Source organism: Xanthomonas hyacinthi (assembly GCF_009769165.1).
In the GTDB taxonomy this organism is placed as follows: Bacteria; Pseudomonadota; Gammaproteobacteria; order Xanthomonadales; family Xanthomonadaceae; genus Xanthomonas_A; species Xanthomonas_A hyacinthi.
This window is the reverse complement of sequence record NZ_CP043476.1, coordinates 2,316,079-2,431,421: the sequence shown is the minus strand read 5'-3', so window position 1 is coordinate 2,431,421 and position 115,343 is coordinate 2,316,079. Positions and strand designations below refer to the sequence as shown.

General features: G+C 68.7%; 82 protein-coding genes, 7 pseudogenes and 1 riboswitch (1 of these 90 running past the window's edge). Of the genes and pseudogenes, 41 read left to right on the top strand and 48 right to left on the bottom strand.

Translation table 11 applies throughout. The features are described from left to right. From FZ025_RS10800 to panE, 3 genes are all read left to right on the top strand, one after another. A protein-coding gene (locus FZ025_RS10800; RefSeq protein ID WP_249027493.1) for an ABC transporter ATP-binding protein crosses the window boundary here: on the top strand, positions 1-938 show its 3' portion. 94 nt of this gene lie to the left of the window's left edge; the window shows 938 of its 1,032 coding nt (coding positions 95-1,032); the start codon falls outside the window, past its left edge; it ends in the stop codon at positions 936-938. 21 nt (positions 939-959) lie between these two features. Further along, positions 960-1,775 carry an ABC transporter permease gene (locus tag FZ025_RS10795; RefSeq protein ID WP_046979650.1) on the top strand — a complete coding sequence of 272 codons (816 nt, stop codon included), beginning with the start codon at positions 960-962 and terminating at the stop codon, positions 1,773-1,775. A gap of 109 nt (positions 1,776-1,884) precedes the next feature. Then, positions 1,885-2,829 carry a 2-dehydropantoate 2-reductase gene (gene panE, locus FZ025_RS10790; RefSeq protein WP_046979651.1) on the top strand — a complete coding sequence of 315 codons (945 nt, stop codon included), beginning with the start codon at positions 1,885-1,887 and terminating at the stop codon, positions 2,827-2,829. 296 nt (positions 2,830-3,125) lie between these two features. Here panE and FZ025_RS10785 read toward each other — a convergent pair whose 3' ends face one another. Continuing rightward, complete coding sequence (locus tag FZ025_RS10785) at positions 3,126-4,034, bottom strand: recombination-associated protein RdgC (protein WP_046979652.1); 909 nt, start codon at positions 4,032-4,034, stop codon at positions 3,126-3,128. 133 nt (positions 4,035-4,167) lie between these two features. Then, positions 4,168-5,043 carry a tRNA 2-thiocytidine(32) synthetase TtcA gene (gene ttcA / locus FZ025_RS10780; RefSeq protein ID WP_046979653.1) on the bottom strand — a complete coding sequence of 292 codons (876 nt, stop codon included), beginning with the start codon at positions 5,041-5,043 and terminating at the stop codon, positions 4,168-4,170. A 316-nt stretch (positions 5,044-5,359) separates the two neighbouring features. Here ttcA and FZ025_RS10775 point away from each other — a divergent pair, with 316 nt between their 5' ends. The 10 genes from FZ025_RS10775 (at position 5,360) to FZ025_RS10730 (ending at position 18,280) form a co-directional block, all read left to right on the top strand. Then, positions 5,360-7,189, top strand: a complete 1,830-nt coding sequence (locus tag FZ025_RS10775) for a DUF885 domain-containing protein (protein WP_046979654.1) — start codon at positions 5,360-5,362, stop codon at positions 7,187-7,189. Between the two features lie 222 nt (positions 7,190-7,411). Next, positions 7,412-7,786 carry a hypothetical protein gene (locus FZ025_RS10770; protein WP_046979655.1) on the top strand — a complete coding sequence of 125 codons (375 nt, stop codon included), beginning with the start codon at positions 7,412-7,414 and terminating at the stop codon, positions 7,784-7,786. 55 nt (positions 7,787-7,841) lie between these two features. After that, positions 7,842-9,113, top strand: coding sequence for a TolC family protein (locus FZ025_RS10765; RefSeq protein WP_046979656.1), 1,272 nt, complete (start codon positions 7,842-7,844; stop codon positions 9,111-9,113). Between the two features lie 131 nt (positions 9,114-9,244). After that, positions 9,245-10,516: an efflux RND transporter periplasmic adaptor subunit gene (locus FZ025_RS10760; protein WP_104558461.1), complete on the top strand. Its 1,272-nt coding sequence runs from the start codon at positions 9,245-9,247 to the stop codon at positions 10,514-10,516. Between the two features lie 137 nt (positions 10,517-10,653). Then, positions 10,654-13,866, top strand: a complete 3,213-nt coding sequence (locus tag FZ025_RS10755) for an efflux RND transporter permease subunit (protein ID WP_104558462.1) — start codon at positions 10,654-10,656, stop codon at positions 13,864-13,866. A gap of 3 nt (positions 13,867-13,869) precedes the next feature. Continuing rightward, positions 13,870-14,535: a cation efflux transmembrane domain-containing protein gene (locus tag FZ025_RS10750; protein ID WP_104558463.1), complete on the top strand. Its 666-nt coding sequence runs from the start codon at positions 13,870-13,872 to the stop codon at positions 14,533-14,535. Between the two features lie 173 nt (positions 14,536-14,708). Then, positions 14,709-14,945 (top strand): 50S ribosomal protein L28, encoded by a 237-nt coding sequence (rpmB, locus tag FZ025_RS10745; protein WP_003467012.1) that lies wholly within the window; start codon positions 14,709-14,711, stop codon positions 14,943-14,945. 10 nt (positions 14,946-14,955) lie between these two features. Then, positions 14,956-15,123, top strand: coding sequence for a 50S ribosomal protein L33 (gene rpmG, locus FZ025_RS10740; protein WP_170867542.1), 168 nt, complete (start codon positions 14,956-14,958; stop codon positions 15,121-15,123). A 219-nt stretch (positions 15,124-15,342) separates the two neighbouring features. After that, positions 15,343-16,761 (top strand): cardiolipin synthase, encoded by a 1,419-nt coding sequence (gene cls / locus FZ025_RS10735; RefSeq protein WP_104558464.1) that lies wholly within the window; start codon positions 15,343-15,345, stop codon positions 16,759-16,761. A 94-nt stretch (positions 16,762-16,855) separates the two neighbouring features. After that, positions 16,856-18,280: an FAD/NAD(P)-binding protein gene (locus tag FZ025_RS10730; protein WP_104558465.1), complete on the top strand. Its 1,425-nt coding sequence runs from the start codon at positions 16,856-16,858 to the stop codon at positions 18,278-18,280. A gap of 264 nt (positions 18,281-18,544) precedes the next feature. Here the strand turns inward: FZ025_RS10730 and FZ025_RS10725 are convergent, their stop codons facing one another. After that, positions 18,545-20,071: an MFS transporter gene (locus FZ025_RS10725; protein ID WP_104558466.1), complete on the bottom strand. Its 1,527-nt coding sequence runs from the start codon at positions 20,069-20,071 to the stop codon at positions 18,545-18,547. 117 nt (positions 20,072-20,188) lie between these two features. Here FZ025_RS10725 and FZ025_RS10720 point away from each other — a divergent pair, with 117 nt between their 5' ends. The 4 genes and pseudogenes from FZ025_RS10720 to FZ025_RS10705 all read left to right on the top strand — a co-directional run. Then, positions 20,189-21,070, top strand: coding sequence for a LysR family transcriptional regulator (locus FZ025_RS10720; RefSeq protein WP_104558467.1), 882 nt, complete (start codon positions 20,189-20,191; stop codon positions 21,068-21,070). Between the two features lie 80 nt (positions 21,071-21,150). After that, on the top strand, positions 21,151-23,352 hold the full coding sequence (gene uvrD / locus FZ025_RS10715) for a DNA helicase II (protein ID WP_104558468.1): 2,202 nt from the start codon (positions 21,151-21,153) through the stop codon (positions 23,350-23,352). A 647-nt stretch (positions 23,353-23,999) separates the two neighbouring features. After that, positions 24,000-31,070 (top strand): hypothetical protein, encoded by a 7,071-nt coding sequence (locus tag FZ025_RS10710; RefSeq protein ID WP_158185554.1) that lies wholly within the window; start codon positions 24,000-24,002, stop codon positions 31,068-31,070. A gap of 154 nt (positions 31,071-31,224) precedes the next feature. Beyond that, positions 31,225-31,383 (top strand): annotated as a pseudogene (locus FZ025_RS10705) (sugar O-acetyltransferase); the annotation flags it as partial. 315 nt (positions 31,384-31,698) lie between these two features. On the opposite strand, the gene FZ025_RS10700 reads toward FZ025_RS10705, so the two are convergent. The 3 genes from FZ025_RS10700 to FZ025_RS10690 form a co-directional block, all read right to left on the bottom strand. Next, positions 31,699-33,636 (bottom strand): M61 family metallopeptidase, encoded by a 1,938-nt coding sequence (locus tag FZ025_RS10700; RefSeq protein WP_046977408.1) that lies wholly within the window; start codon positions 33,634-33,636, stop codon positions 31,699-31,701. 389 nt (positions 33,637-34,025) lie between these two features. Continuing rightward, positions 34,026-35,900: an XVIPCD domain-containing protein gene (locus tag FZ025_RS10695; protein WP_046977409.1), complete on the bottom strand. Its 1,875-nt coding sequence runs from the start codon at positions 35,898-35,900 to the stop codon at positions 34,026-34,028. A gap of 18 nt (positions 35,901-35,918) precedes the next feature. Continuing rightward, positions 35,919-36,455, bottom strand: coding sequence for a hypothetical protein (locus FZ025_RS10690; protein ID WP_104558472.1), 537 nt, complete (start codon positions 36,453-36,455; stop codon positions 35,919-35,921). Between the two features lie 319 nt (positions 36,456-36,774). On the opposite strand from FZ025_RS10690, the gene FZ025_RS10685 reads away from it, so the two are divergent. From FZ025_RS10685 to FZ025_RS22380, 3 genes and pseudogenes are all read left to right on the top strand, one after another. After that, positions 36,775-37,341: a sugar O-acetyltransferase gene (locus FZ025_RS10685; RefSeq protein WP_046977411.1), complete on the top strand. Its 567-nt coding sequence runs from the start codon at positions 36,775-36,777 to the stop codon at positions 37,339-37,341. A 79-nt stretch (positions 37,342-37,420) separates the two neighbouring features. Then, entirely contained in the window at positions 37,421-37,867 is a 447-nt protein-coding gene (locus tag FZ025_RS10680; protein ID WP_046977412.1) for a universal stress protein, read from the top strand. Positions 37,868-37,992: 125 nt separating this feature from the next. Next, positions 37,993-38,166, top strand: a pseudogene (locus FZ025_RS22380) (contractile injection system protein, VgrG/Pvc8 family); the annotation flags it as partial. Here the strand turns inward: FZ025_RS22380 and FZ025_RS22375 are convergent. Then, a complete protein-coding gene (locus FZ025_RS22375; protein WP_244292513.1) occupies positions 38,109-38,321 on the bottom strand; it encodes a hypothetical protein in 213 nt (70 codons plus the stop codon). The pseudogene FZ025_RS22380 and the gene FZ025_RS22375 overlap by 58 nt on opposite strands. Here FZ025_RS22375 and FZ025_RS22895 point away from each other — a divergent pair. Then, a pseudogene (locus FZ025_RS22895) lies at positions 38,295-38,465 on the top strand (type VI secretion system-associated FHA domain protein TagH); the annotation flags it as partial. The gene FZ025_RS22375 and the pseudogene FZ025_RS22895 sit on opposite strands and share 27 nt — an antisense overlap. Before the next feature lie 143 nt (positions 38,466-38,608). On the opposite strand, the gene FZ025_RS10665 reads toward FZ025_RS22895, so the two are convergent. The 8 genes from FZ025_RS10665 to FZ025_RS10630 form a co-directional block, all read right to left on the bottom strand. Continuing rightward, on the bottom strand, positions 38,609-39,094 hold the full coding sequence (locus tag FZ025_RS10665) for an REP-associated tyrosine transposase (RefSeq protein ID WP_046977433.1): 486 nt from the start codon (positions 39,092-39,094) through the stop codon (positions 38,609-38,611). A 183-nt stretch (positions 39,095-39,277) separates the two neighbouring features. Next, a complete protein-coding gene (locus tag FZ025_RS10660) occupies positions 39,278-39,619 on the bottom strand; it encodes a lipid-A-disaccharide synthase N-terminal domain-containing protein (RefSeq protein ID WP_046977414.1) in 342 nt (113 codons plus the stop codon). A gap of 1 nt (position 39,620) precedes the next feature. Beyond that, the gene (locus FZ025_RS10655) at positions 39,621-40,343 is read right to left on the bottom strand and encodes a glycosyltransferase family 2 protein (protein ID WP_046977415.1); all 723 of its coding nucleotides are present in this window, start codon (positions 40,341-40,343) and stop codon (positions 39,621-39,623) included. Positions 40,344-40,448: 105 nt separating this feature from the next. Further along, positions 40,449-41,414 carry an NAD-dependent epimerase/dehydratase family protein gene (locus FZ025_RS10650; protein WP_046977416.1) on the bottom strand — a complete coding sequence of 322 codons (966 nt, stop codon included), beginning with the start codon at positions 41,412-41,414 and terminating at the stop codon, positions 40,449-40,451. A gap of 65 nt (positions 41,415-41,479) precedes the next feature. Further along, positions 41,480-42,403 (bottom strand): ParB/RepB/Spo0J family partition protein, encoded by a 924-nt coding sequence (locus FZ025_RS10645; RefSeq protein WP_046977417.1) that lies wholly within the window; start codon positions 42,401-42,403, stop codon positions 41,480-41,482. Further along, a complete protein-coding gene (locus tag FZ025_RS10640; protein WP_046977418.1) occupies positions 42,403-43,200 on the bottom strand; it encodes a ParA family protein in 798 nt (265 codons plus the stop codon). The genes FZ025_RS10645 and FZ025_RS10640 overlap by 1 nt, the downstream gene beginning before the upstream one ends. 97 nt (positions 43,201-43,297) lie before the next feature. Beyond that, positions 43,298-43,939: a 16S rRNA (guanine(527)-N(7))-methyltransferase RsmG gene (gene rsmG, locus FZ025_RS10635; protein WP_046977419.1), complete on the bottom strand. Its 642-nt coding sequence runs from the start codon at positions 43,937-43,939 to the stop codon at positions 43,298-43,300. 289 nt (positions 43,940-44,228) lie between these two features. Next, positions 44,229-44,852, bottom strand: a complete 624-nt coding sequence (locus FZ025_RS10630; protein ID WP_244292512.1) for a 4'-phosphopantetheinyl transferase family protein — start codon at positions 44,850-44,852, stop codon at positions 44,229-44,231. 129 nt (positions 44,853-44,981) lie between these two features. Here FZ025_RS10630 and FZ025_RS10625 point away from each other — a divergent pair, with 129 nt between their 5' ends. Beyond that, positions 44,982-45,233: a GlsB/YeaQ/YmgE family stress response membrane protein gene (locus tag FZ025_RS10625; protein WP_003466992.1), complete on the top strand. Its 252-nt coding sequence runs from the start codon at positions 44,982-44,984 to the stop codon at positions 45,231-45,233. Positions 45,234-45,299: 66 nt separating this feature from the next. Here FZ025_RS10625 and FZ025_RS10620 read toward each other — a convergent pair whose 3' ends face one another. The 7 genes from FZ025_RS10620 to FZ025_RS10595 all read right to left on the bottom strand — a co-directional run bounded on the left by FZ025_RS10620 (position 45,300) and on the right by FZ025_RS10595 (position 53,864). Next, positions 45,300-45,731, bottom strand: a complete 432-nt coding sequence (locus FZ025_RS10620) for a GFA family protein (protein ID WP_046977420.1) — start codon at positions 45,729-45,731, stop codon at positions 45,300-45,302. Beyond that, the gene (gene xth / locus FZ025_RS10615) at positions 45,728-46,507 is read right to left on the bottom strand and encodes an exodeoxyribonuclease III (protein ID WP_046977421.1); all 780 of its coding nucleotides are present in this window, start codon (positions 46,505-46,507) and stop codon (positions 45,728-45,730) included. The genes FZ025_RS10620 and xth overlap by 4 nt, the downstream gene beginning before the upstream one ends. A gap of 309 nt (positions 46,508-46,816) precedes the next feature. After that, positions 46,817-48,223, bottom strand: a complete 1,407-nt coding sequence (hglS, locus tag FZ025_RS10610) for a 2-oxoadipate dioxygenase/decarboxylase HglS (protein WP_046977422.1) — start codon at positions 48,221-48,223, stop codon at positions 46,817-46,819. Then, the gene (locus tag FZ025_RS22010; RefSeq protein WP_146093540.1) at positions 48,213-48,404 is read right to left on the bottom strand and encodes a hypothetical protein; all 192 of its coding nucleotides are present in this window, start codon (positions 48,402-48,404) and stop codon (positions 48,213-48,215) included. Before FZ025_RS22010 ends, hglS begins: the two co-directional genes overlap by 11 nt. 84 nt (positions 48,405-48,488) lie before the next feature. Beyond that, positions 48,489-51,557, bottom strand: a complete 3,069-nt coding sequence (ydiJ, locus tag FZ025_RS10605; RefSeq protein WP_046977423.1) for a D-2-hydroxyglutarate dehydrogenase YdiJ — start codon at positions 51,555-51,557, stop codon at positions 48,489-48,491. A 4-nt stretch (positions 51,558-51,561) separates the two neighbouring features. Beyond that, on the bottom strand, positions 51,562-52,776 hold the full coding sequence (locus FZ025_RS10600) for a 2-aminoadipate transaminase (protein ID WP_208803762.1): 1,215 nt from the start codon (positions 52,774-52,776) through the stop codon (positions 51,562-51,564). Between the two features lie 167 nt (positions 52,777-52,943). Then, entirely contained in the window at positions 52,944-53,864 is a 921-nt protein-coding gene (locus tag FZ025_RS10595; protein ID WP_046977424.1) for a LysR substrate-binding domain-containing protein, read from the bottom strand. A 178-nt stretch (positions 53,865-54,042) separates the two neighbouring features. Between FZ025_RS10595 and amaB the strand changes: the two are divergent. From amaB to FZ025_RS10570, 5 genes and pseudogenes are all read left to right on the top strand, one after another. Continuing rightward, positions 54,043-55,499, top strand: a pseudogene (amaB, locus tag FZ025_RS10590) (L-piperidine-6-carboxylate dehydrogenase). A 412-nt stretch (positions 55,500-55,911) separates the two neighbouring features. Then, positions 55,912-57,462, top strand: coding sequence for an N-acyl-D-amino-acid deacylase family protein (locus tag FZ025_RS10585; protein ID WP_046977437.1), 1,551 nt, complete (start codon positions 55,912-55,914; stop codon positions 57,460-57,462). Between the two features lie 102 nt (positions 57,463-57,564). Continuing rightward, positions 57,565-59,109 (top strand): alpha/beta hydrolase, encoded by a 1,545-nt coding sequence (locus tag FZ025_RS10580; protein ID WP_053057110.1) that lies wholly within the window; start codon positions 57,565-57,567, stop codon positions 59,107-59,109. A gap of 171 nt (positions 59,110-59,280) precedes the next feature. Next, complete coding sequence (locus FZ025_RS10575; RefSeq protein WP_046977425.1) at positions 59,281-61,632, top strand: TonB-dependent receptor; 2,352 nt, start codon at positions 59,281-59,283, stop codon at positions 61,630-61,632. 466 nt (positions 61,633-62,098) lie between these two features. Further along, positions 62,099-63,217, top strand: a complete 1,119-nt coding sequence (locus FZ025_RS10570; protein WP_146093541.1) for a YkvI family membrane protein — start codon at positions 62,099-62,101, stop codon at positions 63,215-63,217. 498 nt (positions 63,218-63,715) lie between these two features. Here FZ025_RS10570 and dgcN read toward each other — a convergent pair whose 3' ends face one another. Then, entirely contained in the window at positions 63,716-64,708 is a 993-nt protein-coding gene (dgcN, locus tag FZ025_RS10565; RefSeq protein WP_046977427.1) for an N-acetyltransferase DgcN, read from the bottom strand. A gap of 51 nt (positions 64,709-64,759) precedes the next feature. On the opposite strand from dgcN, the gene FZ025_RS10560 reads away from it, so the two are divergent. Continuing rightward, on the top strand, positions 64,760-66,394 hold the full coding sequence (locus FZ025_RS10560) for an amidase family protein (protein ID WP_158185552.1): 1,635 nt from the start codon (positions 64,760-64,762) through the stop codon (positions 66,392-66,394). 47 nt (positions 66,395-66,441) lie between these two features. After that, positions 66,442-67,506 (top strand): helix-turn-helix domain-containing protein, encoded by a 1,065-nt coding sequence (locus FZ025_RS10555; RefSeq protein WP_046977429.1) that lies wholly within the window; start codon positions 66,442-66,444, stop codon positions 67,504-67,506. Positions 67,507-67,553: 47 nt separating this feature from the next. On the opposite strand, the gene FZ025_RS10550 is transcribed toward FZ025_RS10555, so the two are convergent. After that, complete coding sequence (locus FZ025_RS10550) at positions 67,554-68,162, bottom strand: FMN-binding negative transcriptional regulator (protein ID WP_046977430.1); 609 nt, start codon at positions 68,160-68,162, stop codon at positions 67,554-67,556. 189 nt (positions 68,163-68,351) lie between these two features. Here FZ025_RS10550 and FZ025_RS10545 point away from each other — a divergent pair, with 189 nt between their 5' ends. Then, positions 68,352-69,356 carry a dipeptide epimerase gene (locus tag FZ025_RS10545; RefSeq protein ID WP_046977431.1) on the top strand — a complete coding sequence of 335 codons (1,005 nt, stop codon included), beginning with the start codon at positions 68,352-68,354 and terminating at the stop codon, positions 69,354-69,356. A 49-nt stretch (positions 69,357-69,405) separates the two neighbouring features. Here FZ025_RS10545 and FZ025_RS10540 read toward each other — a convergent pair. From FZ025_RS10540 to FZ025_RS10510, 7 genes and pseudogenes are all read right to left on the bottom strand, one after another. Further along, a pseudogene (locus FZ025_RS10540) lies at positions 69,406-70,035 on the bottom strand (aldehyde dehydrogenase family protein); the annotation flags it as partial. Between the two features lie 42 nt (positions 70,036-70,077). Continuing rightward, a complete protein-coding gene (locus FZ025_RS10535) occupies positions 70,078-70,962 on the bottom strand; it encodes a peptidylprolyl isomerase (RefSeq protein ID WP_053057264.1) in 885 nt (294 codons plus the stop codon). A gap of 89 nt (positions 70,963-71,051) precedes the next feature. Then, on the bottom strand, positions 71,052-72,065 hold the full coding sequence (locus FZ025_RS10530) for a glycerophosphodiester phosphodiesterase family protein (RefSeq protein WP_208803797.1): 1,014 nt from the start codon (positions 72,063-72,065) through the stop codon (positions 71,052-71,054). 476 nt (positions 72,066-72,541) lie between these two features. Next, positions 72,542-73,978 (bottom strand): aldehyde dehydrogenase family protein, encoded by a 1,437-nt coding sequence (locus tag FZ025_RS10525; protein ID WP_158185551.1) that lies wholly within the window; start codon positions 73,976-73,978, stop codon positions 72,542-72,544. A gap of 181 nt (positions 73,979-74,159) precedes the next feature. Next, positions 74,160-74,843 (bottom strand): pyrimidine 5'-nucleotidase, encoded by a 684-nt coding sequence (gene yjjG, locus FZ025_RS10520; RefSeq protein WP_046979984.1) that lies wholly within the window; start codon positions 74,841-74,843, stop codon positions 74,160-74,162. A 147-nt stretch (positions 74,844-74,990) separates the two neighbouring features. After that, a complete protein-coding gene (locus FZ025_RS10515) occupies positions 74,991-76,649 on the bottom strand; it encodes an MFS transporter (protein ID WP_046979985.1) in 1,659 nt (552 codons plus the stop codon). Between the two features lie 134 nt (positions 76,650-76,783). After that, positions 76,784-78,190 (bottom strand): DcaP family trimeric outer membrane transporter, encoded by a 1,407-nt coding sequence (locus FZ025_RS10510; protein WP_046979986.1) that lies wholly within the window; start codon positions 78,188-78,190, stop codon positions 76,784-76,786. A 216-nt stretch (positions 78,191-78,406) separates the two neighbouring features. Between FZ025_RS10510 and acs the strand changes: the two genes are divergently transcribed. From acs to FZ025_RS10495, 3 genes are all read left to right on the top strand, one after another. Next, positions 78,407-80,350 (top strand): acetate--CoA ligase, encoded by a 1,944-nt coding sequence (gene acs / locus FZ025_RS10505; RefSeq protein ID WP_046979987.1) that lies wholly within the window; start codon positions 78,407-78,409, stop codon positions 80,348-80,350. A 147-nt stretch (positions 80,351-80,497) separates the two neighbouring features. Then, positions 80,498-81,163 carry a response regulator transcription factor gene (locus FZ025_RS10500; RefSeq protein ID WP_046979988.1) on the top strand — a complete coding sequence of 222 codons (666 nt, stop codon included), beginning with the start codon at positions 80,498-80,500 and terminating at the stop codon, positions 81,161-81,163. 133 nt (positions 81,164-81,296) lie between these two features. Continuing rightward, positions 81,297-81,418, top strand: a riboswitch (yybP-ykoY riboswitch). A 58-nt stretch (positions 81,419-81,476) separates the two neighbouring features. After that, positions 81,477-82,043 (top strand): manganese efflux pump MntP, encoded by a 567-nt coding sequence (locus tag FZ025_RS10495; RefSeq protein ID WP_046979989.1) that lies wholly within the window; start codon positions 81,477-81,479, stop codon positions 82,041-82,043. Between the two features lie 75 nt (positions 82,044-82,118). Here FZ025_RS10495 and FZ025_RS10490 read toward each other — a convergent pair whose 3' ends face one another. The 6 genes from FZ025_RS10490 to FZ025_RS10465 form a co-directional block, all read right to left on the bottom strand. Next, on the bottom strand, positions 82,119-82,715 hold the full coding sequence (locus FZ025_RS10490; protein ID WP_244292510.1) for a 2OG-Fe(II) oxygenase: 597 nt from the start codon (positions 82,713-82,715) through the stop codon (positions 82,119-82,121). 46 nt (positions 82,716-82,761) lie between these two features. After that, positions 82,762-84,063: an aspartyl/asparaginyl beta-hydroxylase domain-containing protein gene (locus tag FZ025_RS10485; protein WP_053057283.1), complete on the bottom strand. Its 1,302-nt coding sequence runs from the start codon at positions 84,061-84,063 to the stop codon at positions 82,762-82,764. 97 nt (positions 84,064-84,160) lie between these two features. Continuing rightward, positions 84,161-86,911 carry a TonB-dependent receptor gene (locus tag FZ025_RS10480; protein ID WP_046979991.1) on the bottom strand — a complete coding sequence of 917 codons (2,751 nt, stop codon included), beginning with the start codon at positions 86,909-86,911 and terminating at the stop codon, positions 84,161-84,163. Positions 86,912-87,199: 288 nt separating this feature from the next. Further along, positions 87,200-89,074: a tetratricopeptide repeat-containing sulfotransferase family protein gene (locus FZ025_RS10475; protein WP_046979992.1), complete on the bottom strand. Its 1,875-nt coding sequence runs from the start codon at positions 89,072-89,074 to the stop codon at positions 87,200-87,202. 132 nt (positions 89,075-89,206) lie between these two features. Beyond that, the gene (locus tag FZ025_RS10470; RefSeq protein ID WP_046979993.1) at positions 89,207-92,647 is read right to left on the bottom strand and encodes a hybrid sensor histidine kinase/response regulator; all 3,441 of its coding nucleotides are present in this window, start codon (positions 92,645-92,647) and stop codon (positions 89,207-89,209) included. A 54-nt stretch (positions 92,648-92,701) separates the two neighbouring features. Continuing rightward, on the bottom strand, positions 92,702-94,105 hold the full coding sequence (locus FZ025_RS10465; protein ID WP_046979994.1) for a sensor histidine kinase: 1,404 nt from the start codon (positions 94,103-94,105) through the stop codon (positions 92,702-92,704). A 155-nt stretch (positions 94,106-94,260) separates the two neighbouring features. On the opposite strand from FZ025_RS10465, the gene FZ025_RS10460 reads away from it, so the two are divergent. After that, positions 94,261-96,171, top strand: coding sequence for a tetratricopeptide repeat-containing diguanylate cyclase (locus tag FZ025_RS10460; RefSeq protein ID WP_053057286.1), 1,911 nt, complete (start codon positions 94,261-94,263; stop codon positions 96,169-96,171). 89 nt (positions 96,172-96,260) lie between these two features. Further along, positions 96,261-98,687: an AAA family ATPase gene (locus tag FZ025_RS10455; protein ID WP_046979995.1), complete on the top strand. Its 2,427-nt coding sequence runs from the start codon at positions 96,261-96,263 to the stop codon at positions 98,685-98,687. Between the two features lie 184 nt (positions 98,688-98,871). Here FZ025_RS10455 and FZ025_RS10450 read toward each other — a convergent pair. Further along, positions 98,872-99,540: pseudogene (locus FZ025_RS10450) on the bottom strand (GH36-type glycosyl hydrolase domain-containing protein); the annotation flags it as partial. Continuing rightward, positions 99,489-100,232: pseudogene (locus tag FZ025_RS10445) on the bottom strand (MFS transporter); the annotation flags it as partial. The pseudogenes FZ025_RS10450 and FZ025_RS10445, both read right to left, overlap by 52 nt. 148 nt (positions 100,233-100,380) lie before the next feature. On the opposite strand from FZ025_RS10445, the gene FZ025_RS10440 reads away from it, so the two are divergent. Continuing rightward, the gene (locus tag FZ025_RS10440) at positions 100,381-100,947 is read left to right on the top strand and encodes a gluconokinase (protein WP_244292509.1); all 567 of its coding nucleotides are present in this window, start codon (positions 100,381-100,383) and stop codon (positions 100,945-100,947) included. A 182-nt stretch (positions 100,948-101,129) separates the two neighbouring features. Here FZ025_RS10440 and FZ025_RS10435 read toward each other — a convergent pair whose 3' ends face one another. Continuing rightward, positions 101,130-103,271, bottom strand: coding sequence for a S46 family peptidase (locus tag FZ025_RS10435; RefSeq protein WP_104558481.1), 2,142 nt, complete (start codon positions 103,269-103,271; stop codon positions 101,130-101,132). A 463-nt stretch (positions 103,272-103,734) separates the two neighbouring features. On the opposite strand from FZ025_RS10435, the gene FZ025_RS10430 reads away from it, so the two are divergent. Then, a complete protein-coding gene (locus tag FZ025_RS10430) occupies positions 103,735-104,697 on the top strand; it encodes an IS1595 family transposase (protein WP_158185522.1) in 963 nt (320 codons plus the stop codon). 406 nt (positions 104,698-105,103) lie between these two features. Here the strand turns inward: FZ025_RS10430 and FZ025_RS10425 are convergent, their stop codons facing one another. The 4 genes from FZ025_RS10425 to FZ025_RS22005 all read right to left on the bottom strand — a co-directional run bounded on the left by FZ025_RS10425 (position 105,104) and on the right by FZ025_RS22005 (position 108,432). Further along, on the bottom strand, positions 105,104-105,403 hold the full coding sequence (locus FZ025_RS10425) for a type II toxin-antitoxin system RelE/ParE family toxin (RefSeq protein WP_046979980.1): 300 nt from the start codon (positions 105,401-105,403) through the stop codon (positions 105,104-105,106). Next, complete coding sequence (locus FZ025_RS10420) at positions 105,400-105,582, bottom strand: hypothetical protein (RefSeq protein WP_046979982.1); 183 nt, start codon at positions 105,580-105,582, stop codon at positions 105,400-105,402. The genes FZ025_RS10425 and FZ025_RS10420 overlap by 4 nt, the downstream gene beginning before the upstream one ends. A 31-nt stretch (positions 105,583-105,613) precedes the next feature. After that, positions 105,614-106,546 carry a site-specific tyrosine recombinase XerC gene (gene xerC / locus FZ025_RS10415; RefSeq protein WP_146093660.1) on the bottom strand — a complete coding sequence of 311 codons (933 nt, stop codon included), beginning with the start codon at positions 106,544-106,546 and terminating at the stop codon, positions 105,614-105,616. A gap of 596 nt (positions 106,547-107,142) precedes the next feature. Then, entirely contained in the window at positions 107,143-108,432 is a 1,290-nt protein-coding gene (locus FZ025_RS22005; protein ID WP_208803759.1) for a P-loop NTPase family protein, read from the bottom strand. Positions 108,433-108,587: 155 nt separating this feature from the next. On the opposite strand from FZ025_RS22005, the gene FZ025_RS10405 reads away from it, so the two are divergent. Together FZ025_RS10405 and FZ025_RS10400 are read left to right on the top strand one after the other, a co-directional pair. Further along, on the top strand, positions 108,588-108,950 hold the full coding sequence (locus FZ025_RS10405) for a helix-turn-helix domain-containing protein (RefSeq protein ID WP_208803732.1): 363 nt from the start codon (positions 108,588-108,590) through the stop codon (positions 108,948-108,950). Positions 108,951-108,970: 20 nt separating this feature from the next. Then, a complete protein-coding gene (locus FZ025_RS10400; protein ID WP_053057427.1) occupies positions 108,971-109,543 on the top strand; it encodes a DUF6037 family protein in 573 nt (190 codons plus the stop codon). Between the two features lie 444 nt (positions 109,544-109,987). Here the strand turns inward: FZ025_RS10400 and FZ025_RS10395 are convergent, their stop codons facing one another. The 4 genes from FZ025_RS10395 to FZ025_RS10380 form a co-directional block, all read right to left on the bottom strand. Beyond that, the gene (locus FZ025_RS10395; protein WP_158185509.1) at positions 109,988-111,004 is read right to left on the bottom strand and encodes an IS30 family transposase; all 1,017 of its coding nucleotides are present in this window, start codon (positions 111,002-111,004) and stop codon (positions 109,988-109,990) included. A gap of 528 nt (positions 111,005-111,532) precedes the next feature. Next, entirely contained in the window at positions 111,533-112,027 is a 495-nt protein-coding gene (locus FZ025_RS10390; RefSeq protein ID WP_146093654.1) for a hypothetical protein, read from the bottom strand. Positions 112,028-112,125: 98 nt separating this feature from the next. Beyond that, positions 112,126-113,028 (bottom strand): RHS repeat-associated core domain-containing protein, encoded by a 903-nt coding sequence (locus tag FZ025_RS10385; protein ID WP_104559051.1) that lies wholly within the window; start codon positions 113,026-113,028, stop codon positions 112,126-112,128. 32 nt (positions 113,029-113,060) lie between these two features. Further along, on the bottom strand, positions 113,061-114,188 hold the full coding sequence (locus tag FZ025_RS10380) for a hypothetical protein (protein WP_053057378.1): 1,128 nt from the start codon (positions 114,186-114,188) through the stop codon (positions 113,061-113,063). 216 nt (positions 114,189-114,404) lie between these two features. Between FZ025_RS10380 and FZ025_RS10375 the strand changes: the two genes are divergently transcribed. Further along, complete coding sequence (locus FZ025_RS10375; protein ID WP_208803758.1) at positions 114,405-114,764, top strand: helix-turn-helix domain-containing protein; 360 nt, start codon at positions 114,405-114,407, stop codon at positions 114,762-114,764. Positions 114,765-114,772: 8 nt separating this feature from the next. After that, positions 114,773-115,228 carry a DUF695 domain-containing protein gene (locus FZ025_RS10370; RefSeq protein ID WP_104559049.1) on the top strand — a complete coding sequence of 152 codons (456 nt, stop codon included), beginning with the start codon at positions 114,773-114,775 and terminating at the stop codon, positions 115,226-115,228. Positions 115,229-115,343: the final 115 nt, after the last annotated feature.

The window sequence follows — 115,343 nt, the reverse complement described above, 5'->3', positions numbered from 1 at the left end:
TGCACGGCGTGTCGCTGGACGTGCTGCCCGGCGATTTCTTCGCCCTGCTCGGCCCCAACGGCGCCGGCAAGTCCACCCTGATCGGCATCATCAGCTCGCTGGTCAACCTCAGCGCCGGCCAGGTCGAGGTGTTCGGCACCGACCTGGCCACCCAGCGCAGCGCGGCGATGCGCCTGCTCGGCCTGGTCCCGCAGGAGATCAACTTCAACCTGTTCGAGAAGCCCTTCGACATCCTGGTCAACTACGCCGGTTTCTACGGCCTGCCGCGCGCGCAGGCCGAACAGCGGGCCGAAGTGGAACTCAAGCGCGCGCACCTGTGGGAGAAGGCGCAGGCGATGAGCCGCACCCTGTCCGGCGGCATGAAGCGGCGGCTGATGATCGCCCGCGCGATGATGACCCAGCCGCGCCTGCTGATCCTGGACGAACCCACCGCCGGCGTGGACATCGAGATCCGCCGCGACATGTGGCGCATGCTGCGCGAGATCAACGCCGCCGGCACCACCATCATCCTGACCACGCACTACCTGGAGGAGGCCGAGAGCCTGTGCCGCAACCTGGCGATCATCGACCGCGGCCGCATCGTCGAGCAGGGCCCGATGCGCGAGCTGCTGGCCAAGCTCGACGTGGAAGGCTTCCTGCTCGACATCGACGGCGCACTGCCGGCGCAGCTGCCGGCGATCGAGGGCACCACCTTGCTGGCGCAGGACGCGCACACGCTGGACCTGGACATGCCGCGGGCCATGGACCTCAACCGCGTGTTCGCCGCGCTCGGCGCCGCCGGCATCCGCGTGCGCTCGATGCGCACCAAGAGCAACCGCCTGGAGGAACTGTTCGTGCGCCTGACCGGAGACCACCGGGACGGCCAGCCCGCGGCTGCCGCAAATGGCCCGGTTGCGGCGGATGCTCCTTCGCCGACGCCCCCGCCTGCCGCCGCCTGATCCCTCTTTCGCTGGACGCCAATGAACACGACAACCAAGCAACAGCTGCTCCCCCCCGAGGCCACGCCGGCCCAGCGCAACTGGGTCGCGCTGCTCACCGTGGTGCGCCGCGAGGTCAAGCGCATCCTGCGCATCTGGGGCCAGACCCTGGTGCCGCCGGCGATCACCATGACCCTGTACTTCCTGATCTTCGGCGGGCTGATCGGCTCGCGCGTGGGCGCCATGGGCGGCTACAGCTACATGCAGTTCATCGTCCCCGGCCTAGTGATGATGAGCGTGATCCAGAACAGCTACGGCAACATCAGCTCCAGCTTCTTCGGCGCCAAGTTCGGCCGCCACGTCGAGGAACTGCTGGTCAGCCCGGTGCCGAACTGGGTGATCCTGTGGGGCTACGTGGCCGGCGCGGTACTGCGCGGGCTGATGGTCGGCGTGCTGGTGCTGATCATCGCCATGTTCTTCACCCCGGTACTCATCCCGCACCCGTTGGTGACGCTGACCACGGTCCTGCTGGGCGCGACGATCTTCTCGCTGGCCGGCTTCATCAACGCCGTGTACGCGAAGAAGTTCGACGACGTGGCGATCGTGCCGACCTTCATCCTGACCCCGCTGACCTACCTGGGCGGCGTGTTCTATTCGGTGAAGCTGCTGCCCGGCTGGGCCGAGGCCGCGACCCACGCCAACCCGATCTTCTACATGGTCAACGCCTTCCGCTACGGCCTGCTCGGCAGCAGCGACGTGCCGGTCTGGGTGGCCTACGCGCTGATGCTGGGCTTCGTCGCGGTGCTCAGCGCGCTGGCGCTGTGGCTGCTCAAGCGTGGCGTGGGGCTGCGCAGCTGAGCCATGCGCCGCGCCGCCGGCCAGGATCCAGCCACGCCAACCGCCGAGACGCGGTAAGGACTAGTTCCACCTGCCGACCGATTCGCACCACCACCAGAAGGCACAAAAGATGCGCATCCTGATCCTCGGCGCCGGCGCGACTGGCGGCTACTTTGGCGGACGCCTGGCCCAGGCCGGCGTCGATGTCACGTTTCTGGTCCGCCCGGCGCGGGCCGAGCGCCTGCGGCGCGACGGACTGCGCATCCGCAGTCCGCGCGGCGATGCCGACATCGCGGTGGCCACGCTGACCGCGGACGCGCTGCCGGCCACGGCCGCTGCGCGGCCGTTCGACCTGGCGATCCTCAGCTGCAAGGCTTACGACCTGGACAGCGCGCTGGATGCGCTGGCGCCAGCCATGGATCTCGGCACCACGTTGCTGCCGATCCTCAACGGCTTGCGCCACTACCCCGTGCTGGATGCACGCTGCGGCGCCGACCACGTGCTCGGCGGACTGTGCTTCATCAGCGCGACGCTGGACGCGGACGCTACGATCCGGCACCTGGGCAAACCGGCCTCGCTGACCTTCGGCGAACGCGACGGGCGCGGCGCCGACAGCGCACGTCTGCGCGCGCTCGCTGGCGCCTGCGCGCTGGCCGGCATCGACCATGTCGTCGCGCCGCGGATCGCGCAGGAACAGTGGATCAAGTACGCCTTCCTGACCGCGTTGGCTGCGGCCACCTGCCTGATGCGCGCAGCGGTGGGGCGCATCGTCGCCAGCGACGACGGCGTGGCGCTGCTGCGCGGGCTATACGCCGAATGCACGGCGGCCGCCGCCGCCGCGGGCGAACCGGTACCCGAGGCGGCGCAGGCCAGTGCGCTGCAGCTGCTGACCCAGCCCGGCTCGCCGATGAAGGCGTCGATGCTGCGCGACCTGGAAGCCGGACAGCAGGTGGAAGCGCAGCAGATCGTCGGCGACATGCTGGCGCGCGCCCGCGCCGCCGGCCATGCCGCGCCATGGCTGATGGCCGCTTACTGCCACCTGCAGGCCTACCAGGGCGGACGAACGGAACGGTGAAAGCCGTGCCGGGGTGGCGACGCTCCTTCAGCAGCGGAGCGATTTGCCAAAGCGTCGGGGCTCAAGCCTCTCCGCCAGTTGCCCCCAGCCAGCTTGCCGACCCGCTCTTGTCGGAGCGGCTCCGGGTGGCCTCGGGCCATCAGTGGCGACGAGCGACGTCGGCAGTCGAGCGGTGCCGGTCTGGGCCGATGGCTCGAGGCCACCCGGTACCGAATCCACAGACGTTCCCGGCAGCAATGCGGCGCTGTGCAGCAGCCCTCCCGGCGCGATCGGGCCGGAAGGCCGCCGGCCACGCCTCAGGTCTCGGCCTTGCTCAGCTTCAGCGCTGCTTCCAACAGCAGGAACAGGCGCCGCACTTCGGCGCTCATCAGCGCGAAGCGGGCGTCCAGTTCGGCGCGCACGCCGTCCTGGTCGGCGTTCTCCAGCTGGTCCAGGGCGCCGTCGAGGAACTTCAGCTTGCGGATGACCAGGTCGTCGCCGAGCACGAAGGAGACGTGGTCGTCCAGGATCAGCGCCAGCTTGGTGACCTGCTTGCCGGCTTCCAGGTGCTTGTCGATCTCGTCGCAGCGCAGTTCCTGGTGCTGGCACTTGACCACCGCACCGCCTTCGATCGGATCCTTCATCTCGCACTCCTCGCCCAGGCTCAGGCCGTCGGGCAGGGGCTCGCCGGCGATCCAGCCGGTCAGGATCGAGCGCGGCGCCACTTCCGCGTTCAGCGGCAGCGCCGGGAAGCTGCCCAGCGCGCCGCGGATCTCGGACATCACGTTCTCGCCGCTCTTGCGGCTGGAGCTGTCCACCGCGACGTAGCCATGCTGCAGGTCGAGCATCGCGTCGGTGCGCGAGGACTTGACGAAGGCGCGCGGCAGCAATTCGTGGATCAGGTCGTCCTTGAGCCGCTTGCGCGCCTTGCCGCCGGGCCGGCGCCCTTCCTTCTCCTCGATCTCGGCGACCTTGCGCTCGAGCAGGTCGTTGACCACCGAGCCGGGCAGGATCTTGTCCTCACCGCCGACGGTCAGCCACAGGAACTCGGCGAGGCGGTGCGACAGCACGTCGCGCTCGTCGCGGCCGAACGGGGAGATGAAGCCGCGCGAGCTCATTTCCAGCGGGCCGACCGGCTTGAGCTGGACCTCCGGCAGGCGCTTGTCGATCTCGGAGACGTCGAGGCTGGTGGGGAAGCGGAACAGGGTCAGGTTGCGAAAGAACATCGAGCATCCAGCAGAAGGAAAACGGAACGGCCCGGCGCCGTGCGCAGGGTGGGCGGCGGGCATTGTCGCATCGCTCCCGCCCGGATACCGCAACGCGCGGTTCAGCGGCGCGCGTGCAGCGCCGGCAGCGGCCTCACGCGTCGGCGGCGTCGAGCGGCCAGGCCGTGGCCGGCGCGGTGTCGGCGGCGCCGAGGGTGCGGAAATCGAACAGCGCCGGGTCGGCCAACTGCGCCGGCCGTACATTGCCCATGGCGCGCGCGATCTGCTCGATGCGGCCGGGATGCTCGCGGTCCCATTGCTGCAGCATCAGCCCGACCTGGCGCCGCTGCAGGTTGTCCTGGCTGCCGCACAGCGTGCACGGGATCAGCGGGAAGCCGCGCGCCTGCGCGTAGTCGGCGATGTCGGCTTCGCGCACGTAGGCCAGCGGCCGGATCACCACGTGGCGGCCGTCGTCGCTGCGCAGCTTCGGCGCCATCGCCGCGAGCTTGGCATGGAAGAACAGGTTCATGAAGAAGGTGGCGACGAGGTCGTCGCGGTGGTGGCCCAGCGCGATCTTGTTGATCCCGTTCTCGGCGGCATAGCGGTACAGCGCGCCGCGGCGCAGCCGCGCGCACAGCGAACACATGGTCTTGCCTTCGGGCACCACGCGGCTGACCACCGAATAGGTGTCCTGCTCGATCACGTGCCAGGCCACGCCGAGCGCGCGCAGGTAGTCGGGCAGCACCTGCGCGGGGAAGCCGGGCTGCTTCTGGTCCAGGTTCACCGCGACCAGCTCGAACGGCACCGGCGCCTTGCGCTGCAGCTGCAACAGGATGTCCAGCAGGGTGTAGCTGTCCTTGCCGCCGGACAGGCACACCATGACCTTGTCGCCGGCCTCGATCATGCCGAAATCGGCGATCGCCTGGCCGACCTGCCGGCACAGGCGCTTGCCCAGCGCCGACGGCGTGCGCCGCGCGCGCGGGGCGGGATCGGCGAGGCGTTGCGGCAGGGGCAGGGGCGCGGAGGTCATCGGCGCGCATTGTAGTCGGCATGACCCGAGGGCGCGGTGCACGGACGCGGATGCGGTACGCACGCGAGATCGCGGCGCGGTGCACATTTGTGGGAGCGACTTCAGTCGCGACGAGCGTTCCTGGCAAGGCCCGTCGCGACTGAAGTCCCCACAGGAGGGGCGCGCCAGCCGCGGTGCTGCTGCAGTCGCGGCGAGAACGCACGTCGTGCATCCCTCTGCTCCATTGCTTGCGTAGTCGGCTCCCATACTTCCGGCCCACCCCCCGCCGCGCCCGGGGTGCGATCATCGGATCTCGTTCCCATTGCCTGTTTCCCCCATGCCGATCGCCAAGACCCCGCTGGCCGCGTCCCTGTTGCTCGCGCTCGCACTCTCCACGCCGGCGCTGGCCGCAGCGCCTGCCGTACCGCCGCCTGCAGCGGCCGCCTCCGCTACCGATGCCCGCTTCCAGGCCATCTACGAGAAGGAATGGGCATGGCGGCAGGCGCAGGTCGGGCAGGCCGACGAGGACAGCGACAGCAGCGGCGACAACCCGCAGCTGCCCGACGTCGGCGCGGCGGCGCAGGCCGCGCGGCTGCAGGTGTGGCAGGACGTGCTGCGCCAGCTGGATGCGCTCGACCCGGCGCAGCTGTCGGCCGACAACCAAGTCAACCTGGCGGTGTACCGCCCGCAGATCGAGAACCTCGCCGCCGCGGTGCGCCTGCGCGCCTACGAGATGCCGTTCAATTCCGACAGCTCGTTCTGGTCGGACCTGGGCTTCATGGCGCGGCGCACGCTGCGCACACCGGCCGAGTATCGCGCCTACATCGCGCGGCTCAACGACGTGCCGCGCTACTTCGCGCAGCAGACCGACAACATGCGCGCCGGGCTCAAGCGCGGTTTCAGCGTGCCGCGCGCGGTGCTGGAAGGCCGCGACGGCTCGATCGCCGGGGTCGCCGAACTGAAGGACCCCGCCGCCGCCGCGCTGTACGCGCCGTTCAAGCAGCTGCCGGCGCAGATCCCGGCCGCCGAGCAGCAGGCCTTGCGCGAACAGGCGCAGGCGGCGATCCGCGACAAGGTGATCCCGGCCTATGCGCAGCTGCTGACCTTCTACCGCCAGGAATACGTGCCGCAGGCGCGCACCACGCTGGCCGCCGAGGCGCTGCCCGACGGAAAAGCCTATTACCAGCAGCAGATCCGCGAATACACCACGCTGGAAATGCGCCCCGAGCAGATCCACCAGCTGGGCCTGCAGGAAGTGGCGCGGATCCAGAAGGAGATGGACGCGATCATCCGCCAGGTCGGCTTCAAGCCGCCGGCCGGGCAGCAGACCTTCCCGGCGTTCCTGCAGTTCCTGCGCACCGATCCGCAGTTCTACGTCAAGACGCCGCAGGAACTGCTCGATCGCGCCGCGTGGATCGCCAAGCGCGTGGATGGCGAAGTCGGCAAGTTCATCGGCACGCTGCCGCGCGGACGCTTCACCATCGTGCCGGTGCCGCCGGAGATCGCGCCGTTCTGGACCGCCGGCCGCGGCGGCGTGGGCACCTACTGGCTCAACACCTACAACCTGCCGTCGCGGCCGCTGTACAACCTGCCGGCGCTGACCCTGCACGAATCCTCGCCAGGCCACTCGCTGCAAGGCGCGCTGGCCGAAGAGCAGGGCGCGCAGCCGGCGTTCCGCCGCGAGAACTACATCTCCGCCTACGGCGAGGGCTGGGCGCTGTACACCGAGAAGCTGGGCAAGGAGATGGGCATCTACGAAACCCCGTACGAGGATTTCGGCCGGCTCAGCTACGAGATGTGGCGCGCCTGCCGGCTGGTGATCGACACCGGCGTGCACCACAAGGGCTGGAGCCGCGCGCAGGCGCTGGCCTATCTGCGCGAACACACCGCGCTCAGCGAGCACGAGGTCACCACCGAGGTCGATCGCTACATCTCCTGGCCGGGGCAGGCGCTGAGCTACAAGCTCGGCGAGATCGCCATCGTCAAGCTGCGCGCCGAGGCCGAACACGAACTGGGCGCGGACTTCGACATCAAGGCCTTCCACGACGCGGTGCTGAAGCAGGGCTCGGTACCGCTGCCGGTGCTGCAGCAGCAGGTCCGCGCGTTCATCGCCGAGAGCAAGCAGCGGCACCAGCCCGCCTCCCAGAAGCCCAGCGCACCTCAATAACTGCCACGCCCGTGCTCTTCCTTCTCCCACCGGGAGAAGGTGGCGCGCAGCGCCGGATGAGGGTACGACCGCCAGCGCGGCATGAGGATGCAAAGGCACCGCGCCAGACGAGGGCACGACCGCCCGCGCCGCACGAAGGCGCAACCGCTTCCGCTCGATCCGCGCGCCTCTCATCCGCCCCCTGCGATTGTGTAACCCCGCCCGCATCGCTAGGCTGGCGCCATGTCCATCCGCCGTGCCCGCCTGCTGCACCCGTTACTGCGCCTGATCGCGCTGGCGGTGCTGGCGCTGGGCGTGCTGGTGGCGCCGGTGGCCTGCGCGCTGGGCGACGTGCATGCGCTGGCGCACGGCCAGGCGCACGTGGACGAAGACGCCCCGCATCGTGGCGACGGTGATGGCGCCGGCGAGCGCGATGGCGCCAGCCTGATGCATGCGCTGATGCACAGCGGCTACTGCCATGGGCAGAGCCCGGCGCTGTTGTCGTCGCTGGCCTGGCAAGGAGTGCCGTTGAAGGCACTGCTGCGTCCGGCAGCCGTGCACCAGGACTACCGCTCGCACCTGCTGGAAACCCCGCTGCGGCCTCCGATCGCGGCTTGATGCACCGCCGGCGCCTGCCGGCCCGTCCATCGATCCCCGACTCCGGAGAAGTCCCATGTGGTTGCGACTGGCGGCTGTTGCCGCCTTCGCGGCCGCGCCCTGCGCGTGGGCGCAGGCCGTGCCGCCCGATGCTGTGCTCACCCTGGACGACGCCTTCGCCCGCGTCGCCCGGACCCATCCCGACCTGCGCCTGGCCGACGGCCAGCGCCGCGTGCTCGCCGCCGAGGCCGAGCGCGAGGCGCTGCGTCCGCCGCTGCGGCTGGGCGCCGAACTGGAGAACGCCTTCGGCAGCGGCGCCGCGCGCGGCCTGGACCAGGCCGAACTGACCGTCAGCCTGGCCGGCGTGCTCGAGCGCGGCGGCAAGCTCGACGCGCGCCGCACCCTGGCCCAGGCGCGCATCGATGCGCTGGCGCCGCAGCGCGAACTGGCGCGGCTGGACCTGCTCGCCGAGGTCGCGCGCCGCTACCTGGCGATTGCCGCCGCCGCGCAGCGCCAGGCCATCGCCGCCGCCGACCTGGCGCAGCGCCAGCGCACCGTCGCCGCGGCGCGGCAGCGGCTGCAGGCCGGCGCCTCGCCCGAATCGGTGCTGCTGACCGCGCAGGCGCTGCAGGCGCGTGCGGAACTGGAGCGCGACCGCGCGCAACAGGAGCACGATGCCGCGCGCCGCCACCTGTCGGTGCTGTGGGGCGAACGCGATCCGGGTTTCGCGCGCGTGGCCGGCGATCCGCTGGCGCTGCCGGCGGTGCCGGACTTCGCCGCGTTGGCCGACTTGCTCGACGCCACCCCGGAACTGGCGCGCTTCGCCGGCGAGGCGCGCGTGCGCGAGGCGCGGCTGCGCCTGGCGCGCAGCCAGGCGCGGCCGGATCTGGACTGGCAGTTCGGCGTACGCCGGCTGCAGGATGGCGACGCCACCGCCCTGGTCGCCGGGGTATCGCTGCCGTTGGGCAGCGCGGCGCGCGCGCTGCCGGAGATCCGCGCCGCCGAGGCCGAGCGCGAGCTGCTCGGCGTGGAGCGCGAGGCACAGGCGCTGGCGCTGTATTCCACGCTCGCCGACGCGCACGGCCGCTACCGCGCCGCACGGCTGGAAGTGGCGCGCCTGCGCGAGGACGTGCTGCCGAAACTGGCGCGCGCCGAGGCCGCCGCCGAGCGCGCCTACCGCGGCGGCGCGATCAGCTATCTGGAGTGGGCGCAGCTGCAGGCGCAGCACGGCGATGCGCGGCGGCAGCAACTCGCCGCCGCGCTCGAGGCGCAGACCGCGCTGATCGAGATCCAGCGCCTGACCGGGCAGCCGTTGGTGATCGCGCGCGCGGCGGAGGCGCCGCGATGAGCCGTTCGCCGCTGTCGCCTGCAATGCCGCCGCGCGCGCCGCGCCACGCCGCGTTGCCGGACCTCGTCGCCCCGACCCCATTTCTCCCGACGCCTGGCGCCTGCCGCCGGCCTCTCCCAGGACCGCCTACGATGAAATCCAACTCCACCGCGCTGCTCGCGCCGTTGCTGCTGGCCCTGCTGCTCGGCGGCTGCGCCGGCGACGAGTCCCACGATGCCCATGGCGAAACCGACGCGCATGGCGCAGCCGGCGACGCCCAGGCCGAGGAAGCACGCAAGGGCGCACACGGCGGCCGCCTGCTCGAGCAGGACGGCATCGCGGTCGAACTGGCCATCGCCGAAGACGGCACGCCGCCGACCTACCAGGCCTGGCTGTACCGCGACGGCAAGCCGCTGCCGCCCGCCGCTGGCAGCGTCGAGGTGCAACTCAAGCGCCTGGGCGGCGGCGTCGAGACGCATCGCCTGCGCGCGCGCGACGACGGCAGCCTGCTGGCCGACAGCGTGGTGCACGAGCCGCATTCCTTCGACGTGGAGGTGCGCGCCACGGTGCAGGGCAAGCCACTGCGCTGGACCTATCCCAGCTACGAGGGCCGTACCGAGATCGCGGCGAAGATCGCCGCCGATGCGGGCATCCGCGTCGCGCCGGTCGGCCCCGGCAGCATCGCCGACGAGCACGAGGTGCAAGGCCTGCTGACCCCGGCCGAAGGCGCACAGGCGCAGGCCACCGCGCGCTTCCCCGGCCCGGTGCGCAGCCTGCGCGCCAATGTCGGCGACCGCGTGCGCGCCGGGCAGGCGCTGGCCACGGTGGAAAGCAACCTCAGCCTGACCACCTACACGATCAGCGCGCCGATCGCCGGCACGGTGCTGGCGCGCACTGCCAGCGTCGGCAGCAGCGCCGCCGAGGGCCAGGCGCTGTTCGAGATCGCCGACCTGTCCACGCTGTGGGTGGATCTGCACATCTTCGGCGCCGATGCCGGCCACATCGCCGCCGGCGCGCCGGTGACGGTGACCCGGATCAGCGACGGCACGGTCGCGCAGACCACGCTGGAACGCGTGTTGCCGGGCACCGCCACCGCCAGCCAGAGCACCGTGGCGCGCGCGCTGCTGCGCAACGCAGACGGTTTGTGGCGGCCGGGTTCGGCGGTGAAGGCGCGGGTCACGGTGGCGCAGCAGCCGGCCGCGCTGGTGGTGCCGGTGAGCGCCTTGCAGAGCTTCCGCGACTGGGACGTGGTGTTCGTGCGCGTCGGCGACACCTACGAAGTTCGGCCGCTGCAACTCGGCGCGCGCGATGCGCGCCAGGTGCAGGTGCTGTCCGGGCTGAAGGCCGGCGACGCGGTGGTGGTGGAGCAGAGCTACCTGGTCAAGGCGGACATCGAAAAGTCGGGGGCGTCGCATGATCATTGAACTGCGCGCTGCGCCCTGCCCCCCCTGTAGGAGCGGCTTCAGCCGCGACAGACACCCGAACGTAGACGCGATGCCGGCATATAGGTCGCGGCTGAAGCCGCTCCTACAAAAAAGCGCCGCGCCCGGAAGCCGCCGCCGTGCTCGCTAACCTGATCCGCTTCGCGATCGCGCAGCGCTGGCTGATGCTGGCGCTGACCGGGGTGCTGATCGCGATCGGCGCGTGGAGTTTCTCGCGGCTGCCGATCGACGCCACGCCCGACATCACCAACGTGCAGGTGCAGGTCAACACCGCCGCGCCCGGCTATTCGCCGCTGGAGGCCGAGCAGCGCGTCACCTTCCCACTGGAGACGGTGCTGGCCGGCTTGCCGGGACTGGAATCCACGCGCTCGCTGTCGCGCTACGGGCTGTCGCAGGTCACCGCGGTGTTCGCCGACGGCACCGACCTATACTTCGCGCGGCAGCAGGTGGCCGAGCGCCTGCAGCAGGTGAAGTCGCAACTGCCGCCGGCGCTGGAACCGCAATTGGGGCCGATCGCCACCGGCCTGGGCGAGATCTTCATGTACACGGTCGAGGCCAGGCCCAACGCGCGCAAGCCCGACGGCACGGCGTGGACCGCCACCGACCTGCGCACGCTGCAGGACTGGGTGGTGCGGCCGCAGCTGCGCAACGTGCCGGGCGTCACCGAGGTCAACACCATCGGCGGCTATGCGCGGCAGATCCACATCACCCCGGATCCGGCGCGGCTGGTCGCGCTCGGCTTCACCCTGGACGATGTGGCGCGCGCGGTCGAGGCCAACAACCGCAACGTCGGCGCCGGCTACATCGAACGCAATGGCCAGCAGTTCCTGGTGCGGGTGCCCGGGCAGGTGAGCGGCATCGCCGAGATCGGCGCGATCGTGCTGGACCGGCGCGAAGGCGTGCCGATCCGGGTACGCGACGTGGCCGAGGTCGGCGAGGGACCGGAACTGCGCACCGGCGCCGCCACCCAGGACGGCAGCGAAGTGGTGCTGGGCACGGTGTTCATGCTGGTCGGCGCCAATAGCCGTGCGGTGGCGCAGGCCTCGGCGGCCCGGCTCGCGCAGGCCAACCGCAGCCTGCCGCCGGGCGTGCAGGCGGTGCCGGTGTACGACCGCACCGCGCTGGTCGACCGCACCATCGCCACCGTGGCCAGGAACCTGGTCGAAGGCGCGCTGCTGGTGATCGCGGTGCTGTTCCTGCTGCTGGGCAATTTCCGCGCGGCGCTGATCACCGCGGCGGTGATCCCGCTGGCGATGCTGTTCACCCTCACCGGCATGGTCCGCGGCGGCGTGTCCGGCAACCTGATGAGCCTGGGCGCGCTGGATTTCGGCCTGATCGTCGATGGCGCGGTGATCATCGTGGAGAACTGCCTGAGCCGCTTCGGCCAGGCGCAGCAGCGCCTGGGCCGGGTGCTCAGCGCCGCCGAGCGCTTCGAGCTGACCGCGCAGGCCACCGCCGAGGTGATCCGCCCCAGCCTGTTCGGCGTGGGCATCATCGCCGCGGTATACCTGCCGGTGTTCGCGCTGACCGGCATCGAAGGCAAGATGTTCCACCCGATGGCGATCACCGTGGTGCTGGCGCTGACCGGGGCGATGCTGCTGTCGCTGAGCTTCGTGCCGGCGGCGATCGCGCTGACCCTGGGCGGCAAGGTCGCCGAGCACGAGAACCGCGCGATGCGCTGGGCGCGGCAGGCGTATGCGCCGCTGCTGGACGGCGCGCTGCGCCACGCGCGCTGGATCGGCACCGGCGCGCTGGCGCTGGTGCTGCTGTGCGGCGTGCTGGCCACGCGGCTGGGCAGCGAGTTCATTCCCAACCTGGACGAGGGCGACGTGGCGCTGCACGCGCTGCGCATCCCCGGCACCAGCCTGCAGCAGGCGATCACGATGCAGGCCACGCTGGAGCGGCGGATCAAGCGGTTCCCGGAAGTGGCGCACGTGTTCGGCAAGCTCGGCACCGCCGAGGTCGCCACCGACCCGATGCCGCCGTCGGTGGCCGACACCTTCCTGATCATGAAACCACGCGCGCAATGGCCCGATCCGCGCAAGCCCAAGGCGCAGTTGCTGGCCGAGATCGAAGCGGCGGTGCAGCAGCTGCCCGGCAACAACTACGAGTTCACCCAGCCGATCCAGATGCGCATGAACGAGCTGATCTCCGGCGTGCGCGCGGACGTGGCGATCAAGCTCTACGGCGACGATCTGGACACGCTGGTGCAGGTCGGGCGGCGCATCGAAGAGGTGGCCAGGAACGTGCCCGGCGCGGCCGACGTCAAGCTCGAGCAGGCCACCGGCCTGCCGATGCTGAGCGTGGTGCCGGACCGCACCGCGCTGGCCGGCTACGGACTCAATCCCGGCGTGGTGCAGGACACGGTGGCCGCCGCGGTGGGCGGGCAGGACGCCGGGCAGCTGTTCGAAGGCGACCGCCGCTTCGCCATCGTGGTGCGCCTGCCCGAGGCGCTGCGGCAGGACCCGGCGGCCTTGGCCGATCTGCCGATCCCGCTGCGCGGCGATGGCGAGCGCGGCGATGCCGACGAATCCAGCCGCGCTCCAGGCTGGCGCAGCGGCGCGCCGATCACCGTGCCGCTGCGCGAGGTGGCCAAGGTGCAAACGGTGCTGGGGCCGAACCAGATCAACCGCGAGGACGGCAAGCGCCGCATCGTGGTCACCGCCAACGTGCGCGACCGCGACCTCGGCGGCTTCGTCGCCGAGCTGCAGCGGCGCGTGCAGGCCGACGTCAAGCTGCCCAGCGGCTACTGGATCGGCTACGGCGGCACCTTCGAGCAGCTGATCTCGGCCGGGCAGCGCCTGGCCTGGGTGGTGCCGGCCACGCTGCTGCTGATCTTCGCGCTGCTGTACTGGTCGTTCGGCTCGCTGCGCGATGCGGCGATCGTGTTCAGCGGCGTGCCGCTGGCGCTGACCGGCGGCGTGGTCGCGCTGGCGCTGCGCGGCATCCCGCTGTCGATCTCCGCCGGGGTCGGCTTCATCGCGTTGTCCGGGGTGGCGGTGTTGAACGGGCTGGTGATGATCGCCTTCGTGCGCAAGCTGCGCGAGGACGGCCTGCCGCTGGCGCAGGCGCTGCGCGACGGCGCGCTGGCGCGGCTGCGGCCGGTGCTGATGACCGCACTGGTGGCGGCGCTGGGCTTCGTGCCGATGGCGTTCAACGTCGGCGCCGGCGCGGAAGTGCAGCGGCCGCTGGCCACGGTGGTGATCGGCGGCATCGTGTCCTCCACGCTGCTGACCCTGCTGGTGCTGCCGGTGCTGTACCGCTGGCTGCACCGGCGCGACAATGCCGCAGCGGCGTCCGCCGCAGCGGATGCTCCGACTTTGGCGAGGTGAGCGATGGCCGACAGTTGCTGCGGTTGCGGCAAGACCCTGGATGTGGCGGCGATGCAGGCGCGCCAGCGGCGGGTGCTGTGGTGGGTGCTGGCGATCAACGCCGGCACCTTCGCGATGATGCTGGGCAGCGCCTGGCACAGCGGCTCGGCCTCGCTGCTGTCCGGCAGCCTGGACAATCTCGGCGATGCGCTGACCTATGCGTTGAGCCTGGCCGTGGTCGGCGCCAGCCTGGCGGCGAAGGCGCGGGTGGCGCTGCTCAAGGCCGCGTTGATCCTGGCCGCGGCGCTGGCGGTGGCCGCCGGCATCGGCTGGAAGCTGCTGCACCCGCAGCTGCCGCTGTTCGAGAGCATGGGCGTGGCCGCGGCGCTGAACCTGGCCGCCAACCTGCTGTGCCTGCGCCTGCTGTGGCCGTACCGGCGCGGCGACATCAACCTGGCCTCGGCCTGGGCGTGCTCGCTCAACGACGTCTACGAGGGCGTGGCGGTGATCGCGGCCAGCATCGCGGTGTGGGCGTTCGGCGCCGGTTGGCCGGACCTGCTGATCGCCGCGGCGTTGCTGCTGCTGTTCCTGCGCTCGGCCTGGCAGGTGGCGCGGCGCGCCTGGGCGGAACTGCGCCAGGCCCGCGCGACGCCAGTAAGTGCTTGCGACACAAGGGAAAGGCATGCATAATGCGCGGCTCGCTGTGCCCGGCTCCGGCCGGAACGGCGGCCGGATGCGCGATCTCCGGCCGGCCTCTCCCAGCGTAACTGTTTGATTTCCCACGTCGCGTGGTGGCCACAAGGCTGCCGGGGCCGCCGTCTCCCAGGCTATGGGCGACTCAAACTAACTTATCGAGGTGCGTAATGTCCCGCGTATGCCAAGTGTCCGGCAAGCGTGTGCAGACGGGTAACAACGTCTCCCACGCCAACAACAGAACCCGTCGTCGCTTCCTGCCCAACCTGCACGAGCGCCGCTTCTGGGTCGCCAGCGAGAACCGCTGGATCAAGCTCCGTGTCTCCGCGCATGCGCTGCGCACCATCGACAAGAACGGGATCGATGCCGTTCTGAAAGAGCTGCGCGCGCGCGGCGAAAAGGTCTGAGGAGTAAGCAATCATGGCAGGCAAGCGTGACAAGATCCGTATGATTTCCTCGGCCGCCACCGGCCACTTCTACACCACGGACAAGAACAAGAAGAACACTCCGGGGAAGATGGAAATGATGAAGTACGACCCGGTCGTGCGCAAGCACGTGCTGTACAAGGAAGGCAAGATCAAGTGATCGACTGATCGCTGGATCGCGTTTCGAGGTCGACACGAAACCCGCCGCAAGGCGGGTTTCGTGCGTCTGCGGCCTGCACATTCCGCAGCGGTCGCATGCCGCCGCCGTTGGCGCGGCGCAACCGGTCCCGCGTGCGCCGCCACCGCGGCGACACACGCAATGGTTGCGTTTACCGCCGCAGCCCGCAGAATCGGGCGACTTGGCTTGCGAAGGGTCACGATGCTGCCGTTCTGGTTGGAAGGCACCTGGCTGCTGGCGCTGGACTGGCTGATCCGGCTGGTGGCGTTGCTGTGGATTCCCGCGCGCACCACCCCTGGCGCGGCGCGCAGCTGGCTGCTGCTGGTCGGGTTCGTGCCGGTGCTGGGGCTGCCGCTGTATCTGCTGCTGGGCCATCCGTGGCTGTCGCGCGAGCGCATCCAGCGCCAGGCGCAGGCCTCGCAGGTGATCCGCGAACAGCAGGTGCCGTTGACCGCGCTGCGCTGGACTCCGCCCGCCGACACCGCGATCGCCGAAGTGGTGCCGCTGATCGAGCGCCAGGGCGACTTCATGCCCACCCGTGGCAACACGGTGGAATTGCTCGACCGCTATGCGGCCTCGCTGCAGGCGCTGATCGACGACATCGATGCGGCCGTCGAGCGCGTGCACCTGCTGTACTACCTGATGTTCGACGATGCGGTCGGCGACGCGGTCGTGGCCGCGCTGTTGCGCGCCGCCGCGCGCGGCGTGCGCTGCCGCCTGCTGCTCGATGCGCGTGGCGGCAAGCGCGGGCTGCGACGCTATCGCAAGCGCCTGCGCGCGGCCGGCGCCGAGGTGCAGGCGCTGCTGCCGGGCGGCTTGCGCTGGCGCCGCAGCGGGCGCATGGATCTGCGCAACCATCGCAAGATCGCGGTCATCGACAACCGCGTCGGCTATACCGGTTCGCAGAACCTGGCTTCTGCCGAATTCGTGCGCGGACATCCCAACCGCGAACTGGTGGTGCGCTTGCAGGGGCCGGTGGTCGGGCACCTGGAGGCGGTGTTCGCCAGCGACTGGTTCATCGAGACCGGACAGCGCCTGCGCGTGGCCGACGGCACCGCGGTGCACGGTGCCGACACCGCCACGCAACTGCTGCCCAGCGGCCCGGCATATCCGTTCGAGAACGCGCGCGATGCGGTCAACGCGCTGATCCACCTGGCGCGGCGGCGGATCGTGATGGTCACGCCGTACTTCGTGCCCGACGAGGCCACGCTCAGCGCGCTGCGCATCGCCGCGCTGTCCGGCGTGGACGTGCAGCTGATCCTGTCGGAGAGCAGCAACCAGCGGCTCACCGCCTGGGCGCAGGAGGCCTACTACGACGAACTGCTGCGCAGCGGGGTCAAGATCGCGCTGTACCGGCCGTGCTTCCTGCATGCCAAGCACCTGAGCGTGGACGAGGGCATCGCCCTGGTCGGCTCGATCAACCTGGACATCCGCTCCTTCGCGCTGAACGCCGAGATCGGCGTGCTGTGCTACTGCGCCGAGGTGGTGCAGCGGCTGCGCGCGGTGGAGGCCGATTACCTGGCCGATGCGCGCACGCTGTCGCTGCAGGACTGGCGCAAGCGGCCGGCGTGGCGGCGCAGCCGCGAAGGCATCGCCCGGCTGGCCGATGCGCTGATGTGAAAGCGCGCGCATATGACAGCATGATGTCGCCGCCATGCGCGATGGTTCCCAGCCGCGGGCGGAGCCGGCGAGGGCATCCCTTACAATCGCCGGCATGAGCGAACTCCTGCCCACCGCTTCCGATGGCGACTGCGACTGCGATATCGCCATCGTCGGCGGCGGTGCGGCCGGCACGCTGGTCGCGTTGCAGTTGCTGCGGCAGGCCACGCATGCACTGCGGCTGCAGCTGATCGAACCGCAGGCCGCGCTGGCGCAGGGCGTGGCCTATGCGACGCCGTGCGCGGAGCACCTGCTGAACGTACCGGCCGGGCGCATGAGCGCCTTCCCCGATCTTCCCGACGACTTCCTCGACTGGCTGCAGCAGCAAGCCTTGTATCCGGCGCTGCAGCGCGCCGCGCTGGCGCAGGCCTACGTGCAGCGCCGCCACTACGGCGACTACCTGCGCGCGCGGCTGGCGCAGGCGCAGGCCGCCAGCCCGGCGCAGCTGCAATGGCGGCAGCTGCGGGTGCTGGCGCTGGACCGGGACGCGCGCGGCCAGGCGCTGCAACTGCAGGATGGCGCGACGCTGCGCGCGCGCGCGACGGTGCTGGCGCTGGGCAACAGCCTGCGTCCGCTGCCGGCGCGCGGTGCGCCCAGCCTGCCGGCGCACGTGCGCGTGGATGCCTGGAACTACGCACAACTGCGCGCGATCCCGCGCGAGTCCACGGTGTGCATCGTCGGCGCCGGCCTGAGCATGGCCGACAGCGTGCTGACCCTGCTCGCCAATGCGCACCGCGGCCCGGTGCACGTGATCGCGCGGCACGCGTTGCTGCCGCTGCCGCATGCCGACCGCGCCGACCACGCCGCGGCCGAGTTCGACCCGCAGCCGTTGCTGGCCTTGCCGTTGCGCCAGCGCCTGCGCGCGCTGCGCCGGCACGCCGCCGCGGCGCAGGCGCGCGGTCTGCCGTGGCAGAGCGTGATGGAGCGGCTGCGGCCGCTGGGCCAGGCGCTGTGGCAGTCGCTGTCGGCCACCGAACAGCGGCGCTTCCTGCGCCACGCGGTGCGTTACTGGGACGTGCACCGGCACCGCATCGCCGCGCCGGCGTTCGCGCAACTGCAGGCGATGCGCCGGGTCGGCCAGTTGCGCGTGCATCGCGCGCGGCTGGACACGGTGTTCCCGGTCGGCGCCTGCGTGCAGGTCAATGCGGTCGGTCCCGACGGGCTGGCGCTGCAACTGGACGCCCATTACGTGGTCAACGCCACCGGCGTGGAGCTGCGCGCACAGACCATGCGCAACCCGCTGCTGCAGCAACTGCTGGGCTGCGGCCACGCCGCGCCCGGCGCGCACGGCATCGGCATCGCCACGGCTGCCGATGGCGCGCTGCTCGACGCCGACGGCCGTGCCGATCCGCGCATCCGCGTGCTCGGCAGCCTGCGCATCGGCAGCCTGTGGGAAAGCCTGGCGATCCCGGAGCTGCGCGAGCAGGCGCAGCAGCAGGCGCAGGCGTTGCTGTGCGAGTTAAGCGCCGACGCAAAGTGAAAGCAAAGCGTGCCTGGCTGCCGTGATGGCGCCTGCGCAGCACGCGCTGGGGTGTTGGCAGCCAGCGCCGCGTTGTGGCAGCGACTTCAGTCGCGACGGGCGTGACCGGTAGAGGCTGGCGCGACTGATGGCCCGAGGCCACCCGGAGTCGCTCGCACAGGCTTCGTGGTGTATGAACAGATGCCAGAAAAACGCGCTGTAGCGTTTTTCCCCAGGGTGTTGTAGGCAACCGAGTATCGACTGAGCGGCTTCAGCCGCGACAGACTAAGCCCCGACCTCCACAGAGCGTTGCGTCGTTCGCCCGAGCAGCAGGTAGATCGCCACCGCCGCCACCGCAGTGATCGCCGCCAGCGTCCGCGCCAGCACTGCGAACCCGTCGGCATAGGCGTGCCGCAACTGCGCCAGCGACACCGCGCTGCCCGCATGCGCGGCCTGCGCCAGGTCGCCCGCGGCCAGGCGTTGCGCGGTCTCGGCCAATGCGGCGCTGGCCGCCGCCGGCACCATCGCCGCCAGCCGCCACTGGATCAGCCCGGCCAGCAGCCCGGCCACGCTGGCCAGCGCGATGCCTTCGCCGGCCACGCGCAGGGTGCCGAAGATGCCGGCGGCCATGCCGGCGCGCTCCTTCGGCACCACGCTGACCGACAACGCGTCCATCAGTCCCCACGGCAGCGCGGTGCCGGCGCCGATCAGCAACAGCGCCGGCAGCGCCTGCGCGGGTGGACGTGCGCCCAGCCAGTACAGTCCGACCGCGGCCAGCCCCAGTCCGGCCGCGGACAGTGCGCCCGGGGCGATGCGCTGCGCCAGTGCGGCGGCCATGCGCGGCACCACCAGCATCGGCAGCGACAGCGCCAGCATGGTCAGGCCGGCGTCGCTGGCGCGCTGGCCGTCCACGCCGATCAGCCGCAACGGCAGCAGCACCAGTAGCACCACGTAGCTGTAGCAGGTGGCCACCGGCAGCAGCTGCACGCCGACGAAGTGCCGGTAGCGGAACAGGCTCAGGTCCAGCATCGGCCGGCGGCTGCGCCGTTCGATGCGCACGAAGCCGATCAGCAGCGCCGACGCCGCGCCCAGCAGGGCCAGGGTCGGCAGGCTGTACCAGCCGCTGTGCGGACCCTGGATCAGCCCCGCGGTGAACGCGGCCAGCGCCGCGCTGAAGCACAGCGCGCCGGCATGGTCGGCCGCTCCCGGGGCGGGGTCGCGCGACTCGCGCAGGCAGCGCGCGGCGACCGCCCAGGCCAGCGCCGCCAGCGCCGCCAGGCCGAAGAAGATCGCGCGCCAACCGCGATGCTCGATCAGCATGCCCGCGGCCAGCGGGCCGAACGCCAGGCCGGTGCCGAAGGTGGTGCCGAGCAGGCTGAACGCCCGTGCCCGCGCCGCGCCGGCGTACAGCTGCGCCAGCGCCGCGGTGCCGCCGGCCAGCGCCGCGGCCGCGCCCACGCCCTGCAGGGCGCGCAGCAGATCGATCGCCGCCACCGAGCCGGCCAGGCCGACGCCCAGCGAGGCGACGCCGAACAGCCCCAGCCCGCCCAGGAACACGCGCTTGCGGCCGTGCCGGTCGGCCAATGCGCCCGCGACGAGCAGCAGGCTGCCGAAGCTGAGCATGAAGGCATTGGTGATCCAGGCCAGCGCCAGCGTGCTGCCGCCCAGCGCGGCGCCGATGGTCGGCGTGGCGACCGCGCCGCCGGAGAAGTTCAACGGCAAGGCCAGCGCGGCCAGGCACACGGCGGCGAGTGCGGCGCCGCGCCGTACGGGAGCGGCGGCAGGCGGGGGATGGGCGGAAGCGGTGGTCATCGCGGGTGGCTCGGTCGGCGGGTGCCGGGATCGCCAATAGAGATAACGCGGCAGGAGCGGGCGAAAAACACCGCGGATTTCCGCAGATACCGGAGCAAAATTCCTTAATATCCGCAGATGGATCGTCTGACTGGCATCGTCGCCTTCGTCCGCGCCGCCGAACAGCTGAGCTTCGTCGGCGCCGGCCGCGTGCTCGGCATCTCGGCCTCGGCGGTGGGCAAGAGCGTGGCTGCGCTGGAACGCGAACTGGGCGTGCGCCTGTTGCAACGGACCACCCGGCGCATCGCGCTGACTGCGGAAGGACGCCTGTTCCACGAACGCTGCCAGCGCGTGCTGGAGGAACTGCGCGAGGCCGAGAGCGTGCTGGCGCAGACGCGGCAGGCGCCGCGCGGATTGCTGCGGGTCGGCCTGCCGACCATCGGCTACCGCTTCCTGCTGCCGTTGCTGCCCGAGTTCCGCCAACGCTACCCCGAGGTGGAGCTGGAACTGGAATTCGACGATCGCCTGGTCGACGTGGTCGAGCGCGGCCTGGATGCGGTGATCCGCAGCGGCACGCAGGCCGATTCCAGCCTGATGTCGCGGCGGCTGGGGCCGTTCCGTTTCTGCATCTGCGCCGCACCCGTCTACCTGCGCCGCCGCGGCGTGCCGCAGACGCCGGCGCAGCTGGCCGCGCACGACACCCTGCGCTTCCGCTTTCCCACCACCGGCAAGCTGCACGAGTGGCCATTGTCCGAACCAGCGCCGCTGCCGCCGGCGGCGTTGACCTGCAACAACATGGAGGCGCTGCGTGCGGCGGCGATCGGCGGCATGGGCATCGCCTGCATGCCTGAGTTCCTGGCGCGCGACGCGTTCGACGATGGGCACCTGCAGCGCCTGCTCGATGGGTATCTGGGCGACAGCGGCCAGTTCTTCGTGCTGTGGCCATCGAGTCGGCAGCTGTCGCCGAAGCTGCGCGCGTTCGTGGATTTCGTCGCCGACCGGCTGTTCGCGGCGCCGTGAACATGGCGCAATCGCTGCCTTTCGCGTCGGCGCCGCCCCGGTCGCAGCCGATGCGCCGCCGCAACCGGTAAAATGTCCGGGTGGATGTCTCCCATTTGCTCGATGCTCTGAACCCCGCCCAGCGCGAGGCCGTCTCCGCACCGTCCGGCCATTACCTGGTCCTGGCCGGCGCCGGGTCCGGCAAGACGCGCGTGCTCACCCACCGCATCGCCTGGCTCAACGAAGTCCATGGCGTGCCGGTGCACGGCATCTTCGCGGTCACCTTCACCAACAAGGCCGCCGGCGAGATGCGCCAGCGCACCGACCTGCAGCTGCGCAACGGCAGCCGCGGCATGTGGATCGGCACCTTCCACGGCCTGGCGCACCGCCTGCTGCGCCTGCACTGGCCCGACGCCAAGCTGCCGGAAAGCTTCCAGGTGCTGGATTCGGACGACCAGCTGCGGCTGGTCAAGCGCGTGGTGCAGCAGCTGGAACTGGACGAGGGCAAGTTCCCGCCCAAGCAGATCGTGTGGTGGATCAACCAGCAGAAGGACGAAGGCCGGCGTGCGCAACACATCCAGCCCGAGCCGCGCGACGAGTGGACGACTACCCTGCGCAGCGCCTACGCGCTGTACCAGGAGCGCTGCGACCGCGCCGGCCTGGTCGATTTCGCCGAGCTGCTGCTGCGCGCGCACGAGCTGCTGCGCGACAATCCGGCATTGCTGGCGCATTACCGCAGCCGCTTCGGCGAGATCCTGGTCGACGAGTTCCAGGACACCAACGCGATCCAGTACGCGTTCGTGCGCGTGCTCGCCGGCGATACCGGGCGCGTGTTCGTGGTCGGCGACGACGACCAGGCGATCTACGGCTGGCGCGGCGCCAAGGTCGAGAACGTGCAGCGCTTCCTGAAGGATTTCCCGAACGCGCAGACCATCCGCCTGGAACAGAACTACCGCTCCAGCGCCAACATCCTCAACGCCGCCAACGCGGTGATCGCGCACAACCCGGACCGCATCGGCAAGCAGCTGTGGACCGATTCGGGCGACGGCGACCCGATCGACCTGTACGCGGCCTACAACGAGATCGACGAGGCGCGCTACGTGGTCGAGTGCGCGCGCCAGTGGGTGCGCGACGGCGGCAGCTACAGCGAGGCGGCGGTGCTCTACCGCAGCAACGCGCAGTCGCGCGCGTTCGAAGAATCGCTGCTCGCCGAGCAGGTGCCGTACCGCGTCTACGGCGGCATGCGCTTCTTCGAGCGCGCCGAAATCAAGGACACCCTGGCCTATCTGCGGCTGGTCGCCAACCGCGCCGACGATGCGGCGTTCGAGCGCGCGGTGAACACGCCCACGCGCGGCATCGGCGACCGCACCCTGGACGAAGTGCGGCGCCTGGCGCGCGCGCAGTCGCTGTCGCTGTGGGCCGCCGCGCAACAGGCCGCGCAGCAGGGCGGCGACCTGGCCGCGCGCGCGCGCAACGCGCTGGCGCAGTTCCTGGGGCTGATCGAGCAGCTGTCCACCGACGTGGCCGGTCTGCCGCTGCCCGAGCAGATCGACCAGGTGCTGGCGCGCTCGGCGCTGCGCGAGCACTGGAGCAAGGAAAGCCGCGGCGGGCTGGATTCGGAATCGCGCACCGACAATCTGGACGAACTGGTCTCGGTCGCCTCGCGCTTCGTGCGCGCCGACAACGACGCCGACGCCGACGAGGGCCGCCAGGCGATGACCGAACTGGTCGCGTTCCTGGCCTACGCCTCGCTGGAGGCCGGCGAAGGCCAGGCCCAGGCCGGCGAGGACGGCGTGCAGCTGATGACCCTGCATTCGGCCAAGGGCCTGGAGTTCCCGCTGGTGTTCCTGGCCGGCATGGAAGACGGCCTGTTCCCCAGCGCACGCTCGCTGGAAGAGAGCGGCCGGCTGGAGGAAGAGCGGCGCCTGGCCTACGTCGGCATCACCCGCGCGCGCCACAAGCTGGTGCTCAGCTATGCCGAGTCGCGGCGCATCCACGGCCAGGACAACTACAACGTGCCCTCGCGCTTCCTGCGCGAGATCCCGCGCGAGCTGCTGCACGAAGTGCGGCCGAAGGTGCAGGTCTCGCGCAGCGCCTCGCTGGGCGCGCCGCGCAACCTCGGCCACAGCGCCATCGAAGCCCCGGCGATCCGGCTCGGCGCCAACGTGCAGCATCCCAAGTTCGGCGGCGGCGTGGTCATCGACTACGAAGGCAGCGGCGCGCACGCGCGCGTGCAGGTGCAGTTCGACGAGGTCGGCGCGAAGTGGCTGGTGATGGCGTACGCGAATCTGACGGTGATCTAGGGCGTGTCACCAATCCCCGAGCAGATCGCGCCGCGCTTGCGCGTGCCTGGGGCAGGGAGAGCGGGAGGACGGAGCTGGCGCGATGCGATGACACGGCACCGTGTGCGCGCAAGCGCGGCCCTGCGGCGCCCAGCGCCGGTGGCAGCAGTGCCAGCGGCACCGGCGGCAGGTGCCGCGCGGGTCCGCACCCGCAGCGCGCGTCCGCGGGGCAGCCGGCTGCCGTTCGGTTTTCAAACGCGTCCTTCGCGAGGCTAAAAGTCCCCGGCCAAGACCTGCCCAATAATTGCGCGACACAATTTCATGCAGGCGTGCCAATGACAGGATTCCGCAAGGTTGCAGGCGCTACGGCCTCGCACTCGGGGGTCGCTGCGGCGAGTGACGACGCGGCGCGGGGCGTATCGGCCGACGGATTCGCGCCGCCATCCGGAACACAAGACGCGCAGGCGGCAGGGACGTCGCGGCAGCGTCGGCCGCAAGGGCCCATCGATCACTTGCCGCAGCGCGGGGAGCTGCGCCGGTGTCGACCGCGCGAGGAGGCTCCCGCTGCGCCGGAAGAGGACGGCCGTGCGCCGCAGCGGCGACGGATGGACGCGACGGAACAGGTGCGGCGGAGAGCGCGCAACGAAGCAGCGCCATTGGAACGGCGCGTGAGGCCCCGCCTGGATCAGCGCGCGGAGCGGGAACAAGGTTCTCCCTCGGCCGCGCCCATCGATTGGATCAGCGACAGCCGCCGGGCGAACCAGGCGAAGAAGAGTCGGCAATGGCAGACTTGCCGCGAGGTCGCGGAGAAGCTGTGCGCACGGGGAAGCGATGCTCCCGAGTGGCGCCACGCTCATTGGATTGGGTGTTCTCTGCTGGCCAACGCCTTCAGCCAGGCCCCGGAGCTGCGTTTGCCGAAGCCGGGATATGCGTATCGGCAGGCGCTTGGGCTGATCGGCCGTGGCCTCGCCGAGGCGCGCCATCTCCCGCCGTGCGATCCGCAAAGCGCGGCGAGCCTGGCCAACGCGCTGGCCAAATGCCTCGACCTGAAGAATCTGCCGGACGAGGCCGCACTTCGCCTGCAATGCGTGCAAGGCATCGCTCGGATCGCCGACGAAGTCGGCCGCGGGGCCAAGCAGGAACGCCTGACCTATCAGGAAGAACCGCAACTGCGCGAGTTCCAGACGCATCACCTGGCGCAGCTTTGCAATGGGCTGTCCAAGGCCTTGCAGCACAGCGCTGACGACGCATTCGCAAAATCCTGCGAGGCATTGGGTTTGATCGGCAGGGCGGTGGTCGTGCGCAGCATGTGCGCTGGGTTGTCGGCGTTGCAGGCAAGAACGCTGGCGATGATGGCCAACGGATTCGAGCATCTGTTCGACAAAACGATTGAAGCGCAGGCAGCGCCGCAGCCGCTTCTGCGTGGCGCCGTGGAAGATGGCGGCGCCGCCTTGGGGGAAATGGGCCGAGAGGTCGCTGTGCGTCTGTCGTCGGCGACAGACCGATTGCCGGCATTCAATCCGCAAGACGTCGCGATGCTGACCAATGCGCTCTCCAAGGCACCGCAGAGCTCGGACAGCGTAGAGGGGCTGATGGCGCTGGGCCGGGAGATGGTGCGCAGGGATGGCCTGCGAGGCGGGTTTGCGGATTACACCGATCAGCAGTTATCGATGGTGGTTCATGGCTTGGCCAAAGCGTTCGACGAGAACGATTGCAGGTCCGGGCTGATTGCAGTGGGCCGGGAAGTAGGCCGACGTGCCGATGCTCAAGGTGGATTGCCCGGCTACGATGCTCGCAACCTGTCGATGCTGGTCGGCGGCCTGGCCAAAGCGAGCGAGGATCCGCACGCGCGCGATGCGCTGCTCAAGGCAGGTTGTGAAGTCGTACTGCGTGCGCATGCGCCTGACGGGCTCTCCAGGCTGTCTCCACAGTGCTTGGCGATGCTGGCCAAGGGGCTGAGTGCGGTCGTCGGTCACAAGGACGGTATGGCTGGCCTGGTTGCGATAGGCCGGGAGCTGGAACGGCGCAACGCGGCACATGGGAGACTCCGGGAGTTCAAGAGCCAGGAACTGGGAATGTTGGCAAATGGGTTGAGCACCGTCGGGGAAGAGGGGAACAGCCCGGCGGGATTGAGCGCGGTCAGCGAAGAGGTGCTGCGCCGGGCCGACCTGCCCGGTGGCTGGTCTGACTTCGGCAACCCGGGTCTGGCCCTGCTGGCAAATGGGTTGGCCAAAGGGACCAAGAACCGATGGAACGTACGTGCCTTGTGCGCCATCGGCCGCGAGGTCGCAGAAAGGTTCCACCGTGCGCCAGGGGGGATGGAAGACATCGATGGCCAGCAGCTATCGATGCTGGCCAACGGTCTGGGCAAGGTGGTCGAGGACAGTGGCGATAGCGCTGGTTTGCTTGCGGTGAGTCATGAATTTGCGCGGCGAGAGAGGTTGCATCGCGGGTTATCGGACCTAAGCAGCCAAGGCCTGGCGCTGGCGGCGATCAATTTGGCCAAGGTCGCTGAGGACGATGCGGGAGCTGCCGGCTTGGCCGCCGTGGGTCGGCAGACGTTGCGTCGGAGCTATATGGATGACGGCTTGTGGGCGGCGGAGGACTTGCATTTGGCGATGCTGGCCAGCGGCCTGAGCAAGATGACCAGCGATCGCGACTGCCGCTCCGGGTTGCTGGAAATAAGCAAGGAGGTGGCGCGGCGCGATGCTGTAGGCGACGGACTGGCGTGTCTGACCTCGCAGAGCCTGTCAGTATTGACCAATGCTTTGGGCCGCCTGGCCGAAGACGGCACCGGCGCAAGCGGGCTGCTTGCAATAAGCCGGGAGGTGGCCAGGCGGGCCGATGCAACGGGCCGGTTGCCCGGCTTCGGCTCGTTGCACTTGGCTTTTTTGGCCAGTGGCTTGGGCAGAGCGGCTGCGAACAACGACGTGGACGCCGGGCTGCTCGCGGTAAGCCAGGAGGTGGCACACAGAGCGGATGCAGCAGGCGCGTGGTCCGAATCGCCTCAGTACCTGGCGATGCTAGCCAATGGCCTCAGCCGCCCAGGGGCTTTGGAGACGGCGCAGATGGACATGCAGGCCATCGCGGAGAGCCTGGGCGCAGGTGGCCACGCGTACGCGATGTTCGACCAGGCCCATCTCGCGCAGTTGGCCAACGCGCTGTCGCGGGCGGCGATGTGGGCAGAGGACGGCGCTGACGAGTCCCTGGAGGCGCTCATGCGGGGTCGCTTGCATGAACTGACCGCGCATCTGATCCAGGCGCCCGAGCGGCTCACGCAATTCTCGTTCTTGAGCTTGTCGGTCGTTCTCAAAGCGCTGGCCAAGACCGGCCTGTACGACGACCTCGCTGCACTGGCCAGGCCTGCACTGCAGCGCCTCGAAGCGCTGCATCTGCAGACCGGTCTGCGCACCAGCAATCTGGAGACGGTGAGTGGTGTGTGCGTCGGCTTGCTGCCGTTTCTGCGCAGCAAGGAGCCCGGCCTACGCCGTCATCGGCGGTCGGTGCTGGAACTGCTGGAGCGTCTACAGCCGCTGGTAGAACGCAAAATCGCTCTCGCGCTGGCACACGGCGCGCAAGCGGAGGACGCGGGGGGCCGAAACGCCGCAGGGGAGGAGATGCGGGCCGGCCGCCAACTGGGGCGCTCGCTTTACCTGACGCTCAAGACCTACGTGACGGTCGCCCACCAATGGCGCTGGCGGCACGTGGGAGGGACGCCGCAAAAGGCCGATGCCCGCCGCGCATCGCTGGAGGATTGGCTAAAGGGCGTGGCCGCGCGGGCGGGCGCAGTGCTGGATGGAGAGCTCGGCGCAATGGGCTGGGCCGTGCAGGCGCTCATCGAATCCGATGAGGTCACCGGCGCGCTCCACCACTACCTTCACGCCCATGCCGCGCAGATCGAGGATCAGCTGGCTCAGGCCGGTCAGACGCCAACGCCGATCCGGCTGGACGCAGTGGCAGCCCAATGGCGTCACTCGCCGCGCGTGCCGCACGACGGCGCAGGCGTCTGTCTACCGTCACCGCGCGTGGACAGCTTTGGCCGACCAGTGGCCCGTGGCGCGGAAGAAGACGCGTCCAAACGCTACACGGTGCTGGCCCGGCTCACCAGAAACATGCCTGTCATCGAGGTGGAACTGGAGAGTCCGCCAAGTGCTTTCCAACTGGAACGCACCGTGACCCACGACAACGTACCGTACTGCTTCAATCTGTTCGGCGGCAGTGCGGCGAAGCTGGGGCGCTCACAATTCGAGGACATGCAGGACCAGGCCGCGCAACAAACCAGGCGCAAGCCCAAGTTTGTCGGGGTCCGGGTCTGCGACATGCTGCCGGATGCCCCGTTCGTGCAGATGCTAGCCAAGCTGTTTCCGAACAAGGAAAGCTTCTGGTATTTCCAGCGACTCATGAAGCCCTCGCCGCCGCAAGGAATTCCGGGGTTGGGGCCGGCAGACCATGTGCTGGAAGGCCAGTTCCGGATGTGCTTCATGCCGGATATTGCGGATCGCACAGACGCTGCGATCGCGCACCCATTCAAATTGCGCGACCGCAGCGGCCGCCCGGTCGCGGTGCAGCCCTACGATGGCTGCGGTTTCATCAAGGCCTCCGTGGCCGAGCGGATGCCGGCGTATCGCCGTGCAATGGGACTGGAGGGTGGAAAGAGGCTGGACCCGATCGGCCACAGCCGCGCCTCGCACATGTCGTTGAGCGCCTTGCAGCACTATGCGCCGAACGATGCGGTGGCGGAGGAGGCGGTGCGATCGCTACAGCGGACATTGCCGGATTTGTCGGAGGAGCCGCGCGGAGAAACGCTGTTCCGCTGCGCGGTCAACGGCCTGATGCAGGGCAAGACCGCGATCTTGGTGGCGGCGACGGACGATAGCGCGCACCTGCCCGCGGCCAAGAGCGCGGATTGGGACGGGGCGGATCTGCTGATCGGCAAGTCGCCCTACGACCAGGCCAACATGGTGGTTTTTGCGCCGGAGCGGATTGGCACTGAAGCGGGCGGCGACGCCACCGCGCAATTCCTGGGTCGGTGTGCGGCGCTTCAATACAGCTACGTTGGCGTGGAAGATGCGGTGCAGGCCCTGGATCGGCAGGATCCTGCGCCAGCCAGGGCGGAAGCCGACAAGCCCTGGTTTGGCCTGAAAGGGATCGACATCGTGGTCCCCGATGCGATGTGGCCGGCCGAATATGCCGATTGCGACCGGGTCGGCCCGGCCAAGGACGTGAAGGTGCATAGCGACTGGCAGCAGGCAAAGGCGCCCGTGGAGCGCGATACCAACGTGGAAAGCCGGGGTGTGTATGTGGGCACGGAAGTGTATGCCCCGGGGTCGCTGGCGGCACTGCCGCTGCACACCATCAAGCGCCTGGATGCCGACTGCGATGGCGACCCGGTGCAGTTGTTTGCCGGCCGTCCGGCATTGAGCCAGTACGTGCGCGAGGCCGAACAGGAACGGCAGGCGCACCCCAAGCCCTCGTTCAAGCCACCCAAGACGCACACGCCGGCCATCGACCCACATACTGGCGCCTACGATCCCAGCCGCACGACGCAGATCCTGGCGATCTACAAAGGCGCGATTCAAGCCTTCACCGGACTGCAGGTCAGTCTGCTGGCGCAAACGCCCGAAATACAGACATGGGTGGCCGAGCGCGCCGTCATCGGCACCTATGAAGGCACCGATAGCACGCTGGGCAAGGACCTGCGCAAACTGTTGGAGGCCGACGTCCCCGACCCCGTGGCAGTCGCTCGCAGCGCCGACGCGGCGGCAACCGATGTGGAGCGGGCGTTGTACCCGCCTGCACGGCACATGGCGGAACTGCTGAGGGATCTGCTGGCGCAATGGCGCGATGGCAAGGAACAGCCACTCGCATTGCCCGCGGCGATGCACGAACTCCTGCCGCGCCTGGCGACGGCCTACGAACACGCCGGCAGCACGCGCGAACGCCTGCAGGCGGTGGTCGATCTCTATCCCCGGCGCAAGCTTGAGTCGCGGCTCGGTTATGAGTCGAAGGACGTGCTCCTGAGCCTGCACAACCTGCTCAGCATCGGCATCAAGGTGGGCACCGATTCTTACAAGTCCGATACGGCCACCGGGATTTTCAGCAAATGCGCCGAGTCGCTCAAGAACCTGCTGTGCCGCGCGCCGGGTTATCAAAGCGTGCCCTATACAAAAGGCGCGGGCCGGCGGCTCGTTGCCGGCAGGCTCGAAGCGCGCGCCGTCCTGGACGATCTTGAGGGCATTCCCACGCTGGCCGCGCGGGTCATGCAGCGTTGCAGCGAGCACCTGGTGGAGAAGGGGCTGTGGCCGAGGAGTGGACAGTGGCTAAGGCCGATCACCCCGAAAATGCGCGAGCAGGCGGCCGAGCAGGCGCGGCAACTGGCGGCGAAGGCCCGCTGCGCAGAGCCGGCTACGCGCCGCCTGATGGAAGCTCTGCTGGAGACGTTCAAGCACGACTGCCAACCGGCATTGACCGAGAAGCGGTTGCGGTCGCAAGGCTCGCTGCAAACCTACATCCTGTCGCGCATGCGCAATGACGGGATCGATGCGAACGAAGCAGCGCAGCAGGTGCGCAATGCGCTGCGTTACACGATCGTCAGCGAACCGGAGAAATTGGTGCGCACAGTGCGCAAGATGGTCGACGAAATGGAAGCGCGTGGGTTCCGGCGGGTGAGGCAACGCAACGCATTCGTGTCCGGCACGACTTACAAAGGCATCGTCGTGCATCTGCAACTGCCTCGTCAGGAGGCCGATGCGCTGCCGCTGTTCCAGGTGGAATTCCATACGCCGCAAAGCCTGCTCGCGAAGCAGGAGTTGCATGGCCATTACAAGCGCAGCCAGGCCGAAACCCTGGCCGAGGCGCCTGATCCCAAGCTGCTGCAGTCCTGCAGCGACGCCATGCGCGAAAGATGCGCGCAGGTGCCTGTGCCGCCAGGCGCCAACCAGATCAGCGATTACAGCTACTTCGGGCATGCCCAGCCGCGTCGGGCACGCATCGCGAATGCGCCGCGCACCAACAGTCAGCGCGCTGCGGGCAACGAGGCGCCGTCCATGCAACTGGCCAAACAGCTGCAGCGGTTTGCGTTGGATCGCGAGCCGACCATCACTGCTGCCGTCGGCACGGTGGTGGAGCGGATGCAGCAGGCTGCCGGCGCAGCACGCGTGCGGCTGAACGTCGGCGATCACGGCAAGAGCTGGAAGTCGATCCGCAGCAAGATCGAGATGGCGGCAGGCAAAAGGCCGAAGGTCGAGGATCGCGCCCGCGCAGCGGCGCATGTCCTCGATGGGCTGCGCTACGAAGTCGTCATCGCCGAAGAGGTGTTCGCGGCGCAGTCCGAGATGGCATTGCAAGCGCTGCGCAAGGACGGCATGACGCTGCTCAGAGTGAAAAATGCCTTTGCTGCGCCGCTGTCGCAGGACAACCCTTATCGCGGCATCAACGCGATCTACATGGACGAGGCCGGCCAGGCCTTCGAGGTGCAGTTGCACACGCCTGCCAGTGCCGATGCCAAGAAAATGGCGCACACCGCGTACAAGGTCCTGCAAAAACTGCAAGCCGAACAGGGCAGGGGCAAGGACGTGCGCCACAAGCAGCCCAGCTTCGTGCGCAACCAGGAAGCCAACGCAAGCGCCTGGCAAGGCGTGCGCCGGCCACCCGGGGCTGCAAGCATTCCACCCTATCAGGCGGCTGAACACGCCTGGGAAATGTTTCGGGCAAAGCTGCGCGACCGCCTTGGCGCCTGAGGATCGCGTTGGGCGATGCCGATCCGCTTGCCGCCCATGGGCGGCGTCCACGTGCGCGCAGCCGCGACCAGCGCCAGCGGCGGCAAGCGCAGGGGCATTGTGGAGGTGGAGGCCATTGCCCATGCAGCGAAGCCATCGCCACGGACGTGTCGCGGTGCGGATCGGCGCCGGCACGCAGATCGGGCCGGCGGTGCAGTTGTACGCGGCCGATCATCCGCGCGCTGCGGCGCAGCGTGCGGCCGCGCTGGAGTTCGGCCGGCCGCTGGCGATCGGCCGCAATGTCCGGATCGGCGGCAGGGCGACCGTGCTGCCGGCGCGCTGCGGCCGCGGGCATCGTCGACGTCGCCACGTCGCCATCGCCACGCAGCGACGTGATGGTCGTGGCCGCGCATGGGCGCCGCGGCATGAGCACGGCCGCCGTGTCAGCGAAGGGCGTTCGTTCCCGGAAGCTGTAGTTGCGCGCCAGCGCCCGCTGCTAGCCGCCGGCGAAATGTCCGACCAGTTGCTTGAAACCCACTGTGCCGACGAAGGTGCAGGAGGGGCAGCCCGGCGTCGCGCGCGACGGCAGCGCGATGCGCGCCTGATCGGCGGTCATCGTCACCTGGCCGATCGCCGGCAGCCCGTTGCGTCAGCGCCGCGCCGCGATGATCTGGCTCAAGCTGTCCGGCGTGCCATCCACCCGCACCAGGTGCGGGTATTGCAGGCCGCCGTGGTAGTTCACCTCCACGCTGCGCACCCCGCCCTGGAACTTCAGCGTCAGCACGATCGGCGCGGTGCCGCCCCTGGCCTCGGCGATGGCCTGCTTGAGCGCCTCGCGCGTGTAGTCCTGGCCGTTGACCGCCAGCAGCGTGGCGCCGGTGCTGATGCCGGCCTTGAACGCGGGGCCGTCCCAGACCACGTCGTTGATGCTGGCGTCGTCGTTCATCACCAGGCCCAGCGACCAGGCGAAGTTGTAGCGGTGGCGCGCCGACTGGTGGCGGCTGTCGTACTGCTTCTCGAACGCGCTCGGCTGGTCGGTATAGACCAGCTTCCAGCCGCTGGCCTGCAGCCCTTCCAGCAGTGGCGGGTTCACCCCATCCACGCGTGGTGCGAGGTAGCCGGCCCAGTCGAACACGGCCACGCCATTCAGGGCGGTCACCACGTCGTCGAAGCTGTAGGTCCTGACCGTGTGGCTGCCATCGTTCACGCCGAAGAAGGCCTTGGCGAAATCGTCCAGCGACTTGCGGCCGTGGCTGAGCGCGCGCAGCTTGGCGTCCACCGCCAGCCACAGCATCTGCCCGCCGCTGTAGTAGTCCTCGCTCATCTGCCAGCTACGGTACGGCAGCGGCGCGCGATGCGCGGCGGTGGGATCGTTGGTGGTGTCCTCCAGCGAACGCCACTGGAAGCCTTCGCGGTTGCGGTCGTAGTTGGCCGCGGTCATCGCCAGCGCATCGCGGAACTGCTGCGGCGTCCACATCCCGGCGCGCGCGGTCAGCACATAGCCCCAGTACTGGGTCTGCCCTTCGTAGACCCATAGCAGCGAATCGCCCATCGGCAGGTTGAAGGTGGGTGTCCACAGATCGGCCGGGCGGCGGAACTTGCCGTTCCAGGAGTGCGTGTACTCGTGCGCCAGCAGATCGCGGTCGGGGGCGTTGTCGGCCCAGGCGCTGAAGTAGTCCGCCTCCAGCCCGTTCTCGCTGGACTGGTGGTGCTCCAGGCCGTTGCCGCCGAGCACGTCGGACAGCGAGAACAGGAAATCGTAGTGGTCGTAGTGGTGCGCGCCGAACAGCTTCAGCGCCTGCACGGCCAGGTTGCGGTGCGCCTGCAGCTGCGCGGGCGTGATCTGCAGGGACGCCGGCGCATCGGCGACGATGTCCAGATGCACCGGCGCGCCGCCCGGCGGGGTGAGATCCACGCGCTTGAAATAGCGGCCGGCGTAGATCGGTGAATCGACCAGCGTTTCGAAATCCACCGGCTTGAACGTGGTGCTGGCGCCGGACTGGGTGGCGGTCTCCAGCGCCGTGCCGAACTGCCAGCCTGCCGGCAGGGTGACGCTGGGCACCACGCTGATGCCATGCGTGTAGTGGCCGGCCGGAGACAGCGCCAGCTTGTTCCACTCCAGCTGCAGTATCTTGTCGGTCATCTCGAAGCCATCGTCGCGCGGCGACAGATACTGGAAGCTGGCCTCGATCGCGGACACGCCCGCCGGCACGTCCACATGGAAGGTATAGACATCGAAGGTGTCGCGGCGCCAGGCCAGCGGCGCGCCGTTGGCGGTGAGGGTCAGCCCGGCCAGCATCGCCACCGGCCCGCTGGGCGAATGGTCGCCGGGGATCCACTGCGGATACTGCAGGGTCAGCCGCCCGGGCGCGACCGGAATGGTTTCGAGCACCCGGTAGATGCCCTGGCGCACGTCGCCGGCATCCACCTGCAGCGCGATGCGGCCCGGATACGGCGTGTCCTGCGGCGCCGGCACGTCGGGCGTACGCACGGTCTGCGCGGCGGCTGTACCTGCGAATGCCAGGGAAACGCCCAGGGCCAGCGCCAGGCGGGCGCGGCGGGGGCTAGGAATGGCTGGGACGGACATGCGGGCGCTCCGGCGGCTTGGAATGGGGAAAGGCGAGCGCGGGACGTTAGCACCTGCGGGGCGCACTTGGTGCGGCTGCCGGTTGGTTCGTGGTGGTCGAGCTTTGGCGACAGCCAGTGGCTTCCGCCGTAGTCAGTCGATCGTGCCGGCATTCGGCCGTGAGCCTGCGGATACTCCATTAAAATGCAGTCGTGCCGTGACCAAGCTATCGCTGAGCGGTGTGAGGCTGGCCCACCTGCGCTATGCAGTGGCCGGCGAGTTACGCGCCGCTGCTTGCGCCGCCGAACTCATGGTCGCGTCGGGATGGCTGCCGCGTGCCCGTATTGCATCGCTACGGTTCTTGGACAGGAAGACTGCCAAATGCGGCGCATCATTGCGATCGGCAAGGTTTACCGGGTAGGCCCGCCCTGGCTGGGATCGTTGATGCTGCGCGACAGCTCTTGCTGCTGAGCCATTTGCCGCTCTTGGGCGATGGCTTGATTGGCCACTTGTAGTTTCGCGTCCGACTGTTCGACCGGCGTCTGGATGGCCTGTTCGATCGACACATGCGCGCGTTTGTGCGCGGGATCGTCCAGTGCGCCTTCCACGGCGAAGATGTTGCCGGTCTTGCCCATCAACACATGATCGACGCGGCCCAGCGCGTTCTCGGCGAGCGAATGGTTGCCCGCGTTGGGGTAGGCCTCACGGTTGTCCTTGCAAGCGGCCAACAGGCTGCGGCTGACGCATTCGCTGATCGCGTCGTAGGGCTTGCCGACGCCCTCGTCGATCCTGCGCACGCCGCTGCGGATCTGTTCCAGCATGGCGTGGTCGGGGTGGGCTGGATCGTCTGGCCCGAACGGAGTGGCAGCGGGCGCGGCGGCGGTGGCTGGTACGTAGGGATGGTCCTGTGCGGGGCTGACGCTGCCATCCTGGGTGTGGTCGAAATGATGCAGCGCCGGCGGCGTCTGGCTGCTGTCGTAATAGGGCCGGGGCGTCTTGTCGCGGCTTAGGTCCAGGCCCTCGTTCTCGATCAGGTCTTCCCTCAATCCAAGGCCGGCCATGTCGATGTTGACCCTGGGCCTAGCGCCCTGGAAGGTCACATTGGCCCGGTCCTCTGCCTGCGCGATCTGCTCCACCGCCCACGTGCCGTAGTCGTTGGGGTAGTCCGCTGTGGGCTGGAGGTTGCCGGCATGGTCCTTGTGTTCGCCGATGCTAACGGGACGCTGGCCGGGTTGGGCGTAATTTGGCGACGGGCGATCGAAGTAGTGCTGGCCCATCGCGGCTATGTTGCCCGGCGTCTGCGAGAGAGTGCCGTCCTGATTGAACGAAAGGCCAGGCTTTGGATTTATCGCGCGTGTCGCATTGTCTCTCTCGACAAAATCCAGAACGCGATCGTTGCGGGTCTGATACATTGCGGCGAGGCCGGAATTTGGGTTGCTCTGCTTCTCACTGCTCAACAATGCATTCCATCCGGCAATCTCGGCCTTGGCTTCATCATCTCTTCCAGCCTGGATGTAAGCACGCACCTCGTCTGTATAGTCGTGAATCGGCTCTCTAGCCTGGGCTTGCGTACCAATATCGCGCAAGAAATCGGCCGTCGCCTGGGTCTTTGCTGGATGATTGAAGCTGTGCTGAATCTCGTGCCCTAGCACGAATGTCATGTCCTTCTCATTGAATCCGCCTTGAGGATTGCTGGCAGACCTCGTTTGCAATCCAAGCGGCGGCAAGTTCATCGACCTGTTGTTGCCATCATAAGTGCCGCCCGCGGCGGCACCCGGGCCGACAAATCCAAAGCTCTCGATCTGTGCGCGGTGTTCCCCCGGGGCAATCGCCGTCGCCACCTTCTTGATCTCATCGGCCAGGACCGGCGAGCCGTTGATGGTGGACTGCAAATTTTCGAGCATGTCCTGCGTAACAGGATGGCTGTTCCTTGCGGCATCCTGGTACGTGCTGTGACCGAACTCGACCGACATCTGCTGGACTTGCAATGTCGCCTTCAAGTCGCTGCTCGCTGTCGTTGCAGAAGGTTGGAAGCTTGCTGCCGGCAGCGTCACTACGCCGCTCTGGATGTCGTAGGTGCCTGCCAGGTTCGGTGTCGTAACGTTCGCGCCTTGAAGGGCGAAGCCACGCAAGTGTCCTGCCTGCGCTTCTTGATCGAATTGCCGCAACAATGTGGCGTCGGCGGTGATTGCCGAGCGCAGCTGTGCCACCTGGTCAGCGCTGACGCCTTGTTGGCTGGCGAACTGTGCGATCGCGGCTTCGAGTTGTGGACTGGAGTTTGCCACTGGCTGCCCCTATCCCCGCTAGTTCAAAGTGCCGATCGATTTCACACAGATCCGCCCTGGCGAACCTGCGACTACATTCTGGGGAATGATCGATAGATCGATGTCGCCCCCGATTCCGCCTTCCGCGAATTTCGTGTAGCGCCAACTTTGCAGTTGCCCGATCTCACCGTAGACCGGGGAGACGACGAATCCTATTTCCTTCAACGCTTTGTCGTAGTGTTCGAAGTCGAGGTCGCAAACCGCACTCATCTCTGAAAACCCATCTTTTCCATGTTCAAAAGACAGGCTGACCCCCCTTTTGAGCGATGCGGACTCAAGGATGAAGTCCAGGGAATAACTCCAGCCACCCTCTAGTGGCTGGACATGGAAATAGGATTCAAGGTTTTCCTTCGGATAGGAAACGCGCTTCAGGGCGACGCCGGTGACTTCCTGGACGCGCTCAAGGCTAAGATCGTCTCGTGATTTCAATCCCTTCAGCAGGTTCAAGAACCGCTTGCCGATTTCCTCGGCACTGAGGGTGGGGGTGCTGGTCTGGGGCGCTTCGGATGTGGACATATGGGCTACTCCATTCGCGGGCATCACTGACTTCTTTGGAGTTTGCGCGCAGGCGCAGATCGTCGTTGCGCAGAGGAAAGCGCTCAAGAGCGAAGATGTTCGTGGTAGCCGCATTGGCGCGTTCCTTGCTGCTGACGGGGAAAAGTGTGTCACCTTCGTATACGGGTGGCGTTAAATTTCCGCAGTGGACTGGCTGGTCCAGGCTGGCCGCTGCTGTCGAGCCGTTGCGCTGGACGCTGCATGATGTCTCCGCAATCGAACACCGGATCAACCCCTGGCGATGCGATGATGTGCCCTCCCCAATGCCTGGGAGGGCAGGATGCTTAGCGAGAAAGACAAGATGCTGGCCGGCGAACCGTATCGCCCGGGCGATGCACAGTTGCAGGCCGAACAGGCCGCGGCCAAGGCGTGGATGCTGCGCTACAACGCGGCGTTGGCCGAAGCGCCTGCGCGTCGGCGCGACTTGCTGGCCGAGCGGCTGGGCGCGGTCGGGCGCGGGGCGGTGGTGCGGGCGCCGTTCCATTGCGACTACGGTTACAACATCCACCTGGGCGAGGACGTGTTCCTCAACTTCAATTGCGTGATCCTGGATGTCTGCAGGGTCAGCATCGGCGACGGCACCCAGATCGGGCCGGCGGTGCAGCTGTATGCGGCCGATCATCCGCGCGATGCGGCGCAGCGCGCGGCCGGGCTGGAATTCGGGCGGCCGCTGACGATCGGCCGCAACGTGTGGATCGGCGGCGGGGCGATCGTGCTGCCCGGGGTGACGATCGGCGACGATGCGCTGATCGGGGCCGGCAGCGTGGTCACCCGCGATGTGGCGGCCGGCGCGCGCGTGGCCGGCAATCCGGCGCGGCCGTTGGCGCCGCATCCGTCCGCAATTTGATCCGGGTCAAGGCGCGGCGTTTATGCCGGGTGTGCAATGGTGCCCGTGCCGCCGCAGGCGGCGTTTCCGGAGCAGGCAGATGTACCAGCGCATCCTGATTGCAATCGATGGTTCCGAATTGTCCGCCAAGGGCCTGCAGCAGGGCCTGGCGCTGGCCGCCAGGCTCGGTGCGGAAGTGGATGTGGTCACTGTGTCCGAGCCCTGGGCGATGGGCATGTACGACGCGATGGGCTGGAGCGTGGGCTACGAGGCCACGCCCGAGTACCGGCAGGAGCGCGAGGAGGGGGCGCAGAAGATCCTGGCGCCGGCGCTGGCCGCTGCCGAGGCCACCGGGGTGATCGCGCATGGCTGCCATGTGCTCGATCGCTACGCGGCCGAGGGCATCATCGACATCGCCACGTCGCAGCGCAGCGATCTGATCGTGATGACCTCGCACGGGCGCCGCGGCATGAGCCGGGCGCTGCTCGGCAGCCAGACCGCCGAGGTGCTGGCGCGCAGCCAGGTGCCGGTGCTGGTGATCCGCTGAGGACAGGGTTCCATTGGACGCGCGCGGGCGGCGTTGCCGCTTGCAGGAGCAGTGGCTGCGTCCTGGCCGATTGCGCCGTCGCCGGTTCCGCCGGCGCGTACACCGGTGCGTCGCCGACCATCGCGGTGCGGCACAGCTCCCTGAGCGGCACCTACCCCAAGCGCGACGATTGCGTGCAGTACCGCGAGGACGATTTCAACTTCATCAGCCGCCTGCTCGAGCAGGAAGGCATCCATTACTTCTACTTCTTCAGCCACAGCCAGACCATGCATACGCTGGTGCTGGCCGACGCGCTCGGCGCGCATGCCAGCAGCAGCGGTTTCGAGACCCTGGCGGACGTGCCGCCGGGCCGGCAGGCCAACGTGATGGGCACCACCGCGTCAGCCAATGGCAGCGGGCGCGACGGCAGCACGCCCTCGTGCCCGGTGCGGGTGGCCTGGTCGTGGGCCGGCAAGGGCTGGGGCGCGATGAGCCTGCGGCATCGGCGCCGGATCCGGACGAATGCTTCCGGCGCCTGTTCGGCGATGCGTTCGCGCGCGCCTACGAGGCGCAGCTGGTACGGCTGCAGTCGGCGCGGCGCGCGGGGAAGCTGGGTTAGTTGGCTTCAGGCGATGCCCCCTTGTGTGCGACTTCAGTCGCGACGAACGAAGCAGGAAAGCATCCGCGCCACATTCGGCGCAGGACCGAGAAGCGAACCCCCGGCGCAGACCCGACGCCCGTTGCGCCGTCCGCATTCCGATGTCAGCGCGCCTGCCGCTTCGCCGCACCCAGCCAGGCCGCGTCCCAATACGGATACTCGGCGACGCTGCGCACCAGCCCCGCACGCAGCGGATTGGCGACGATATGGCGCGCACTCGGCAAGATGTCTCGCTCGTGGCGCAGCGCATGATCGTGGAAGCCCGGCATCCACACCGTCCCGCCGCGGCCACGTGCCAGGTTCACTGCCCTGGCCGCCCTGCCCTTGGCCTTGTGCATGACGCTCGACAATGCACCGCCCCCTTCGAGTTGGAGCAATCCATGCCAGTGATCGGGCATCAGTACCCAGCACAGCAACCGTGCGCAATCCCAGGTAGCCGGGTTGGAAAGACAGGCCGCGGCAGCCCAGGCGCAGCGCCAGTCCTCGAACAGGCGCTGGCGTTCGCAGGTCACTGTGGTCACCAGGTAGATGCGGCCGGTTTCGGTGCAACGCCCGGTACGCAGCGCGCGATAGCCTTTGCAGGGTTCCATGTGCATGGCACCAGCTTCGCGGTACCGACATGGCGACGCTATCGGGGATCGTCTTGGCGTCGTGTCGGGAAAAGCACGAGCGCGCGATGGCGGAAACTGCAAGGCGTCGGGACTGAAGTCCCTCCCACAACAAGCGCCACGCCATGGCGCTTTCGTCTTTCCTCAGCGACTACCGGCCCGTGCTCAATGCGAGGCGCGATCCCGGTGCCAGCCGCGGTGCTTGATGTCCAGGTACAGGCTGTAGACCGCGGTGAAGGCGGGGAACAGGTTCTGCAGCACGCCGACCGAGTCCTGCTTGGCCGAGAACAGGAAGTAGCTCAGCGTCATCAGGCTGCCGACCACGCTCATGTACCAGAACAGGCGCGGGATCACCGGCTTGCCGGCGCGCTTGGAGGCGACGAACTGCACCAGCCAGCGGCCGCCGAACATCAGCGCGCCGACGTAGCCGATCAGCTTCCAGCCGGTGACGTGCAGCCCGGTCCAGTACAGCGCCTGGATCGGTTCGTTGAGGAAGTGCGCTTCCATCTCAGCGCTCCTGGACGACGGTGCGGCGGCTGCGCGCGATCAGCCAGGCCACGCCGCGCAGGTCGCGGATGCCGACCAGCGCGCGGTTGAGGTTGTTGTACTTGGACACGCCCGAGGTGCGGTGGCGATGGTTCACCGGCACGCTCAGGGTCTGCCAGCCGGCGCGCTGCATCAGCGCCGGCAGGTAGCGATGCATGTGGTCGAAGTACGGCAGGTCCAGGAACGCTTCGCGCTCGAACAGCTTGATGCCGCAGCCGGTGTCGGGGGTGTCGTCGCGCAGCATGCGCGCGCGGATCGCGTTGGCCCACTTGGAAGCCCAGCGCTTGCTGCCCGAGTCCTGCCGCGACACGCGCCAGCCGGCGAACAGCTTGACCTGCGCGGCGGCCGCGGCGCGCGCGGCGAGCAGCCTGGGGATGTCGGCCGGGTCGTTCTGGCCGTCGCCGTCGAGGGTGGCGATCCAGGTCCCGCGCGCAGCCTTGACCCCGTTGCGCACTGCGGTGCTCTGCCCGCTCTGGCTGACATGGTGCAGCACCCGCAGCTCCGGCACGCTCGCCTTCAGCGCGTCCAGCACCGCCAGGGTATCGTCGCGCGAATGATCGTCGACATAGACGATCTCGAAGTCGGTCACGCCGCGCAGCGCGGCGCTGATCTCGGCGACCAGCGGCGGCACGTTGTCGCGCTCGTTGAACACCGGGACGACGACGGAAAGGGAAGGCTGGCTCATGGCTCGACTAGGCTCGACGGCAATGCAATGGCAAGGGGGAAACGGCGGCAACGACGCAAAAAGACCGCGCATTGTGCCCTGGGCCGGTGACCCAGGGCTGAAGTGTCAGGCCGCGGCGCCGAAATAATCGCGGCACCACTGCACCACCTGCGGCAGCCCGACCTCGATCGGCGTGCTCGGATCGAAGCCGAACGCCGCGTGCGCGCGCGCCGTATCGGCCATCGTCTCGACCATGTCGCCCGGCTGCATCGGCCGGTACACCTTCTCGGCGGCGCGGCCGGCGGCGGCCTCGATCACGCCGATGAAGCGCTCCAGTTCGACCGGGGTGTGGTTGCCCAGGTTGAACACGCGGTGCGGCACGGCCTCGCTGGACGGGTGGTCGAGCGCGCCGAGCACGCCGGCGACGATGTCGGCGACGAAGGTGAAGTCGCGGCGCATGCGCCCGTGGTTGAACACCTCGATCGGGCGCCCGGCCAGCACCGCGCGGCTGAACAGCAGCGGCGCCATGTCCGGCCGGCCCCACGGGCCGTACACGGTGAAGAAGCGCAGGCCGGTGGCGCGCAGGCCGTACAACTGCGCATAGGTGTAGGCCATCAGCTCGTTGGCGGCCTTGGTCGCCGCGTACAGCGAGCGCGGCTGGTCGATGCGCTGGTCTTCGGAAAACGGCGGCGTCGCCGAATCGCCGTACACCGAGCTGCTCGACGCGTAGGCCAGGTGCTGCACGCCGCGATGCCGGCACAGCTCCAGCACGTTGACGAAACCGACCAGGTTGCTGTCGACGTAGGCGTAGGGGTTCTGCAACGAATAGCGCACGCCCGCCTGCGCGGCCAGATGCACCACGCGTTCGGGACAGATCTCGTCGAACAGCGCGGTCAGGCCGTCGCGGTCGGTCAGGTCGAGCGGGCGGATATCGACCTGCGGGCACAGCGCAGCGACGCGGTCGCGCTTGAGCTGCGGGTCGTAGTAGTCGTTGTAGTTGTCCAGCCCCACCACCGTCTCGCCGCGCGCGGCCAGCGCACGGCAGGTGTAGGCGCCGACGAAGCCGGCTGCGCCGGTGACCAGCACCGTCATCGGCGTGCGCCTTGCGCGATTGCGGGGACGAGAGCGGACGTCATGCGCGGATCGACAGCGATGGCTCAGCCGACCTTGCCGCGCAGCCGCTCCAGCACGCCGTCGAGCGTGTCCAGGTCGGTGTAGTGGATCACCAGCTTGCCCTTGCCGCCGCGGCCGTGGGCGATGGCGACCTTGGTGCCCAGCGATTCGGACAGTTCGGTCTCCAGCGAGGCGATGTCGGCCTGCGGCGCGACGCGGCCAGGCTTGGCCTTGCGGTTGCTGGGCACCTTGCCGGCGGCGAACTGCTGCGCGCGGTGCTCGACCTCGCGCACCGACCAGCCCTGGTCGGCGGCGTCGGCGGCCAGGCGGCTGGCCAGGTCCGGCGACAGGGTCAGCAGCGCGCGCGCATGGCCCATCTCCAGGCGCCCGGCCTCGAGCAGCGCGCGGATCGCAGGCGGCAGCTCGAGCAGGCGCAGCAGGTTGGACACCGCGGCGCGCGAGCGGCCCACCGCTTCGGCGGCCTCGGCGTGGGTCAGCGCGAATTCGTCGATCAGCCGCTGCAGCGCCTGCGCTTCCTCCAGCGGGTTGAGGTCCTCGCGCTGGATGTTCTCGATCAGCGCCATGGCGATGACGGTGCGGTCGTCGAGTTCGCGCACCACCACCGGCACGGCGCTCAGCCCGGCCAGCTGCGAGGCGCGCCAGCGGCGTTCGCCGGCGACGATCTCGAACCTGCCCGGCGCCAGTTCGCGCGCCACGATCGGCTGGATCACGCCCTGCGCCTTGATCGACTCGGCCAATTCCTGCAGCTTGCCCTCGTCCATCTCCTGGCGCGGCTGGTACTTGCCCGGCTGCAGCTGGCCGACCGGCAGCTGGCGCAGGCTCTCGCCGGGCTGCGCCGCGGCGTCGGGCGCCGGCGCGGGCGCGCCGCCCTTCGGCCCCAGCAGCGCTTCCAGGCCGCGGCCCAGGCCGCGCTTCTTCGCTCCGAGGGCGGGAGGCTTGGCGCTCATCAGTAGCTCTCCATGGCCGGGGCGGGCCGGTTGCGTTCGTTGCGACGGCGCACGATCTCGCCGGCCAGGCCCAGGTAGGCCACGCCGCCACGCGAGGTGCGGTCGTAGCCGACGATGCTCTGGCCGTGGCTGGGCGCCTCGGCCAGGCGCACGTTGCGCGGCACGATGGTGCGGAACACCTTGTCGCCGAAATGGTTGGTCAGCTCCGCCGACACCGCGTTGGCCAGGTTGTTGCGCACGTCGAACATGGTGCGCAGCACGCCTTCGATCTCCAGCCCCGGATTGAGGTTGGCGCGCAGCGCCTCGATGGTCTCCAGCAGCGCGGTCAGCCCTTCCAGCGCGTAGTACTCGCACTGCATCGGCACGATGATCGAGTCGGCGGCGGTCAGCGCGTTCAGGGTCAGCAGCGACAGCGCCGGCGGGCAGTCGATCAGGATGAAGTCGTACTCGGCGCGCAGCGGCGCCAGCGCGGTCTTCAGCCGCTGCTCGCGCGCCGGCTGGTCCATCAGCTGGATCTCGGCGGCGGTGAGGTCGATGTTGCCCGGCAGCAGGTCGAAGCCTTCCGGCGCGGTCACCCGGATCTGCGCGGCGCTGCTTTCGCCCAGCAGCACGTCGCAGGTGGAGGCGGCCAGCTCGCGCTTGTCGATGCCGCTGCCCATCGTCGCGTTGCCCTGCGAATCCAGGTCCACCAGCAGCACGCGCTGCGGCTGGCGCGCGAGCGCCGCCGCCAGGTTGACCGCGGTGGTGGTCTTGCCGACGCCGCCTTTCTGGTTGGCGATGGCGATGATGCGGGCCATGCGGGAGCCTCGTCGGCGATGGGTATGACCGGGCATTATGCGGGCACACCCCCCCGGGGCGGAAATCGGCGTCGGCGCGCCGGCCCCGCGCGGCGGCTCAGCCGCGCTCGACCACCACCAGGTGGCGCTCCGCGCCCAGCCCCGGCACCTGCAGCGGGTGCACCGCCTGCGCCACCCAGCCCGGCGGCAGCGCGGCGATCTCCGCGTCCGGGCGCACGCCCTTCATCGCCAGCAGCCGCCCGCCCGGGCGCAGCAGGTGGCCGCCGACGGCGACGATGCCGGCCAGCGTGTCCAGCGCGCGCGCGGTCAGGAAATCGTAGGCGCCGGGCTCGTCCACGGCCTCGGCACGCGATTCGGCCACGCGCGCATTGTCCAGGCGCAGCTGGCGCACCGCCTCGCGCAGGAAGCGCGCCTTCTTGCCGTTGCTCTCGACCAGGGTCACCCGCAGCTGCGGCCGCGCGATCGCCAGCGGGATCCCGGGCAGCCCCGGGCCGGTGCCCAGGTCGGCGAGCGTGCCTGCCGCCACGAACGGCTGCATCGCCAGCGAATCGAGCAGGTGCCGGGTCACCATCTCGTGCGGGTCGCGGACCGCGGTGAGGTTGTAGGTGCGGTTCCAGCGCGCCAGCAGCGCCAGGTAGGCCAGCAGCGGCGGCGCCAGCGCGGCGGCGTCCAGGCCTTGCGCGCGCAGGCCCTGCTCGAGCGCGGCGCGGACGGAGTCGGGAAGGGAGGCGTCGTTCATCGCCCGATTATCGCAGGTGCCGCCAAGGTCACCGCCATGTAGCGGACATCATCGCGGCCGATGATCTGCAGTCGTTCATGGCAGTCGTGGTGCAGCGGCATGTCCGACATCCAGGAAAGCCCATCGGCCGCGCCGGCGCGGTGGAGGCGTGAGCCGTAGCACCGGCGGCTGGCGCGATCTTGTGGGAGCGGCTTCAGTCGCGACGGGCCTTACCGGGAATGCCCGTCGCGACTGAAGCCGCTCCCACCGAAAGCGCTCCTGCAGGGGCTGGCTACGCGGCCTGGCCGCGCTACGCCGGCTCCAGCGGATACCAGGCCAGCGCCGCGCGATACCCCGGCACCGGCACCCATTCGTGCACCTGCCAGCGCGCGGCCACGCCCAGCGCCGGGTCGCACCAGGCCAGCCGCAGCACGCCGGCAGCGTCCTCGGCGAAGCGCAGCCGGTGCAGCCCGAACGACAAGCCGTGCCCGTGCGCCTTCAGCAGCGCTTCCTTGGCGCACCACAGGCGGAAGAACAGCGCCTCGCGCGCCGGCTCGGCCAGCGCCTGCAACACCGCGACCTCGTCGGGATGGAAGAAGCGCTGCGCCAGTTCCAGCAGCCGCGGTCGCGCGCGCTGGCGCTCGATGTCCACGCCCAGCCGCGCATGCGCGCCGATCGCCACCAGCAGATAGTCGCCGCTGTGGCTCCAACCGGTGCCGACGTGCGCCAGCGGCGCGTGCAGCCATGGCCGCCCGCGTTCGTCGCGGCGCAGCGGCAAGTGCGCCTCCGGCGTGGCCAGCTCGGCGGCGAGCAGGCGCCGCGCCTGCGCCTCGCCCGGCGTGCGCGGCGGATGCGGGCGCAACCACAGCGTCACCGGACCGAAGCGCCAGTCCGGCGGATCCGCACGCAGCGGCGCGTCGACGGGCGCACTCACGCTGCGTCCACAAAGCACAATGGCCGCGGCGGCAGGCCGGCCTGGGTACACGGCCGCTTCACGGCAGCGCTCCTTAAATGGCGCACGCCACACCGCTCCCGGTGCGGGCAGAACCGAGGAGTCTTACCCATGGGCATCATCATCTGGTTGATCGTCGGCGGCATCGTGGGCTGGCTGGCCAGCATCATCATGCGCCGTGACGCACAGCAGGGCATCATCCTGAATATCGTCGTCGGCATCGTCGGCGCGCTGATCGCCGGCTGGCTGTTCGGCGGCGGCATCAACCAGGCGATCACGCTGTGGACGTTCCTGTACTCGTTGATCGGCGCGGTGATCCTGCTGGCCATCGTCAACCTGTTCACCCGCGGCCGCGCGCGCTAAGCGCCAACGCCCCCGCAGGTGTGTGCAAACGCCCGGTCCGCCGGGCGTTTGCGTTTGCGGCGCCGCTCACGAGGCGGCGCGGTCGGCCGGATGCTGCACGCCGTCGCTGACCGGCACCGCGATGGCCAGCGCATACGGGTCCACACCTTCCAGGCAGCCGACGTTGTAGCCGTATTCGTTGGGATCGGAGCGGCGCCGGTGATGCGTATAGATCCCGCACACGCCGCAGAAATAGTGCTGCGCAGTGTGGGTGTTGAAGCGGTACAGGCGCAACGCGTCGGCCCCCTCGCGCACGTGCAGTGCGGCCAACGGCACCGAGGCGACGATCGCGCCGCGGCGGCGGCATAGCGAACAGTTGCAGCGGCGCGGATCGACGATGCCGTGCGGCAGTTCCAGGTCGATCTGCACCGCGCCGCAGTGGCAGCTGAGCCGGTGCAGCGGCGCGATGACGGTGTCGCCGACCTTGTCGATACAGCGGCGCGGATGACGTTCGCTCACGCCTTGGCCTCGTCCAGCTCGATCCAGGCCGGCGCATGGTCGCTGGGGCGCTCCCAGCCGCGCGGCGTGCGGTCGATGCCGGCGGCGCGCGTGTGCGCCTTCAGCGCATCGGAGACCAGGGTCAGGTCGATGCGCAGGCCGAGGTCGCGGCGGAAGCCGGCCTGGCGGTAATCCCACCAGCTGAAGATGCCGCCGGCGTCGTGGTGCAGGCGCAAGCCGTCGTGCAGGCCGAGCGCCTGCAGGCGCTGCAGCGCGCCGCGCTCGGCGCTGGAGGTGAGGATGTGGTTGTCGCTCCACAGCAGCGGATCGTGCACGTCGCGCGCGTCCGGGGCGATGTTGAAGTCGCCCAGCACCACCATGCGCGGATGGCGCCGCAGTTCGGCGGCGAGCCAGTCGTGCACCGCGTCCAGCCAGCGCAGCTTGTAGGCGTACTTGTCGGTGCCCACGTCCTGGCCGTTGACCACGTACAGGTTGACGATGCGCAGGTCGCCGACGGTAGCGGCGATCACGCGCTGCTGCGCGTCCTCCAGGCCGGGCACGCCGATCTGCACGTCGCTGAGCGGCGTGCGCGACAGGATCGCCACGCCGTTGTAGGTCTTCTGCCCGGCGAACACGCTGCGGTAGCCGGCCGCGGCCAGCGCCGCATCCGGGAACTTGTGGTCCTCCAGCTTGGTTTCCTGGATGCCGACCACGTCCGGCGCGAATGCCGCCAGCCACTGTTGCAGGTGTGGCAGGCGCACGTTGAGCGAATTGACGTTCCAGGAGGCGATTTTCATGCGCCATCCGGCCAATTGGATTTGCTTTTTTCCATTCGAACTCTTGGTGACATGGCCTGCGATACCGCCCATTCCCCGCTGCGCGCACCGGGAGCGGGACGTTGCTTTACCGAGACTATAGCTTTGATGCCGCGTTCTCCGGAACCTGCGCGTGTCCCGGACGTCTGTCCGCAACGCCATGCAGGCACTGTGCCGACACGATCGCCGCGTCGTCCACCGCCTGCCTGCGCGTCGCCGCAGGCAACCGAAACTCCGGCAGGCGCCGCCCGGATGCCGGTGCCCTGGCTCCCGAGCGGGACACTTCGGCCGCTATCGGCGCGACAGCGCGGACACGCGCAGCGCCGCGGCGCACTGGTCGATCGAACGCTCCTCGATGGCTTCGTAGAGCGCGAACTCGTTCAGCACCGGCATCCCCAGCGCCAACTGGAAGTTGTCCTGATCGGGCGATACCCAGTAGCCGGCCCTGGCTTCGTCGCCAAGATTGGACTGGAAGATGCCCGCCGCGCTCACCGGCAGGAAATCCTCATACACCAGGGGCTCGAAGCGGATATGCCCCGCCTGGATCAGTTCATCCAGGGTGGGCGGACTCGTCGTGCTGCCGGCCGCCGCAACACCTCGTCCGGTAGGGAAATAGCGGAAATACGCCAGGCCCTGTCGGCGCATCTGTTCGTAGCTGTCCGGGAATTGCTGGAAGCCATCGGCCAGCAGCGCCTGGTAGCGTTGCGCGTTGCGCTCGTCGAGGACTTCCCCGAGCTGCGCCCGCGCGGCGGCCAGCAGCCGGTCGTACAGCGCCCGGCCCTTGGGCGTCAGCGCGGCGCCGCGCTGCTCGATCTCGCCGAAGCGGGCGGTGTGGCGTCCCTCGGCGCTGTCCTGGTCGGTGAACGCAATGGCCTCGCTCAGGGCCTTGAAGCTGGTCTGGCGCAGCAGGATCGGGCATGCGCGCCGCGGCGGCCCTTCGACGATGGCCTTGGGGACGATGCCTCGCTGCGGCATGCCGGCCTGGATCCGGTCGATGTCCAGAGTGCGCGGGGTCAGATGGTTGATGTGCGGCCCCTTGAAAGCGACCACGTCGGCAATCAGGCGGTGCTGGTGATGCAGCCGCCGGTATGCGGCCGCGGTCACCTTGGCCTGGGTGTGCCAGCGGAAGGTCTCCCGCGCGTGGCGCACGAATTCGTCGGCCTCGCCTTCGTCCAACCCGCCGCAGGCCTCGAAGCGATCGATCAGTTGGCGCACCCGCGGGGTGAATATGTCGCGCCGGGCGAGGGTCTCGGCGACCAGATGGCGCAACTGCGGGTCGTCGATCAACTCCATCCGCAGCAGCGAGGCGAAGATACGGAACGGGCTGATCTCCAGCGAGCGCTCGTGGATCGCACGGAAGGCGGTGGAGTGGACCGGGACGCCGGCCGGCCCCAGGTCGTAATAGCCAACCGGCTGCATGCCCATGACCGCGAACAAGCGGCGCAGCGTGGCCAGTTCGTCGGCGGTGCCCACGCGGATGGCGCCGTGGCGTTCAATCGCCAGCCGTCGGATCTCGCCGGTGGCGGCCAGTTGCTCGGCCAGCGCGGGCGACTCGGCCAGGACGTCGACGTTGACCTCGGCGACCAGTTGCAACAAGGTGCCGTAGAGGGGGACTTCCGCCTGGTACATCTCGGACATGGCGCGGGAGAACCGCGCGCGAATGTCGTCCGGGGCAACGAAGCCGTGCTCACTGGTCATGCGGGCGGTTCTTTATGCGGGCGATCTGGCGGGCATTCTGAGCCTGGCATTCGCGCCGGACAAACGACATATCTTCGGCCATCCATTCCTTTTGCGATGCAACCGCGCACAGCGCCGCGGCCGGGCATCCGCGCGCGCAGTCCGCAGGCACGCTGCGTCGCGCGCCCGCGATCCGGGCCACGGCGGCGGACCGGATCCCCCCGACGCCGGCATGCCGGGGGGCACTCGCGGCATCCTCGTCGCCCGCGGCGCGGAGCCGCTCCGATCATGTCCCGCGCAGGTGCGCAAGCAACGCCTGGAGCGGATGCGGGAGCCTGCCCTGACCGAGACGCCCGGCCTGGCTGCGACAGGAGTAGCCGCTGGCCAGCAGGCGCCGGTCACCGCCGTGCGCGTCGATCAGTCGGCGCCAGGACAGGTCGTAAATGCGCTCGGAGGCAGCGCGATTGGCGGCCTCATGACCGTAGGTACCGGACATGCCGCAGCAGCCCGAGGCCAGGATCCGCAGCTCCAGCCCGAGCCGTCCGAAGGCCTCGCGCCACTGCCCCATCGCCAATGGCGCGTTGGTCCGCTCGGTGCAGTGGCCCAGCAGATAGTAGGGAGGCGCGCCCGGTTTGGCCGCGGTCGGGGACAGCACCTCGAGCAGCCATTCCTGCGGCAGCAGGACCTGTGGTGCCGCCTCGCCGATCAGCCCGCGGTACTCCTGGCGATAGACCAGGGTCATGGCTGGATCGAGCCCGACCAACTTCACCTCGCACGCGGCGAGCCGGCCGAGCATGGCGGCGTTGCGCCGTGCCGTCCTCTCGAAGGCGGCGAGGAAGCCCAGCACGTGCAACGGCTTGCCGTTGGGCAGGAAGGGGGCAAGCAGCACTCGGAAGCCCAGGCGCGAGCAGGTCTCGACCAGGTCGGCGAGCAGTTGCGTGTCGAAGTAGCGGGTGAACGCGTCCTGCACCAGGACGACGCAGCGCGCGCGCCGCTCCTGCGACAGCGCACGCAAGCGGTCGGGCGTAGCTTCGGCGACGTCCCAGCTCGCCAGCACCGCCTGCAGGTCGATGCGACTGATCGGCGGGGCATCCACCAGGCCGATCCCGCGCTCGAGCGCGGCGCGCACCGGCGGCAGGCGCAACAGGCCGTTGTATACGGCCGGCGACCGCGCCAGCCAGGGCACGGCGAATTCGAGCGAGCCGATCAGGTAGTCGCGCAGCGGGCGCAGGTAGCGGCCGTGGTACAGCTCCAGGAAGCGCGCCCTGAACCCGGGCACGTCGACCCTCACCGGGCACTGTCCAGCGCAGGACTTGCACGCCAGGCAGGTGGACAGCGCCGCATGCACCTCGTGCGAGAAGTCCGCTTCGCCGCACCGCCTGCGCAAGGTACGCCAGGCCTTGCCCAGCAATCCTGCGCCCGGCGCCGCGGTGCGGATCCGTTCGGCCTCGCCGAGCACGTCGATGCCGGCTTCGCCCTGCAGCCGCAACCACTCGCGGATCAGCGAGGCGCGGCCCTTGGGCGATTGGTTGCGGTCGCGGCTGGCCTTCCAGGACGGGCACATCGCGTCGTCCGGATCTTGGTCGTAGCAGGCGCCGTTGCCGTTGCAGTGCATGGCCGGCGCATAGCTGCGCCAGACCCGCGCGTCGATCCGCCGGTCCAGTTCCCCGCGCATGGCGACGCCGTCGATGCGCAGCAGCGAGTCGGCACTGCCGGCCGGGGTGGCGATCTTGCCCGGGTTGAGCTGGTTGCGCGGATCGAACGCGGCCTTGATCGCCTGCAGGGCCGGGTACAGCTCGGCGAAGACGCGCGGCGCGTACCCCGAACGCAGACCCTTGCCATGCTCACCCCAGAGCAGGCCGCCGTACTTTTGCGCCAGGCGTGCGACGGCATCGCTGATCGGGCGCACCAACGCCGCCTGCGCGGGATCCTTCATGTCCAGGGCAGGGCGCACGTGCAGCACGCCGGCGTCGACGTGACCGAACATGCCGTACCGCAGTCCGTGGCCGTCGAGCAGCGCGCGAAACTCGGCGATGAACGCGGGCAACGACTCGGGCGGCACCGCGGCGTCCTCGACGAACGGCTGCGGCCGGGCCTCGCCCTGCACGTTGCCGAGCAGGCCGACCGCGCGCTTGCGCATCGCGTACACCCGACTCACCTGCACCGCGCCGCGGGCGATCGTGTGGCCCAGGCGCCGCACGCCGGTGTCGTGCCGAAGGTGGGCGACGAACGCCGCGACCCGCGCGTCCAGCGCGTCGAGATCGTCGAGATCGTCGAGATCGTCGAGATCGTCGCCGCTGAATTCCACCAGGTTGATGCCCAGCGTCGGTGTCGCCGGATCGGTGGGGAAGTAGTCGGCCGCCCGGTGCCAGACGATGTCCTGCATCGCCAGGCCGAGCACCGTCGAGTCCACCGTCTCGATCGACAGCGGCGCCATCACCATCAGCGCACGGGCGTCATGCAGCGCGTCCATGAAGCCGGCATAGGAGATGTTGACCAGCGCCGAGTGCGCGGGGATGGGCAGGACGTTCAAGGTGGCCTCGACGCTGAAGCCCAGCGTGCCCTCCGCGCCGCAGAGCAGGCTGGTGAGATCGAAACGGCCGTCGGCATCGCGCAGATGCGCCAGGTCGTAGCCGGTCAGGCAACGATTGAGCCTGGGGAAGCGGCATCGGATCGCGTCCGCATAGCGTCGCTGCACCTCGACCGCGGCGCGGTGGACCGCCCCGCTCCGGCCGGGCGCCACCAGCCGGCGCTGCAGCGCCGCTGCGGACAGCGGCGCGGTGGACAGCAACTCGCCGCCGAGCAGCACGGTGTCCAGGGAAAGCACATGGTCGCGGGTCTTGCCGTAGACGCAGCTGCCTTGTCCGCTGGCGTCGGTGCCGATCATGCCGCCGATGGTGGCGCGGTTGGAAGTGGACAGTTCCGGCGCGAAGAACAGGCCGTGCTCTTTCAGCGCCGCGTTGAGCTGATCCTTCACCACGCCCGGCTGCACTCGCACCCGGCGTCGCCGCGCGTCGATCTCGACGATGGCGTTCATGTGTCGCGACAGGTCGACGACCAGGCCGTCGGTCAGCGATTGGCCATTGGTTCCCGTTCCGCCGCCGCGCGGCGCCAGCACCACGCGCTGGTGCTCCGGTTCGTCCGCAAGGACGGCGATGCGTTGCACGTCCTGCGCGTGCCGTGGGAACAGCACCGCCTGCGGCATCCGCTGGTAGATCGAGTTGTCGGTCGACAGTACCGTGCGGCTGCCGTGGTCGAGGGCGATGTCACCCTGGAAGCCGCGCCGTCGCAACGCATGCAGGAAAACGCGATAGCGCGTGGCGGTGGCCGTCTGTGGCTCGATCCGGCCGATCATGGCGTCAGCCGAGGTCCGCCAGACAGGACTCGATGATGTCCAGGCCGCGCTCGAACAGCTCCGGCTCGATGGTGAGCGGTGCCAGCAGGCGAACAATGTGGCGGTGCCTGCCGCTCGGCATCAGCAGCAGTCCCCGATCGCGGGCGCGTTGCAGCAACGTGGCGAGCTGCCAGGTTCCCGGCGCGCCCTGCGGATCGGTCAGCTCGATGCCGCGCATCGCGCCCACGCCGGTGAGCCTGCCCAGGCACGGCGACAGCGCCCGCCGGCGCCAGTGCGCATGGCGTCGCAATACGGCGTGTTCCTGGGCCTGGCCCCAGGCGGCCAGATTGGCGTCGGTCATGATGCGCAAGCTGGCCAGGGCCGCCGCGCAGGCCAGCGGATTGCCGGAATAGGTGCCGCCGAGGCCTCCCTGGGGCAGGCTGTCGAGCAGCTCCCGCCGCCCGACCACGGCGCCGAGAGGCAGGCCGCCGGCGATGCTCTTGCCGAGCAGCAGCAGGTCGGGCTCGATGCCCAGGCGGTGAAAGGCGAACCGACGACCGGTGCGGCCGAAGCCCGACTGTATCTCGTCGACGACCAGCACGATGCCGCGCTCGTCGCAGAAGCTGCGCAGGCGGCACGCGAATGCGGGATCGAGGGCCTGGAAGCCGCCATCGCCCAGGATCGGCTCGACCACGAAGCACCCCACCTCGCCGGCGTCGATCTCGACCTCCAACAGCCGCGCGATCGCCGCGAACGCGGTCTGCGCGTCCACGCCCGTGTCCTGGCTGGGATACGGAACGTGGTAGACCGGCCCGGGCAGCGGACCGACGCCCTGCTTGTACGGGACCACCTTCCCGTTGAGGTTCAACGCCGCCAGGGTGCGGCCGTGGAAACCGCCGTCGAACGCGATCACCGCACTGCGACCGGTCGCGGCGCGAACGATCTTGAGCGCGTTCTCCACCGCCTCCGCTCCACTGTTGGTGAGCATCCCCGCCAGCGGGTAGCCGACCGCGACGAAGTCGGCCAGCGCCTCCATCAGTTCGCCGTAGCCCTGGTGCGGAACGGCGTTGTAGGCCGAATGGATCAGGCGCTGCGCCTGGCCGGCGACCGCGGCGACCACCGCCGGGTGGCAGTGTCCGAGATTGAGCACGCCGATGCCACCGACGAAATCGATGTACTCGCGGCCTGCGCTGTCCCAGACCAGCGCGTTGCGACCGTGGCTGAGCACGATCGGGTGCACGGTCGCCAGCGCCGCGCCGACAGGGCCCAGGCCCGGCGGCGGGAGGGGGGGGCGTTGGGCAAGCGGGCGGAGCGATCGTGGCGTGCGACATCGGATATCCCGCGTTGGATTGGCTTCCATCACAGCGAAGCACCCGCCCGGACCGCAAGCGAAAATAAGTCGCGCAGTCATTCCTGCCGTTCGGGATCGGCGGCGCGCGTCGCTGCGGCCTTCTCGAGCACCCACTCCACCAGGCTCCTGACCCGCGGGATGTCGATGGCGTGTTCGGCGTAGGCGAGGAAGTAGGCGCCGTCGCTGGGCATGCGGTAGTGCCACGGGATCGCCAGCTTGCCGTCGGCCAGTTCCTCCTCGACCAGCAAGCGCGGCACCAGCGCCACGCCGCAGCCGGCCTGCGCGGCGCGGATGCACATGTGGAAGGTGTCGAAGCGCGGGCCGTGATAGCTGTTGGCGGTGTCGAGCGACTGCGCCGCGAACCATTCGTGCCATGCTTCGGGGCGCGAGGCGCATTGCAGCAGCACCAGGTCGGCCAGTTCGGCGGCACTCGACAGGCGCCGCGCGGGGAGGATGTCCGGCGTGCACACCGGCACCATTTCCTCGCCGAACAGTTCGATGCAGGTGGCTCCCGGCCACGAGCCCCTGCCGTAGAAGAACGCCACGTCGGCCTTGGCCTGGAGCAGGTCGAACGGCTCCAGTTCGCTGCGCAAGTCCAGGTGGAGCGTCGGGTGGCGCCGGGAAAATCCCTTCAGGCACGGGATCAGCCAGCGCGCGCCGAAGGTCGGCTGAGCGGCGACCTTGAGTACCTGCGTCTCGCCGCCGTAAGACAGGATGTAGCGGCTGGACATGTCGACCTGACAGAGGATCCTGTTGACCTCGGTCAGGTATAGCTCGCCCGCCGCCGTCAGCTTCAGCCGACGGCGCAGACGATGGAACAGCGCGTGCCGGAGCATCTCCTCCAGCTGCGCGACCTGCTTGCTCACCGCGCTCTGGGTCAGATGCAGTTCCTGCGCCGCGCGGGTGAAGCTCAAGTACCTGGCCGATGCTTCGAAGCACTGGAGCGAGGCGAGCGTGGGAAGCAGTCTTCTGGACATGGTGTTTCACCGCTGGATCGGAAGCCATTATTCCCGCCAGGAATGGATGGTTGCGGAAAGGTCGCTTGTGATGGTGCGAATCCGGATCGACACTGCCGCTACATCGACCTCTGCGAGTTGCCTTCGGACATGGGAAATCTTGGTTCGATCGACGGATTGCTGGCCAAGCTGGGCGTGGATGCAGCGCACCGCAGCGACGGGAACCATCCGGTCCACAGCCCCATCGACGGCGCTCCGCTCGCCAGGGTCGCGCTGCAGGACTCGGACGCCGTCGCCGCGAAGGTCGGCGCCGCGCACCAGGCCTTCCTGCTCTGGCGCGAGGTGCCCGCGCCGCGGCGCGGGGAGCTGGTCCGCCTCTACGGCCAGGTCCTGCGCGAACATAAACGCGATCTGGGCGCGCTGATTACCATTGAGGCCGGAAAGATTGTCCAGGAGGGCCTGGGCGAGGTGCAGGAGATGATCGACATCTGCGACTTCGCCGTCGGGCTGTCGCGCCAGCTGCATGGGCTGACCATCGCATCCGAGCGCCCGGGCCATCACATGCGCGAGACCTGGCATCCGCTGGGCGTGATCGGCGTGATCAGCGCTTTCAACTTTCCGGCCGCGGTCTGGGCCTGGAACGCGGCCCTGGCCCTGGTCTGCGGCAATGCGGTGGTATGGAAACCCTCGGAAAAGACCCCGCTCACCGCGTTTGCCTGCCAGGCCTTGTTACGGCGCGCGCTGCAACGCTTCGGTCAGGCGCCGGAAGGCCTGAGCGAAGTGGTGATCGGCGATCGCCGGGTCGGCGAGGCGCTGGCGAGCGACATCCGCGTGCCGCTGGTCAGCGCCACCGGCAGCACCCGCATGGGCCGCGAGATCGGTCCCCGGGTCGCGGCGCGCTTCGGGCGCAGCCTGCTGGAGCTGGGCGGCAACAACGCCATGATCCTCGCCCCCAGCGCCGATCTGGAACTAGCGTTGCGCGGCATTCTGTTCGCGGCGGTGGGCACCGCGGGCCAGCGATGCACGAGCCTGCGCCGCCTGATCGTGCATCGCTCGGTGCGGGACGCGGTGCTTGCCCGGCTCAAGGCCGCGTACGCGGCCGTGCGCATCGGCGATCCGCGCGAGGACCATCTGGTGGGCCCGCTGATCGACCGCCAGGCGTTCGACGCCATGCGCCAGGCGCTGGAGCGGGCGCGCGGCGAGGGGGGCATCGTCTTCGGCGGCGAACGCACGTTGCAGGACGTCTGGCCGCAGGCCTATTACGTGGCCCCGGCGATCGTGGAGATGCCGGCGCAGACCGCGGTGGTGCAGCAAGAGACCTTCGCCCCGATCCTGTACGTGCTGACCTACGACGATTTCGACGAGGCGCTACAGCTCAACAACGCGGTGCCGCAGGGATTGGCGTCATGCGTGTTCACCAACGACGTGCGCGAGGCCGAGCGCTTCCAGAGCGCCTCGGGCAGCGACTGCGGCCTGGCCAACGTCAACATCGGCACCAGCGGCGCGGAAATCGGCGGCGCGTTCGGCGGCGAGAAGGAAACCGGCGGCGGCCGCGAGTCGGGCTCCGACGCCTGGCGGGCCTACATGCGTCGGCAGACCACGACCGTCAACTACTCGCGCGAACTGCCGCTGGCCCAGGGCCTCGTCTTCGGCTGACGCCGTGCATGCGCAACGTCCCGCACGCGCGGGGCGCGACGCCCTCCATGCTAAAGGGAGGGCCCGCTTTGCAAAGTATCGGACGCGGCGCGGCGCATAGCGTGAGCCGATCCAGAGCACGCAAGAGAGGTCGGACCATGCCGCACCCATGTTCCCGCTCCCGGCCGCCGGTCCGAGTCCGCCACTGATGGCGGCCTTCGTTGCGCCGGCGCGGGGCGAAGCGCTGATGGAGATCGCAGGCGCGATGGACGCGCTTCCGGCGGCAAGTACCGCCACCGATGCCGGACCCTGCGCGTGGCCACGGGTCGTGACTTGCCGTGCTCATGCGCCCCGCCATCGCCCGCGCCCTGGCGATGGCGGAGTCGGGGGCCTGGCGCGAATCCGCCGATGCCTGGAGCCGAAGATCCCGCGCATGCTTCGCTGCCTGCCGATGGCGCTGCTGCCGCTACTGCCGGCCGCTACCGCGTGCGCCGCCACCACCGTGATCGACCGCGTGATGATCGTCGACGGCACAGGCGCACCGGCCTATGCGGGCGCGGTGCGGATCGCCGACGGCAGGATCGTGGCGGTGGGCCGGCTGCGGCCCGCGCCCGGCGAGCCGCGCGTGGACGGCCGGGGCCTAGTGCTGGCGCCAGGCTTCATCGACACCCACAGCCACCACGATGCCGGCATGTTCGAGCGGCCGGACATGGCGACGGTGACCAGCCAGGGCGTCACCACCCTGATCGTGGGCCAGGACGGGTTTTCGCAGACGCCTCTGGCGAGCCTCTTCGAGCGGCTGCAGGCCAACCCGCTGGCGGTCAACCTCGGCAGCTACTCCGGGCACAATACGCTGCGCGCGCAGGTGCTGGGCACCGACGCGCGGCGTCCGGCCAGCGAACGCGAGATCGCCGGTATGAGCCGCCTGCTCGAGGCCGACATGGAAGCCGGTGCGTTCGGCCTGTCCACTGGGCTGATGTACGAGCCCGGCGCCTTTTCCACCACCGAGGAGGTCGTGGCGCTGGCGCAGGTGGCCGCACGCCGCGGCGGTCGCTACATCAGCCACGTGCGCAACGAGGCGTTCGAGCTGGACAGCGCGATCGACGAGGCGATCCTGGTCGGCCGCCGCACCGGCATGCCGGTGCAGATTTCCCACCTCAAGATCGCCGTGCGCAAGCGCTGGGGACAGGCGGACGCGATCTTGCGCAAGCTCGACCAGGCGCGCGCCGAAGGCATCGACCTCAGCGCCGACGTGTATCCCTACACGTACTGGCAAACGACGATGCGCATCATGTTTCCCAACAAGGACTACGACGACCGCCGGGGCCTGGCGTTCAATTTCGCCGAGTCCACGCCACCGGAGGAACTCCGCGTCGCGTTGTTCAGGCCGGATCCTTCGCTGCAGGGCCGCAGCATCGCGCAGATCGCGCAGGCGCGCGGACAGGATCCCGTCACCGCCTACATCGGCATGGAGAAGACCTTGGCCGCCTATGAGCGCACGCACGCCAGCGAGCTTGAGCTGGGCAAGGTCGAGGCCGTGATCGGCACCAGCATGAGCGAGGACGACGTCGCCACGTTCCTGCGCTGGCCGCACAGCAATGTGTGTTCGGACGGCTTCGAGTTGGGCCATCCGCGCGGGCACGGCACGTTCACCCGCGTCTTGGGGCGCTATGTCCGCGAGCGCGGCGTGCTGTCGCTGGAGCAGGCGGTGCACCGCATGACCGGGCTGGCGGCCGCGCACCTAGGCATCACCGACCGCGGGGTCATCCGTCCCGGCGCCTGGGCCGACTTGGTGCTGTTCGATCCGGACACCGTAGCCGACCGCGCCACGCTCGAGAATCCCGCAGCGCAGTCGGTGGGTATCGCGCAGGTCTGGGTCGCCGGCCAGACGGTATTCGCCGCCGGCCACGCATTGCCTGCGCGTCCCGGCCAGGTAGTGCGTCGCCAGGGCGATGCACCCTTCACCGCCGTTGCCGCGCACTGAACCGCCGATGGCGATCGCGCGCCAAGCGTATGGTGCCGGCAACGCTCATAACCACCGTGGTCCGCCTGTCCCAGGCTCTGCCGCGATCCCAAGGAACCGCTCATGCTGATTTCCGAAGCACTGGCCTTGCTGCTTGCAAGCGTCGCCGTGGCGCTATGGTGGATGCGCAGCCCGCGCAGGAAGTCAGCGCTGTGGCTGCTGGGCGGTGCGCTGGCGAGCGCGGCGTACGCGCTGTGGCACGGCCGCTGGCAGATGTGGCCGGCGCTGCTGGCGGCACCGCTGCTGGCCGCGCCGTTCCTGCTGCGGGATCGACGCTGGCAGCGCGTGCTCGGCCGGCTGCTGGGCGCAACCGGCGCGACGGCGCTGATGGCGTCCGCGCTGGCGCTGTGGCTTTGCCCGCTGTTCGCCCTGCCGTCGCCGGACGGCCCGTATGCGGTAGGCACCCGCCACTTCGAGCTGACCGACCGTTCGCGCCTGGGGGTCATGGAGGATCCGCCGCAGGCAGCGCGCCGGATCGTGGTATGGGCATGGTATCCGGCCACCGCCGGCGGCGAACGGCCAAGGAACTACTTCACCGGCGACGAGCGCGAACTGGCGCGCTCGGTGGCGCGCAACTGGGGCATGTACGGTTTCGCGTTCGACCACCTGCGCCAAGTCCCCACGCATTCGCGCCCCGATGCGCCGTTGTCCACCGCACAGTCGCGCTGGCCGGTGGTCGTCTTCAATCACGGCTACTGGGGCTGGCCTGGGCAGAACACCGCATTGATGGAACGCCTGGCTAGCCACGGCTACCTGGTCTTCAGCATCGGCCACCCCTACGACGCGGGCGCATACACCTTCGCCGACGGCACGCGCATCCCGACTAGTCCGGCCAAGGCCGCGGCCACGGTGCCCACCGCGGGCATGCTGGCCTTCTGGAAGGCGCACAGCCACGACGCCCACTACGCGGCGATGGCCCGCTACCACCACGACTTCGACCACCATCGGGTGATGCGCAGCTTCAACGCTTGGCGCGCGGACATCGGCTTTCTGGTCGACACGCTGCAGCAGCGGCGGCTGCCCGCAGCCGTGGCGGCGCTGGGCGATGCGGCCGATCTGTCGCGGCTGGCGTTCGCGGGCATGTCCTTCGGCGGCACCACGTCGGCCTCGGCCTGTCACCACGATCGCCGCTGCGTGGCCGCGGTCAACATGGACGGCGAAGAATTCGACTGGTCGCTGTGGGATGCCGACATCCGCGTGCCGTTGCTGTTGCTGCACTCGGACTTCGAGCGGTATCCGCTGTTCGGGGCCGGTACCGGCGTGCCGCATTCGACCATCATGGACTACGCCTATGAGCGCTGGGACCGTATCGGCGAGCGTGCGGACGTGGTGCGGGTGCGGGTGGTCGGCGAACGCCACCTGGGCCTGACCGATCTGCCGCTGTCGGCGCGCATGCCGGTGCGCGGCAGGATATACGGCGAGCAGGACGGCGAGACCGGAGTCGCTGCGACCAACGACCTGGTCTTGGCGTTTCTCGACCATGCGCTCAAGGGCCAGGACAACGGCTATCCCGGCCGCGTGTTCGCACGACAATCGGCCTTGCGGCCACACGATGCCTCCAGCGTGCGCAGGTGGTGGCAGGCGCGCGCGGGCGCGCAGCCACGGTGACTCCTGCGCGCCGGCGCGAGGACCGACACATGGCGGCCGAAATGCAAACTGGCTCCGCCGGGACGCAAAGCGTGCGATGACAACAGGACCCTAGCCTGCAACTGGGCCGAAACCAGGACGTGTGGCTCATCGTATCCAGACCGATCGATCCAGCCACGAAAGGGGATTTCCATGTCGCACGCGTCATCGTGTTGCCGCGTTTTCCCACGCTGTCGCCAAGGCCATATTCTCCCTCCCGCCACGCTGCTGTCCCTGGCGCTGGCCTGCGCGGCGGCGCAGGCGCAGCAGACCCAGGCCACCGCAGACGCAGCGACCGAGGACCGGTCCGCAGAGCATCCGTCCAAGCCCACCGAACTGGATAGCGTGGTGGTCACCGCGCAGATGCGCACCCAGTCGATCATGGAAGTGCCGATCAGCATCACCGCCATTGGTGCCGAGGAATTGGAGGCGCGGCGCATCAACGAGGTCGAGGACTATATCTTCTCGGTGCCCAACGCGACCTTCGTGAACTCCGGCGCGTTCTATGGAAAGACGGTGTCTTTTCGCGGCATCAGCAAGTTCTCCGGCGGCAAGTACGAAGTGATCTCGGTCAGCGTCGACGACGTCGGCTACGGCGCGATCAATTCCAACGCGATCCTCTCCTCCAAGCTGATCGACATCGAACGCATCGAGGTGCTGCGCGGCCCGCAGGGCACGCTCAGCGGCCGCAACTCCCTGGGCGGCTCGATCAACATCGTCAGCGCGCAACCGGATCCGGATCACGTGCTGCTCAAGGGAACGCTGGACTACAGCCGTTTCGATACGCGCCGGGCCCAGGGCGTGGCCAATCTGCCGCTGGGTCCGGACATGGCGTTGCGTACCGTGGCCTATGCCGAGCACAGCGATGGCGCGATCGAGAACGTCGGGCCCTCCGGCGGCGGATCGGGTTACGACAACACCGGCGCCCGCGCCGCGCTGAAATGGAACCCCACCGAACGCTTCACCGTGAACGCAAGCCTGGGCTACGAGAAGCAGGACCACGGCATGGAGAACTGGATCACCGGCGACTTCACCGACGACGCGACGCGAGAAAGCATGCTCGGCGAACTGACCGCCTGGGGCGGCAGCTATCCCAGCCCGATCGACCTGTTCTCCAAGGTCGGCAACAACGGCGGCAAAGTCAGCAAGGACGTCGACGAGATCGCCGACGTCGAAGACTGGATCGGCTCGTTCAAACTCGGATACGAGGGCAACAGCCACCGCTTCGACCTGATCTATGGCTACTTCGACTACCAGATCCATCACCGCGAGGACTACGACCAGACCGAGTACGCCTGGTGGATGAGCGAAAGCACGCGCAAGGTGCGCACCCACTCGCTGGACCTGCGCGTCAGCTCGCGCTACGACGGCCCGCTCAACTGGGTCGGCGGAGTGAGCATAATGGACGAGCGCCGCAAGTCGCACCAGAACGATTCGATCGGCGAGTGGGCGGTGCTGGGCACCAATCCCACTGTGGGCGGCGCCTATGTGCCGGCCTACCTCGGCGTCAGCGAGGACCGCATGAAGAGCATGGGTCTGTACGGCAATCTGTACTGGGACTTCGGCGAGCGCTGGCATCTTTCCGCCGGCGGCCGCTATAGCGTGGAAAAGACCCGCTACGGTGACGACTACGTCTACGACATCGGCAATACCGCGCTATCCGTGGCGTCGTCGCCGGAGATGTCGCCCGAGGCGACCCTGCGCGAGTTCTCGCCGCGCATCGCGCTCAACTACGACATAGGCGCGCGCGCCACCGTCTATGCGCAGTATTCCACCGGCTACCGCGCCGGCTATGCCAACAGCACCCAGGCCAAGGATCTGGGCGCGCCCTCGCACGTGGATCCGGAGTATGTGAAGAACTACGAGATCGGCTTCAAGGGCCGCTTCTGGGACAACCGGATCTCGCTCGGCGCCGCAGCGTTCAACATGGTCTACACCGACCTGCAGGTGCAGACCCTGGTACTGCCGGAGAACAATCCGTACCCGTTCGACATCAGCTACGACATTAACGCCGGTTCAGCGCGCACCCGTGGCTTCGAGCTGGAGGGAGAGGCGCTGTTGACAGACCGCCTGCAACTCAGCGCGGGCGTGGGCTACACCGATGCGAAGATCAAGCAGGTGGTGCTCGACGGCGTGGAGTACCGCGACAAGCCCATCCCCAACGTGCGGCCTTGGACCGCCAATGCCTCGCTCGAGTACAGCCATCCGCTACGCGGCGGGCACGAGGCGCGCCTGCGCCTGGACTACACGTGGCAGGACGACATGTACTGGCAGGGCGTACTGAAGGACCCGGCGTACTACTTGCCATCCTTCAAGACCGTCGATGCGAGCGCCACGTTCGGTCCGAGCGATCGCCGCTGGTCGCTGCAGCTATATGCGGAGAACCTGCTCGACGAGGCGTACTACACCTCCATCGGCTGGGTCAGCGTCGGCTACCGCGGTCGCATGGTCTATACGACTCCTCGCACCTACGGCATGCGCTTCAGCTATCAGTTCGAGCGCTGACGATGCGCCGGATCGGCGACCGGCGCAGCGGACCGCGCCTCCGCTGCGCCGGCGGCGAAGGACGCCGCCACCGCCGCCCGACCGAGGCCGGGGCACGGGCGATGGCGGCGCAACCGCGTTCGCGCAATCGCCTGCCCCGGGCGCGAGACTTCGGCAGTGGCCGCCGCCCTTGGCCCTTGCCGCCCACGCCGCGGCGTGGCGCGGGCGCTCCGGCAGGCGACCCCGCATGCCCTCAGGCGAGCCCGGGGCCCTCGCAGCATCCCGCGATCTCGTTCCTGGCGCCCGGGGCATGCAGGCCATCCAAGCGCGCCGCCTCGGGCGCACGCCCCGTGCGGCGTTACGCCCGAAGCCCCGGATGCGAACATGGCGCTTCGGCCAGGCCGCGCCCATCCACCGTGCGCATCAGTGTTCGCTCACCGATCCTGGTGCCTGTACGGCCGTCGAAACATGCGCAGGAGTGATGCAGATGAAGCAGTGGCTGGAACGCTATCTCGTCCCGGGTCTGGTGGTACAGGCGGTGATCGTCGGCGGCGGGTATGCCTCCGGCCGCGAGTTGGTGGAGTTCTTTCTGGCGCACGGCGCCGCCACCGGTCTGCTGGGCCTGGCCTGGACGGCACTGCTGTTCAGCATCGGCACCGCGACCGCTTTCGAAGTGGCGCGGCGGTATCAGGCCTTCGACTACCGCAGCTTTTGCCAGGCCTACATGGGACGGTTTGCCGTGCTGTTCGAGCTCGGTTACGTCGCCTCGCTGGTGCTGGTGCTGTCGATCGTCTCGGCGGCGGCGGCCAAGCTGGTCGCCGAAGTCCTGGGAACGCCCGAACTGCCCAACGCGGTGGCGTTCATGGCCGTCGTCGCCATGCTGGTGTTCTTCGGCAATCGGATCGTGGAGCGGGTGATCTCGTGGTGGTCGTTGCTGTTCTATGCCACCTACGGCGCGCTGTTCGTCACCGTGATCATGCACCACAGCGCTGCGTTGTCGGCCGAGCTGGCGGCATCGCCGGCCGACCTGGGCGTCGCGCTGCGCGAGGGTACCAGCTATACCGGCTACAACATCGCGGTGCTGCCGGTGCTGATCTTCGTCGCGCGCAACTTCCGCAGCCGTCGCGAAGCGTTGTGGTCCGGTGCCCTGGCCGGACCGCTGATCCTGCTGCCGGGATTCGCCTTCCTGCTGGTGCTGGCCGCGTTCCGCGCTCAGGTGCTGGACGCGCCCTTGCCGGTGACGGTGGTGCTGCACCAGCTGCATACGCCGTTGCTGGGTGCGTTCGTCAAGCTGGTGATCCTGGGCGCGATGATCAAGACCGGCGCCGGCCTGCTGCACGGCCTGAACGAGCGCATCGCGCGCGGCTATCGGGACCGCGGATCGGCCATGCCCGACGGGTTGCGCCCGGCGGTGGCGTTCGTCGCGATGGCGCTGTCGGTCGGCGTCGCCGCGCGGATCGGCCTGGTCGACCTGATCGCACACGGTTACCGCTACAGCTCTGCCTACTTTCTGCTGGTGTTCCTGTTGCCGCTGCTGACGCGCGGCCTGTGGTTGGCGCTGCGGCGACAGACGCCGCCGCCGGACGTGGCGACGCGGCAGCCATAGGCCAGCGGCGGCAGCATCCATGCAGCGCGCGCGTGCCGCCGACGCACTGCCGCGCAGCGGCATCGCGTCGGCCCCAGGCGCCGACGGCAGGCGGATCCAGCCAGCGATACCGGGGCGTGGCGACGGCGCGGAAAACGCGGCTTCAGCGCGCCACGCCAGCCAGTCCCTGTTCGCGCCGCAGCGGCAACCGCGGCGGGGACAGGGGCAGGTTCTTCCGGATTCTCCGCGCATCGCTGCGGCCGGCTCTTGCGGCCCGCCGCGGATGTGCCACCGCGGCGGCGGCCCTTGCCAGGCTGCGGCCGCGACAACGGTCGGCTGCGCATCCTGGCGCTGCATCCCCGCGCCCCGACAAAGCGTCGCGACGGATCGGCTTGAACGGCCATCCCGGCGATGACCGCGCGCGCCGTGCGTGCATGCGTGCGAATGCGCGGCGCGGGCGCGGGAACAGGCGTTACCGATGGCGCGCGCACGCCGCGCCCGGCGTCCCGGCGGCACCGCTCAGTTCAGCAGGACATCGAGGATGCGGTCCACGCCATGCCGGATCGGATCGCAGCACGGCAGGCCGGTCTGGCTTTCGATCTGGCGAACGGCGGCCTCGACCGAGGCCGGGTCCATGCGCGAGGTGTTGACGCTGATGCCGACCGCACGCGCGTCGGGATTGGTCAGGCGCGCGGCGTTGACATTGGCGTCGATACAGCGACGCAGATCCGGTACCTTGTGGTCGAAGCCCAGCAAATGGGTCCGCACCGGCTCGTGGCAGACCACCAGCGCGTCCGGCTGGCTGCCGTGGATCAGACCCAAGGTCACGCCCGCGTAGGCGGGATGAAACAGCGAGCCCTGTCCTTCGACGACGTCCCAGTGCTCGGGCGCGGCGTCCGGCGACAGCCATTCCGCGGCGCCGGAGATGAAGTCGGCGACCACCGCGTCGATGGCGACTCCGCGGCCGCAGATCATGATCCCGGTCTGCCCGGTTGCACGGAAGTCGGCGTCGAGGCCCCGCGCGCGCAGCCCGGCCTCCAGCGCCAACGCGGTGTACTTCTTGCCGACGGCGCAGTCCGTGCCCACGGTCAGCAGACGCTTTCCGCTGCGCTTGCGCCCGGTACCGGGCACGAAGCTCCGGGTCGGCTGCCGCAGGTCATGGACGGCGCGGCCGGTGCGATCGCGTGCCTCGGCGATGGCGGGAATGTCGTTCAGCCGCTGGTGCATGCCCGCCGCCACGTCGAGGCCGTTTTCCAGCGCCTGAACGATGGCGCCCACCCAATGGGCTGGAATGAAGCCACCGATATTCACCACGCCCACGATCATCGTCCCGGCGCCGGCGTTTGCGGCTTCCGCCGGCGTGAGTTCCGGCAACTGCAGATCCACGCTGCATCCGGGCAGCCGATGCTGCGCCATGACCGCGTCCGGCCGCCATTGCTTCAGTCCCGCTGCGGTCTTGGCCGCGCTGAACTCGGTGACGTCCCCCAGGAACAGCAGATAGGGCTTGTGCACAGTCGGTATCCTCGTTTCGAAGCTGGTGGTGATGGATGCGGAGTGGATGCGATGCCGAATCAGAGCATCGGCCCCACTCCCTGGCTTTGCAGAAGCGTGGTCCGCTTAGCCGTCGGGCCCGGCCGGCGCAATGGCGAAATGCCCTGCCCTTTTCGCAAACCGGCACGCCGGCAAACCCGCCTTAATCGATTCCCGGAAAGCGCCGCTTTCCGGGAATCGATCGTGGAGGGTGGAATGCAGCAGATGTCGGCATCGGCGCCGAAGACCGAGAACCGCGTGCACGCAGCGGCGGACCGGCTGGCCTGGGAAATCGGCCGCCTGGACGCCCACGACCAAGCCGCGCTGGTGCGCCGCGGCGAGCTGTCGGCGCGCGAACTGTGCGCGAGCGCCATCGCGCGGATCGAACAGCTGGACCCGGCACTGAACGCGATCACTCACCGCGACTACGACGCGGCGCTGACGCGCGCGGAACGCGCGCAAGGCGAGATGGCCGGCGTTCCGTGGCTGCTCAAGGACGGGCTCGACTACCGTGGCATGCCCAACCGCAGCGGCAGCCAGCTGTATCGCGACGCGCCGCCCGGCGAGATCGAGTTCGCCTTCACCCGCGCCTTCGACCGTGCCGGCCTGATTGCCCTGGGCAAGACCAACGCGCCGGAATTCGGGTTGCTGCCCACCACCGAGCCGCTGCTGTACGGGCCGGCGCGCAATCCCTGGGCCGCGGACCGTTCTCCCGGCGGATCGAGCGGCGGCGCCGCGATCGCGGTGGCGACCGGGATGACCCCGCTCGCGCATGCGGCCGACGGCGGCGGATCGATCCGCATCCCCGCCTGCTGCTGCGGCGTGATCGGGCTCAAGCCCGGCCGCGGCGCGACGGCGCGCGCGCGCGCGCCGCACCTGATCGAGGATCTGCTGGCCTGCGACATGCTGCTGGCGCGCAGCGTGCGCGACGTCGACTGGGCCATGCGCACCGCCAGCGCGGCGCCGGTGCGGCCGGCGCGCCGCGACGCCGGGCTACGCATCGCGGTCGTCCTGGACAGCCTAGACGGCAGGGCGCCGCATCCGCAGGTGCGAGAGAGCGTCCTGCGCAGCGCGCAGTTGTGTCGGGACCTGGGCCACGAGGTCTTCGAGGCCGGGCGCCCGTACGACGGTCCGGCGACGCTCACGGCGTTCAAGACGGTCTGGGCCTATCTCGCCCGCGATATCGCCCAGGGCGCCACGGCCAGGTTCGGGCCGGCGGCCGAGACGCTCGCCGAACCGTGGACGCTGGAACTGGCGCAATGGGCCGGAGGCGTCCGCATCGGCGACACCGATGCGATGATGCAGGCGATCGCCGATGCCCGCGGCGCGCTGCAGCGGTTCTTCGCCACGACGGATGTGGTCCTTTCCCCGGTGCTGGACCGCCCTGCGCTGCGGATCGGCGAGTTGGGGCCGAGCGCGGGATTCGGGCATATCATGGAATTGATGTTCGACTACGTGTCCTATACCCCGCTGCACAATCTGACCGGGCATCCGGCGATGTCGCTGCCGCTGTTCCCCGCAGCGGACGGTGTGCCGATAGGAAGCATGTTCGCCGCGGCGCACGGCGGCGAGAACACGCTGATCGCGCTGGCCTACCAACTGGAGCAAGCCATGCCCTGGCGGGATCGCTGGCCCCCCATTCTGCCGCACGGCACCGGCGCCGGATGACTCCGCCGGACCGACCGCAGGAGTTGCTGTCCCGAGGCATAGGCGACATGCTCCGGCTGCTCGAAGAGTCCAGGAACGCTTCTGGCCAATCGCTGCGCGTGACCGACGGATGGCTGCAGCCGATCTGCGACGGTCTCGGCTTCCACCACGAGTACGACAGCGACATCGCCACCGGCGGCTGGGAGTTCTACCGCCTGCACAACGGCATCTGCGTCGCCCTGGTGCGGATGACGACCAAACGCCGCATCGTGCGCCGCCACAACGCCGGCGACTATCTGGCGCTGTCGGCCGTGCTCGACGGCAACGTGCTGCTGACCGACGAGCTGAGCGTGGAGGGCGAGCTCACCGACGGCTACTGCACGGTCTACGGCAACGGCCCGGACCGCCACTTCGAGACGGTCTACGAGCGGGGCGACCAGTTGCGCTGGGTCACCATCTACATCGAGCGGGGGTCGTTCTTTGCCCTGACCGGACTGACCGACGCGGACATGCCGTCCTCTTTCGCCGCGTACATCCGCGGCGAAAGCGTCTATGCGTGCCGCAACGTGCCGCTGTCCGAGCTCGCTTCGCTGACCGCGCATCAACTGATCTCGCCACCGTTCACCGGGTCGTTCCTGCAGGCCTTCATCTCGGCCAAGGCGCTCGAACTGGCCTGCTACATCCTGTTCGGGTTGTCCCAGCCGGAAAGCGAGCTGTTCGGCGGCCGCTTCGAGGCCGAGGACCATCGCCGGATGAAGCAGGCGATGGCGATGATCCGCGACAACATCGACAGCCAGATCAGCGTCCACGAGATCGCCGAGGCGGTCGGCATGAGCCGCCACCGGCTGCAGCTGGGATTCCGCATGATCTACGGCGACACGGTCGGCCGCATCCGCGACAAGCTGCGCATGGAATTGGCGCTGGACCTGATCCGGGACTCGAACATGTCGATGATCGAAATCGCGCTGGAGACGGGGTACGAGCACGCCGCCAGCTTCACCCGAGCGTTCAAGACCGCGTTCGGCATCTCGCCGATCCAGATGCGCAAGGTCGCCAACGACGAACTGCGCGTGCGCAACCTGCCGGGCCGGGCCAGGAAGGCGCCTGACCCGCACGAAGCCGATCCCGCCTGATGCGGCCGCGCAGCCGCGGCGAGATGCCGCTGGCCGGCCGCCCCGGCTCACTCCATGCGCTCGGCGTTGAAGGCGCGCAGCCAGGGCACGATCGGGTGCGAACCTAGGGCGTCGATGGTGTTCCCCACCACCCCGGGCGTCTCGTCCTGCGCCAGCTTGAAGCGGGGCTGGAGCTGGCGGATCGTGGCCACGAAGCCGATCACGTGCGGCTGCAGGCGGTGGTAGCGATGGCCGATCTCGGCCAGGTTCCAGCGCGCGGGACGATCCCGCTCCATCCGCTCCACCAGCCGTTCCAGCGCGTAGTCGGTCAGATCCTCGCGCAGGGCGATGTCGACCGTGCAGGCGACGTTGGCGTAGAGCCAGGTCGGCGCCGAATCGCGGTTGGCGTACCAACTCGGAGAGGCATACGCATCCGGGCCCTGAAACAGCACCGCGGCCCTGGGCAGCGCGCGCAGCCGGGCGACCAGCGGATTGCCGCGCGCCATGTGGCCCAGCAGCGCGGTCACCTCCCCGCCGTCGGCGGACAGCGGCAGCAGCGGCAGCTGGCTGGACAACGCTTCGCCCGATGCGTCCACGCTCACCACCCATGCGAGCGGGAACGCTTCGATCAGCGCGCGCGCGTCGCCGGGCGAGCGGGGGCCGAACCGCTCGGTCATGGCGGCGATCCGGCGCAGGCCGGCGGCACGGAAGCAAAGCGGTGCGCGGGGTGGTTCATGACGCCAGCTAACTCCCGATCGCGTCCACGCGCTTAGCAATACGGCGCGCCGATTGGCGAAACGGAGGGCGCAACTGCAAAGTGCCAGTGCCGTCTCCCGGTCACCCTGGCGCCCCCTGGAGGTGATCCGATGAAGCTGAGCGTCCGTGTCGAACGTTGGGAAATGACCGAACCCTTCCGTATCTCTGGCCAGACCTTCACCCACGCCGAGCTGGTCGTGGTCGAGCTGGAGGCCGAGGGCGCGCGCGGGCGCGGCGAGGCCTGCGGCGTCTACTACCGCGGCGACGACGCGGCCGGCATGCTGCGCCAGCTGAGCGAGATGAAGGCGGAGATCGAGGCGGGAATCGACCGCGCCGCACTGCAGCGGCGGCTGCCGGCCTGCGGCGCGCGCAACGCGCTCGACGCGGCGCTGTGGGAACTGGAAGCCGCGCGCGCCGGCGTGCCCGTGTGGCGGCTGGCGGGCCTGGAACGGGCCGATCCGCTACCGACGGTCTTCACCATCGGCATCGACGCCGCACCGAGGATGGCGGACAAGGCGGTGGCGATGCGTCATGCCCGCGCGATCAAGCTCAAGCTCTCCGGCGACGCGGACGACCGCGTGCGGGTGCAAGCGGTGCGTGCGGCGCGTCCCGACGCCTGGATCGGCGTGGACGGCAACCGCGGCTTCACCCCGCAATCGCTGGAGGCGATCATGCCCACGCTCCGGGCCTGCCAGGTGCAGCTGATCGAGCAGCCCTTCGCCATCGGCCGCGATCGCGACCTGGCCGGTGTCGATCGCGCGATTCCGATCGCCGCCGACGAGAGCGTCCAGGATTGCGGCGATCTGGAGGCCTTGGTCGGCCTGGTCGACATCGTCAACATCAAGCTCGACAAATGCGGCGGCCTCACTCACGCGCTGGCGATGGAGCGCCAGGCGCGGCGGCTGGGATTCGGGGTGATGGTCGGCAACATGACCGGCACCAGCTGGTCGCAGGCGCCCGCCTTCGTGCTGGGGCAGCGCTGCGACCTGCGCGACCTCGACGGTCCGACGTTCCTGGCACGCGACCGCCCCCGGGCGGTGACCTACGTCGACGGACTGATCCATTGTCCCGACGAAGTATGGGGCACGGCGACGGCGGCGAACGCATACGGATAGCGTCACGAAGGCCGACCGGATCGCCGCGACCTGGCGACGGCGCCACTAGCTAGCGCAGCAGGAAATCGATCATGCGCTGGACGCGGCGGTACGGCGGCTTGAGCCAGTCGCTGCCGGCCCGGCGCGACTGCCACAGAATCGGCAGCGCCTTGCTGAAGCCGTCGAAGCCGGCGCGGCCGTGGTAGGCGCCCATGCCGCTGGGGCCGATGCCGCCGAACGGCAGCGCGTTGGCGGCGAAATGCAGCAGGCTGTCGTTGACGGTGACGCCGCCGGCGACGGTGGCGTGCAGGATCGCCTCCACCTGCGCGCGGTCGTGGCTGAAGGGATACAGCGCCAGCGGCCGGTCGCGGCCGTTGACCAGCGCGATCGCCTCGTCCAGCGTGCGGTAGCTGCGCAGCGGCAGGATCGGGCCGAAGATCTCCTCCTGCATCAGCAGCGCGTCGTCGCCGGGCTGCAGCACCACGGTCGGCACGATCAGGCGTTCGCGCTCGGCGCGCCCGGCTTCGACGCTGGCCAGTTCGATGACTTCCAGGCCGCGCGCGCGGGCGTCGTCCAGATAGCCGCGCAGGCGCCGGTACTGGCTCGCGTTGACGATGCGGGTGTAGTCGTCGGCCCGTACGAAGTCGCCGTAGCGCGCCAGCACCTGGGCGCGCAACGCCTGCACCAGCGCCGCTTCGCGGCCGGCGGCGGCCGTGCGCCGGCCCGCGTGTGCATGCCCAGCTCAGCGCACCGCGGCGGCATAGGCCGCGCGGTCGAACGCCAGCGGATGGGCCTGGCGCAGCTGCTGCAGCGCCTGCGCCGCGGCCTGTTCGCGCAGCTGCACCTCGATCTGCCCGCGCACCGCATCGAAGCGCGCCTGCGTCTTGGCATCCAGCCGGATCAGGTGGTAGCCGTCGGGACCGCGCACCGGCGCGGACACCTGATGCACCGCCAGCTGCTGCACCGGTGCGACGAACGGATCGGCAAGATAGCGCCCGAACGCGGCGGACAGCTGCCCGCCGTCCGCGACGGTGGCGCCGTCGTCGGACTCGCGCACCGCCAGCGTCGCGAAATCGGCGCCGGCATCGAGTTGCCGCTTGAGCGCTTCGGCACGTTGCAGAGCCTGCGCCTCGGACAGGTCGTGGCCGCGGCGCGCGGCGGCCTGCGGATGCAAGGCCACGAAGATGTGGCTCAGGTGATATTCGTCGTAGTCGCCGGGATGGTCGTGGAACTGTCGCTGCAACTGCGCCTGGTCGATGTGCGCATGCTCGGCCGACGCGCTCATCGCCGACTCGGCCAGGATCGCGTCGGCAGCCCGGCGCAGGCGCGCGGCCACCACGGGATCGCGTTCGAGATGCTGCTGCCTGGCCTGCTCGAGCAAGAGCAGGCGGTCGGCGAACTGGCGCACGGCGGCGGGGTCGTCGATGCCGGCGCCGGTCGGCGCAGCGGCGCCGGCCAATGCGCGGTATTCGCTGGCGGTGAAGCGCGCGGCGCCAAGGCGCAACACCACCGGATCGGCGCTGGCGCGCGCGCTGTCGGGGTCATCGGCGGCGGCCGCGGCGGCGATGTGGCAGGCCGCAAGCAGACAGGCGATGGCAGCGCCGCGCTTGGCAAGGGAAAGGGACATGTTCGATTCCTGGGAAGGGCGTAGCGGACGGCGCGGGCGCGCCGCCGTCGGAAACGGCCGGCCCCTCCGGGCCGGCCGGGCGCAGCGACTCAGTCGTGCTTGCCGCGCGCGCGCAGGTAGGCGATCGCAGCCTTCGGGTCGTCGGTGGTGATCAGGTCGAAGGCCTGCTGATTGACGATGTAGTTGAGGTCGCCACGGTTGTCCGCGGTATCGCGGCCGCCGGAATAGGAGAAGTACAGATCCGACAGGCGATAGCAGCAGACGCCGGTGTTGAAGTAGAACTGCCCGCCACCGGGGCCGTCGGGAATCGCCTGAAACACGCCGACGCGGATCCCGGCCTCGCGCACGCCATCGGCATCCTTCTGCAGCAATCCGCCCAGCTGCTTGACGTTGATCTCGATCGCCTCGTTGGTGCCGCTCCACGCCAAGATCGCGTTGGCGACGTCGATCTTGGTCAGCATGTTGGTGGTGAACACCGGAATGCCGACGACGCCGTTGCTGTCCGCTCTGTAGGCCGCTCGGGTCGGGTACAGCGTCGCGTTGACCTTGGCCGCGACATAGCTGCTCACCGCCAGCGAGAACGCGTCGTTCGCGGCCTTGGCCACCGCGCGCAGCGTTGCGCCGTCCTTGATGTCGAACACCATCGGCGTCTTCAGGTTGTGCTGCTTGTAGTAGGCGAACAGATCGTCCACACGCGGCACGTGGTAGCCGGTGGTGGTGCGGCGGTCGGGCGTGAGCAGGAACAGGCCGCTCACCGTGGACCACGGCACCGTGCCCACCGCCGGGTTGGTGCCGGTGTTGTTGCCCGGGTTGTACTCGGTGCCGCCGCGGAATGCGGTCCACACGTTGGTGGCGCGGCCCAGGTTGTAGTCGTGCAGGACCACCGGCACACCATCGCTGGTCAGCTTGACGTCCAGTTCCACGCCGTCCATGCATTGGTCGTTGGCCGCCTGCAGCGCGCCGCGCGAGTTCTCCGGCATGTCGCCAATGCCCGAATACCTGCCCCATAGACCGCGATGCGCCAGCACGACGGTATTGCCGTCGCTGCTCTTGAACAGGATGCGGCTCATCTTGGTGCCGGCGCTGTCGCTGCAAGAGGCCAGCGCCAGTTGCGGCACGGCGGCGAGGATGGCCAGGGCCGCCAGCACGCGGCAGGCGCGGGCCAATGGATGTGGTGCGAGGTTGGTTTTCATGAGTCTCTGCTGTCCCAGTTCGAAAAAAGTGGCGCCACGGGTGGACGAGCGCCCGCAGCAGGTCGACGCTGCGGCGGACTCGCTTGGTGCGCGCTCCGAGCACGGCGATGCGCCGCGCAGAGGCCGAAGCCGACCGTGATCGGCGGTGGCGTCGGGGCAGAATCTAATTCTTAACTATGAATTAATTATTTCCGGCGCACGACCACGCCGCGGCAGCCCCGTGGCCGTTGGCCCCTGGCGCTGAAGTTGCGTAGAAAACGGGGTGCCATGGCACCGATCGCGCGATCGGACGCGCGGCGATGCAGGCGTTCGCGCGTAGGGCGCCGCGTTCCGGGCAGCGGCGCAGCCGACGTCGGGTCGGGCCGAGATCCTGCCGCCTTGCGCGATCAGCGCACCAGCAAGCCGATCAGGCGCGCGATCTTCGCGTACGGCGGCTTGAGCCAGTCGCTGCCGGCCCAGCGCGACTGCCACAGGATCGGCAGCGCCTTGCTGAAGCCGTCGAAGCCGGCGCGGCCGTGGTAGGCGCCCATGCCGCTGGGGCCGATGCCGCCGAACGGCAGCGCATTGGCGGCGAAGTGCAGCAGGCTGTCGTTGACGGTGACGCCGCCGGCGACGGTGGCGTGCAGGATCGCCTCCACCTGCGCGCGGTCGTGGCTGAAGGGATACAGCGCCAGCGGCCGGTCGCGGCCGTTGACCAGCGCGATCGCCTCGTCCAGCGTGCGGTAGCTGCGCAGCGGCAGGATCGGGCCGAAGATCTCCTCCTGCATCAGCAGCGCGTCGTCGCCGGGCTGCAGCACCACGGTCGGCACGATCAGGCGTTCGCGCTCGGCGCGTTCGGGTTCGACGCTGGCCAGTTCGACGACTTCCAGCCCGCGCGCGCGGGCGTCGTCCAGATAGCCGCGCAGGCGCCGGTACTGGCTCGCGTTGACGATGCGGGTGTAGTCGTCGGCCCGTACGAAGTCGCCGTAGCGCGCCAGCACCTGGGCGCGCAACGCCTGCACCAGCGCCGCTTCGCGGCCGGCATCGATCAGCACGTAGTCCGGCGCGATGCAGGTCTGCCCGGCGTTGAACCACTTGCCGGTGGCCAGGCGCGCGGCGGCCTGCGCGAGCGGGTAGTCGGCGCAGACGATGGCCGGCGACTTGCCGCCCAGCTCCAGGGTCAACGGGGTCAGGTGCGGCGCCGCCGCGGCCATCACCTTGCGCCCGACCGCGGTGGAGCCGGTGAACACCAGGTGGTCCAGCGGCAGCGCGGCGAAGGCCGCGGCCACCTCGGCCGCGCCCAGCGCCACCGCCACCCGCTGCGGCGGGAACACCTCCGCCAGCAGCGAGTGCAGGAACTGCGCGCTGCGCGGCGTGTGTTCGGACGGCTTCAGATAGACATGGTTGCCGGAGGCGATCGCGGTGGCCAGCGGGATCAGCGCCAGGTTGACCGGGTAGTTCCACGGTGCGATCACCCCGACCACGCCGACCGGCACCGGCCGCACTTCCGCGCGCGCCGGCCACAGCCGCCAGCCGGCGCCGACGCGCTGCGGCCGCATCCAGCGCTTGAGGTGGCGCAAAAGATGATCGATTTCGCCGAGCACGGTCATGCCGTCGGCGAGCAGCGATTCGTGGCGCGAGCGATGGCCGAAATCGGCGGCGATGGCATCGGCCATCTCCGGCAGGCGCCGCTTCAGCGCCGCGCGCAGGCGCAGCAGGTCGGCGCGGCGTTGCGCCTGTCCGGGCTTGGCCGCCTGCCAGGCCGCGCGCAGCCGCTGCAAGGTGGCCGGCAATGCGGCAAGCGGCGTGTCGGCGACGCTGGAAGCAGGGTGGGAAATGGACATGCGCGCACTATACGATGCCGGCATCTGGCCCGATGCGGGCGCTGCAGGACGGGCCGTGGCGGTCGCAACTGATGGCCAAGTCTCCCCGCTGGCGCGGCTCCCACCGATTCTCTATCGGCGACACCGCCCTTTGTGGGAGGGGCTTCAGCCCCGACGCGATAGCCTCCAGGTCGCCGCGCGGCTACGCCGTCTCTTCCAGCAGCAGCGCCTGCAGCTGCGCCAGGGTCGCCACTTCGTAATGCGGCACGATGCCCTCGGGCACCGGCAGGCCGTGCGCGTTGATCCAGCAGGTGTGCAGGCCGGCGGCCAGGCCGCCGGCGATGTCGGCGTGCGGGTTGTCGCCGACCATCAGCACCTGCGCGCGCGGCGGATCGCCCAGCTGCGCCAGCGCGTGGTCGAAGATCCCCGGATGCGGCTTGGCCACGCCGACCTGCTCGGAAATGGCGACGACCTCGAAGCGGTCGTGCAGGCCGGTGCGCTGCAGCCGCGCCTGCTGCAGCGCGCTGAAGCCGTTGCTGACCAGCCCCAGCCGCGCGCGCCCGCGCAGCGCATCGAGCAGCGCCACCGCGCCGTCCAGCGGCGCGCACAGTTCGGCCATCGCCGCCAGGAACGCGGCGTTCAAGGTCTCCGGCGCGGTCTGCAGGCGCTGCGCCCAAGGCCCGAAGCGGCGCTGCTGCAGCTGCAGCGCGGTGATCGCGCCGTGCTGGTACTGCACCCACAGCGGCCGATTGAGCGCGCTGTAGTCGGCGTAGTCCTGCTCGGCGAAGGCCACGCCGTAGCCGGCGAACATGCGCTGCAGGCCGGCATAGGCGTCGAACCGGAACAGCGTGTCGTCGGCGTCGAACAGGATCCAGCGGTAGCGCATGCGGCGGCCCGGGTGTGGCACAGGTGCGCATGGTAATCGCCTGCCGGCCCGATCGCTGCCCCGCGCAGCGCAACGCGCGGCGCAGACGCGACGCCGGCGCGAGGCCGGCGCCGCATGCCGGGCGTCCCGGCGCAAGGGCGCACCCTCTTACTTGGTGATGTCCACGTCCTTGGTTTCGCGCAGGAAGAACAGGCCGATGACGAAGGTCATCAAGGCGATGCCGATCGGATACCACAGGCCGTAGTACATGTTGCCGGTACCGGCCACCAGGGCGAAGGAGATCGCCGGCAGGAAGCCGCCAAACCAGCCGTTGCCGATGTGGTACGGCAGCGACATCGAGGTGTAGCGGATGCGGGTCGGGAACAGCTCGACCAGGAACGCGGCGATCGGGCCGTAAACCATGGTCACGTACAGCACCAGCACCCACAGCAGCAGGATCGTCATCGGGATGTTGATACGCGCGGTATCGGCCTTCTCTGGATAGCCGGCCGCGGTCAGCGCGCCCTTGAGCTCCTTGCCGAAGGCATCGGCCTTGGGCTTGGCGTCGGCCTTGCTCAGCCCGGCGGCCTCGTAGGAAGCGACCTGGCTGCCGCCGATGCGCACCTGCGCCAGCGAACCCGGCGCGGCCGGCTGCACTGCGTACGGCACGCCGGCCTTGGTCAGCGCGGCGGTGGCCACGTCGCAGGAGCTGGTGAACTTGCGCACGCCCACCGGATCGAACTGGAAGCTGCAGGTGGCCGGATCGGCGAGCACCTGCGCCGGCGACTTGCTGCGCGCCTCTTCCACCGCCGGGTTGGCGAAGTGGGTGAGGCCCTTGAAGATCGGGAAGTAGCTGAGCGCCGCCAGCAGACAGCCGGCGAGGATGATCTTCTTGCGCCCGATCTTGTCCGACAGCCAGCCGAAGATCACGAAGAACGGCGTGGCCAGCGCCAGCGCCGCGGCGATCAGCAGATTGGCGGTGGTGCCGTCGACCTTGAGGGTCTGGGTCAGGAAGAACAGCGAATAGAACTGGCCGCCGTACCAGACCACCGCCTGGCCGGCAGTGGCACCGAGCAGCACCAGCAGCATCAGTCTGAAATTGCCGTCCTTGAGGCTGTCGCGGAACGGCTGTCTGGAACCCTTGCCCTCGGACTTCATCTGCTGGAACAGCGGCGACTCGCTCAGCTGCATGCGGATCCATACCGACACGCCGAGCAGCACGATCGAGACCATGAACGGAACGCGCCAGCCCCAGTCTTCGAACACCTCGGTGCCCAGGGTCACGCGCGTGCCCAGGATCACCAGCAGCGACAGGAACAGGCCCAGCGTGGCGGTGGTCTGGATGAAGCTGGTGTACAGGCCGCGCTTGCCCGGTGGCGCGTGCTCGGCCACGTAGGTCGCCGCGCCACCGTATTCGCCGCCCAGCGCCAGGCCCTGCACCAGCCGCAGCACGATCAGGATGATCGGTGCGGCCATGCCGATGCTGGCGTAGTTGGGCAGGATGCCGACGATGAAGGTGGACAGGCCCATCAGCACGATGGTGATCAGGAAGGTGTATTTGCGGCCGATACGGTCGCCCAGGCTGCCGAAGAACGCGGCGCCGAACGGGCGCACCGCGAAGCCGGCGGCGAAGGCCAGCAGCGCGAAGATGAAGCCGGTGGTCTCGTTGACCCCGCTGAAGAACTGCTTGGCGATGATCGCGGCGAGTGAGCCGTACAGGTAGAAGTCGTACCACTCGAAGACGGTGCCAAGGCTGGAGGCGAAGATCACCTTCTTGTGGCCTTGGGTCAGGGCCTTGCCCGACGGGTTGATGGCGGTGCTGGACATAGGAAGCTTCCCCTCCGAAGCGGGTGGCGTGGCGGTGGCGGTCAGAATGGTCGGGTGGCGCGATCCGTCGCGTGTGCGGGGCGAGTCCGCGGCGGCGCGGCGCGCCCTCCCAGGGCGCCGCGCCGGCCGCGGCCTCAGAAGCTGTACTTGGTGGTGAACTGCAGGCGGGTGATGTCGCCCTTGGCGCCGCTTTCGATCTCGCGCTTGCCATACATCAGCTCGGCGCCGACATCGACCTTGGGCATCGGCGTATAGAAGATGTTGCCGCGGATGCTCTGCACGCTCTTGGTCACACCCAGCCCGGTCAGCGCGGTGTCGTTGTCGTAGTCGCTGCGCGCGTAGATCAGGTTGGTGCGCAGCTTGGGCGAGAACGCATGGCGCCAGCCGATGTAGCCGGCGACCACGCCGACCGTGTCCAGGTCGCGGTCGGCCGCGTCGTAGACCGCGTTCTGGGCGATGCCCAGGCCGACGTAGCGGCCGATGCCTTCGCCGCCGCTGAGCTGGTAGAACAGGCTGTCGCTGTCCCCGGCCACCCACTTGCCGCCCAGGGTCAGGCCGCCGGAGACCTTGCTGGCGTCGGCGCCGGTGGCGCGGTTGTCCACCTTCTGCTGGCCGAGCAGGCCGCCGATGCCGAAGCTGCCCCAGTCGCCCTTCCAGCCGTAGCGCACGGTCAGGTCCGGCAGCGCGCCGCGGTCGGAGCTGGCGCTGGTGACGACGCCGGTCGCGCTGCGGTTGTAGACGGTGGTCTCCGGGTTCTCCAGGGCGATGCTGAAACCGCCGTTGGTGTAGCGCAGCTGCGCCTGGCGCACGAAGATCACGCCGTCGGTGGGGCCGATGAAGTCGGCCGCTTCCGGCAGCGCCGCCGGGTCCATGAAGTTGGACCAGGTCTGGCCGGCCAGCCAGTGGTTCCAGTACATGTAGGCATGGCGCAAGGTGGCGCCGTAGGTGTTGGTGGCGGTCTGGTTGCCCAGCGCGCTGCCGAAGAAGTCCAGTTCCACCAGCGCGCCGGCCTTGTTGCCGGCGTCGCTGACGCTGTCCACGCCGAAGTTGATGCGCGAGAACTTGGCGTGCGCGTTGGAGTCGGTACCGGACTTGCCGCCGCCGACCGGGGTCTGCCCGGGCAGGTACAGCGCGCGCCCGGTGGCGTCGTCGGCGAGCTGGCCGTCGCCGGTGCGGGTGGCCAGGAAATCGGCCTTGATGAAGCCGCCGACCTTGAACGTGGTGCCGGGCGCGGCGCCGGGGGTGATCGTGGTCACCTGGATCGGCGCCTTGCCGGCCGGCAGCGCCGGTTGCGCGGTCTGGCTGGACTTGACCGCGGCCACCTCGGTCTGGGTCTGCGCGATCTGGCCCTGCTGCTGTTGCTGCGAGGACAGCAGCAGCTGCACCTGCCGCTCCAGCTCGGCCACGCGGGCCTCCAGCGCCTGCTCGCGCGCCGACGGGGTCCTGCCACTCTGGGCGAAGGCCGCGCCGGGCGCGATCAGCGCCACGAACAGCGCGGCGGCCAACGGGCGCCGTGCCAAGGATGCGATGCGCTTGCTCATTACTCCCTCCCGAATAATGGATGTCCGCCGCGCGCAGGCACGGCTGGATGCAGGGTGCGCGCCGCGGCCGCTCGCGCCTATTGGCCATTAGTCGAACGGGCACGGCGTTTACGACCATCGTCTAAAGCCCGGCGCGTGCGCGCTTACCGGTGAATGCGGCAAACTGCGCGGTGACGCGCCGCCGCATGCGGCGCCCCGTTCATTGCAGAGGGCACCATGGCCGATCTCTATCCCGTCGATCCGCAGTTCGCCGCCCGGGCACGGGTCGACAAGACCCAGTACCAGACCCTGTACCGGCAATCGGTGGAGCAGCCGCAGGCGTTCTGGGGCCAGGCCGCCGAGCGCCTGGACTGGTTCAGGAAGCCGACCCGGATCAAGGACGTGAACTTCGCCGTGGACGACTTCCATATCCGCTGGTTCGACGACGGCGAACTCAACGCCAGCGTCAACTGCCTGGACCGGCAGCTGGCCACGCGCGGCGACAAGACCGCGCTGCTGTTCGAGCCGGACAGCGCGGATGCGCCGTCCTACCACGTCAGCTACCGCGAGCTGTACGAACGCGTGTGCCGGCTCGGCAACGCGCTGCGCGCGCTCGGGGTGCAGAAGGGCGACCGCGTCACCATCTACCTGCCGATGATTCCCGACGCGGCGGTGGCGATGCTGGCCTGCGCGCGCATCGGCGCGATCCACTCGGTGGTGTTCGGCGGCTTCGCGCCCAATTCGATCGCCGACCGGGTGATCGACTGCGGCAGCAAGCTGATCATCACCGCCGACGAAGGCCTGCGCGGCGGCAAGAAGATCCCGCTCAAGGGCAACGTCGATGCGGCGCTGAAGCTGCCCGGCACCACCACCGTGGAAACCGCGCTGGTGGTGCGCCACACCGGCGGCGCGGTGGACATGCAGGCGCCGCGCGACCGCTGGTTCCACGACGTGGTCGACAGCCAGCCGGCCGAATGCGAACCCGAGCGCATGAACGCCGAGGATCCGCTGTTCATCCTCTACACCTCCGGCTCCACCGGCAAGCCCAAGGGCGTGCTGCACAGCACCGCCGGCTACCTGCTATACGCGGCCTACACCCACGAGACCGTGTTCGACCTGCGCGAGGACGACATCTACTGGTGCACCGCCGACGTCGGCTGGGTCACCGGCCACAGCTACATCGTCTACGGGCCGCTGGCCAACGGCGCCACCGCGCTGATGTTCGAAGGCGTGCCCAACTACCCGAACGTGTCGCGCTTCTGGGAAGTCATCGACAAGCACAAGGTCACCATCTTCTACACCGCGCCGACCGCGATCCGCGCGCTGATGCGCGAGGGCGAGGCGCCGGTCAGGCGCACCTCGCGCGCATCCTTGCGCCTGCTCGGCAGCGTCGGCGAGCCGATCAATCCCGAGGCCTGGCGCTGGTACCACGACGTGGTCGGCGACGGCCGCTGCCCGATCGTGGACACCTGGTGGCAGACCGAGACCGGCGGCATCCTGATCACCCCGCTGGCCGGCGCGATCGACCTCAAGCCCGGCTCGGCGACGCTGCCGTTCTTCGGCGTGCAGCCGGCCCTGGTCAATGCCGACGGCGAACTCCTGGAAGGTGCCACCGAGGGCAACCTGGTGCTGCGCGACTCCTGGCCGGGGCAGATGCGCACCGTCTACGGCGACCACCAGCGCTTCATCGACACCTACTTCCGCACCTACCCGGGCAGCTACTTCACCGGCGACGGCTGCCGCCGCGACGAAGACGGCTATTACTGGATCACCGGCCGCGTGGACGACGTCATCAACGTCTCCGGCCACCGCATCGGCACCGCCGAGGTGGAGAGCGCGCTGGTCGCGCACCCGAAGGTGGCCGAGGCCGCGGTGGTCGGCTTCCCGCACGACATCAAGGGCCAGGGCATCTACGCCTACGTGACCCTGGTGGCCGACGAGCAGCCCAGCGAGGCCTTGCACAAGGAACTGGTGGCCTGGGTGCGCAAGGAGATCGGCCCGATCGCCGCGCCCGATCATCTGCAATGGGCGCCGGGCCTGCCCAAGACCCGCTCGGGCAAGATCATGCGCCGCATCCTGCGCAAGATCGCCGAGAACGCGCCCGATCAGCTCGGCGACACCTCGACCCTGGCCGACCCGTCGGTGGTGGATTCGCTGGTGAACGAACGACTGGCGCGCTGACGCGCTAGTCGTTCGTTCGGGAATGGGGAATCGAGAATGGGGAATGGGAAAAGCCGTTCCCCGATCGCTTCATCATCTTAGGCGCCCGAAATCCCGCTTTTGCCGTTGCCATTCCCCATTCCCGATTCCCCATTCCCGGCCTTCCAAATGCCCACCCTGCTGATCGCCGACGACCATCCCCTGTTCCGCGAGGCGCTGCGCGGGGCGGTGCAGCGGGTGATGCCGGGGGTGCAGCTGTTCGAGGCCGACAGCGTGGAGGCGCTGTACGCGCTGGCCGACCATCACGCCGATGCCGACCTGTTGCTGATGGACCTCAACATGCCCGGCGCGCAGGGCTTCAGCGCGCTGGTGCACATGCGCGCGCTGCATCCGCAGCTGCCGGTGGTGGTGGTGTCCGCGCGCGAGGAACCGACGGTGATGCGCCGCGCGCTGGACCACGGTGCGTTCGGCTTCATTCCCAAGTCGGCCGATTCGGACACCATCGGCCTGGCCCTGAGCACGGTGCTGGACGGCGAGCGCTGGGCGCCGCCGGAAGCGCACACCGTGCCGCCCACCGACCGCGCCGAACGCGAGGTCGGCCAGCGCCTGCGCGAACTGACCCCGCAGCAGTTCCGCGTGCTGCAGATGCTCGGCGCCGGCCGTCTCAACAAGCAGATCGCCTACGACCTGGGCGTGTCCGAAGCCACCATCAAGGCGCACGTCACCGCGATCCTGCGCAAGCTCGGCGTCACCAACCGCACCCAGGCGGTGCTGATGGCCGGCAAGCTGGCCATCGACAGCGACGCCATCGTGCTGCCGCTGGAAGAGGATTGAGCGGCGCGCGCCGCGAGTGGCCCGGCCGCCGCGAGCGCACCGCTGATGCAGTCGTCTATAGCCGCTGCTAAGAAAAAAAGCTGCAGGTTCGCGTGCGTTCGCAGCGTATTCGCCGGCATTCGCCGCTGTTAGACTGCGCATCCTTGGGGAGTAGCCTGCTGTCCGGCGTGTCCGGACAGCGCCCGCATCAACACACTCGGCCGTTGCGCCGTGGTGCGGGCAGCCATCTCGGTTGGCGAGACCAGCGGCGAGCTTGCGTGGCGAAAGCCGGGCGCGCGCGCGCCGTCGTCTCCTGCCCCGGCGCGGTTCCCGCATGTCGTTTCTTTCGATTCTGTTGCTCGGCATCGCCATGTCCGCCGATGCCTTCGCCGCCGCGGTCGGCAAGGGCGCGGCCATGTGCCGCCCGCGCATCCGCGATGCGCTGCGCGCCGGGCTGATCTTCGGCGGCATCGAGGCGCTCACCCCCGTGCTGGGCTGGCTGCTGGGCCAGGCCGCCTACAAGCACGTGGCCGCGTTCGACCACTGGATCGCGTTCGGCCTGCTCGGCGCGCTCGGCGTGCACATGATCGTCGCCGGACTCAAGCCCGAGGCGCCGGAGGACGCCGCCGAAGCGCCCAGGCGCCACGGCTTCTGGAACCTGGCCGCGACCGGCCTGGCCACCAGCATCGACGCAATGGCGGTCGGCGTCGGCCTGGCCTTCCTCGACGTGAACATCGCCGAGGTCGCCGTGGTCATCGGCCTGTGCACGCTGAGCATGGTGACCCTGGGCATCATGCTCGGCCGCGTGCTCGGCACCCTGGCCGGCAAGCGTGCGGAGATCGTCGGCGGCGCGCTGCTGATCGCGATCGGCAGCGCCATTTTGTACCAGCATCTGCATTGAGGCGGGGATTGGGGAGTCGGGATTGGGGAGTCGCAACGGCGGATGGCTTCGCTGCCCGGTCGCGAATCGGCCGTCTCAGCCGTGCGGCGGCGGGGACGGCTTGGCGGTGAATTCCAGGTAGGTGGAGAGGATGTACTTGTCGCCGCTGCGCGGCGGCAGGCCGGCGTGCATGTACATCCAGTACGGCGGGAACATCAGCAGGCGCCCGCTGCGCGGCGCGACCTCCAGGTCCAGGTCGACGAAGCGGGTCTGTCCGCCCTCGGCCACGTCGTTGAGATACCACAGCAGCACCAGGTAGCGGCCGGTCTCCTCGTCGCAGGCGTCGAAATGCGGCTGGAAGCGCTCGCCGGCGCTCGCGCGATAGCGCTTGATGCGCAGGTCGGCCAGGCGCGGGCGCCACGGCACCGGCGCGGACAGGCCCAGATCGGCGTTGTAGCGCGCCAGCGCCGCGCGCACCTGTTCGATGAAGAACCCCTGGAAGGCCGGATCGGCCGAACGGGTGACATTGAGCTCGGTCCAGGCGCTGTCGTCCAGGCCGGCGCGCGCGCCGGCGCCGTTGTGGCTGTGCTGCGCCGACGCGCGCTCGAACTGCGCGATCAGCTGGCCGCAGAAGCCGGCCTCCAGCGCCGCATCGTAGACACGGACGTAATGGCGAAGATCGGCATGCTTCACGAGTGTCGGTTCCTGTGTCTCGGGCTGCGCTGTCGGTTGCGGCTCACTATGCCACCTGCGCATTGAAATCACCGATGCCTTCGACCAGGCGCGTCACCGCCTCGCGCTCGACCGGCTGCAGGTGCGGGTTCCAGGTGTCCATCAGCAGGATCACGCGGGGGCGATCGCTGCGGTTCCAGGCCTCGTGCTCGAAGGTATCGTCGAACACCATCGCCCGGCCCTCCTGCCAGGCGTGCAGCTGGCCGCCGGCGCGCAAGGCGCAATCGCCGTGCACCAGCAGCGGCAGGTGCACGGTCAGGCGGGTGTTGGTGACGCCACGGTGCGGCAGGATGTGGGTGCCCGGCGCCAGCACCGAGAAACAGATCTCCGGCGCGTGCGCACGAATGCGCACCAGCGGCGTGCGCTCCAGTGCGGCCGCGGTGTCCGCGCACTGCTGCGCATGCGCAACGTCGCGTTGCCCATGGCGGTAGAAGAAATACGCATCCCACGCGGGGCTGCCACGGTCGCCGGCGAGCAACCCCGGTGGCAGCCGGTCGACGGGCGCGCCGAGAAACGGCGCATAGGCGCCGGCGTGCTCGCGCGTGGCCAGCATCTCGGCGCGGATCGCCGCGGTGGCCTGTTCCAGCTCCTGCAACCAGGGGAACAACTGCAGCGGCGGATACGCGGCGGCCGGCACGTCGGGCACATGGAAGAAGGTCGGCCGCTGCAACGGATTCGCGTACTGCGCCGGGAGCAGGCCCAGATAGGCCAGCAAGCCGCGTTCGACCCGATCCAGCGCATCGGCGCCGTAGTCGCGGCGCAACGGCTGCAGCAGGCCGAGGAACAGATCGCGGCGGCCGCCATCGACCGCGGCCATGGCCTTGCCCACCCGTTCGCGCAATGCCGGCGCGGTGCTGTCCTCGCTCAGCCAGCGGCCCTGGCGCTGGGCATGCACGATGGCGGCGTAGTAGCTGCCCAACGCCTCATATCCGACGCCGCGCGCCGCGCGCAGTTCGCCCAGCCGCAGGTGGGCGATGTAGTGGTCGGGTTGGCGCTGCAGCAGCTCTTGCAGCACGCCTTCGGCGCCTTCGGCATCGCCTTGTGCCGACAACGCCGCCGCCCAGCCCATCCGCGCCGGCGCCTGCAGCGTCCCTTCCCGCTGCGCCAGGCCCCGATACAGATCGGTGGCACGGGTCCACAGCCCCGCCTCCTGCGCCACTGCCGCCAGCAGCAGGTCCAATGCCGGCGGCGCGTCGCCCTGTGCCTGCCAGGCCATGGCGGCCGCCTGCACCTGCGCGAATGCCCCCTGTTCGACGCCACGCCACAGTGCCTGCAGCCGCGCCGATGGATCGTCTTGCCTCGCTGTCACCGCAATCCCCTCAAAGAAAAACGGCGCGCCCGGTTGGGCGCGCCGCGTGTCGCGACCTGGCGTGCTTGCGGGCGCAAGCGACGCCGGCCTGCACCACTCAGAACCGGTAGCTGGCGCGCATCCAGTAGTAGCGGCCGACCGTGTCGTAGGTGCTCACGTCGGTGTTCGCATTCAACACGTTGTTCTGGTACAGCACCGGCGGCTGCTTGTTGAACAGGTTGTCCACGCCCAGGTCGAAACGGATGTTGGCGTCGGCCATGTCGTAGCCCAGCTGCAGCGCGTGGTACATGTAGCTGCCGTAGCGCAGCACCACGCCCTTGTCGACGGCATCGGCGGACATGTTCTGCGACAGGTCGCCGCTGCCGACCTGGATCTTGCCGACCCAGCGCGTGGTCCAGCTCGCATCCCAGTTGCCCAGCTTCCAGCCGAACTGGCCGCGCGCGCGCCAGCGTGCGTAGTTGCCGTAGGACGAGTTGTACTTGCCCGCCATGTGCACCACCGAGTCGCCGGTGTCGATGTCGTAGCGCTGCAGGTAGGTGCTGTCCAGGGCCAGGGTGAACTTGCCGAAGGCGGTCTGCGGCAGGGCGTAGTTGGCGCCGAAGTCGATGCCCTGGGTGTCCAGCTTGCCGATGTTGACCACCGGGGTCTCGATATAGTCGATGTTGCCGGCGCTGACCGTGCCTGCCGCGTAGCGGTGGATGTAGCCGCAGTACGGGCTGCTGTTGTCGTTGTAGCAACTATTGGCGACGGTCTGCGCCGAGATCGACTGGATCAGGTCGTTGAGCTTGACCTTCCACCAATCGAGGTTGAACGACAGGCCCTGCACGAACTCCGGGCTGTAGACGATGCCGTAGTCGTAGGACCTGCCCTTCTCCGGCTTCAGGTCGTAGTTGGCGTAGTTGGCGCCGGACACGATCGCGTTGGTCTGCGACAGGCCCGAGCCGCCCCAGCCGGTCTCCACGCCTTCGCAGGCGTTGTCGTGGCCGCTGCCGCTGTAGCCGATGCACGGATCGGTGAAGGTCGGCGAGTTCGCGGTCGGCCCCTGGTACAGGTCGCTGATGGTCGGCGCGCGGAACACCTGCGCCACGGTGCCGCGCACCATCAGGTCGTGGATCGGGCGCCACTCCAGCTGGAACGAGGCGCTGTTGTTGGTCGAGCTGACGCTGCTGTAGTCGGAGAAGCGATCGCTCAGGGTGACGTTGAGCGCGCCGATCGGCGAGGACTGCGCCAGCACCGGGATGAACAGCTGCGTATACGCCTCCTTGACGCTGAAGGAGCCGCTCAGCGGCGAGGAGCACGCCTCGGAGGAGATCGCGCAGGTATTGTCGCTGTCGATCACCGCGTTGCTGGACACGGTGTAGCCCATGCTTTCCTTGCGATACAGCGCACCGACCGCCAGCTGCGCGCTGCCCGCCGGTAGCTCCCACACGCTGCCGTTGGCGCTGGCTTCCCACTGGCGGTTGATCTTGGTGGTGCTGTAGCGCGGGATCGACTCATGGCTGTTCAGCCAGGTCGACGCCGCCTGCTGATCGAAGATGTTGATCTGGCCGCCGTCGATCGCCTCCTGCAGCGCGGAATAGTCCACGTAGCCGTGGCTCCAGCTGCGCTGCTTGTAGTGGCCGTAGTTGAAGTTGACGTCCCACACCCAGCTGGTGTCGCCGAAACTGCCCTTCAGGCCGAGCACGTCCTGGTCGGTGGCGGTGTCGTAGAAGCTTTCGCGCTGGCCCAGCGAGGTGAAGCGGTTGCGGTACTCGTAGCCGTCGGGGCCGAACTCGACGCCGAACGGGTTGTCGGGATTGTCGGCGGCGATGGTGATGCCATCGCTCTGCGCATCGAACGGCAGCGGCGCGATGGCGGAGTGCGACATCGTGTGGTTGTGGTAGGCGTTGACGTAGGCCTGCACCTTGTCGGTCACGTTGAAGCTGCCGAGCACGAAGCTGCTGACGCGCTGCTGCGGGGTCATCAGCAGGTTCTGCGCCTGGTAGTTGTAGGCGTCGGAGGCAGAGGAGTAGCACTTGTAGCCGCCGCTGCCGTTGCTGGTCATCGCGCCGTTCGCGCTGCAGCCATTGGCGGTCAGCGTGCTCCCCGGCAGCTTGTAGTAGCCGCTGGGCGTGCGGCTGGAGCCGCCCTTGTAGATGCTGCCGCTGGACAGGTACATCGCGTCCTTGGAGAACGCGCGATCGGCCGAGGACACCGCGTTCTGCTTGTTGTAGTCGACGCCGACCACGAGGTTGCCGCGGTCCCAGGTCTTGCCGAAGGTGAAGGTGCCGCCGCGGCGGGCGCCGTCGCCGCGGCTGGCCTGGCCGTAGTTGGCGGAGAATTCGCCGCCTTCGAAATTCTTGCGCAGGATGTAGTTGACCACGCCGCCGATGGCGTCGGAGCCGTACACCGCCGAGGCGCCGACCTTCAGGATCTCGACATGGTCGATCATGCTGGCCGGGATCGAATTGATGTCGTTGTTGAGGATGCGGTGGCCGTCGATCAGGATCAGCGTGCGCTGGGCGCCGAGGCCGCGCAACGATACGGTCGAGGCGCCGTCGCCGCCGCCGTTGTTGACCTGCGGGTTGGTCGCATCGCCGGCGATGCCGGGCAGCGACTGCATCAGGTCGCCCAGGGTCTGCTTGCCGCTCTGCTGGATCTGCTGGCGATCGACCACGGTGACCGGGCTGGCCGTCTCCACGTCCACGCGGCGCACCAGCGAGCCGGTCACGGTGACCCGGTCCAGGTCCACCGCGCCGTCGGTCGCCGCAGCCGCGGCGGTATCGGCGCCCTGCGCGTAGAGCGAGGCGGGGAGCGTGGCCAATCCCAGGCAAATGGCCTGGGCGAGTCTGTTCTTTGGTACGGACATTGGGGAAAACCTCATGTGATGAGCAACAGAACGCCAGCGGTGCACGCGGACGTGAACCGATACGAATCGCGCAAGGCGCGACGTCTTTGTGTTGGATGCCTCGGACTTGCGGTCCGAGCGGGACCGTCAAGCACTTGTTAGTTTTTTATAAGAAAAGTGTTGTTTTCATGTGACGCATTGCGACAGCACTTGGCATAATCGCTACATCGTTCGAAAACATGCGCCTCCCCGCGGGTGCAGGGCGAAGGCGCCATGGGCGCCTGGGGTACGCCGAAGCGCGTACCGGAATCAGTCGAGGCGATAGTCCCAGCGCTGCAGGTAAGGCTGCAGCAGCGGCAGCACCGGCTCGAAAAAGCCGCGATACGGGCGCCAGCGGTCCAGGCCCTTGCGGTTGATGCCCTCCACCACCTGCGCATAGCTGGGCGTGCTGATGAAGCCCTTGGCGCGCGCATGGCGCTGGAACTCCAGCAGCCGCTCCGGTTGTTCAAGTTCCAGAAAGCTGCCCAAGCGCGCGACCTGCGCCTGCGGGTCGGCGACCAGGTCTTCGTAGCGGATCTCCAGCGCGCGCGGCTGCAGCAGTTGCACGTGGTAGAGCCAGCACCCCATCGCATCGGCGTAGCCCTGCGCCAGACGCTGCGCGCTGGAACACAGCACGGCGAAGGCCGGAGAGCGGAACGCCTGCATGTAGCAGCTCAGCAGCACGTCGCAGGGATGGCGCAGCGCCAGGATCACCTGCGCATCGGGAAACAGCCGCCGGATCAGCGGCAGGCGCAGCAGGTTGAGCGGATTCTTGTCGACCAGGCGCTGTCCGGGCTGCAGCTGCACCACGCCGCGGACCGACTGCCAGTAGTCGGCGCGCAAGGCGGCGCAATCGGCGGCATCCAGTTCGCCCAGGCCGTCGGGCCAGGCCAGGCCGCGGCGTTCGACGCGCTCGGCCAGGCCTTGCAGGAACGGCCGCTCGTCCATCGCGCACAGCTGCGGATGCGCATCGAGCATCTGTTCCAGCAAGGTGGTGCCGGAGCGCGGGAAACCGACCACGAAGATCGGCGATGCATCGCGGTCCGGGTCCGCCACCGGCCGCGCCGCGGCGTAGCGCGCCGGATCCCAGCGGCGCCGCGCGGCCGGCAGCGGCGCCGCGTCCACCGCGAGCAGCTCCGGCACCAATGACGCGATGCCCGCGACCTGCCCGGCATGCCCCTGCGCGCAGGCCGCCAGCGCCTCGTCGTGGCGCCCCAGGCGGTCGCAGACCCGGGCCATCGCGAAGTACAGGTTGCTCTGCTTGCGCGTGTCGGTGGCCGTGTCGCTGGCCGCGGCGGCGGACAGCAGGCCGCGCAGCAACCGGTACGCGGCGTCCCACTGCCCGTCGCGCATCGCCAGCACCGCCAGCGCATTGATCGCATCGTGACGCGCGTCCAGGTCCTCGATCCGTTCCGGCGCCGGCAGGTGTGCGGCGGCCTGGCGCGCCTCCTCGAGCAGGTTGACGCGCTCGAGCACCAGCACCAGGCGCGACCAGGCGCGCTCCGGCTGCGGCATCGGTCCGGCGGCGCAGGCGCGCAGCATCGCGCAGGCCGCATCGGTCTGGCCGGCCTGCGACAGCAGCCAGGCCAGTTCCAGCGTGGTCTCCGGGTCCAGTGCCGGCCACTGCGGCCAGTGCGCGATCAGCGCCTGCACGCGCTGGAAGTCGCCGCATTCATGGCAGGCCATCGCGGCGTGAACGCTCAGTGGCGCCGACTCCGGCGCCAACGCATGCGCATCCAGCAGATGCTCGCGAGCGGCGCCGTAGTCGCCGCTGTCCATCGCCAGCAGGCCCAGATTGTGGTGCAGCATCGGATCGTCCGGCGTCAGCGCGAGCGCCTGCGCATACGCCTGCCGCGCCTCTGCGAAATGGCGCGCTTCACGCAAGGCGGTGCCCAGGTTGTTCCAGTGCGCCACTTCCTGCGGCTGCCGTTCGGCCAGCGCGCGATACAGCGCCGCCGCCTGCGCCGCATGGCCCTGCATCTGCAGGCTCATCGCCAGCAGGCTGCTGGCCAGCGCATCGTCGGGTGCGTGCTGCAGATAGCGGCGCGCGCCCTGCTCCAGTTGCGACGCCTGTCCGGCCTCCAGTGCCGCCAGCAGCGCAGGCAGCGACGGGATCGCGGTGTCTTGCGGTAGCGGTAGGGTCATGCGCTGAGGATCCAGTGCGGCGGCAGGCGGAAAGGGGCTGCCACGATAGCCGGGCCGGATCGCGGCTCGCAACGCAGGCCGTGCCGGCAGCCGGCAAAAACCGCACACACTGCGGGTACGCGGCGGCGCTGCCTAATCGCCCTTGATCGGATCGTGGTACGCGGTGAGGAAGGCGCGCAGCGAGGCCGGCTTGACCGGCTTGGTCAGCAGCCGGTAGCCGCGTTCGCGCGCCTGCAGTTTGAGTTCGTCGCGGCCGTCGGCGGTGAGCAGCGCGCCGGCGACCGGGCCGACCATCGCCTCGCGCAGCGCGTCCAGCGTGTCCAGTCCGTCCAGGCGGTCGTGCAGGTGGTAGTCGACCAGCATCACGTTGGGCGCGCGCGCCGCCAGCGGCAGGGCTTCGTCCACGGTGCTGGCGCAGATCACCTCCACCTGCCAGCGCCCGAGCAGCGCGCGCATGCCGTCGAGGATTTCCTGATCGTTGTCCACGCACAGCACGCGCAGCCCGGCCAGCGAGTCGCTGGCGGCGACGCTGCGCTGCTGGCGCTGCTGCTTCTGCGGCACCGGCGCCACCCGCGGCACGGCGATCGAGAACATGCTGCCGTGGCCGACCGCGCTGCGCGCAGCCAGGTCGTGGCCGAGCAGGCGCGAGATGCGCTGGCAGATCGACAGGCCCAGGCCCAGCCCCTGCTCGCCCCAGTCGAACGGCTGCTGGTAGCGCTGGAATTCCTCGAAGATCTGCTGCATGTGGTGCTTGGGGATGCCCGGGCCGGTGTCCCACACCTGCAGCTCCAGCGCCGCGCCGCGGCCGCGCATGCCCAGCACGATGCGGCCCTGGCGGGTGTAGCGCAGCGCATTGGCGAGGAAGTTCTGCAGCACGCGGCGCAGCAGGCGGCGGTCGCTGCGCACCCAGATCGGCCGCGCGAACATATGCATGCGCAGGCCGCGGCCGGCGGCGACCGGGGTGTACTGCGCGGCCAGTTCGCGCAGCAGCACGCTGGCGTCGAAGTCCTCGATCGTCGGACGCATGCCGCCGGCGTCCAGCCGCGACACGTCGAGCAGGCCGTCGAGCAGTTCCTCGGCCGCACGCAGCGAGGCGTCCACGCGCTCGGCCAGGTGCCGCTGCTCCTCGTTCTGATGCGCTTCGCGCAGCGCCGAGGCGAACAGCCGCGCAGCATTGAGCGGCTGCAGCACGTCGTGGCTGATCGCGGCCAGGAAGCGGGTCTTGGACTGCTGCGCCAGCTCGGCCTCGCGCGAGCGCTCGGCCACGCGCTGCTCCAGCGTCTCGTTGGCTTCCAGCAGCGCCTGCTCGGCGCGCTTGTAGTCGGTGATGTCGTTGTAGCTGGTCACGTAGCCGCCGCCGGGCAGCGGCTGGCCACGCATCTCGATCACCTTGCCGTCGCTGCGGGTACGCTCGAACACGTGCGAGGTGCCGGCGCGCAGATGCGCGATGCGGCGGCCGATCTGGTCCTCGACCCGGCCCTCGCCGAGTTCGCCGCGCTCGGCGTTGTAGCGGATCAGGTCGACGACCGGGCGGCCGACGTAGAGCATGCCGTCGGGGTAGCCGAACATCTGCTGATAGCGCCGGTTCCACGCGGTCAGGCGCATCGCCGGATCGACCACGCTGACCCCGGCGCTGATGTTCTCCAGCGTGGTGGACAGGATCTCGCGGTTGAAGCGCAGCTCCTGCCCGGCCTCGTCCAGCACCGCCACCACTTCGCCCAGGTCCATGCCCGAACCGCGCAGCAGGCTGGTCAGCACCAGCCGCGCCGAGGCCGCGCCGATCGAGGCGGCGAGCAGGCGTTCGGTGAACTGCACCCAGACGCGGTCGGCCACCGCGGTGGGCTGCGGCTCGCGGCCGAGCAGTTGCGCCTGTTCGGCGAAGGCGCGGCGCGCGTGGCGCTCGCCGACCATGCGTTCGGCCAGCGCCTGCAGGTCGACCACCTGCACCTGCCCGAGCCAGTCGCCGGCCACCGCCGGCCGCTGCGAATACGGCTCCAGGAACGGCGCCGCACGCAGCCGCTCCTCCAGACCCGGTCGCCAGCGCGCCGACACCAGCAGCAGCGTGCCGACATTGACCAGCAGCGACCAGAACGTGCCATGCGCCAGCGGGTCCCAGCCGCTCATGCCGAACAGCTGCTGCGGGCGCAGCCAGGAAACGCCGAACGGCCCGTCGTGCAGCCACTCCGGCGCCAGCCAGCCGGCCTGGGTCAGCGCCGGCAGCAGCAAGGTGTAGATCCAGGTGCCGAAGCCCAGCACCATGCCGGTCTCCACGCCCTTGCGGCTGGCGCCGCGCCAGTACAGCCCGCCGATCACGCCCGGCGCGAACTGCGCCACCGCGGCGAAGGCCATCAGCCCGTACGAGGCCAGCGAGCTGTCGTTGCTGCTGCTGCGGTAGTAGCCGTAGGCGATCAGCGCCAGCAGCAGGATCGCCAGGCGGCGGATCCACAGCACCCGCGAGGCGACGTCGGCGCCGGCCGCCTGGTGCCCGCGGCGGCGCAGCAGCACAGGCATCACCAGGTCGTTGCTGATCATCGTCGCCAGCGCGATGCTGGAGACGATGACCATGCCGGTGGCGGCGGAGAACCCGCCCACGTAGGCGACCAGCGCCAGCGCGGTACGGCCCTCGGCCAGCGGCAGCGCCAGCACGATGCTGTCGTGGGCCACCTCGCCGGACTGGCCGAACAGGGCGATGCCGGCCGCGGCGATCGGCGGCACCATCGCCGAGATCACCACCAGGTACAGCCCGAACAGCCAGCGCGCCTTGCGGATGTCGCCGATGTCGCTGCATTCCACCACCGCCACGTGGAACTGCCGCGGCAGGCACACGATGGCCAGGAAGCTGAGCAGGGTCTGCGAGATGAAGCCGACCGGCGGCGTGTTCTGGAACAAGCTGCGCGCCGACTGCAGCACCTGGCCGTCGCGCCCGCTCAGCCACACGTAAGCGAACACGCCCACCGCGACCATCGCCAGCAGCTTGACCACCGATTCCAGCGCGATCGCCAGCATCATGCCGTGGTGGTGTTCGGTGGCATCCACCTGGCGGGTGCCGAACAAGGTCGCGAACAGCGCCATCAGCAGCGCCACGTACAGCGCCGGATCGGCGTAGAACGGCGCTCCGGCGCTGGACTGGCCGCTGAGCACCTGCAGGCTCATCGCCACCGCCTTGTACTGCAGCGCCAGGTACGGCACCACGCCGACCAGCGCGATCACCGCCACCAGCGCCGCCAGGCGCCGCGAGCGGCCGTAGCGCGAGGAGAGGAAGTCGGCGATGGACACGGTGTTCTCGCTGCGCGCGATCAGCGCCAGGCGCTCGATGATGCGCCAGCCGAACAGCAGCAGCAGCAACGGCCCCAGGTAGATCGGCAGGTAGCCGGCGCCGTTGCGCACCGCGCTGCCGACCGCGCCGTAGAACGTCCACGACGAGCAGTACACCGCCAGCGCCAGGCTGTACACCGCCGGGCGCAGCCATGGCCGCTCCGGGTACAACGGCCGCCGATCGCCCCACCACGCCACCGTGAACAGCAGCGCCGCGTAGCCGACCGACACCAGCAGCAGGATCCAGCTAGAAACCAAGGGCGCGGTCCCCGAGACGATCGCGGCAGTCTAGGCGCTGTTCGCCGCCGCCGTTCACGAGACGGCCGCCGCGCCGGCGTGCAGCGGCAGCCGCAGGCGAAACACGCTGCCCTGCCCGGGTGCGCTCTCCACCAGCAGCGCACCGCCGGCCGCGGCAATCAGATTGGCGCTGACCGCCAGCCCCAGGCCGGTGCCCTGGCCGCTGGGCTTGGTGGTGAAGAACGGCTCCAGGCAGCGCGCGCGCACGTCCTCGCTCATGCCGTGGCCGCTGTCGCGCACCGCGATCTCCAGCGTGGCATCGGGCCGCGGCGCCAGGGTCAGCTCGAACTGCCCGCCCTCGGGCATCGCCTGCTGCGCGTTGGCGGCGAGATTGAGCAGGATCAGCTCCAGCTGCGCGCGGTCGAAACGCACCGGGCACGGCGCCTCGTGCAGCTGCAGGCGCACCTGCACGCCCAGGCCGAACAGCTGGTCGAACATCGCCCGCATGCCGGCGATCGTCTCGGCCGGTTCGAACACTTCCAGCCGGGTGGCTTCCTGGCGGCTGAAATCCAGCAGCTTGCGGGTCACCGCCGCCGCGCGCCGCGCCGCCGCGTCGGCGCCCTGCAAGGCCGCCTTGAGCTGCTGCGGATCGTCGCTGCGGCGCGCGCGCGCGGTGTAGCCCATGATCAGGCTGAGCAGATGGTTGAAATCGTGCGCCACGCCGCTGGCCAGGCGGCCCACGCTCTCCATCTTCTGCGCGTGCACCAGTTGGTCGCGCGAGCGTTCCTTTTCCTGCATCTCCAGCTGCAGCCGGTCGCGCGAACGGGCCAGCGCGTTGCCGCGCCGGCGCGCCAGATCCAGGCTCTCGCGCAATGCCGCCACCGACTGGTCCAGCACCACCGCGGCGATGACGAAACCGGCGATGACGAGCATCGCGCCCTCCAGCAGCCGCGGCCACAGCATCGGCAGGAAGAACGTGCGTGCCGCATCGCGCCACGCGCCCAGCAGCACCACCAGCACCAGCCACGCCACCGCGCCCCACAGCGCGCGACGGCTCAGCAGCAGTCCGCCGATCAGCACCGGCAGTAGCTGGCTCAGCTGCCCGCGCTGCTGCGCTTCCAGGCCCCAGCGCGCATAGCCCACGCTCAGCAGCGCCAGGCTCACCACTACGAACAGCCGTGCCGCCCACAGGAAGGCACCGCGCCGCAGCAGCACGAAACAGGCCCACATCGCCAGCGTGTTCGTTGCCGCCAGCCACAACGCGACCGGATCCATCGCCACGCCGATCCGCGCCCACGCCAGCAGCATCATCACTGGCTGGTACAGGCCGACGAACACCAGCACCAGTTGCAGCATCGCCGCATTGCGCCGATCGACCTGGTCGGCCACAGGAACGTCGCGCCACCAGCGCCGCAGGCGCGACAAGACGCCGCCAGGCGGGTCGGTGGAGGGAGGCGGGGCGGCAGGACGGAGCGGCATGCACGGACCGGCAGGAAGCGCGCCGACGGGCGGACGCGGACTGCGGCTATATTAGCCACCTGTCCTCCCGCTGGATGCGGGCGCGGCGCTGGATTGCATGGCGCAGCGCGTGCCGCAGCGGGCCGATTCCGTGGCTCGACCGCTGGATACCCTCGATGACGTCGCATCGCTCCTTGGTTTTTCTGGGCCGGACCCTGCTGGTGGCGATCACGGGCCTGTCGCTGGGCCCCGCGCCGGCGCAGACCATTGGTGGCGACCCCTACGAGGCGCCGATCCGGCGCTGTCGCACGGAACTGGCGCAGCAACCGCGGGCCTCGCTGGGGATCGCCAGCGACTTGCTGACCAGGTCGGACCTGCCGTTGCCGGTGCAGGTGATGGCCACCGGCTGCCTGGCCACCGCCCAGCACGTGCTCGGCGACGGCGCGCGCGCCTCGGCGAGCGTCGAGCGCCTGTTGACGCTGCTGCACGAACCGACGCTGCCGCCGGCGCTGCGCGCCGGCGAACGGCTGCAGGCGGCGCAACTGCTGCAGCAAATGAACCAGGTGCCGCGCGCGGTGAAACTGCTGGAGCAGGTGCAGGCCGACGCGCTGGCCAGCGGCGACATCGGCGCGCAGATCAGCGCGCTGATGGCCATCGGCCTGATGCGCGGCGCACTGGACGACCACGAGGGCGCACTGACCTACTTCCGCCAGGCGATCGCACTGGCGGAGCGGCTGCAACGGCCGGCCTCGCCCGGGGACATCACGCTGTACTACAACTACGGGTACGCGCTGCTGGTGCTCAAGCGCTACGAGGAAGCCGATCGCGCGCTCGAGCATGCCGCGCGCACGGCCACCACGCTCGGCGGCAGCGAGGTGCTGCTGAACCGCATCGTCAGCCATCGCGGCGACATCCAGCGCGCCAGCGGCCACCTCGAACGCGCCGAGCCGCTGTTCCGGCAGGCGCTGCAATGGCAGCAGACGCATGGCGATCCGCAGGGCGCCGTGGTCAGCCTGCAACGCCTGGCGCGGCTGCGGCTGGACCAGAAGCGCAGCGCCGATGCGCTGGCCTACGCCGAGCAGGCGCAGGCGCTGGCCACGCGCGGCAACTTCATGCTGGAAATCCGCGACGGACTGGATCTGCTCGGCGAAATCCACAGCGCACTGGGCGACAACGTCGCGGCCGCACGCGACACCCGGCAGGCGCACGCGATGGACCGCGCCAAGGCGCGCGGCGAGACCATCGCCGCGCTGGCCAAGCTGCAGGCGGACGCGGCGCGGACACTCCCGCCGGCGGCCATCGACGCGAGCATGGCCCGCGCCGACAACGCCGGCACGATCGCGATCGGCCTCGCCCTGGCGCTGACGCTCGGCGCGATGCTGGTGGTGCTGCACCGACGCCGCCAGCGCCGCGCGCTCGATCTCGGCCAGCGCGATCCGCTGACCGGGCTGCTGACCCGGCCGGAAGCCGAGCGCCGCATGCAGGCGCTGTTCGCCGCGGCGGCAGACACCGCGGGCGAGGCCGACAGCCGCTGCGCGCTCGTGCTGGTCGACGTGGACGGGTTCAAGGCCTTGAACGCGCGCTACGGCCATGCCGCCGGCGACCGCGCGCTGCTGGCGCTGGCCAGCTGCCTGCGCGAGGGCTGCGACGCCGACGATCTGGTCGCACGCTGGGGCAGCGAGGAATTCCTGGTGGTGCGCGCGGACACCTCCGCGGCCGCCGCGTTCGCGCTGGCCGCGCACCTGCGCGGCGCGGTCGAGCGCCTGCGCGTGGATGCCTGGCAGGGCGAAACGCTGGCGCTGACGGTCTCGGTCGGCGTGGTGCCGTTCCCGTTGTTCGCTCGCTCCGCTGCGCGCCTGCAGGACAGCATGGCGCTGGCCGAGCGCGCGGTCCACACGGCCGGGCACGCCGGCGGCAATGCCTGGGCCGGGCTGTGGGGCGTGGCGGGCGCTGCGGCGATCGCGGCGCAGCAGGTGGTGCAGGACCCGCTGCAGGCGCGCGCACAAGGCTGGGTGCTGCTCGACGGCAGCGATCCGCTGCTATGGACGCACGCGGGTCGCGCGCCGGCCGGCGCGCGACCCGCGTGAATGCCCGGTTCGAACGCAGCGTGCCGCCTGCGCACGCCGCACGGCAGGCGGCACGCTAAGATTCGCGCAGTGAACGCCCGCCCCCACTGATGTCTTCCGTCCCGGCCGAGTCGCGGGCGAGCTATCTGCAGCAGCAACGGCTGCGGCTGCAGGCGCAGCTGCAGCAGGCGCAGGCGCGGCAAGCCGCCGCCGAAGCAGAAGTGGAGCGGCACCTGCCGGCGGTGGAACAGGCCGTGGCCGCGATCCGTAGCGACTTCGTCGCGCAGGCCGCACAGGCCGCGAGCGCGGTGCTGCGCCGCGAACGCCGCCGCGCATGGTGGCCGGCGCTGCTGCTGCGTCCGCTACTGCCGGACTGGCGCTGGCGGCTGGCGCTGCTCGCGCTCCTGCTGCTGGCGCTACCGTGGATGAGCGCGCACTGGCTGGGCGATGCGCGTGGCGATCTGGACTGGTGGCGCCATCTGGGCCTGCAGCGCGACACCTTGGTGCTGCTGCAGCGCGCGCTACCGTCGCTGCTGGTCTATGCGCTGCTGGCGATCGGCGGTGCGCAACTGCTGGCCCGGCATGTCAGCCACGACGAACGCGCGTTGCTGACCGGGTTCGCGCAGCGGCCGCTGGCGTTGATGCAGTTCGCCCGCGACGACCGCCGCGGCAGCGCCTCTCCGTACCGCGTCACCCGCGCGCCCTGGCCGCTGCGCGAACTGCAAAGCCGCTGGCAGATCGACGCGGCGCACGGCGACCTGGCCGGCGCGCGCATGCTGGCGCTGCACGACGGCGCCGAACCGGAACCACAGATGCAGGCGCTGCTGGTACTGCCCGACGCGACCCACGCCGCGGCGCTGATCCCGATCGCCGCCGCGCTGGACGCCGACGCGCAGGCGCAGCTGCACGCCCTGGCGCTGGGGGTGGCGACGAGCGCGGCGGCCGCGTCGCAGCCGATCGCCGAACTGCACCGGCACGTGGACGCCTGGATGGAGGCACGCAGCCAGCAGCGCATGCTGCAGCGGCGGCTGCAGAGCATCGACGCCATCCACCGCCACTGGGCCGACGTGGCGCTGCCCGACAGCACCCTGGACCAGATCCTGAAGCTGGTGGACCTGTTCGTGTCCGGGCGCACGCCGGCGCCGAAGGGCATGCTGCTGCACGGCCCGCCGGGCACCGGCAAGACCCTGATCGCGCGCAAACTGGCGCGCCACGCCGGCTGCCATTTCGAGGCGCTGGGCGTGGCCGACCTGAAGGCCGCGCACGTCGGCCACACCGGCCCCAAGGTGCAGGCGATCTGGCAGCGCTGCCGCGCCAAGGCGCCGGCGATCCTGTTCATCGACGAATGCGAGAGCGTGTTCGCGCGCCGCGGCGGCGTGGACAGCGACAGCTTCGGCGCCGAGCTGGTGCAGACCTTCCTCGCCGAATGGGACGGTTTCCACGAGGCGCACGGCCAGGTGCTGGTGATCGGCGCCACCAACCGTCCCGAACTGCTCGACGATGCGGTGCTGTCGCGCGTCACCGCCAGCATCGGCATCGGCCTGCCCGACGCGGCCGCGCGCGCGCGCATTCTCGGCGGCGCACTGCAACGCGCCGGCTTCGCGCTGGCGCTGGACCCGCGCGTGGTCGCCGACAGCAGCGGCCTGTCCGGCCGCGACCTGCACACCCTGGTGGCGCGGGTCGCCGCCGAGTGCCTGGACGGCGACCTCGACGACGACGCGCTGCTGGCGCAATTGCGCTTGCTGCGCGGCAAGGGCTCGACCCGGGTGGCGCCGCTGGACTGGAACGACATCGTGCTGCCGGCGCCGGTGATCGAGGAATTCATCGGCCTGGGCAAGGAACTGCGCAATGCCGAGACGCTGGCCGCGCTGGGCGTGCCGGTGCCGCGCGGCATCCTGATGTACGGCCCGCCCGGCACCGGCAAGACCCAGCTCGCGCGGATCCTGGCCAGCCAGTCGGGGCTGGCCTTCATCGCCCTGACCGGCGCCGACCTCAAGGCCGCCTACCTGGGCCAGTCGGGCCAGCGCGTGCGGGCCGCGTTCGAGCGCGCCCGCGCGCAGGCGCCGTGCATCGTGTTCGTCGACGAGATCGACATCGTCGCGCCGGCGCGCGGCGCCGATGGCGACGACGCGCTGACCCGCGAAATCGTCGGCCAGCTGCTGCAGGAACTGGACGGCGTCGCCAGCCAGGCCGGGCAGGTGTTCCTGCTGGCGGCCAGCAACCATGCCGAGCGGATCGATCCGGCGCTGTTGTCGCGGCTGGACCGGCAGATCGAGATCGGCCTGCCCGACGCCGCCGCGCGCCGCGCGATCATCGCGCGCCTGTTGCATGGCAAGCCGCTGGCCTTCGACGCGGCGGAAGCGGCCGCGTGGCTGGCCGAACGCAGCGCAGGCCGCTCCGGCCGCGACCTGCAGACCTGGGTCAGCCGCGGCATGCGCCGCGCCGCCCGCCGCGCGCTGCTGGAAAGCGACGATGCGGCGAACACCAAACTGCAGTGGGACGACCTGGTCAAAACCGCCAGCGCGCTGCCCCTGTAGGAGGGGTTTCAACCCCCGCCCGGGCGTTAGCGGCGAGGCGTCGGAGCTGAAGCCCCTCCCACAGGGCACCCGCTCGGCTATCCGCAAGCCACTGTGCGACTTCAGTTGCGACGAACGAAGCGGCAATGTCGCCGGCACCGGATTGCGCATGGTCGCGAGCAGCAACAGAAAGACACGGCGCCCATCACTCCTCCGGCAACATCACCTCGACACGATAGCGACGGCCCGGCTCGATGCCCTCGATCCGCGGCACCTGCAGCACCCGCCCATCCACGCTGACCCGCTGCGCAACGCACCCCGCAGCGCGCTGCATGCGCACCTCGAACACCGCACCGCGAGAACGGCGCTGCACCTGCGCCCGCATCCAGTGCGACGGCAGCTGCGGGCGCACGCATAGCGCCTCGCCCTCGCCTTTCAGGCCGAACAAACCCTCGATCAGGCAGCGGTACAGCCACGCCGCAGTGCCGGTATTGAACAGCTGGCTGGAACGGCCGGCGGTGCGCGGCAGCTCGCGCCAGGCGCCGCGGTAATAGTTCGGCACGAACACCGGCAGCTGCCCGCGCTGCAGGTAGTCGGCCAGCTCCGGCCCCGGGATCATCGCGCGCAGCACGCGCCAGGCGCGGTCGGCGTCGCCGATCGCATACAGCGCATGCAGGTGGAACGCAGCGGCGTGGTTGTAGACCGAACCGTTCTCCGCCGAACCCGGATGCTTCTGCGTAAGCCGGCCCACATCCTCGCGCATCGCGGTATACGGCGGCGCCAGCGTGGTTGGCCCGTACGGCGTGACCGCCGCGCCCACCGCATGATGATCAGCGCCAGCACGAACAGCACCCGCCACGGCGGATTGCGCAGCAGGTCGGCGATGTCCTGCAGCACCGGCGCGCGCGGCTGCGGCAAGGGCTGCACGCGCTCGCGCGTGGTCGCGAACACGATCGCGAACAGCGCCGCCGCGGCGATGCCATAGACCAGCATGGTGCGTTGCCAGCCCTGCGCCTCGTCGCCGTTGCCGAACCAGCGCACCAGGTTCAGCGTGGCGTCGTTGACCAGCGTGGTGTCGGCGAAGGCAGCGATGAAGCGGAAGCCGATCAGCGTGGTGCGCTGCCGGCGGTCGGCGGTGATCACCCCGGACAGCGCCGAGTACGGAATGCTGATCGCCGTGTACATCAGCATCATCAGCGCGAAGGTGACGTAGGCCCAGGCCAGCCGCCCGCCCTGGCCCAGATCCGGCGAGGTGTAGGCCAGCACGCCACTGGCGGCCATCGGCAGCGCCGCGAACAACAGATACGGCCGGAACTTGCCCCAGCGCGTGCGCGTGCGATCGGCGATCGCGCCCATCAGCGGATCGGTGACCGCATCGACCACCTTGGTCGGCAGGATCATCGTGCCCACCGCGGCGGCCGGCAGGCCCATGGTGTCGGTGTGGAAGATCAGCAGGAACGCGGAGATGTTGGCCCAGTAGAAATTGAAGCCCATGTCGCCGACGCCGTAGCCGACCTGCGCGGTCCAGCGCAGCGGGGCAGCGGCGCGTTGCGGCGGTGTCGGCATCGGCAATCCTGTGCGGGTGGGCATGCGATGATGAAACCGCGCCGGGCGCGTTGCGCTGGTCGTGGCGTGCCGACGCTACGCCACGCTGCGCGCATCGCCAACGCCGGCGCGCGCAGCGTGCCAAACCCCCTGCCAGGTATAACCGCACGTGATCGACGCAGCATCGCCAATTCCCGCGCCGCAGCGCAGCGACGCCATCGTCGTGATAGGCATTTCCGGCAGCGGCAAGAGCAGCGTCGCGCAGGCGCTGGCCGCGCACTACGGCCATGCGTTCCTGGACGCGGACGCTGTCCACAGCGCCGCGGCCAAGGCGCAGATGGCGCGCGGCGTGCCGCTCACCGATGCGCAGCGCGTGCCCTGGGTGGCGGCGCTGGCGTTGCGCCTGCGCCAGTCGATCGATGCCGGCCGCAGCGTGGTGCTGGCCTTTTCCGGGCTGCGCCACGCGCATCGGCAGCAGCTGCGCGACAGCGGCGTGCCGATGCGCTTCGTGTTCCTGCACGCCGCCGCGCACGTGGTCGCCGCGCGCCTGGCACGGCGCAGCGGCCACTTCATGCCGCCCGGCCTGTTGCAGAGCCAGATCGACACCCTGGAACTGCCGTTGGACGAACCGGACGTGATCTCGGTGGACGTGGACGCGCCGTTCGACGCGGTGGTGGCGGATGCCATCGCGCAGCTGGATGCCGCGCCTGGCGACGGAAGTGCCGGCGCTGCCTAGCGTGTTTTTTCGCCTCATTTTAGCGATGCTATCGAGCCGCTTCGTTCGTCGCGGCCAAAGCCGCTCCCACAACAGACTTGCGGCCAACTCGCTGCGTGCACTGTGGGAGGGACTGTATATGCCACGTTGCCGAGCCAACGGCAGGACACCGTGCAACCGCCGCACGCAGGAGCCAGCACCGCTCACTCCGGCGGCAACCGCAACTCCTGCAGCAACTGCGGCGCCGGATACACCTTGGCCAGCAGCCAGCGCAGGTAGCGCATGTCCACATGGATCGCGCGCTTGTAGCGCGGGTCGTACCACCAGCTGGCGCCGACCGCCTCCCAGTTGCTGTCGAAGTTCAGCCCGATCAGCTCGCCGCGTGCGTTGAGCACCGGCGAGCCGGAATTGCCGCCGGTCGTATCCAGGTTGGTCAGGAAATTCACCGGCTGCGTCTGCAGCTGCGCATCGGCGGTGCTGCCGAAATCGCCCTTGGCGATCGCCTCGAGCAACGGCCTGGGCACATCGAACGGCGCCTGCCCGGTGTTCTTCTCGACAATGCCGGCGACCGTGGTCAGCGGCGCGAAGCTCACCGCATCGCGCGGCGCCAGCGGCTCGACCCGGCCATAGCTGATCCGCAGCGTGCTGTTGGCATCCGGATACACCGCCCGTCCCTGCCGCTTGCGCCAGGCGACCAGCGCACGCATATAGGCCGGACGCAGGCGCAACTGCTCGCCCTCGCGCGCCTTGCGCTCGTCTTCCAGCCGCAGTTGCGCCGGTATCAACGCCGCGGCCAGCGTCATCAATGGATCGGCGGCCACCGGCTTGCCCGCGCGCGCGGCAGCGAAGCGCGACAGGCGTTCGGCCTCCTCGCCCAGCCTGGTCCCGGCATAGCGTTTGTCCAGCGCCTGCTGCAATTGCGCCGGCGTGCGCCCGAACGCCGCATCGAATTCCGCCACGCGCTGCGCATCGGGCAGCTGCTGATAGCGGGTCAGCAGCGCGCTCAACAGCGCCTTCTCCACCGTAGGCGCGTAGCGCCGCTGCACCTGCTTCAGCGTGCCCTCGATCAACGCATAGTCGCGCCGCTGGTAGCTGGTTTCGCGCTGATCGTCGGGTTTGCCCGACTCCAACCGCAACCGCTCCAGCGTCAACGCCGAACGCAGCAACTGGGTCTGGGTCCCGATCAAGGCCAGCAGCAGATCGCGCTCGCGCAGCGCCGAGGCATCGGCCAGCAGCGCCTGCAAGACCGCGATGTCGCGCGCATCGTCGCCATGCGTGGCGGCGAGCATGCCGCGCTCGTCCTCGCCGCGCAGCCGCACCGCATCGCTGCGCTGCATGCCTTCCAGCTCGCCGGCCGCGCGCTTGCGATTGTTCTTCAACGACTGCAGCTGCGCCGCATAGCGCGTGCGCGCCTCCGCATCCGCCTTGCCCGCCGCCTCGATGACCGCGATCATCTGGTCGAACACCGCCACCCGCTGCGGCAGCGTCCAGTTCACCTGCTCGTCGAACTCCGCCGCCGTGCGATGCCGGTAGGTGATGCCCGGATACCCGGCCAGCATCGCGTAGTCCCCGGCCTTCGGCCCCTGCGTGGCGATCTGCAGATGCGCCGGCGGCTGGTACGGCACATTGTCGGCGCTGTAGTCGGCCGGCTTGCCGTCCTTGCCGACGTAGGCGCGCAGCAGGGTGAAATCGCCGCTGTGCCGCGGCCACATGAAATTGTCGATCTCGTCGCCGTAGTTGCCGATCGCCCGCGGCGGCGCATACACCAGGCGCACGTCGCGCAGCTCCAGCTGCCGGATCCGGTAGAAATCGGTGCCGTAATACATGTTGGCGACGCTGCAGCGCACCCCGCCCTCGCGCTCGCAATCGGCCACGATGCGCTTGCTCGCCGCATCCACCGCATCGAAATAGGCGCGCCCGGTCTTGCCCTTGGCCGGCCCAAGCACGGCGTCGGTGACCTTGTCGAAGCCCACCGTCACCAGCACCCGGAAATCCGGATTGGCCGCACGCTCGTCGCCACGGTCCTTGGCGATGAAGCCGTGTTCGATCAGATTCTCCTTGGCCGAGGTGTTGTACTGGATCACCCCATAGGCCACATGGTGATTGGTCAGTAACAGGCCCTCCCCCGACACGAACGCCCCGGTCCCGCCCCCGACCTTGACCACCGCACTCAACGGCGGCTGCGTCACCGTCGCCAGATCGCGTGGATCTCCACGGAAGCCCGCCTCGCGCAGCGGCTTGGCCAGCTCCGGCAACTGCGACGGCATCCACATGCCTTCGTCGGCGGTGGCGGTGAGGGCGAGGCTTAGGGTGAGCGAGGCGGCGAGATTGCTGGGTGTAGGCATGCGGCAGTCCACAACTACAAAGTTAGCTCGTGACCTTATCCTGCTGTCGCTTTGGCGACAACAGCGAACCAATTCTTCTCAATGGAGCCATCCAACGGTGCGTCGACCATCGCACATCCTTGAATACGGGCTTTCTCTCTGCGCATCCAACTACGACACCCGGCAGTCTTGCAAAAGATCGGACGGGTTAGGAAAATATCCTCGGCACTCGTCAGACCATCTCGGAAAATGATCTGGCGGGCTATTGTCTACTGGGTTAATCCTGCTCTAGGGGAAGTCGTTTAGTGCCTGAGTGGGAACAGCGGAAGGCTAGCCTTGGGCGCGCATTCTTTCGGTCACGCAGTAGCACTATTGCAAACGCTCTTCAGCAGTCCTGATTAGCCCTGACCCTCAGCCGATAGTCGCAGGATCTGCGCCGTGCTGGGTGGAGGCTGGCGCCACCTGAAGCCGACGAGGTGGCGCGATGAGCATCAACGCCGTGCAGTTCCAGCCTGGATTGTCGATGTCCGAGTTCATCGCATGCTACGGCACCCAGGCCAAGTGCTATCGCGCCTTGTACAAGTGGCGGTGGCCGCAGGGTTTCCGTTGCCCGTCCTGTGCAGGAAGGGCCCGGTCGCGTTTCAAGCGCAGCGTGGCGATCTACTACCAGTGCCGCGCCTGCCGCCATCAGACCACGTTGATGGCCGGTACGATGTTCGAAGGGACCAAGCCGCCGCTGCGCACATGGATGCTGGCCTTGCATCTGTTGACAGCGACAAAGACCAATTTGGCGGCGTTGGAGTTGATGCGCCATTTTGGCGTCAACTACAAGACCGCCTGGCGGATGAAGCACAAGATCATGCAGGCCATGGCCGAGCGCGAAGCCCCGCGCACACTCAGCGGGTTCGTGCAGATCGACGATGCGTACCTGGGCGGCGAGCGCAACGGTGGCAAGGCCGGACGCGGATCGGAGAACAAACAGCCGTTCCTGATAGCCGTACAGACCGATGCGACCTTCGCTGCGCCGAGCGTTGCGGTCATCGAGCCGGTGCGCAGTTTCGATAACGCATCGCTGTGCGACTGGACCGCGCGTCGCCTGGCGCCGGAGTGCGAGGTCTACACCGATGGGCTGGCCTGCTTTCGCCGCCTGGAAGAGGCCGGGCACGCGCACACGACGCTGGACACCGGCGGAGGGCGTGCGGCTACCGAAACGCCTGGCGCGCGCTGGGTCAACGTGGTGCTGGGCAACCTCAAACGCGCCATCAGCGGCGTGTATCACGCCATCGCGCAAGGCAACTACGCAAGGCGCTATCTGGCCGAAGCCGCCTACCGCTTCAATCGCCGATTCCGCTTGCGCCAGATGCTGCCGCGACTTGCCACCGCCATGATGCGCTGCAAGCCTTGTGCAGAGCCGGTTCTGCGTGCAGCGAGCAATTTTCATGGCTGAGGGTCAGGGCTAATCAGGTGAACGCTTGTTACGCGAAGCGCCGGGCTGGCGCGGCGCTTGCCTGCGGACACGCCACGGCCCATTGCAGCATCGCAAGCGCCGTGACAGCCCGGCGGTTTGCGTAACGCAGCGTTATGTTAAGGCGGCCGCCAGGCCGACTTACCCCCGGACAGATGACGCCCAGCGCGCTGCGCAGCAGGGCGCTGACCGACGCGTTCTTCCTGTCCGATCACGACCCTGTTTGATGGGGCGATTCGGCGTCGGCTTGAACGGCGCAGCCGTTAAGCCGCGCCATCGTTAAATCGCGCTACCAGCAACCCTGTCCTGCACTAGCTGTTTTCCCTTCGGGCACGGCTATTCCTCCCGAAGATCGGGATAGGGGTTCAGGGCAACAGGATTTCGGTGATCAGACCAACTGGTCGGGGTTGTCCGGCAGCAACTGCCGGTAGTGCCGCACCGTCACGATCTCGATGACCTCCGGCGTGACCCGGTAGATGATCCGCCACGGGCGTTCCAGCAACTCCCGCAGGTCCTCGCCCGGATACTCCGGCAACCGCCGCCCCAGCAACGGCGGCTCGCCCAACTGCCGCGATCGCAGCAGCAACCACGCCGCCACCTTACGGGCGGCCATCGGCGAGTCCTGGGCAATGTAGGCGACGATCTGGCGCAGGCTGCGGGTCGCTTCCGCCGACCAGACGACCCTCACTCCAGCACGCCGAACTCGGCCAGCAACTCCTCCACCGGCACCACGCGCCCGGCCTTCACGTCGGCCAGACCCCGCTCGATCGAGGCGTGGAGCTCGACCTGATAACGCACGTCATCCCACGTCGCCTCCGGCGGCAACTGCTCGGCGATCTGGTGCACCTGCTGGCTCAGCGTGGTCATGGCGGGAACCTCATGGGGATACGGCTGCATTCTAGTCCTCCAGGTCGGGGGTGGATGAACGGGGCAGCTTCGCCGCCGGGTGCGTGGCCGCGTGCACCGCCTGCAACCGGGCGATCGACACGTGCGTATAGCGCTGGGTGCTGGTGATCTGGCCGTGGCCAAGGATTTCCTGCACGTGGCGGATGTCCGCGCCGTTGTCGAGCATGGCCGTGGCCATCGTGTGCCGGAACAGGTGGCAGGCCCCGCGCTTCTCGATGCCGGCCCGGGTGAAGTAATCGCGCACCCGCCACGACAGCCCATCGGGCGACAGCGGCTGCCCGTACTGGTTCAGGAACAGCCGCCGCTCCCGGGGGTCATGCAACAGCACGGGACGGGCTTCGCGCTCGTACTTGTCGATCCACGCCAGCGCCCGTTCGCCCACCGGCACGAACCGATCCTTCTTGCCCTTGCCCAGCCGCACGGGCAGCGTGCCGCGGCTGTGGTCCACATCGGTCGTCGCCAGGTTGGTCAGTTCGGTGCGGCGGATGCCGGTGGCGTAGAACAGTTCCAGGCAGGCGCGGTCGCGCACGCCTTCCGGCGTGGCAAGGTCGGGCAATGCGAGGACGGTTTCCATTTCGTCGAGGGTCAGCGGTTCGCGCAGGTCGTCGGTGCGCCGTGGCAGGTCCAGGTCGGATGCCGGGTTCGATGCGATCACCTTCTGCCGCACCAGCCAACGGAAGAACATTTCCAGGGTGAACAGCGCCACCCGCTGGCCGTTGATCGCGATGGGCTGGCCGTTGACCTTGCGGTAACGGAACAGGTGGCGCTGGAACCGCTCCACGTGCGCATGGGTCACCTCCGTAGGCCGTTCGATGCCGCGTTCGTGCGCCCAGTGATGGAAGTGCGCCAAGCGGCGGCGGCGCGTGCGCACGTCGTTGACGCTGCGGTGCTGGCTTCCAGTTGCGCCACGTAGCGGCGTATCCACGCCGCCAGCCCGTCCGGGTCGCTGGGAGCCAGCAGCAGCGCCAGCCGTTCGGTGCGGGTGCCGGCCATGTCAGCGCACCGCCGCCGCGTGGCCGTTGACCCGCCCGCGACGTGGTTTTGCCGGCGGCAACGGCAACGAAGCGGCGGCGACCGCTGTTTTTGAGGGGATTTCGGTGCTTTCGGCGGGCCGCGAGGGGGCCGCAACCCCGCCGCGACCGGGCCGCAACCGCCCCGCGAGGTCGGGGGCCTGACCCCGCGAGGTGGAAGATTTCCCCCGCGAGGTGGGGGGGGTCACCCCGCGAGGTCGCCACGTCCGCCAGCCCCATCGCCTGCGGGCCGTCCGCCCCGGCGTCGCCGTCGAACAACAAGCCGTAGGCGAAGCGCTGGCCCAGCTTGCCGCCATGCACGGCCACGTAATCGAGCTGCACCAGCCGATCCAGGTGCACGCGCAACTGCGTGTCCGACAGCCCCAGCACCCCGCGCACCGTGCGCCGGGTAAAGCGCACGTCCGCCCGGGGCGTGTCGGTGCCGGCCACCTGCTGCGTGACCCACGCATCCAGCGCCACCAGCACCCGCCGGGTCTGCGGTGGCAGTTCATCAAGGCTGCGACCGAGAACGGCATGCGCCAGGCGGTTGGCCAGCGCGATATCGCCCTGCGTCACTTCGATGTATTCCACCGCCGCGCCGTCGACCTCGACCGTGCGCACGGTGCGCTGGTGCTGGCGCAGCAGCGCGATCGCGTCGATCAGCACCAGGTACTTCACGTGGTCGCGGCGCAGCCGCACCCGGTCGCTGGCGAACGTCAGTTGTTCGGCGAACGGGTTCACCACCGCCAGCGGCCGCAGCAGCGTCTGTGCGGCGCGGTGCGCCTGCAACACGTGTTCGCTGCGCACCTTCGCCTGCAAGCCGGCGAGTGTGCGCGCCTGCCGCTGCCGCTGCTGGATGGCGGCCGTCTGCTCGGCGGTTTCGTTGATCGTCAGCACAAGACAACGGTTCAACAGTTCTTCGTCGATGTCGATGGCCGTCGTGGTCAGGCACAACATCACCGGGCCTTCCACGCGGTACTCCGCCGTCGCCGGTCGCGGGGTCTTTCCCGGTCGAGGCGATGGACAGTTCCCCCTGCGATTGCAGCAGCTTCAACGCATACGCCGCCTGGCGCACGCCTTCTTCCTCGGCGATGGCCAGGATCTTGTGCCGCAGATCCCCTTCGCCCAGGTAGAACAGGCTTTGCCCGGTCATCGCCGAGTAATGCACGCGCTGGGATTCGGGCATCAGCGACAACAGCGCATCCATCAACGTCGATTTGCCCGCCGCGCTGGTGGACTGGATCAGGATGGCCAAGGGCTTGTCCAGCAGCCGCGACACCATCGCCAGATAGCCCACCAATGCATTGACCCCTTCGCCGACCACGCCGATGGCTTCCACGTCCGCCACGATGCGTTCGGCCAGGTACGGATCGCGCAGCAGCGTCAGCCCGGCCGCTTCCTCGGCGTCGGTCAGCGTCGGGCCGTCCTTCGACGTGTCCGGCTGCAACGCGCCGCGGATCGCCTGTTCCTGCAACGGCTCCAACGCGATCACCAGCGCCGACAGGTCCCCCGTAATGACGTTCTCGCTCACGCCCAGTTCCAGCGCGGCGGCTTTGACGAACGTGGCCCGCGCCCGCGCTTGGTACAGGTCGAGCGTGTCCAGGTGCAGGTGGTCGCCGGCCGACAGCCGCAGCGTCACCTTCAAGGATTCCGCCGACAGGCAACGCGCCAGCCCGCGCACCCGGTAGCTGCGCGGGCCGCGCTGGAAGCGCACGTCGTCCTCGCCGGCCACTTTCAGAGAACCGCTGGCAGGGAGGGCCGGCGACAACGATGGCGACAGCGCCGGGGCGGGCGGGTTCACGGTCGGGGACGGTCGCGGCATTTCGGGCTCCTGGCCAAAAACCCGTCAAGCAGAACAATTCGACACAAGAATATCCGTTTTAGTAGTATTTTTAACTCCAATAGCGAACCACTGGATACGGTATGACCCATCTCCACCCGATCACCCCGGCAACCTTGGCCATCAGCGACGACGAACGCGCTTTCTTCATCGAACTCGGCACGCGCATCCACACGCTGCGCAAGGCGCAACGCATCACCCAGGTACAACTGGCCGAACAACTCGGCGTCTCCCAGCAGACCATCACCGCCTACGAGAGCGGCAACCGCCGCGTGCCGATTTCGCATCTGCCGCGTCTGGCGGCATTGCTGGGCACGTCGGTCGAAGCCCTGATCGGGCAGCCAGCAGCCACCGGCAAGCGCGGGCCGGCTCCGAGGATTCAGCAGCAACTGGAACTGGTCAGCCGCCTGCCGCGTGCCAAGCAAAAAATGGTCAGCGAAGTGCTCGATTCGCTGCTCGCGCAGGCCGCTCGCGGATAACGCCATCCGCCCGCGTGCAGATGCAGGGATTGCGTCGGCTGCATCAGGTCATGCGTCCTGCCGGCGACTACAAGGCGCATTTCCAGCTCACGCACAACGGCATCGATTTCGATTGCCTGTTCCTGGTGGACGTGACGCCCTACGAGTTCGTGCTGGCGGCCATTGGCCATCCCGACGTGGCGCTGCTGTTGCCGGTGCAGCGGGGCTATTACATCGAGCCGGATTTCGGCGATGACTACAAGCCGCTGGCGAGGCTGTTCAACAACGGTGCAGGCGCATTTCAGCCTTTCAACCCCGCGCAGTTCCTGCGCGAGATTGATCGCGCCATTCCCGGCCACTACCGGCAACCGACGCCGGCAAAGATCATCCAGACCTATCGCCATCACGTCGAACACGGCGATCGGCCTTATTTCATCGGCTGGCGCGACAACGACCTGCGCGGCGAGAAGGTCAGCGACGAGAACCTGGTCAAGACCGAACGCTGCTTCGGGCCGGCGTTCCGCAAACTGTGCGAGCGCACGAACCAGAGCTCATGCTGGACGCATATCGCCGCCAGAGAGAAGGCGTTTTTCGCACCGCCAACCAAGCGCTAGAAGTGACAAGCCCGCCAGAGGGTGGGCTTGTGCTCTTGGTGAAGCTCTATGGTTTCCTGCGGAACTGTGCTTCGAACTTGGGCTTCAACTCCGCTAGGTTCGGGCCTGTACAGGCCTCGTCTGGACATGACCTCACCAGTATCAAGCCAGTGGAGAACGCCCATTCCATTGGGTCGCCATCGTAGGGCGGCATCAGCACTTCGAGATCGCACGTCCCATCCTTTTTAAGTCTCGCTCTCATGCGCCCCCACGAACGACCTTCCCAAGTGAAGCCGCTCTCGTAACTCAACAGCTCGAGCGTGTCTGAGCGGCCCGCTCTGCATCCATTCGATTCCAACACGATGAGTTTCGATTCGGGGCGGGACGAATCGCTAAGAGTCCAAACACGGTCATGGACAGAGTCTTCGGCCAAGCGATCGACAATTTCAGTCGCCCCTGGCGGTCTCAAGAATCAAGTGCAACACGTGATTTGAAGGCGAGGATTTCCTTCTCCATGGCCGCTGCCGGCGTGGCCCAGCCTAATGTCTGGCGAGGACGCCCATTCATCAGCTTGGCGACGTGATTGAGGTACTCCTGGCTCGCTTGCGACAAGTCCACGCCCTTGGGCAGGAACTGGCGCAGCAGGCCATTGGTGTTCTCGTTGCTGCCCCGCTGCCACGGCGCATACGGATCGGCGAACCACACGTCGATGTTCAACCGTCGCATCAGCTCCTCGTAACAGGTCAGTTCCGTTCCGCGGTCGTAGGTCAGGCTCTCGCGCAGGAAGGCCGGCAGCTTCTTCATCTGGCGAGTGAAGCCTTCCAGCGCGGCGTCCGCGGTGCAGCCATCCATCCTGCACAGCACCACGAAGCGTGTCTTGCGCTCGACCAGCGTGCCCACGCAGGACCGGTTGAACGCGCCCTTGATCAGGTCGCCCTCCCAATGCCCCGGCAGCAGGCGCTGTTCCACCGCTTCGGGCCGATGCACGATGCGCAGCTCCTCCGGTACCCAGGTGCGCGCCGCTGCTGTGGTGCGCCTGCGGCCTCGCGTGGGCTTGCTCTGGCGCAATGCATCGACCAGGGCCTGCTTCAGGCCGCCGCGCGGATGCGCGTAGATGGCCGCGTAGATCGTCTCGTGACTGACCCGCTGGCTGGCGTCGTCTGGATGCATGTCCCGCAGTGTGGCCGCGATCTGCTGCGGCGACCAGCGATCGAACACAAGACGGTCGTGGACGAACTCGAACAGCACCGCGCCCGCGATCAGCCTGCGTGCTCGTACGCTGCGCGATCGCCGCGATCGATACACCAGGGCTGCCGCATGCGCCGAGTACACGCCGCTGTCCAGACGCCGGATCTCGCGGCTCAGCGTCGATGCGCTACGCCCCAGGCGGCGACCGATCCCACGAAGACTCGTTCCCCGATCGCGTTCGACCTGAAGCACCGCGCGTTCCTCACTACTCAGATGACTGTACTGTCTTCCCATCGCAACACCCTACGCTCTGTGAGGTGTTGCACTTGGAAGTTGAGTCTGCCCCTTCCTGTATGCACCAGGCAGCTTGTTTGATCTCGCATTTTCGTGGAGGCGCAGCCGGAGCTTGGACGGAGGCCGCTGATGTGCAACCACTCAGGGAGAGCAGGCCACTTCCGACAAAAAGTAAAAGTAGAAGTCTCATCAACAACCTCCTGAGGCCGCCGAAACACCCTTCGCACAAGTTTTGACGTTGGTTGGTGCCTTGATAATTTCACCAAGGGTCTGCGAGTTCGCGCCAGAGCCAGACAAGTCTTTCATGACGTTAGCTGCACCTGGAACATCTGCAGGCAAGCTCTTTCCACTGACATCGATGCCGCCTTTGTATTGATCGCCAGCACCGAGTCCATGCCCAACTTCGTGAGCAAAAAAAGGGGCCGGAGGAAATATGCGGTTGAAGTGGATATTTCCTCTGGCCCCTTTGATGCCGGGCCCCTTTGATGCCTGAATAAGTGAACCTGACCCCGTTGCCCTCAAAATGCTTCAAGCTTTCCCTGTTTCCTCTGGTGGCTCCCAGTCTATTAGTTGCGAGAGCGTACAAAGATCACAACCACTAATTAGATCTGCTATTTCTTCCGGAACAGCAACATGCTTAAGGCTATACCTTTTATCATCATCTACCGCTATTATTAGAAATGGATTTGAGCTTGCGTCATTGAAGACTATTCCATATAAGCAAGTCCCTACAGAGATTGCAGAAGCCGGAACAGATTCCGTAGTCCCGCTTTCCTCCTTTACCTGCTCAAAATGATCTGGCACTTCACCCGGCTTAGTCGGACGCACCCACTCTGATCTCAGCAGAAAACTAATTGAAGACAATTTATTAATATCTTCAATGCAAGCAAGATCTCTTGGACAATAATCTTTCCGACTATCAATGGATATGCCATAGATTTCAAACTTAAAATCTACGTCAAAATAATTCCACGATAATGAAATACAGTTATCCTCACGATCCAGAAGATAGATAGATTCCATAACAGGGTCGTTTATTCGACTAACGAACAACCCCCTTGGGGAGATATTTGAAATTCTCTCCAAGTCTTGACGATCCGGAATGAAAGATTTCCAATGCATCATGGTTTTGGCTTAAGATTGTCAGGAACAGGGGTGTTTTCTGGGAAATGAATTATTTCCGGCGGCTTGGTGCCGTTTGCTGGAATATCAATTCTTGGCCCACTCTTGCCTCCTGTGCGAACCGCAACTCCATTCGGAGCCGTGCTTCGGCCCTTATCGTTCGGTGCACCTAGAGTTCCGCCAGTCAACTCCTCAACGACTCCGGCAAATTTCTCACCTGGTAGCGATGTTCCAACTGCCTCGCCTCCATTTTTTCCAGTTGCTCTAGGACTTTCACCAACTAGGCCTGTCGGAAGGTCTGGAGACGGTGCGTTGCCGCTATTTCCACCGTTATCAGCAACAGATTCGCTTTTGTGAAAAATTTCCTTTACAACCTCTTTTGTGACCCTGTCTAGCTTAGCTGCGACTTGTTCTCGCTGCTCAGGCGTTGTGCCAACATAATATACAGTAGCAAATATAGCTAAAGGTATTACAGCCTCTAGCACTACCGCATTTCTTCCATCGGGATCTGTAAATTTATATGGATTGTTATTGGCATATCGATACCTATTAAAGCTCGCATCGGCACTGATTGCACTTATTGGATCACTGCTAAGAAACCGCCCTATACTTTGGTCATAGTAGCGCTGCTGCATATATGTAAGCCCAGTCGTCGCATCCATGACGTGCCCCGTATAACCAGGCCCATCCGTCAACGGGCGATTAAGCAAACTCCCATACGGCTCGTACTCGCTGCGCTCGATAATATTCCGGTCCTTGTCCGTCACCAGTACCACAGAACCCAGCCCATCCGTATGGACATACCGAACCGTCTGCGCCGAGGCGCTGAACACGACGAGCAATGAAATGGCCGCTGCGGCGGTGACGCGCAGCGCTGCCTTAACCACCCGAATTCTCAACATGACTCGTCCTTACACTTTTTGAATGATTGATTTCAAAAAAGGGGCCGGCAAAAAAAAGGGGCCGGAGGAAATATGCGGTTGAAGTGGATATTTCCTCTGGCCCCTTTGATGCCACTGGCCCCTTTGATGCCGAAGGTCAGGCTTTCGGCGAACGGGTTCACCACGGCGAGTGGCCGCAGCAGCGATTGCGCGGCGCGGTGTGCGCTAAGCACCTGCTCTGCACGCACGTTGGCCTGCAAGCCAGCCAACGTGCGCGCCTGCCGTTGCCGCTGCTGGATCGCGGCGGTCTGTTCGGCCGTCTCGTTGATCGTCAACACCAGGCAACGGTTCAACAGTTCTTCGTCGATGTCGATGGCCGTGGTGGTCAGGCACAGCATCACCGGGCCTTCGACGCGATATTCCGATGTCACCAGCTTGCCGGTGGCCGGGTCTTTGCCGGTGCTGGCGATGGTCAACTCGCCCTGCGATTGCAGCAGCTTCAACGCATACGCAGCCTGGCGCACGCCTTCTTCCTCGGCGATGGCCAGGATCGTGTGTTTGAGGTCGCCTTCGCCGATGTAGAACAGGCTTTGCCCGGTCATGGCGCTGTAGTGCACCCGCTCGCGTTCGGGCATCAGCGACAGCAGCGCATCCATGAGGGTCGATTTGCCCGCTGCGCTGGTGGACTGGATCAGGATCGCCAGCGGCTTGGCCAGCAGCCGCGACACCATCGCCAAGTAACCGACCAGCGCATTAGTCCCTTCGCCCACCACACCGATGGCTTCCACGTCCGCCACGATGCGCTCGGCCAGCGCAGGATCGCGTAGCAGCGCCAGCCCGGCCGCTTCTTCGGCTTCGCTCAACACCAGCGCATCCGAAGCCGTGTCCGGCTGCAACGCGCCTCGGATGGCCTGTTCCTGCAATGGCTCCAACGCGATGACCAGCGCCGACAGGTCGCCGGTGATGATCGATTCGGATACGCCCAGTTCCAGCGCAGCGGCCTTCGCGAACGTACCGCGTTGCCGGGCTTGATACAGGTCCAGCCTGTCCAGGTGTAGGTGATCGCCGGCACTCAACCGCAGTGTGATCTTCAACGACTCGGCCGAGAGGTTCCGGGCCAGCCCACGCACGCGATAGGCACGCGGGCCACGAGTGAACCGAACGTCATCTTCGCTGACCACCTCCACTCCACCACAGGGCCGGTCGGCGGCACCGACAAGGGCGCGGACAGCGCCGACGAAGGATCAAGGGGTTGCGTCATGAGCGGGCCTCCGGCCAAAAACCTGTCAAGCAGAACAATTCTGCCTTGATAATATCCGCTTTTGTAGTATCGTCAACCCCAATAGCAAACCTATGGATACGGTATGGCTCACCTCCACACGCTTACACACCCCACCGTGGCCATCAGCGACGACGAACGTGCCTTCTTCATCCAGCTCGGTGCCCGCATCACCGGCCTGCGTAAAGACCAGGGCATCACCCAGGTGCAGCTCGCCGAGCAGCTCGGCGTATCGCAACAGACAGTCACCGCCTACGAGAGCGGCCGACGCCGCGTGCCCATCTCGAACCTGCCGCGCCTGGCCACGCTGTTAGGCACTTCGGTCGAAGCCTTGATCGGCCAGCCGGCCACCGCCAGCAAGCGCGGCCCCACGCCGAAGCTGATGCAACAACTCGAACGCCTGCACGCTTTGCCCAAGGCCAAGCAGAAGATGGTCAGCGAAGTGCTCGACTCGCTGCTCGCGCAAGCCGGGCGATAACAGCAAGGATGAACATGATGATCCCAAAGCCTTACTACACGCTAATCAACACCTCGATTGGCGACGACCCGGCTGTCGTCGTCGTTAATTCCGCGCTGCGAACATTCAAGGATCGCGAGGCTTTTCCATGGCATCTGAGGATCAGCATCGATTGCAAGTTACTGGGCGCCAACGGCATGCCAACCGATGAAGAAGGCAAAGCTCTCCATCGCTTGGAAGACAGTATCGCCAACCCACTGCAAGTCGCTCAGAACGCACTTTTCCTAGCTCGCATCACCGCACGAGGCGAACGAATATTGATCTATCGCGTGCACGATCCAGAAATGGCGAACGCTACGCTGCAGATACTTGCTGCAGAACCATCCCCACTGCGTGAGTGGGATTATAAGATGGAGCGGGATGATGACTGGGAGCTAGCCCAGCCGGAACTTCATCTTCTTGAGCATGACCCGCACTTTAATTAACAGCCAAACTCCTTTGTACAAGCTTTCTGATAAATCTCTCGTTGAGGATTAGTCGGAGACACACCATTTATTTTGTTGCCAGAAGTTCCACCTTGCGATTGCGCACCACCATTCT

Bases quoted from the DNA above. Each gene is read 5' to 3' on its own strand.
- FZ025_RS10795 (WP_046979650.1), top strand. From the start codon at position 960: ATGAACACGACAACCAAGCAACAGCTGCTCCCCCCCGAGGCCACGCCG.
- panE (WP_046979651.1), top strand. From the start codon at position 1,885: ATGCGCATCCTGATCCTCGGCGCCGGCGCGACTGGCGGCTACTTTGGC.
- FZ025_RS10785 (WP_046979652.1), bottom strand. From the start codon at position 4,034: ATGTTCTTTCGCAACCTGACCCTGTTCCGCTTCCCCACCAGCCTCGAC.
- ttcA (WP_046979653.1), bottom strand. From the start codon at position 5,043: ATGACCTCCGCGCCCCTGCCCCTGCCGCAACGCCTCGCCGATCCCGCC.
- FZ025_RS10775 (WP_046979654.1), top strand. From the start codon at position 5,360: ATGCCGATCGCCAAGACCCCGCTGGCCGCGTCCCTGTTGCTCGCGCTC.
- FZ025_RS10770 (WP_046979655.1), top strand. From the start codon at position 7,412: ATGTCCATCCGCCGTGCCCGCCTGCTGCACCCGTTACTGCGCCTGATC.
- FZ025_RS10765 (WP_046979656.1), top strand. From the start codon at position 7,842: ATGTGGTTGCGACTGGCGGCTGTTGCCGCCTTCGCGGCCGCGCCCTGC.
- FZ025_RS10760 (WP_104558461.1), top strand. From the start codon at position 9,245: ATGAAATCCAACTCCACCGCGCTGCTCGCGCCGTTGCTGCTGGCCCTG.
- FZ025_RS10750 (WP_104558463.1), top strand. From the start codon at position 13,870: ATGGCCGACAGTTGCTGCGGTTGCGGCAAGACCCTGGATGTGGCGGCG.
- rpmB (WP_003467012.1), top strand. From the start codon at position 14,709: ATGTCCCGCGTATGCCAAGTGTCCGGCAAGCGTGTGCAGACGGGTAAC.
- cls (WP_104558464.1), top strand. From the start codon at position 15,343: ATGCTGCCGTTCTGGTTGGAAGGCACCTGGCTGCTGGCGCTGGACTGG.
- FZ025_RS10730 (WP_104558465.1), top strand. From the start codon at position 16,856: ATGAGCGAACTCCTGCCCACCGCTTCCGATGGCGACTGCGACTGCGAT.
- FZ025_RS10725 (WP_104558466.1), bottom strand. From the start codon at position 20,071: ATGACCACCGCTTCCGCCCATCCCCCGCCTGCCGCCGCTCCCGTACGG.
- FZ025_RS10720 (WP_104558467.1), top strand. From the start codon at position 20,189: ATGGATCGTCTGACTGGCATCGTCGCCTTCGTCCGCGCCGCCGAACAG.
- FZ025_RS10700 (WP_046977408.1), bottom strand. From the start codon at position 33,636: ATGTCCGTCCCAGCCATTCCTAGCCCCCGCCGCGCCCGCCTGGCGCTG.
- FZ025_RS10690 (WP_104558472.1), bottom strand. From the start codon at position 36,455: ATGTCCACATCCGAAGCGCCCCAGACCAGCACCCCCACCCTCAGTGCC.
- FZ025_RS10685 (WP_046977411.1), top strand. From the start codon at position 36,775: ATGCTTAGCGAGAAAGACAAGATGCTGGCCGGCGAACCGTATCGCCCG.
- FZ025_RS10680 (WP_046977412.1), top strand. From the start codon at position 37,421: ATGTACCAGCGCATCCTGATTGCAATCGATGGTTCCGAATTGTCCGCC.
- FZ025_RS10665 (WP_046977433.1), bottom strand. From the start codon at position 39,094: ATGGAACCCTGCAAAGGCTATCGCGCGCTGCGTACCGGGCGTTGCACC.
- FZ025_RS10660 (WP_046977414.1), bottom strand. From the start codon at position 39,619: ATGGAAGCGCACTTCCTCAACGAACCGATCCAGGCGCTGTACTGGACC.
- FZ025_RS10655 (WP_046977415.1), bottom strand. From the start codon at position 40,343: ATGAGCCAGCCTTCCCTTTCCGTCGTCGTCCCGGTGTTCAACGAGCGC.
- FZ025_RS10650 (WP_046977416.1), bottom strand. From the start codon at position 41,414: ATGACGGTGCTGGTCACCGGCGCAGCCGGCTTCGTCGGCGCCTACACC.
- FZ025_RS10645 (WP_046977417.1), bottom strand. From the start codon at position 42,403: ATGAGCGCCAAGCCTCCCGCCCTCGGAGCGAAGAAGCGCGGCCTGGGC.
- FZ025_RS10640 (WP_046977418.1), bottom strand. From the start codon at position 43,200: ATGGCCCGCATCATCGCCATCGCCAACCAGAAAGGCGGCGTCGGCAAG.
- rsmG (WP_046977419.1), bottom strand. From the start codon at position 43,939: ATGAACGACGCCTCCCTTCCCGACTCCGTCCGCGCCGCGCTCGAGCAG.
- FZ025_RS10625 (WP_003466992.1), top strand. From the start codon at position 44,982: ATGGGCATCATCATCTGGTTGATCGTCGGCGGCATCGTGGGCTGGCTG.
- xth (WP_046977421.1), bottom strand. From the start codon at position 46,507: ATGAAAATCGCCTCCTGGAACGTCAATTCGCTCAACGTGCGCCTGCCA.
- hglS (WP_046977422.1), bottom strand. From the start codon at position 48,223: ATGACCAGTGAGCACGGCTTCGTTGCCCCGGACGACATTCGCGCGCGG.
- ydiJ (WP_046977423.1), bottom strand. From the start codon at position 51,557: ATGATCGGCCGGATCGAGCCACAGACGGCCACCGCCACGCGCTATCGC.
- FZ025_RS10595 (WP_046977424.1), bottom strand. From the start codon at position 53,864: ATGTCCAGAAGACTGCTTCCCACGCTCGCCTCGCTCCAGTGCTTCGAA.
- FZ025_RS10585 (WP_046977437.1), top strand. From the start codon at position 55,912: ATGCTTCGCTGCCTGCCGATGGCGCTGCTGCCGCTACTGCCGGCCGCT.
- FZ025_RS10580 (WP_053057110.1), top strand. From the start codon at position 57,565: ATGCTGATTTCCGAAGCACTGGCCTTGCTGCTTGCAAGCGTCGCCGTG.
- FZ025_RS10575 (WP_046977425.1), top strand. From the start codon at position 59,281: ATGTCGCACGCGTCATCGTGTTGCCGCGTTTTCCCACGCTGTCGCCAA.
- FZ025_RS10570 (WP_146093541.1), top strand. From the start codon at position 62,099: ATGAAGCAGTGGCTGGAACGCTATCTCGTCCCGGGTCTGGTGGTACAG.
- FZ025_RS10560 (WP_158185552.1), top strand. From the start codon at position 64,760: ATGCCGAATCAGAGCATCGGCCCCACTCCCTGGCTTTGCAGAAGCGTG.
- FZ025_RS10555 (WP_046977429.1), top strand. From the start codon at position 66,442: ATGCTCCGGCTGCTCGAAGAGTCCAGGAACGCTTCTGGCCAATCGCTG.
- FZ025_RS10550 (WP_046977430.1), bottom strand. From the start codon at position 68,162: ATGACCGAGCGGTTCGGCCCCCGCTCGCCCGGCGACGCGCGCGCGCTG.
- FZ025_RS10545 (WP_046977431.1), top strand. From the start codon at position 68,352: ATGAAGCTGAGCGTCCGTGTCGAACGTTGGGAAATGACCGAACCCTTC.
- FZ025_RS10535 (WP_053057264.1), bottom strand. From the start codon at position 70,962: ATGTCCCTTTCCCTTGCCAAGCGCGGCGCTGCCATCGCCTGTCTGCTT.
- FZ025_RS10525 (WP_158185551.1), bottom strand. From the start codon at position 73,978: ATGTCCATTTCCCACCCTGCTTCCAGCGTCGCCGACACGCCGCTTGCC.
- yjjG (WP_046979984.1), bottom strand. From the start codon at position 74,843: ATGCGCTACCGCTGGATCCTGTTCGACGCCGACGACACGCTGTTCCGG.
- FZ025_RS10515 (WP_046979985.1), bottom strand. From the start codon at position 76,649: ATGTCCAGCACCGCCATCAACCCGTCGGGCAAGGCCCTGACCCAAGGC.
- FZ025_RS10510 (WP_046979986.1), bottom strand. From the start codon at position 78,190: ATGAGCAAGCGCATCGCATCCTTGGCACGGCGCCCGTTGGCCGCCGCG.
- acs (WP_046979987.1), top strand. From the start codon at position 78,407: ATGGCCGATCTCTATCCCGTCGATCCGCAGTTCGCCGCCCGGGCACGG.
- FZ025_RS10500 (WP_046979988.1), top strand. From the start codon at position 80,498: ATGCCCACCCTGCTGATCGCCGACGACCATCCCCTGTTCCGCGAGGCG.
- FZ025_RS10495 (WP_046979989.1), top strand. From the start codon at position 81,477: ATGTCGTTTCTTTCGATTCTGTTGCTCGGCATCGCCATGTCCGCCGAT.
- FZ025_RS10480 (WP_046979991.1), bottom strand. From the start codon at position 86,911: ATGTCCGTACCAAAGAACAGACTCGCCCAGGCCATTTGCCTGGGATTG.
- FZ025_RS10475 (WP_046979992.1), bottom strand. From the start codon at position 89,074: ATGACCCTACCGCTACCGCAAGACACCGCGATCCCGTCGCTGCCTGCG.
- FZ025_RS10465 (WP_046979994.1), bottom strand. From the start codon at position 94,105: ATGCCGCTCCGTCCTGCCGCCCCGCCTCCCTCCACCGACCCGCCTGGC.
- FZ025_RS10460 (WP_053057286.1), top strand. From the start codon at position 94,261: ATGACGTCGCATCGCTCCTTGGTTTTTCTGGGCCGGACCCTGCTGGTG.
- FZ025_RS10455 (WP_046979995.1), top strand. From the start codon at position 96,261: ATGTCTTCCGTCCCGGCCGAGTCGCGGGCGAGCTATCTGCAGCAGCAA.
- FZ025_RS10435 (WP_104558481.1), bottom strand. From the start codon at position 103,271: ATGCCTACACCCAGCAATCTCGCCGCCTCGCTCACCCTAAGCCTCGCC.
- FZ025_RS10430 (WP_158185522.1), top strand. From the start codon at position 103,735: ATGAGCATCAACGCCGTGCAGTTCCAGCCTGGATTGTCGATGTCCGAG.
- FZ025_RS10420 (WP_046979982.1), bottom strand. From the start codon at position 105,582: ATGACCACGCTGAGCCAGCAGGTGCACCAGATCGCCGAGCAGTTGCCG.
- FZ025_RS10400 (WP_053057427.1), top strand. From the start codon at position 108,971: ATGCAGGGATTGCGTCGGCTGCATCAGGTCATGCGTCCTGCCGGCGAC.
- FZ025_RS10395 (WP_158185509.1), bottom strand. From the start codon at position 111,004: ATGGGAAGACAGTACAGTCATCTGAGTAGTGAGGAACGCGCGGTGCTT.
- FZ025_RS10390 (WP_146093654.1), bottom strand. From the start codon at position 112,027: ATGGAATCTATCTATCTTCTGGATCGTGAGGATAACTGTATTTCATTA.
- FZ025_RS10385 (WP_104559051.1), bottom strand. From the start codon at position 113,028: ATGTTGAGAATTCGGGTGGTTAAGGCAGCGCTGCGCGTCACCGCCGCA.
- FZ025_RS10370 (WP_104559049.1), top strand. From the start codon at position 114,773: ATGAACATGATGATCCCAAAGCCTTACTACACGCTAATCAACACCTCG.